This is a genomic window from Ruegeria sp. THAF57, assembly GCF_903914075.1.
Taxonomy (GTDB): Bacteria; Pseudomonadota; Alphaproteobacteria; order Rhodobacterales; family Rhodobacteraceae; genus Ruegeria.
In genome coordinates, this window is record NZ_CAIWNQ010000003.1 from 391391 (window position 1) to 504661 (window position 113271).

Below are 113271 nucleotides of genomic sequence, written 5' to 3' on the forward strand. Positions count from 1 at the left end.
CGGATTTCGACGCCCGAGAACAGGTAGGCCTTGGAGCGGATGGACTTGAACAGACGGGCCGGTTTGAACTTATGGTGACCAAAGATCTCGGCATCGGCATGGAAGGTGACCGTGGTGCCGCGCCGGTTGGGGGCTGCGCCGACCTTTTCAACTGGACCCAGTGGGATACCGCGCGAGAACCGCTGTTCGAACAGCGTCTTATCGCGGGCCACCTGCACAACCATAGAATCCGATAGGGCGTTCACGACCGAGGCACCAACCCCGTGTAGACCGCCCGAGGTCTGGTAGGCCTTGCCCGAAAACTTACCGCCCGCGTGCAGGGTACACAGAATGACCTCAAGCGCAGATTTGTCGGGGAATTTGGGGTGCGGATCAATCGGGATGCCGCGTCCGTTGTCGCGCACGGTCAGCGCATAATCTTCGTGCAGCTCCACCTCGATCCGGTTGGCGTGACCGGCGACCGCCTCATCCATCGAGTTGTCGAGGATTTCCGCGACCATGTGGTGCAAAGCGCGCTCATCCGTGCCGCCGATATACATGCCGGGGCGTTTGCGAACGGGTTCCAGACCTTCAAGAACCTCGATCGAAGAGGCGTCATATGTAGCGGTCGCGCTGGGCGTCAACAGATCGTCGGGCATCGGTGCTGCTCTTGTTTTTGGGTTTTGCCCATTATGGCAGGTGATGTGGTCCGGGGGAAGAGGGACGCGAAGTGTTGTGGGATTTTGCCAAACCCAGGACGCCATTCGCGCGTTAGCCCGTTTTCGCATAAGATTGGGACACTTGGCATTATCTATTAATTGGGGGAATTTGAAATGACCACGAACTCGGCCAGTTTCGTTGGAGATATACCAACACATTACGACAAGGGTCTGGGGCCAAATATCTTTGTCGACTACGCTGCACTCATTGCTGAAAAGTGTTGCGATGAGCCCGCCAGTTCGGTGATTGAACTGGCGGCGGGTACCGGAATAGTCAGCAGAGTCTTGCGAGACAAGTTACCGGCAGAGGCAAATCTGTTGGTGACCGACCTGAACGCGCCGATGCTGGAGGTGGCGAAGGCCAAGTTTTCAGGTGACGAGAATATTCAGTTTGCGGTCGCCAATGCGATGGAGCTTCCGTTTGATGGGCCGGAATTTGACTTAATGGTCTGTCAGTTCGGGGTGATGTTCTTTCCCGACAAAATCGCATCTTATCGAGAAGCGGCGCGCGTTTTGCGACCGGGCGGCAGATATGTCTTCAACGTCTGGAGCCCAACGTCCGAGAACCCGTTTTCGCAGATGGCACACGAGCTTATGCAGAAGATTTTTCCCGACGATCCGCCTGGGTTCTACAAAGTTCCTTTTCACTATGGCGATCCTGCCACCGTTCTTGGCGATCTGTCTTCCGCCGGGTGGAGCAACGTAACGCATGAAACCATTAAAATTCAAAAGAAGATTCAGGATCTGGAGGTATTCTCCAGATCGTTGGTTTTTGGGAACCCGCTGATTGACGAAATCAATGAACGCGGCGGTGTCGACCCCGAGGACGTCGTTAAGGAATTTGGGGCCGAATTGGAAAATCGTTTTGGCCCAGATGGCATGACGATGCCTTTGTCGGCCACAATGTTTGTTTGTCGCTTGGGCTGAAAAACCTTAGCACCGTATCTGGGGTGATAAACACAAAACCACCACGCGATGGGCTCTCGTAGATCTTGTCGCGGACGTCTATGGTGCGCTCGTTGTGTGTTAAAAAAGCAAGGAAACCGAATGAGTTGGATCAAGACAATTCCGTTCGATCAGGCATCGGGCAGGTTGAAAAAACTGTACGACCGAGTGACCGGCCCCGGAAATAATGTGGACAATATTATGATGGTGCATTCCTTGCGGCCGCATTCGATGGAAGGCCACATGGCGCTCTATAAGAATGTCCTACACCATTCAGCCAATACGATCCCGAAATGGTTTCTTGAGGTGCTGGGTGTTTGGGTCAGTTCCTTGAACCGCTGCGCCTATTGCGTCGAACACCATTTCAGCGGATTGCAACGCCTGTTGAACGACCCCGATCGCGGCAATGCCATTCGCTCCGCAATCGAGGCAGGTTCCCCCCAATCCGCCCCACTGGACGCGGCGCAAATCGCCGCGATGATGTACGCGCGCAAATTGACAGAAGCCCCATCAGACATGGTCGCGGCCGATGTCGAAGCGTTGCGGTTAGCAGGGTGGGATGACGGCGAGATCCTCGAGATCAATCAGGTCTGTGCGTATTTCTCCTATGCCAACCGGACGGTTCTGGGACTTGGTTGTTCGACGGATGGTGATGTTCTTGGGCTATCGCCGAACAACTCGGACGACCCGGCCGATTGGGGGCACCGCTAGGCGGTCAGGACGCCATCCAGTTTTTGATTTCCTGTGCCAAAACTTCGGGGCGCTGATGGTGCAACCAGTGATCTGCGCCGGGAATGTCGATCCTGGTCAGGTCCGGCGCAAAGTCCTCTAGCCCGGCAGTCGACTCGGGCAGCAGCGCGGTGTCTTCCGGGCCCCAAAGCAACAGGTGCGGACATTTGATCATCAGCCGATCCAAGGGCAAGTCCGGCAGGTCAGTCAGGGGCTTATCCGGGTCGGCAACAATCAGAGGTGACGCCCGGTACCAATTCAGCATCGCATCAAGCCGCCCGGGGCGCGCCCATTCGGTGCGGTAGTCCTGCATTTGTTCGTCAGATAGCCAGTCAACTCCCATGCCGCGCCGGAAAAAGCGTTCCAATAGGAAAAAATCATCGGCCGAGAACCGCTGGGCCGCGTTTGGGTCGCGCAGGTCGTTGATGTATTGGGATGCTTTTGATTGTGCGCCTCCTTCCGCAAGGGCACGTTGAAACGGAACCGGATGAACCCCGTTTGCGATAATCAGTTTGCTGACCAGTTCCGGCCGGAACATGGCCAGCCCGTAGGCCACTGCCGCGCCCCAGTCGTGACCCAGAACGCAAACAGGGGCGCCGATATCCTCGATGAGGGCGGCCATGTCGGAAACCAGTTTGGACAGGGCATAGTGATCGGTTCCCTCTGGAGCCCAACTTTGACCAAAGCCGCGCTGATCGGGGGCGATGCAATGGAAGTGTTCTGACAGGTGCGGGGCCAGATCGCCCCACGCACCGCCATATTCAGGGAAGCCGTGCAGCATCAGCATCACCGGCAGCGAAGGGTCGCCCCAACTGCGCAGATAAAAACTCTGACCATTAAGCTCGATAAACCTGTTTTCCATAGCGGAACCTCTTGGAGTGTTTACGTAAACGCGACAAGAAAGATGTAGCAGTTTGACACCAATCAAAGCGCGTTTTTTCACATTCTGCTAGATGCCTTGTCGGACAGTGTAGCAAGGAGAGACTGAATGGAAACAGCGGCTCAGATCGAACAGAAAAATGGTCAGGTTCAAATCGTACCACCTCTGGCCGACGCAGAACACCAGCCCAGCCCGGACAAGATCCGCCATGCTTTTGAAAGCGGCAAATATCCTTACGACCGCAAGTTGGCCCGTAAAACGTATGAAGATCAAAAGGCCCAGTTGCAGGCCGAATTGCTGAAAGTCCAGCTATGGGCGCAGGAGACCGGTCAGCGGTTCGTGTTGCTGTTTGAGGGGCGCGATGCCGCAGGCAAGGGGGGTACGATCAAAAGGTTCATGGAGCATCTGAACCCCCGGCAAGCCCGCGTTGTGGCCTTGAACAAGCCGACATGGGAAGAAAAGGGCCAATGGTATTACCAGCGTTACGTGCAGGAATTGCCAACGGTTGGGGAAATGGTTTTCTACGACCGCTCTTGGTACAACCGCGCGGGTGTCGAGCGGGTCATGGGGTTCTGCTCTCCGAATGAATACCTTGAGTTCATGCGGCAAACCCCAGAGCTAGAGCGTATGTTGGTTCGTTCCGGCATTCAGCTTTACAAATACTGGTTCTCGGTCACGCAAACCGAACAGCAGCGCCGTTTCAAAAGCCGCGAGACTGATCCCTTGAAGCAGTGGAAGCTGTCTCCCATTGACAAGGCCAGCCTGGACAAATGGGAAGACTACACCGAGGCGAAAGAGGCGATGTTCTTCTATACAGACACAGCCGACGCCCCGTGGACCATCATCAAGTCGAACGACAAAAAGCGCGCGCGCCTCAATACGATGCGTCACTTCCTGTCGACGCTGGATTATCCGGATAAGGACCATGACATCGTAGGTGAACCCGATCCGTTGATTGTCGGACAGGCACATCACGTGATCCATCGGTCCGAGCATATTCTGGGTAACTCGCTGCACCCTGACGCGCGATAGGGGGTGTCCGGGGCGTGGATTTTGCCTTGGGCTTCATAGTCTCACTGTGAAATTTCACTGTTCTGGTCTTGTCCCGGCCTCTGGCCGGGCATAAGGCTGGGGCAATGAACAAGGTGATGACATATCGCGGCCATTTCCGGGCCATTGCCGTACTGGGCCTGCCGTTGATCGGCGGGCATCTGGCACAGTTTGCCATTGGTCTGACCGATACCATCATGCTGGGCTGGTATGGGGTCGAGGCGCTGGCCGCAGTCACGCTAGCCAGCAGCTATTACTTTGTGCTGTTCCTGTTTGGGGCCGGGTTTGGTTGGGCCGTTATGCCCATCGTTGCCACCGCCGCCGCCGAAGAGGACGAGACGAGCATCCGCCGATCGACCCGCATGGGGCTGTGGCTTTCTTTGATTTATGCGGCGTTGATGATGCCGCTTTTGTGGTGGTCCTACCCGATCCTGATTGCATTGGATCAAGAGCCGGAGGTGGCCAAAACCGCGTCCGAATACCTGCGGGTTGCAGGCTGGGGGTTGTTTCCAGCGCTTATTGTGATGGTGCTGAAATCTTATCTGGCGGCGCTCGAGCGCACTCAGATCGTTTTGTGGATCACCGTCACGGCCGCCGTGGTCAACGGGTTCACCAACTATGCGCTGATCTTTGGCAACTGGGGGGCGCCAGAGCTTGGCGTTATTGGTGCGGCTATTGCCTCGGTGGTGACACAGATCGTTTCATTGGTATTCGTCGTAATCTATGCAGTGCGCGTTTTGCCTGAACACAGCCTGTTTCAACGCTTCTGGCGGCCGGATTGGGAGTTCTTTTTCAGCGTCCTGAGGTTGGGCGTGCCAATTGGCCTGACCACATTGGCCGAGGTCAGCCTGTTTGCAATGTCAGCGATCATGATGGGCTGGCTGGGTCAGGTGCCGCTGGCTGCGCACGGGATCGCGCTGAACCTCGCCTCCGCCACGTTCATGGTGCATCTGGGCCTGTCTAATGCGGCGACGATCCGCGCGGGTAATGCGTTGGGGCGCAAAGATCGGGCGCATCTTGAAAAAGGGGCGATCGCGGTGACGGGGATGTCATTGGTGATGTCGATCCTGACCGTGATCCTGTTCCTGACCTGCGCCGAGCCGTTGATTTCGCTTTTCATGGAACCCGATGATCCGCAGCGCTCGCAAATCCTGCTGATCGGAACCGGGCTTCTGGCGATGGCGGCACTGTTTCAACTGGTGGACGGGGCGCAAGTTATCGCCCTGGGCCTGTTACGCGGGCTACAGGATGCCAAGATACCAATGGTGATGGCGGGGCTCAGCTATTGGGTAATTGGAATCCCGGCCTCGTATTACTTTGGCTTTGTCCGCGGGATGGACGGCATCGGCGTCTGGCTCGGCCTCGTTCTGGGACTGGCCTGCGCAGCCGTTCTTCTGATGGCCCGGTTCTGGCTGCGGTCCGTTCGCGAGGTTCCGATGGCGGCCAGCAATTCGGCCTGATCAGCTTTTGTCTAAGCGATCCGCTTTCTTGCGCACCAGCACCGACCGCAGATCGTGCATCGCCAGCAGCAACCGGTCCGTGACGTCTTCAAGCTGTTCGTCGGTTGCCTTGGATTGCGCCCATTGCGCGGTCAGATTCAGGTAGTCGACCGCCCGGTGAATGTCGTCGATATCCCGGCGGGCCAACAGCTCTTTGCGCTCGTCCATCCACCGCTCGATTTCAGTCCGATCCGCCTCGGACAGCGAGCGTTGGCCATGTGGTTTGACCTCACCATTGCGGATATTGATGACAGCAATCTGATCCATTTCGATCCGGCGCTGGCGGTTTTCAGTGTCGATCTTGAAAACCGCTGCACCGTTTTCTCGAACACGGAAATAGTATTCAGGCAACATTGCTGTCATGAAACCTCCGATCAGGTCAGGGATGCGCAAAAGCGTTGTATGCGTGTGCAAGCTTCGGTCAGCGCCTCGTCCGATGTCGCATAGCTGACGCGGAAATTCGGCGACAGACCAAAGGCTGCGCCGAACACGACGGCCACATCCGCCTCTTGCAGCAGGGCGGTTGCGAACGCCTCGTCGTTTTCGATCACAGTGCCCGCGGGTGATGTCTTGCCGATTAGCCCCGCAATGGATGGATAGACATAGAATGCGCCCTCGGGCGTGGGGCAGGTGATGCCGTCAATATCGTTCAGCATCTGCACCACCAGATCGCGGCGACGTTTGAACGTCACGTTGTTCGGGGCCAGAAACGCCTGGGTGCCATTCAAAGCCTCGACCGCTGCCCATTGGCTGACAGAACAGGGATTTGACGTCGACTGAGATTGGATTTTGCGCATCGCCGCAATCAATTCCACCGGCCCCGCCGCGTATCCGATCCGCCACCCGGTCATGGCATAGGCCTTGGACACGCCGTTGCAGGTCAGTGTGCGTTCGTACAGCCCAGGTTCAACCTCTGCCGGGGTGCAGAACTCGAACCCGTCATAGGCCAAGTGTTCATACATATCGTCCGACATGATCCACACATGCGGGTGACGCATCAGAACATCCGTCAACGCCTTGAGCTCCGCGCGGCTATACCCTGCGCCGGTGGGATTGGACGGAGAGTTAAAGATGAACCACTTGGTCTTAGGCGTGATCGCGGCCTCAAGCTGGTCTGGGGTCAGTTTGAAACTGTTCTCAAGCGCTGTTTCCACAACCACCGGAGTACCGCCCGCCAGCAACACCATATCAGGGTAGCTAACCCAATAGGGGGCGGGAATAATCACCTCATCGCCTTCGTTCATCGTGGCCATCAGCGCGTTATAAAGCGTCTGCTTGCCCCCGGTGCCAACTGAAATCTGCGCAGGGGTATATTCCAACCCGTGATCGCGCTTCATCTTGGCGCAAGCGGCCTCTTTGAGTTCGGGGATGCCGTCGGGTGCTGTGTATTTCGTCTTGCCCGCGGCGATGGCGGCGACCGCTGCGTCCTTGATATTCTGAGGGGTGTCAAAGTCCGGTTCCCCGGCGCTTAGACCGATAACGTCACGTCCGGCAGCCTTTAATTCGGCGGCTTTTGCCGTCATTGCGATTGTAGGCGACGGTTTTACGCGTGACAGTGTCGCAGACAGGAAACTCATTGGGGCCCTCTGTTTGAATGATCAACTTGTCTGTCATAGGGTGCGCCCGAATGACGATCAAGCAATATGACCTATAGAATTGGAGACCCGAATGAACGATGAAAACGACTGGTATGGGCCGGACGCTGCAACATTCGGGGATCGGTTGGCTGGCGCGCGTGAAGCCGGTGGAATGACCCAGTCTCAATTGGCGCGCCGATTGGGGGTAAAGAAGGCCACGATCGCAGCGTGGGAAAATGACCTGTCCGAGCCTCGGGCCAATCGTTTGTCGATGCTGGCTGGCATGGTCAATGTCTCGATCATGTGGTTGCTGACGGGGGAAGGCGAGGGGATGGATGCGCCTGTCGAAGCCGACGAAAGCGCGCCCGAACTGGCCGAAGTCGTTGCTGAACTACGCTCGATCCGGGGTGAAATGCGCGCCAGCTCCGAGCGCGCAGCGCGTCTGGAAAAGCGCGTCCGACTGATGCTGGAGCAAAGCAAATGACCGAAACCCGGGACGTCAGGATCAAACGCCTGAAAATGCGATCTATGCGTCGGGGGATCAAGGAAATGGACTTGATTTTGTCGGCTTATGCGGATCGGAACCTAGCCGGAATGGATAGGGGCGGGTTGGATAATTATGACGCGCTTCTGCACGAAAACGATCAGGACCTTTATCAGTGGGTGACAGGTCAGGTCGCGCCGCCTGCGCACTATTCCGATTTAATTTCCGATATCGCTCAAACGTTTCAAAAATAACGGAAAAACGGATTTAACTGATTTTTCGGTTTTTCGATTCATGCTGCGTGAAACAGCGCGATTGAATCGGAGGATCGGATGAGTATGGAAATGCAGGTCTCCGCGCCGGCGGCCAAGGGTTTCATGACCAGTTACCTTGAGGCGCTCGCCTTGGTCGAGCGGCTGCACCGTCTGCTTCTGGATGTCATCAAGGATGAATTCGAACGCGTCGGCGTGTTGGAAATCAACGCTGTGCAGGCGTTGCTTCTGTTCAATATAGGCGATCACGAGGTTACGGCTGGTGAATTGAAAAGCCGTGGATACTATCAGGGCAGCAACGTCAGCTATAACCTGAAAAAACTGGTTGAAATGGGCTATATGCATCATCAACGGTGCGAGATTGATCGCCGCTCCGTCCGGGTGCGACTGACCCCACAGGGGCGGCAGATCAGGGACATCGTATCCGAGTTGTTTTCTCGTCATGCCGAAGGTCTGCAATCCCGCGGGGTGCTGGAATTCGAAGGGATCGAAGACATCACGGGGTCATTGCGCCGGGTCGAGCGGTATTGGACTGATCAGATCCGCTATATTTACTAGCTAGGGGCGGGTGGTCCGGCCGACCTCGGACAGGGACAGGCTCTCTAACTCTCGGATAAGTTTGCGAGTCATCGCAGCTTTGTAGTCGTCGAACCCCAGCGCGACTTCCACAAAAGCATCGGGGCCCATTATGACCGAGGCGGTGAAATAGGCCGTCAGTTCACTGACCTGAACCGTGCGCTGATCGGACTGATCGGCGTCGTCGACCCCGATGACCAGCCCATTGATGGTGATCCCACTTCGGGACAGCTCGTTCTTGACCTCTTGTGGATGGGGGCCAAGGTTGCGTTTGCCATCCCCGGACAGATCAAGTGTTCGTTTCCAGCATTCGGACTGTTGCGCCAATAGATCGGCCCCGAACTGCATCGCCGACCCAAGCGCCGTGCCTTGCGGCGCATTGCTGCGGGTTACCGAGCTTAAATTGGCTTCAATCCGCGCAAGGTCTTGGCGAACGCGGATATCGGTCCAGTTCACAAGGATACGCTGGTGATGGGTTTCACTCCATTCGAAGATCGCCATTCGCACCGGAGCTAACCCTTCGGACAGGATCAACTGTTGGACTTCCGGGCTTTGCAACGCAGCAGCGACACCATCCAGTTGCAACCGGTATTCCGCCTGATCGACAGACCCCGATACGTCCAGACCCAGGGCCAGCGCCTGTCTGCAGTCACACGCCGCCGGGCTGCCCAGAAAAGAAGCCGCAATTGCGATCGGGCGTATCATTCGGGGTCGGCATCTTCAAGGGCGCCGATTTGCAACCCTTTCAGTTCGCGTTCCAGTTTGCGCCGCATTGCGCGTTCAAAGTCCTCGAAGCCCTGCGCGACTTCCAGAAACGCGCCGGGGCCATGCAGGACGTTGTTTTCGAAAAACGGGATAAGAAACAACTCTCCCTCAAAATCCGCGGCATTGATGACCAGACCGTTAACCACCGTGTTTTCGAACGGGAAGTGCCTGTACGCGGAATCCGGCCCGTACCCATCGTTGTTAGACCCATCACCAGACAGGTCGATGGTTTGGAACAGGCACGCCGGAGCCTGTTGCATCAACGTCGCCCCGAATGCCAGCGCGTATCCCATGGCGGTTGCCGAACCACTGTCGGTTCTGACCGAGCCTTGAACCGTCGCGGCTGCTGTTAGCAGATCAGCCTGCGTTCGGATCATTGTCCAGTCCAGAATGACGTGTTGTGTGTCGCGGCCGCTCCATTCGTAAACGGCCAGGGCGACGGGCATGGGCGACGAAAAAAACGCCTGCTTGACCTCGGGCGCGATAAGGGCAGCGGCTAAACCCTGCCGCTGCAAGATATCCTCGGCCGCATCGACCGAGGTCGAGATATCCATAGCCAGCGCAAGGGCGAGGCGGCAGGTCTCGGCCTTCAGGGGGCCGGCCATAAAGGCCAGACCCAATGTTGCAAGCCAGCGGATCACCAGTGGCCAGTGCTGTCCATGCTGACCCAGGGCTCTGCTGGGGCCAAAGCTTCACCGTTCTGGAGCAGCTCGACAGAAATATTGTCAGGTGACCGCACGAAAGCCATTCTGCCGTCACGTGGCGGACGGTTGATAACCACGCCGTTGTCCTGCAACTGCTGGCACATGTCATAGATGTTGTCCACGCCATAGGCGAGGTGCCCGAAATGCCGGCTGTCACTGGGCAGCGCATCATCCCCATCCCAGTTGTAAGTCAGCTCAATCGGCCGGTCCTCCTGTCCCGGAGGCGCCATGAAGATCAAGGAAAAACGCCCCTCTTCACTTTCGTAGCGGCGTGTCTCTTTCAGGCCAAGCAGCTCATAAAACGCCATGGATTTCTCCAGATCTTTAACGCGCACCATGGTGTGGAGGTATGTGAGCCCCATTGCGGCTTCCTTTCTATCTCGGTGATAGCCTGCAGATTAGCGCGCAGACCAAGCGTGTCGAGAGGTCGCCGGGGCACATTTTATAATTTGCTGTGCAGGGCGCACATATCGCGGTTCCGGTCGTGGGGTTGTCGAGATATAGTGGTGGGCGACTCATTGCTGGAAAGGAATATTCATGCCGCTGTCCACCGACCAACTGGCCGAGATCGAAGCGCAACGGGCGCAATCGCATCCAACACGCCGCGTTGTGGCAGCGGGAATGGAGGAACACCTTTACACCGCGCATCAGGTCCTGGACCACGGTTTTGTGCGCGTGATCGACTATATGGGCGATGATGCCGCCATTTGTCAGGCCGCCCGCGTTTCCTATGGCAAGGGCACCAAATCCGTTCAGAACGACGAAGGCCTGATACGCTATTTGATGCGGCATTGGCATTCGACCCCGTTCGAGATGTGCGAGATCAAGCTGCACGTCAAACTGCCCGTCTTCGTCGCGCGTCAGTGGATTCGGCACCGGACGGCAAATGTGAACGAATACTCGGCCCGTTACTCGATCCTTGATCGTGAGTTCTACATCCCCGCGCCCGACCACGTCGCGGCGCAGTCCGAGATCAACAACCAGGGCCGAGGTGACGCCCTGCAGGGGGAAGAGGCCGCGCGCGTTCTGGAAATGCTCAAGGCAGACAGTGCCCGCTGTTACGACAACTACGAGGCGATGATCAGTCAGGATGGCCAGCAAGGATTGGCGCGCGAATTGGCGCGGATGAACTTGCCAGCAAATATTTATACGCAATGGTATTGGAAGGTGGACCTGCACAATCTGTTCCACTTCCTGCGTTTGCGCGCTGACCCGCATGCTCAGTATGAAATCCGTGTTTATGCCGACACCATGTGCAAGATCGTCGCCGACTGGGTGCCGTTTGCCTATCGTGCGTTCGAAGACTATCGGCTGGGCGCGGTGAACCTGTCTGCGCAGATGGTCGATTGCCTGCGCAGAATGCTGTCGGGCGAGGCTGTGACACAGGAGAATTCAGGGATGACCGCGCGGGAATGGCGCGAGTTTCAGGGTGTCATCCAGAAAGGGTGATACTCGGCTGAAGCATATCGGTTGTCTATACATTTTGTCATGAAACTGTTACGGTCAGTGCATGACACTTGTGACAGCTCTTAGATACGTATGCGCTGGGTTGTTGTTGGCGACTCCGGTTTCTGCCAAGTCGCCAATAGCCGAGGTGATCTGCGAACCGACCCCGAAAATGCATGACAAGCTTCTTCGTCAGTTCGGAGCCAAGCGGCACGCAACCGGCCTGCGTGGACCCGAACAGTTGATGGAGGTCTGGACCAGTAAATCAGGTGACTGGACCATGGTCGTCACGTATTCGACGGGCACGTCATGCATTGTGGCAATGGGACAAGACTGGCATACCCGTGCCGAAGAAAAACCGGCCCGAGGGTAAGGTCGCACACCTTTAGCGGCGGACAACGGCTGAAAATTAGCCGTTGGCCTGTTTTTAGTTCCCGCAGTAACGGGGAAATTAAAGCGGCTTCAAATCAGCAGCCATTTGGCGGCCATCACGTCCGTCTTGCAGCTCGTACGAGATTTTCTGATTGTCAGCGAGCCCGGTCAGACCGGACCGTTCTACGGCCGAGATATGAACAAATACGTCCTTGCCGCCCTCATCAGGGGCAATAAACCCATAGCCTTTAGTGGTATTAAACCATTTCACGGTGCCAGTTGGCATTTCCCGTGTCTCCTTCTACTTACACGTTGTCCCACAAATTGGTGGGGGTAGTGATTGACGCCACCGCAACACATCACCGCCTCGCCCACACGCCACGGCCCGGATTGCGCATTTCGTCTTTTTCAACATTGCACGGTGAAGTAAAAAATCAAGAATTACCGAGAGAAGCAGGCGAAAATGCTAAAAAATGGCTCAAAATCAGGAGTTGCCTAAAAATGCGCCTTTTTGGTCTAAAGACATGTGATACTTGCCGTAAGGCTTTGAAATCACTTCCTTCTGCCGAATTTGTTGATGTTCGCAGCCAAGGCGTACCTGAAACTGTACTGTCTGAGGCGTTCGATATTTTCGGCGGCGGATTGCTCAATACGCGGTCGACAACTTGGCGTGGTCTGGATGAAGAGCAGCGCGCGCGACCTCCGTTAGAGCTGATACAGGATCATCCGACCCTGATGAAACGCCCGCTGATTGAACGGGATGGCGCTCTTTTTCTGGGTTGGACCCCGGAAACCAAGACAGCACTTGGCGTTTCCTGAAAGCGTACCTATCTGCTTTGACGCAAGAATGAGGACAAGTGATGCGTAACGCAGCGATGATTTTGGGTGTGATTGCCGGACTGATCGGTATGATTGTCGGCTTTTTTGGCTACGGCTATGTAGAGCTGATTGACCGGTTCGGCGAAGTCGAAGGGCTGGCCGAGCAAGTGGACAACGCCCAGCTTATTCAAGCCATGTCCATCATTGCGCCCCTGCTGGCAATCGCGGGTGGGGCCATGGCCCATGCGCGGGCACTGTTCGGTGGGATCTTACTGCTGATTTCCGCGGCGGGGATGTATTACGCGTTTGGGTTCAATGCGTTTACCATGTTCCCAGTGGCATTTGCTGCGGTGGCGGGCCTCCTTGGGCTGGCCGCGGGTAAACCGGACGAGCCCAAGGCGCATTTCTAGGTCACTTCAGGCGCAGCAGACGATCAAGCGAGATCGGACCTGCGCCGTTGATGACGATCACCAGGAACAGGAACGTCCACATGACGCGCTGATCCATCAGTGTGATGGCGTTGTCGAACAGACCACCCAGCTTCACACCGTGGCCGGTGACATCGACAATGGTTTGCACCCACACAAATCCGATCATGGCCAGCGCAGCAACCCGTGTCAGCAATCCGACCAGCAGCAAGACCGGCAAAACAAACTCGGCAACCGTACCCAGAAAGATTACGATGCGTTGAAAGAAGGTCATCTGGGTGACGTCGTACAAAACAGCCTCAGCCGCCTTGGGGAATATCTGACCGAACGCACCGGCAGAGGCTGAGAAAATAGATCCATCTATTTTCAGCGTCGCAGAGTTCCAATAGTAAACAAACAAAACAGCAACAAAAACCAACCGTGCAAGCGTCGGGGTCAGCCAGTTGGCTGAGCTGTCCAGCCGTCCCAGAACGTTGTTGTGAAGAGAGATCAGGGCAGTCATTGTGCCAGCCTTTCGATAGTCACAGAAGTAATGGCGCCACCTTGCAGCAGCAGCGCCAGAGTGGTCCCGAGATCAAACTCGGGGGTCATCGCAGATGTGTTTTCAAACGCCTGACCGATGGTCAAACCGGTCATCATATCTGCAATCCAATCCGCGCCGCCTGCGGGCAGCAAGTGCGGAGCGGGATCGTATTCGGGTCGGGTGACCAATACATCTTCACCGATGGCCTGAGGCTTCGGTGCATCGTCTTGCGTATTAAAGCGCCAGATCGAGAATATCGGCCATTCGGACCGGATAACTTGCATCGACGGGGCGAATTCCAGTTTCGCCTGCATGACTTCTTCGGCAGAAACGGCCAACGCCTTGGCGTCGACTGCCGTGCTGTCAGTGGCGTGGTAAGAGCGGCGCAGCGCCAATTCCAAAAGGGCAACATCCGCGAGGTATCCAAGATGCGCCAACTGCTCCATCCCGGTCAGAAACTGGGGAAACTCCTCACCATAGAACATCATCAGCGGGGTCGTCGGAGGGTGCTTGCGCAGAAATATCCCGGACAGCCCATCCATGTTCTGTGTACCGAGCAGCTTGGTGATCACCGGAAAGGCCTGATGCATCGCCTCGGTCAACGAAACGGCCACGTTATTGCGATAAACGCTGAACCGACGACCAGCAGGTTGATCGGATGAATCCACCAACCCGTCGGGAACCGCTTGGGAGGGATCCAGCAATGCAGTATGGAATGCGGTCTGAGATACACTCATGCCGGAATGCGGTCCAACGCCGTCTGCGCCCGTTCAGCCTCGGCCCTCAAGACAGGCCAGTCCGGTACGTCTGTGTCCCATTCAATTAAAACAGGCTTTGGCCCTGATTTTTCAAGAACATAGTCCAACAGCGCCCAAACAGGGTCAACGACTTCGCGCCCATGGCTGTCGATCAGCAAGGGGTGGCCGTGGTCATCTTCGTCTTCGTCATGACCGCCCAGATGAATCTCTCCGACCTTATCCAGCGGATAGGCATCTATGTAGCCCTGCGGAGAGAAATCCAGATTGGTGGCCGAGACAAATACGTTGTTCACGTCCAGCAACAAACCGCATCCGGTGCGCCGGGTGATCTCGGCCAAAAACTCAGGCTCGGACCAGGTGCTTTCCTCGAAGGCGAGGTAGCTGGAGGGGTTTTCAAGCAGCATTTGCCGACCAACAATGTCTTGCACCTGATCAATATGCTCGCAAATCCGGGCAAGGGTGGCGTCGGTATAGGGCAGGGGCAGCAAGTCGTTCAGGAAATGGCTGTCATGGGTCGACCAAGCCAGATGTTCCGAGAAACTTGCGGGGTTGAGCCAGCCGACAAGGTGCTTCAGGCGGGACAGATGATCGGCATCCAGCCGAGCCTCTCCTCCGATGGACAGGCCAACGCCGTGAACTGAAATGGGGAATTGTTCTGAAAGGTGACGAAGCTGCGCAAGCGGCCTGCCGCCGTCCCCCATATAATTCTCGGCATGAATCTCAAGCCAGGCAACCGGGTTCGCGTGCTCGAGGATCTCGGCAAAGTGCTGGGGCTTGTAGCCGACGCCCGGTGCCGAAGGCAGTCTGTTCGATCGGATTGCATTGTCCAGCATGAGAATATTCCCCGGTCACGAAAAAGAGGCGGGCGTTATGGCCCGCCCCTAAATTCTTCAAGGCTTAGGCTTATGCCGGCAGGTCGCGTTCCAGCGGCTCCAGCGAGCCTTTGCGGTCCGAACCGTCTGCCGATTTTGGCAGTTCGATATCGGCGCAGGTGCCCGCATCGACAAGGGTCCAGGCGTTGCCCTGATAATCTACGGTCGATGTACCGGCGCAGGTGGTGCCGGGGCCCGCGGCGCAATCGTTTTCACCTGCGAGCGATACGCCATAGCACTTTTCCTTGGCTTGCGCGGTCGCGGTGGTGGCCATGCCAGATACTGCTGCTGCAACGGCACTTGCGATAACGAGGGATTTAGCGGTGTTCGACATCTCGGAAATCCTTTTGATGACTGCGTATGTCTGTGTTTGACAATGACAAAGGTAGTGGCTTTGACGGCTCAGTTAAATTCACGAGCCCGTGTCTCACAACCCCGTCAGGCAAGGTCATGCCCTCTTGTAGGGTAACACATTGTTTTTGAAATCGAAAATGGAAAATATTTCAATCCGGCCCCGTCTTGGGGCCGGATCGCAGTCAAATTGATGCTGAATGTTACAGCAGATCGGGCGGAGTTGCCGCCTTTGACAGCTCAATTGTTACAGTCTCGAGGGATTGAACCTGAGTTTGTTTTTCACCCAGACGGCGCACGCTGACGGTACGGTCTTCGACTTCGCGATGACCGACGGCCAAAATCACCGGCACTTTACCGACAGAATGTTCGCGGACTTTGTAGTTAATCTTTTCATTACGAATGTCCGCTTCGGCACGCACGCCTGCTGCTTTGAGCGTTTCCACCACTTCGGCGACATAGTCATCAGCCTCGGAGGTGATCGAGGCGACGACAACCTGACGCGGGGCCAACCAGAACGGCAGCTTGCCTGCGTGTTCCTCAATCAGGATGCCGATGAAACGCTCGAACGAACCCAGCGTGGCGCGGTGCAGCATGAAGGGGCGGTGTTTCGCGCCATCTGCGCCGATAAAGCTGGCGTCCAGACGCTCGGGCAGGTTGGGGTCAACCTGCAGAGTTCCGCATTGCCATGTACGGCCAATCGCATCGGTCAGAGTGAATTCCAGCTTGGGTCCGTAGAACGCCCCTTCGCCTTCGAGAACCTCATAGTCGTACCCGGCGGCCTTACAGGCATCCCCAAGGGCCTTTTCAACCAGATCCCAACTTTCATCCGACCCGATCCGCTTTTCGGGGCGGGTGGACAGTTTGATCGTCCAGTCGTGGAAGCCCAGATCGGCATAGACCTTGGACAGGAAGGCGATGAACTTGGCAGTTTCGGATTCAATCTGATCCTCGGCGCAGAAGATGTGGCCATCGTCCTGCGTGAACCCGCGCACCCGCATGATGCCGTGCAAAGCGCCCGAGGGTTCGTAACGCGCGCAAGATCCGAACTCGGCCATACGCAGAGGCAGGTCGCGATAGGACTTCAGGCCCTGATTGAACACCTGCACGTGGCACGGGCAGTTCATGGGTTTCAGCGCGTTGATCGCCTTTTCGCGGGCGTGTTCCTCATCGACTTCAACGATGAACATGTTTTCCTGGTATTTGTCCCAGTGACCCGACGCCTCCCACAGTTTGCGGTCGACAACTTGCGGAGTGTTCACCTCAACATAGCCGTCGCGTTCCTGCATCCGGCGCATGTAGTCCTGCAGGGTGGTATAGATTTTCCATCCGTTCGGATGCCAGAAGATTTGCCCCGGAGCTTCTTCCTGCATGTGGAACAGGTCCATCTCGCGGCCCAGCTTGCGGTGGTCGCGCTTGGCGGCCTCTTCCAGCATGTGCAGGTGCGCCTTCAGCTTTTCCTTGCCGGTGAAGGCCACACCGTAGATACGCTGCAACATGGCGCGGTCGCTGTCGCCGCGCCAGTAGGCCCCGGCGATGGACATCAGCTTGAAAGCGTCGCCAGGCAGCTGGCCGGTGTGCTGCAAGTGCGGACCACGGCACAGGTCCTGCCAGTGGCCGTGCCAATACATGCGCAGAGGCTCATCGCCGGGAATGGCTTCGATCAGCTCTACCTTATACGGCTCATTATTGGCCTTGTAGAATTCGATCGCGCGGTCGCGATCCCAGACCTCGGTGGTGACGGGGTCGCGCTTGTTGATGATCTCTTTCATCTTTTTCTCGATGAGGCCGAGATCTTCGGGGGTGAAGGGTTCCTCGCGGTCAAAGTCATAATACCAGCCGTTGTCGATCACGGGGCCGATAGTGACCTTGGTGGAGGGCCAGATTTCCTGCACGGCGCGGGCCATGACGTGCGCCAGATCGTGGCGGATCAGCTCATTGGCCTGTTCTTCATCCTTCATGGTGTGGATGGCGATTTGCGCGTCGGCTTCGATGGGCCATTGCATGTCCCAGTGCTTGCCATCGACCGTGGCTGAAATCGCTTTTTTCGCCAGCGAAGTCGAAATATCGGCAGCCACCTGCGCAGGTGTAACGCCAGCGTCATAGCTGCGTGCGTTGCCATCGGGAAAGGTGAGTGAGACGGATTTTGAATCCAGGGCCATGTCGGCTCTCCTCGTCGGTTTGGCGCCCACTGAACGCCCGGTTGCGGGTGTCGCAATTTAAGATTTTGAAAACAGTGATTTTTAGGACGATGCGGTGTCACTCGTCACTGTTTTGTGGCTTTTAGCGACGATAAAGCCACGATGCGTCTCATATAGCGATTGTCAGAGGGGTGCAATCACTGTCCTGCACCGTATGGCCCGCCCTCCTGTAAGTCGCCGAACACCCCCCTACACCTTGTGGCGTGCGCCCTCGAAAGCCGCATCGTCCCCGGGAATGCCGTCCTTGAAATTGGGGTACTCCATTCGGTCGCCCAAGTTCATCAGCACCGTCATCAGGTGGTTGCGTGGAGTAAACGCCGGAAGCGAAAGTCGCCGCCTGGTGTTTCGATCACTTCGCCGTCCATACCATAGGCTTCGCCCAAAACTTCCAACCGCTTGCCATCTCTCTTTGATTGGATAGCTCCATCTGAATTGACCGAAGAGCACTTGAAAGCCGAGTTTAGCCTTGTGGATTTTGTCGATAGGTTTGGTTGAAATTCTAAGATTATTCCTCTGCTGGAGCAAATTGATCGCTAGGTGGTCAGCGTAATTGTGCAATTACATCTTCTGCAGCCCTTATCCCCTCTAGGTGTGCGCCGCTGACCGAGCATTGTTGACTAGGATGCGTCGCTTCTCCGGCGAAGTGCACTCGCTCAGCATGAGACTGGCGTAAGATAGCGCGTTGGGTGTAGCCTCCTGGTTTGGCTCCGGCGTACGAACCGCGCACATAAGGTTCATTTCGCCACGCGGTGGCGTGACCCTTGATAAAGGCTTTTCTGACGGTCGTGCCGAAGAAGCCAACGAGTGTTTCCAGAGCGTGTTCTATGGCGCTTTCAGGTCCCGCGTCCTGCAAGTGTCTGGAAAAGCTACCAGAGCTTTCAAAGCTGGTTAGGTCGGTGCTTGAGATATTGCAAAGAAAACCGCCTCCGCGGGCCACCCCGTTGGCGTCGGGTTCTAAGTGGTATGTCAGCCAAGTATCAGGTTGCACGGGCAACGCGCCAGGGCGGAAAAGGAGGCCTGCGTGATTGTAGTCTCCCATGGTGATAAGCTCGAGCGCTGCGCGCCGGTCAGATTCAAGCGGGGGATCAAAGCGAATAATGTCTTCGGCTAGGACACCGACAGAAACTGTGACGACTACACTTCGAGCTTTGATCTTGCCGGTAGCCGTAGTTATTTCCACACCATCCGCGAGAGATTTTATTTCTGTAACTGGGGTGTTCAGTTTGATTGGCAGGCCCCGCGCAGTGCACGCGACAAGGTGTCCGAAGCCATCGCGGCAAAACCAATCGTCGCCCCCCTCCCAGGCACAGATGTCTCTCAGCGATGTATCGGGCAGGTCTCTGCCAATCGACAATGCAAATGCCATGGCCGCAGTAAATGACCAATGCCCTTTGTTCTGCCAAATGTCCGCCAAGGACCGGTCTGTTGGAATTCCCGTGTTAGCTTCGATTTCTGCATCGATGCGCGCCGCCTCGGTTATAGCGGTATGAATTTCATCGACTTCGTCCCAAAGAACGGCATCATCCTCCAAGCCATAGGTCGTCGAGTTGTCCGGAGCCGCATAGAGATCAAGTCCAAGTGCGAGCCCCGGTTCTTTCAGAGCATTTACATGTTCGGTGTGCATCCAGTGCGCACCCACGTCGAAGGGGACACCAAAGGTTTCCGTGTCCGTATGTGTGCGCCCCCCGACACGGTTGGAGGCCTCGACGCAGACTACTGAGAGTCCCGCCGATTTGAGAGCGCGAGTAGCTGCAATTCCTGCTGCTCCGGCGCCAACGACAACGACGTCAAAGTCACAAACGTTCAATGTTTTCGCTCCAAAATTTAGAGTGGTCCAAGAAACAATTTCCGGAGTGGCTTGCACTTTCCTGGCACCGCGAGAATTTACAAGGATCTGAATTGTCCAAGGATTTTGTCACGTGCACTGAAGCAGTCATGTGTCGGTGCTTGGGTTTAGATCGCAAACAAATTCCGGAATTGAAACGCCCTCGTATCTAGCCAGATCGAGCGGGTCTTCCGTGTCAAACTTGCTGCATCTGCGGTATATTTCCAACATCTCGGCGGAAAGCTTGCCGCTCTTATAGAAATACATCGCGGCAGCATATCTTGTGGCGCCAGAATCAGGCGTTCCAACAGTCGTTGTCAGGAACCGCCTTTGAACTTCTACTTCTTCCACTTTGTGGGCGCCTGTAGTCACGATTTCCGCTTAGCCGACAACGTATCATTCATTGAGGCGACTTCATCTTCTTCGGGCGCTACTTCAGAGTTATAGATGGGCAGTATTCTCCTTAGATGGTCGTGATGGGAACGCACGCCATATTCCAGATCGGAGAGATAGAATCCCTCGAAAGCCTCTGAAGCCATTGCTTCGTTGGACCAAATCGTCAGCTGAATATCTTCTTCCACTGTTTCTCGATCGATCCGAGCTGCAAGGTAGCGTGCCGCTCGTTGTTGGCGGTCTTCGTTCTGGTTTCGGTATGTCGCGCTCCGTAAGATGGACTTTTCTGTCGTTACGGGGAATTCTTGGTAAAACAAGGTTGTCTCAGGTGTGACAGCAATTACCGCATTTGGGAAAATACCGTAGTAAAGCCAAGTTTTGTGCAAGTGTTCAGGCAGGTGAGGCTGCGGCTTTGTGAACTTCTTGTAGTTGCGAACGGCCCACCTGCGGCCCTTCGTCGGAGTGAATTTTCCATCGGAGCGTGAGACGCCATCGACATAGGGTTCATCAGAATATGTTGAGCCATATAAATCCTGAAGGGCAGGGTGCGCGAGTGGGACGTGATACCCTTCGTTGTCAACATCTCTGATTGATTTCCAGTTTACCGGAGTTTCTTCCGTCCAGATCCCGTCTGTGGGAACATGATCTGCCATTTTGTATGCAGATATCTCTTGCTCAATCGGGGCCAGTAGTTCAGCCACCGATGGTTGGGGGCCGGGTTTGAATCGAACAAAGACAAAACCTTGCCAGACCTCCATTTCGATTTCTTTCAGACCAAATTGGTGCTTGTCTAGATCGGGGAATGACTCTGGGCGAGCAGCGCCGCGCAGCGTTCCATCAAGATTGTAAACCCAGCCGTGAAACGGGCAGACCAGAGCGTTTTTGCATATTCCTTGATCTTCAGACACAAGCCGTGAGCCGCGGTGACGACAAACGTTCAGAAACGCGCGGATTTCGGACTTGTCGGATTTCAAGATCAGAGCACGTTCGCCGCACATATCGAAACACAGAAAGCTACCGGCTTCCGGGATGTCCGAGACATGGCAGGCTATTTGCCAGTGAGTTTTGAAAAGTTCGCTCTTTTCGAGCTCAAGAAGAGCGGCGCTGTGATAGCACCACCCCGGCAGCCCGCGTCGATCCCAATTGGCAGGAACCTCGGTATTTCTGGATTCGTCACGCATCCGAACAATCCGCATAGTTTTGATTTGGTCAATTTGTGTTTCGGTTGGGTGGGCGAACTCAAGCATGCAGTCTTGAAAAACAGTTGGATTAGCCACCCTACGAGTGACTGTAGGTTTCGCCCAATTTGGGTTGCGCGTCAACTCATACTGACTGAATGATCATTCAGAAACGTATTTTTAATAGCGCTTTTGAGTCTTTTTGAGATTGCGGCTATTGGGATGTCTGCATAAGTTTTGTTCAAGATAAGCGGTTTGCGTGAGTTTGATCAAAATTAGACCAACTAAACTTGACAGCGGAGATTTCATCAGACTACCGTTCTGAATGACCAGTCAGATAAAGTTATCATGGCTGGCGCGGATGGGGTGCAAGATGATCGCGCCTGAAACATGAGGCGCGATCATTCGAAATAGTGTCTAGCAAACAAGGCAATCGAAATTACTGAAGCCACCACTCAGGGAGAGGAAGCGAAGTTATGAACTCAATCAGGAAAGTTGTCGGAACTACGTTTTTAGCAGTAACGGCTACTGCAATTTCGGGATCGGTATATGCGCAAGAGCGCGTGTTGAAGGTTACGAATTGGGGAGAGTACATCGCTGAAGACACAATCGAGAACTTCGAAAAAGAATTCGGTATCAAAGTTATTTACGATCCGTATGACTCTGCCGAAGCAATTGATGCCAAGCTACTGGCTGGAAATAGCGGATATGATGTGGTTAGTCATGCCGGTAGCGATACAGCTCGGCTGATCAAGGCAGGTATTGTTGCCCCGCTCGATATGTCGAAGCTGGACAACATAAAGCACATTGATCCGGCTATTATGGAACAGCTGGCAAGTGAGTGGGATCCAGGCAACCAGCATTTCATTCCGTACATGTGGGGAACGCACGGCGTCACGTACAACGAAGAATTGGTGAAAGAGACTTATCCTGATGCCCCCATTGGCTCGATGGATATGGTGTTCGATCCCGTGCACATGAAAGAGTTGGCCAAGTGTGGCGTTTCATTCCTGGATTCACCGGGCGACATAATACCAATGGCTTTGGCGCATATGGGTTTGGACGCGAACTCCACAAACAAGGAAGACTATGAGAAGGTTGGGGCGATGCTGGCGGAAATTAGGCCGTACATCAAAACCTTCGACAATTATGCGTATCAGAGGATGCCTCAGAAAGAGTTCTGTGTCTCAACCACTTGGGGCCCGGATGGACTACTTGCGATGTCAGGCGCGGCTGAAGCCAACACTGGTGTCGTGCTAGACTTCTTCCTGCCCGAAGGTGATCGCACGGCGCAGTTGTGGATAGATGGTTGGTTGATCCCAGAGGACGCGGCCAACAAAGAAGACGCTCATCTTTTCTTGAATTACATGATGCGACCTGAAGTTGCAGCGAATGATAGCAACTTCACCTGGTATGCGACCGCAAACCTAACGGCCAAGCCGATGGTAGATGAGGCTGTCACCACCAGCCCGGCAGCTTTCCCGACATCAGATCAGGTTGCCAAGATGTACACGACTGCCGTTCTCCCTCCCAAGGTCGAGCGTTTGCAGACACGTACCTGGACTGACTTTAAAGCCGGTAATTAATCCACTCACGCTGGCAAGTGCAGTAGCGAACCCCATTGGATCGCTACTGCACCTTCGAATCCATATTGGCAGACTGCGAGGCCCAAATTGACTGTTTCTGCAACCGTCAGTGCCGCACCTTGGCTCGAGCAAGAAGAGCAACAACCCTTGGTTCAAATCAGAGGTGTAACCAAGAAATACGGTGAAGTGACAGCCGTCGATAACGTCGATCTGGATATCTACAAGGGAGAACTGTTCTGCCTTTTGGGTGGATCAGGGTGCGGAAAGTCGACATTGCTTCGAATGCTTGCGGGATTTGAGGATTTGAACGCGGGCACGATCACCATCGACGGCGTTGATATGGCCGATGTGCCGGCCTACGAACGTCCGACGAACATGATGTTCCAAAGCTATGCGTTGTTTCCGCATATGACCGTAGAAAAGAATGTGGCTTTCGGGTTGGAGCAAGACCACGTCCCGAAGTTCGACATAGCGGACAGGGTTCACGAGATTCTCAAGCTCGTTGAACTGGAAGATTTCAAAAAGAGAAAACCGAAGCAATTGTCTGGTGGACAACGGCAGCGCGTCGCGCTGGCGCGGGCTCTTGTCAAACGGCCCAAGCTTCTTCTCCTGGACGAACCCCTGGCCGCGCTTGACAAGAAGCTGCGCAAGCAAACACAGTTTGAACTTGCCAACATTCAGGACAAAGTCGGTGTCACGTTTATTGTTGTGACCCACGATCAGGAAGAAGCGATGACCTTGTCGTCGCGAATGGCAGTAATGGACGCTGGTCGCTTCAAGCAGATTGGCACACCGACAGAGATCTATGAGTTCCCTGAGTCCCGCTTTGTCGCTGACTTTATTGGGTCAGCAAACATTTTCGAGGGTAGGGTCATCGAGGATGGCGCGGATCACGTTCGGGTCGAGACCGAGTTCTGCGAAGTATTCATTGATCATGGTCATTCGGTAAAGGAAGGCAGCAAAATTTGGGTCGCTTTGAGGCCCGAGAAAATTCGCCTCGATAAAGCGGATGCGGCCACTGAGGGCGCTAATCAGACATCGGCTGTCATTGACGACGTGGGGTATTTGGGAGAGACGTCAATTTATAAGGTAAGGCTGCCCAATGGCGAAGTCTTCGACGTTACAATGCCCAACCAGTCTCGCCCGACTCATGCCACTACGCGGCTAACTTGGGAGGACAAGGTGAATATCAGCTGGGATCCGTCTAGTGCGATGTTGCTACACTCATGACGGATTTTACGGACGATATGTCTGAACCGCTTCAGGGTGAACGACAATCAATGCTCCGTCTGGTAATGCGGCGCATACAAAGCAAATGGCGTCAGATCGTTACCGTCATACCGTTCTTCTGGCTGCTGGTTTTCTTTCTGGCGCCGTTCTTTATCGTTGCGAAAATAAGTTTGGCCGAACTTGCTATCGCCAGCCCTCCATTCACCAGTTTAATTGAGTGGACGGATAGCGGAATAGTTACCATCCGACTGGTGTTTGACAATTTTGTCTACATCTGGGAAGACAGCCTGTACTTTGATACCTACGTCAATTCACTAAAAATTTCAGTGACTTCGACGTTCCTTTGCCTCGTCTTCGGTTACCCCATTGCATATGCAATTGTGCGATCCGGGCCTGTCGCTAAGCCGCTGTTGCTGTTTGCAATTATCCTTCCGTTTTGGACGTCCTTCTTATTGCGGGTCTATTCTTGGATGGGGTTGCTTGCAGATCAAGGCACGATCAACAATCTTCTGATCGCGCTTGGCATAATCGACGAGCCGATCCGCATGTTGTACACGGAATTCGCCGTCTATATCGGCATCGTCTATACCTATATGCCGTTCATGATCCTACCGCTTTACGCGAATATGGAGAAGCTGGACAACAGCCTGAATGAAGCGGCCGCCGACCTTGGATCCAAGCCCACGAATACATTCTTCAAAATTACGCTTCCGTTGACGATGCCCGGAATTGTCGCTGGTTCGCTTTTGGTCTTTATCCCTGCGACCGGCGAATACGTTATCCCCGATCTGCTGGGTGGCGGAAACGTGCAGATGATTGGTCGTGTTCTTTACAACGAGTTCTCTAGAAACAGTGATTGGCCAGTTGCTGCCGCTGTGGCGATTGTTCTTCTGTTCATTCTGGTACTGCCCATCATGGTCTTCCAGCACTACCAAGGCAAAGCGGCGGAGGAGCAATAAATGTACGGTAAACGCTCCCGTTTTTTGACCATCATGCTGACCTTGGGACTGGCGTTTTTTTATATCCCGATGATCTTGTTGGTCATCTATTCTTTCAACTACTCCAAACTGGTACCGGTTTGGGGTGGGTGGTCCTTGCGCTGGTACAAGGAGCTTTTTCAATCTGCCGAAGTCTGGAGTGCTGTTTCGCTCAGTCTTCAGATTGCCGTTGTCAACGCTACTTTTGCCACGGCGCTTGGCACCTTGGCAGGTCTGGCTATGGTGCGCTTTGGACGGTTCAAGGGGCGGACCTTGTTCGGTGGCATGTTGGTTGCTCCTTTGGTTATGCCCGAGGTGATTACCGGATTGTCCTTGCTGGTTTTCTTTATTTCTCTGAACCAACTGATCGGCTGGCCTGCCGAGCGTGGTTTTGCGACGATTACGATCGCGCATATCACTTTTTCCATGGCCTATGTGGCAGTGACAATTCAGGCACGCTTAACCGGTGTGGGGCAAACACTGGAAGAAGCGGCCGCCGATCTTGGCGCAAAACCGTTCAAAGTTTTGACGGCCATCACGATCCCACAGCTGACGCCGGCATTAATTTCAGGATGGTTGCTGGCCTTTACGCTGTCTCTCGATGATTTGGTCATAGCAAGTTTTGTTACTGGTCCGGGCGCAAATACCTTGCCAATTTTGATCTTTTCGCGCATTCGACTGGGCCTCAGGCCGGACATTAACGCGCTAGCGACCATCATGATTCTTGTAATTGCGATTTGTGTTGCTATTGCAGCGATCATTATGTTCCGGCAACAAAGAGCGGATCTGCTGGACAGGCAAATGGCTGAGCGAGAGGAGAGTTAAATTGGAGACGCATGAGCTTCAAAAAAAACGACGTACCGAACCTCCTGAAGTTCGTCGCTTGCAGTTGATCATGGCCGCCATAGACTCGATCTCGAAACGCGGGTTTTCTGACACGACGCTTAAACACGTGACAGAAACAGCCAATCTGTCCCATGGCGTGGTGAATTATCACTTCGACAGCAAGGAAGCACTATATGATGCTGCGCTGGGTTTTCTTGCACAAGAACACTATGAGAATTGGCTAAAGTCTTACGACGCTGCGGAACCTACAGCCGCACATAGGCTGGCGGCTATCATTCGAGCAGATTTTGACAAAAGCATCTGCACTCATAAGCGCTTGGCTGTCTGGTTCGCTTTCTGGGGTCAAGCAAAGTATCGTCCTAATTATTTGAAAATACATAATAAATACGATAACGAAAGATACGAGCGAATTCTGGAGCTGTGTGGTGAGTTGATCGCCGACGGTGGTTACGACGATCTTGATCCAGAAAAAACAGCCCGGGCAGTAGAGGCGATGTCAGATGGGGCTTGGCTCAGCCTGATGTTGTACCCCAAAGTGGCCGATCGTCGGGAATTCAGGGATGTTTGCATGCTTTCGCTGTCGCGGTTTTTCCCAAAACACTTTCCGGTCTAAGGGAAAACAACGAACGGGGGCTTCAGCACCTTATCTTGTGCATTCCGGGGTCATAGAGCGGTTTTAACGAGGCGGTCGCATCGTACTTCTCGTCTGCGATTTCGATCTGCCAATACCCCGATGCGATTAAGTCTGCAGTCAACGGCTCGTCAGCCTCTGCAAAGCCAATACCTACGGCTGCGCCGAGAGTGTGCCCATACCCACCAACTTGAATGTAACCGACTTCCTTGCCGTTTAGATAAATCATCTCGTTGCCGTACATGAGAGGCTCTGGGTCTTTTAGCAGGAACTGCAACATCCGGTTGTTGGGCGTGCCTTTCGCCTTGATCGCGGCCAGTGCGTCCCTACCGATGAAGCCACCGGGCTTGTCCAGTTTGATGGCAAAGCCAAGCCCGGCCTCAATCGGGTTGTCCGTGTTATCCACGTCAATTCCGAAATCACGGTACGCCTTCTCGAGTCGTAGGGAGTTAAGGGTTTGCATCCCGGCATTGCGAACGCCCAGATCTCGACCTGCTTCCATAATCAGATCGTAGGTCTGCACGGCCTGAGTAGCCGGTACGTGAAGTTCCCAGCCGAGTTCTCCAATAAACGTCACGCGATAAGCCATGACTACGGCGTACCCGATGTCGATTTCACGCGCCGTCATGAAGGGAAAACCTTCGTCAGACAAATCAGCTCCGGATATTCTGCTCAATAGCTCACGCGACTTTGGGCCGTGAACGTTGATTTGGCAGCGCGCTGCAGTGATGTCTGTGATAACTACGTTCTCATCGTCCAGAATGTGCCGTCGCATGCGCATTTCTGTATGACCCGCCGAGTTTTCCCCCACGATGACCCAATATTTCTGATCGGATAGTCGGGTAACTGTAAGGTCAGCCTCAAACCCACCTCGTTCATTTACCCAGGCTGTGTAGACGACGCGACCGGGTTCAACATCAACGTCATTGCAAGAAAGGCGAGAGAGAAGGGCGCATGCATCCGGTCCTTCGACGCTGAAACACGCCATTGATGTCATGTCCATTACGACGACATCCTCGCGTGCTGCCCGGTGTTCATCAGCGTGCCATTCAAACCAATTTTGGCGATACCAACTGTATTTCTCGATCTTGGCCTCTTCGGGAGTCGGAGCAAACCAATCAGGTTGCTCCCAACCATTTCCCTCGCCAAAGAAGGCTCCGGCCTCTTTGAGGCGGTCATAAAGCACTGAGCGCTTAACGTTCCTGGCCGTTTTGTAGTTCTCATTGTGGTAGTGCTGGCCAAAGAGCTTTCCAAGCAACTCAGGTGTTCTGTCGCGTCGAAAAGCCGGTGTCGCCATTTCACGGGAGAAGCGATTGACGTTGATGCCGGTGACATCGATTGGCGGCAAGCCGTCCACGATCCAATGAGCCAGCACCATTCCTGTGCCTGCACCGTTCAGAATGCCAAGTGAGTTCATCCCACAGGCAACCCAAAGATTGCGAAGTTCAGGCGTCGGGCCAACAAGCGGCGCAAGATCAGGCGTAAAGCTTTCTGGTCCGCAGAATAGTTTTTTTACGCCGTAGTTCATGGCGTCAGGCACGCGTGAATAGGCTTTCTCTAGATCGGGCCCAACACGTTCCCAATCTGGCTCGATCTCTCCAAATTGCCATTCATCCGGGATACCATCGACTTTCCAAGCCGCAGCGCCGGGTTCAAAAAGCCCCAACATCATCCCGCCGACTTCTTCACGGTAATACGTGTATGTGGAAGGGTCTTCGAGAACAGGTAGGTCGCGTGGCAGTCCTGGGATGCTATCTGTGATCAGATAGTAATGTTCAGCCGCCTGGAGGGGCAGGTTTACACCGTGTCTGGCGCCCAGCTGGCGAGACCACATACCACCACAGATCACGACGTTTTCGGCTGTTATGGTGTGACCACTTGCGGTGCGGACCCCTGTCGCGGTGCCGTTTCTGGCCAAAATCTCTTCGACCCGCACACCTTCGTAGAAACGTGCGCCTCTGTTTTTGGCTCCCTTGGTCAAAGACATGGTCACGTCCACAGGGTTAGCCCGCCCGTCCTCCGGAATCAGGAATGCTCCGACGACGTCTGACAGGTCCCCAATAGGGAACATATCCTGCGCTTCTTTTACTGAGACTTCGTGGTTGTTTATTCCAAAACGCCGCATGAAGGCTGCGACGCGCCGCATCTCATGCAGGCGTTCTTCGTTGGTTGCGATCTGCAGATACCCAACGTCGCGGAAGCCTGTGGAAATACCGGTTTCCTTCTCTAGGTTTGCATAAAGGTCTCGACCGTGCGTGTAGATGGCGCACTCAGCTTCCGACTTGAGAAGGCCGGCTACAATCAGGCCTGCTGCGTGCCAAGTGGTTCCTGATGTCAGTTGCCCCTGTTCCAATACCACAACATCGGTATGGCCGAGCCTAGTCAGGTGGTACGCTGTGTTCGCGCCGATAGACCCTCCACCAATAATCACGGTTTGAACATGCGTCGGTAGAGTGTCAGTCATTGCGACAGAATCCTTTTCTGGCGTTCCTTCCTCCGGATATCAGTCAATTTGTTCTATGTCTACTGACTGAATGATCATTCAGTAACGGTCAATTACCTGGTCTGAGATTTTTGTAATAAAGCTTGTCTGCGCAGGGAGAAAAGGCTTCACTACAGTGATTGACTGACAATCAAATGCGGGGAAATCCTATGTCAGACGAAGTCCTATATGACCGACAGGTTATTGCCTTTTTGGAAGAGCTTTGGGGCGAGGGTTTTCTTTCGCCTGGGGGTCCTGAAGAAGTCGCTCGAGTTGTTGAGGGGATTGGTCTGAAAGACAAGCATATCCTTGACATTGGCTGTGGATCTGGGGCCATCGCGGTGTTGATGGCAAAGGAGTTTGGTGCCGCTAGGGTAACGGGAATTGATGTAGAGGCTCCAGTTTGCGCGGCTGCGAGAGAGCGAGTTGGGCAGGTGGGGCTGGAAGGAAAGGTCGAAATCCTAGAAGTCACCCCGGGGCCAATGCCCTTCGAAGACGGTACTTTTGATGTTGTGTTTTCGAAAGATTCGATCATCCACATCCCTGACAAGGTGGCGATGGCTGCGGAGGCCCACCGTGTACTGAAACCAGGCGGTCATTTTGCTGCTTCTGACTGGCTGACCAATCACGACGGGAAAATGTCACCGGAAATGGCGCACTACGTAAAGATGGAAGCCCTGGAGTTTCAGATGGCGTCGCCCTCTAAGTATCGCGCGGCTATGGAGTTAGCTGGCTTTGAAGACGTTGAGTTAGTCAATCGCAACCCTTGGTATGCACAGGTTTCTGCTGCGGAGCTTGAAGATCTGACTGGGCCAAACCGAGTTGACTGGGAAGCCCGGCATGGTGCGGAATTTATCGAACATCAGATCGAGATCTGGGACGCTATGCAGCCCGTGTTGAAAACCGGAGAGCACTGCCCACATCACATCCGGGGCCGCAAACCAGCCTAAACTGACTGGTGCCTTGTCGCCGCGTGATGACTGTTATGCGTCGTAGTCCTTGCTAACTTGCACCATACCAGCCTCCATGATGTCGAACATTTCGTCTATCTGCGACGGAGTTATGATCAGAGGGGGCGAGAACACAGCCATGTTTCCAAATGGGCGCAAGAGCAGTCCCATCTCCTCGCAGGCATCGTCTAGTTTCTGCCCAAACTTAACATGCGCTTCGTAGCTCTCGACCTTCAGGCCGGGGCGACATTCTATGCATCCCAGCAGTCCGTCACCGCGCACATCCCCAACGATTGGAAACTTCTCCTTGATTTGATGTAGGCGCTTTTGGAAATGAGGTGTAACACGTTGAACGTGTCCCAGAATATCCTCGCTCTCCATGATTTCGATGTTTTTGATTGCAGCCGCGCAGCTAACAGGGTGCCCGGAGTATGTGTAGCCGTTGTAGAAAACATCGTCGCCCGGTGCTTCGGCAATTCGTTTCATTACAGCGTCTGAGATGATACAGGCACCCAGGGGCAGATAGCCCGAGGTTAAACCCTTTGCGCAGGTAATAATGTCGGGGACGATGCCAAAGACGTCTTCTGAAGCGAACCAGTGTCCCAACCTACCAAAGCCAGTAACGACTTCATCCGAAATGTACAAAATGTCATTTGCCCGGCAAATTTCGAGCGTGCGCTTGTGATAACCCGGAGGTGGGACGATCACACCACCCGAACACAGGATCGGTTCCGCGATAAAGGCGGCAATACGTTCGGCGCCAACGTCCTCAATCAGGTTCTCAAGGTCGGCGACTTTGGCGTCGCACCAAGCATCAACACTCATGCCTTCTGGCCGGCGGTAGGGATTTACGTCGGGCAGAAAACGCACCAGATCCTGAGCTTTCTCAAAGCTTGTTTCGAAACGTTCTTTCCCGGTGACAGTGGCGGCGAGAAACGTCGATCCGTGATAGCCTTTTTCCCGACCGATCACGATCCTCTTCTCAGGTCGACCAAGCCGTTTGTTCATGAACAGTGCGGTCCGCAGGGCGGTATCAACAGCCGTAGACCCACCGGTCGTGAAGTGCACAGTGTTCAGATCGCCGGGCGTGCGTTCTGCGATCATGCGCGCCAAAACGGCCGCGGGTTCAGTCGTAAACGACCACGGCGATGCGTAAGGCATCTTCATTACCTGCTGGGAAATGGTATCGGCCATCTCTTGACGCCCGTATCCGATCTGTGTGCACCACATACCGCCGGGGCCATCAATATATCGCTTCCCGGCAGCATCCCAAAGGTAGATACCATCCGCTGTATTTACTCGCATGTACTCGTCGGATCCAAAGCCCTCGGTTCCGGCCCAAGGATGTAGGTGATGGTCGCGATCCCAAGCAACAAGGTCGCCGTCGGTTGGTGTATTACCTAGGGTGTTCACGTCTGCTTCTCCTTTAGGTGCGGGCCGGTGGCGTGGCACGTGCGCGGGGCGGTGCGAAAAAGGCTTTGTTGACAGGTGTAAGGCGCGCCATCCTAGTGTCCCATTTGCCTTCTTGCAGAGTGTAAATCTCGGCCTTTAAGCCGGATGACCGGCTAGCATCTGGCATGCGGACATGGGCCAGCGCTATGTTGCGTTTGGCGGTCGGCGACCATATCCCAGATGTTATGTGCCCAACCTCTTTTCTGCGTCGGTTGTAGATCAATGACCCTTCTGAGGGTTTGAATCCTTCTACATCGAAACGCATGAGGAGGCTTCTTGGAGTTTCCCGCTTGGACAGCAGCTCTCGTCGGCCATTAAAATGACCTTTGTTGAAGTCGACAAGCCGGCCTAGACCAAGTTCAAAGGGTGTTTGGCCTCGGTGCAACCGTTCGGTTGCGTGAACTGGTTGAAAGTCCACGCCTGCGGTCAGAAACCCCGCTTCGATGCGGGCCAAATTTACGGCTTCGTAGCCAATCGCACGCAATCCCTGATGTGCGCCACCTGTCCAAAGGCGGTCCCAAAGCGCTTCTGCCTTGTCCCAATCGCACCAGAGCTCATAGCCTAAATCACCGGTAAAGCCCGTCCGCGAGATCATCAGATCATGGTGAATTTGAGAAAGATCGAACGGCTTCAGCTTGCTGACATCTAAACCAGCGGCTTCCAAAACCGCGTAAGAGGTCGGCCCCTGCAACGAAAGTCCAGCAACACAGTGAGTTTCGTCGACGACGGAAACATCAAACCCCCACGCAGCATCTAGCAACCATGTCAGCATTTGTTCCTGACAGCAAAGGCGCCAATCATTGTCGCCAAGGTGAAAAAGGGTCCCGTCATCGATGACCATACCCTCTTCATCGCACCAGATCGCGTACCCCACGCGACCAACACCGATTTTTCGAACGTCCCGTGTCATTAGGCGATTGAGCATCGCGGTCGTGTTTGGCCCGGTCAATCGGTACTTGTGCATTGGTGAGATGTCGAACAAGGATGCCTGATTGCGCAGCGCGAAGTACTCGAACTCGACACTGTCCAGAACACCCGGGGCGGAATAGCCCGCCCAATCGTACCAATTTTGCGCGCGATTTTGCTCTTCAAGTTTTTTGTGAAACGGTCCGGGGATCAAACCTAGTTTCGGATCGGTGAAGATGCTCATGGCTGAGCCTCCAGCGCTGCCAGCGCCGCATTGCGACCAGCAAGGCCCATGACATCACCACCAGGGTGTGTTGCTGCACCGCATTGGAACAGCCCTTTTGGCCCCATTGAGTATCTGGCCATCCCGTTTGCGGGCCGAAGTGTCAGCAGTTGGTCCAAAGCCATTTCCGCATGGTGCCAGTGCCCCCCTGGCGCTCCGGTTGCGCTTTCGATTTGATCCTGTGTTATGACCTGTTTGCCTGAGATATGATCCCCCAAGCCGGGCAGGGAACGGCTTAGAGTTTCAACCGTAGTTTGCGCCAGCTTCTCCTTGGCGCTCTCGGTCCAGCCGCCTTCAAGGTCAGATGGCGCGTACTGAACTATGGTTGACAGCCAGCTTGCCCCGTCGGCCGTCTGCACTTTGAAGGCTTCAATCACGGGTGCTTTGGACATTTGGCGATACTTGGCCGGATTGAATGCCGCTTCGACGTACTCCACAGAAGGGGCAAAGATCAGACGTTCGTTTGCTAACTGCTCAGGCAGGCCGGGCAGTGGGGAGTTATCCTTGAGCCGTAGGTTTACCTTAGCCGCTGTTCCACACGCCCGTATATTTCGAACTCGCCGGATCGTTTCGATGTCAAAGACAGAGGGTCCGGTCATTTGACTTGTTATTTTTGGGGCTAGGTTGCTGAGCACAATGGGTGCGGTGATGGTTCGCCCATCGGTGGTTTCCACTCCGGAGACCGTATCGTTGTCCAACAGAATGCGTGATGCCTCAGTTTTTGGCATCAGCACGCAACCCGCCTTTTGCGCAGCTTCCACCATCAAATCAGTCAGCGCAGACATCCCGCCTGCTGGTTGAGTTATGATACCGCCGTGACCCAGCCGATAGATCAGATTGAACACAGTGCCCGGAGATCTTGGACCGGTGGCTGATCCCCAGATTGCGTCAGCAGCAAGCAATCCAGCCACCGGTCCTTCCGGCAGGTCATCTAGGATAATGTCGTGGACATTTGACAAGACGACTTGCAAGAAACGCCGCATTTCAGATTTGCCTAGCTTTTTCAGGCCGATGCCCAATTTTGCCAGGCGCAAGAACTCGTTCAGCCCGCCCCGTGAAAGGACCGTTTTTTGGCCGCCGGGTGCTGGGGCCTCGGCGAGTTGGCGCAATAGGCTTCCATATGTAATCAACCTCTGTGTCAGATCAGACCAGGCACTGGATTCCGGGTGTTTTGTCCCGTCGCTCCAATAGACGCCGTCGTTCTTGAAGACGATGTGCCGCCCATCCTCAGACAGAGAGACTGTGGAGACGGGTTTGCCGGATAGAACAGGGTGTTGAGGATCTATCCCGATGTCACTCAAGGCCCTCGGGCTTAAATTATAAAGCGAATGGGCGAGCGTAGGGCCGCCATCCACAGAATAAGACGCCATGCCGCCGAACCTGGTGGATTTCTCTATGATACAGACATTCTTACCGCGTCGACCAAGTAGTGTTCCGGCAATCAGGCCATTTACACCCCCGCCAATGACAATCGCATCAAATTGGCTCATGCGGCATACCCCTTCATTCGGCCATGCCGTGTTTCGTTTCTAAGGATTGCGCGTGCTGCGTTTGCACCGGGGGCCCCCATAACCCCTCCGCCGGGATGGGCGGACGACCCGCACAGATAAAGTCCTTTGATTGGCAGACTATACTGAGACCAACCCGGAACTGGCCGGTTGAAGAACAACTGGTCAAACGTTAGTTCACCTTGGAAAATATTGCCCTCTGTCAGGCCGACCTCGCGCTCGATTTCCAACGGTGAACGAACTTCCATGTGAACAACGCGTTCGCGAATGTCAGGGCACGCCACAGACATCTGGTCGAGTACAGTTTCCGCCATCGCAGTACGCTGTTTTTCGTTCCAATTCTCTGCTGATCTAACGCCGTCTACTTCCAGATCATACGGGGCATATTGGACGAAAACCGTCATCATATGTGCCCCCGTCGGCGCCATAGTTGGATCAATCTGGCTAGGGATTAGCATGTCGATATAGGGCTTTTCCGACCAGCGCCCAACTTTCCAATCGTCATAGGCCTTTTCAAGTTCAAAGAGGCTTTGCGACACATGCAAGTCGCCCCTCAGGAAGCTGGTGTGCTCGGGTGCGGCAGGGAAATTTGGAAAGCGATCAAGTGCTATGTTGAGCTTGGCTGAAGAGCCGCGAATTTTAAAGTTCCGCACCGCCTTGGTGAAGTCATCCGGCAACTCGGCCGCGTCAATATGGTGCAGAACAGTGCGTTTGATATCCATATTGGAGGCAACGACAGGAGCGTAGAAAACCTTGCCGTCCTCAAGAGCCACGCCTTCAACGCGCCCATCTTTGCTGAGGATTTTCTCAACCCCTGCACCGGTGTGGATCGTACCCCCGTGATCTTTGAATGATGCAGCAATGGCATTTGAAATTGCGCCCATTCCACCGCGTGCAAAACCCCACGCGCCGATACCGCCATCAATGTCACCCATGTAGTGATGCAGTAGCACATAGGCCGTTCCGGGTGAGTATACCCCTAGGCCGGTACCGATTATGCCAGAGCCAGCTAAGTGGGCCTTGATCAGGTCGTTCTCGAAATGCTCATCCAGAAAGTCACCAATGGACATCGTCCAGAATTTCAGCGTTTCCCCAAGTTCCCGACTGCCCTGCCCATGTGCTTTTTTTACGAGGTAAGCCAGTTCGCCGAGATCACGTGGGTGGAGAGAGGCAGGGTCCGGTGCGTCACGAAGTAGAAAAGGACGGATAAATCGGCATTGCCGCATGATTGCTTGCGAATACCCGCGGTACGCGTCGGCATCTTTTGCAGAATGCCGCGCCATTTCACGCTTAAGAGCGTTGTGATCAGAGTAATAGGCGAAATAATCCGCATCGCGCGTAAAGCTCGCACCGCCTTCATATGGAATAACCTGAAGCCCGTATTTTGGTAACTCGAGGTCCCGAGCAATCTCGCGTCGCAGAAGAGAGCAAACGTACGAGCAATTTGAGTACGTCCAACCCTCGTGCAGCGACCGGCTGACTGCCGCGCCACCAATCCAGTCGTTCTTTTCGACTACCAAAACACGCATGCCAGCGCGCGCCAAATAGGCGGCGGCGGTTAATCCGTTGTGACCAGCGCCAGCCACAATCACATCGTATCTGTTCTCAACCGTCAAATTTTCCCATCCCTTTCTCTTCCGTTTACAGATCAGGGGCGCATACGTAAAGTTTATTTGAGCGCTCAAATAAATTTCTACCTATTGACGCATCTTTTTTGCGCGCTGTAGATGACTGCATTCGTAGGAGGAGCGGCAATTGGTCGAGGCAGAGCGTAAACGACCCCGCAAAGAGCGGAAGGAGAACGCAGACCGTCGTCGCCGGCAGCTGCTCGACGCGGCTTGCCGTTCTATTTTGGCGCATGGGCTAGCAAAAACGACGCTTGCAACGGTCGCGTCTGAGGCTGAGCTGTCTCAGGGTGTTGCGGCGTTTTACTTCAAGTCAAAGCTTGGCCTTCTTACCGAAACCTTGCGTGATCTGTATCAACGCTACGAAGACCATTGGTCAGCTGCCTTAGGGCGAGCCGGAAACGAGCCGGTCGACAAGATAAGGGCTTTGATTAAAGCTGACTTCCATCTTGATGCATGTGGTCCGGATGTCTTGCCGCTATGGTATGCATTTTGGGGCGAACTTCGATTTCAACTGCAATATGATGAAGTTGCCGGGCATTTCGAAACACGCCGGCGAGAGACTTTGCGAGAAATCTGGAATGAATTGCTGTCCGAAGATGACGTTGCTTCACCTGATCAAATGGCCGAATGGATGGAGACATTAACTGATGGCTACTGGCAACGACTGCATCTTGCTCCGGAAGGCCTGAGCCGAAAGCAGGCAGAACAGGCTGCCTGGGGATGCCTTGTTCGCTTGGTTCCGGAATTACTTGGGGATACGGCTTAGTCAAATTCGACTGAAAGGCCCATCAATATGACGCGCGTGCGGGTATCGCAGCAACCTCTGCCATCTTGGGGCACCATCTTGAGTGAGGCGCGCTACTTAGCGCGGCTTGCTCTACCAATAGTTATTTCTCTTGCTGCAGCTGCTTTGATTGGCGTCGTTGACACCATTATGGTGGCCCCATTGGGAACGCTTCCGCTGGCGGCGGTCTCAATCACAGCTTCAGTACTGATCATCTTCTATTCGGCGCTTTACGGATTTGTATCCGCTATTGGTGTGCGGATGGCTGAAGCCTTCGGGAAAACGAGCGAACGAGGGCTGGCAACAGCAACAAGCGCCGGAATATTTGTTTCCTTGATCGTTGGCGCCGTTGGCGCCGTTGTAATGATCTGCCTTAAACCCGGCCTTTCTTGGATTGGACAACCGCCTGAGGTGATCAGCCTAATTGGCGGCTACTGGATCGCGATGAGCCTTCTGTTGGTGCCCTTTACGATTTTCTATGCGCTCAAGGCTCTCTTTGACGCCATGAACCGCCCATGGATCGGCGTTGGCCTTGCATTCCTCGCGGTCGGTTTCAACATCCCTTCGAACTATGTTCTGATCCACGGAGTGGGTGGTTGGCCGGGGCTGGGTCTCGTCGGTGCCGGGATTGCTAGCCTGTTGTCTCAGATAGTGCCGTTGCTTATGGCCTTCGTGATTTTACGAGCATGGAAAAGAAAGAGAGGCCTTCTGAGAGCCGCGAGTTTCGATTGGCCAGAGGTCAAAGCGCAACTCAAAGAAGGATTCATTATTTCCGTTGGTTATCTGGGGGAGGGGGCCGCTTATGCAGTTGCCGGTCTGATGCTTGGTTGGTTCAGCGCTGCCGCGCTCGCCGCGCATCAAATCGTTTCCGCGGTCAGCGACGTCATCTACATGGTTCCTCTGGGCGTTTCGATTGCGATTTCGATACGTGTAGCTCAGGCTATTGGTGCGGATGAGCAAGAAAGACTCAAGCCGATCGTGTTGGCGTCGTTGTTGGTCGTCGTGGGTTGGATGGCTGTTGTCGTCAGTGGAATTTTGATTGGCCGTGCTCCTTTGGCCAATAGCCTTTCAGATGATCCTCAGGTTGTTTCTCTTGCGATATCGATGTTCCTTGTGATTGCGGCAATGCAGATTGCAGATGGAGTGCAGGGGACAATGTTGGGCGCTTTTCGGGGCATGATGGACAATCATGTTCCCGTTGCAATTACCCTGATTGCCTATTGGGTCTTTGCATTGCCACTTGGATATGCGCTGGGCTTTTGGTTTGGGTTCGGCCCCAACGGGGTTTGGATTGGGTACGGCACAGGTCTTTCGATAGCCGCGATCGCGTTGACCTATCGCTTCTTCCACAAAAACCGCTAGGCCACGCTGATTGTAAGCGCATCAAAAGCCCAGCTTATCCAAAAGTTTTAGACGCAGGATTTCTGCTTCGACAAGTGTTTCTCTCGCGAACGAGAAAGGCAGCGGTTTGAGGGGGGTGACCGGAAACTCCAGCTCTTCTGTTTTGGTTCCGGTAGCCCATTTAGCAAGGACTCGCCCCATTGCCGTGGCGATGGCTACGCCGCGCCCATTGTATCCTAAGCCGGTCATAATTCCCGGCGTGAGTTCATGCAGATGTGGGTAGTGATCTCTTGTTAGTGCGACAAAGCCACCCCATTCATATTCCCACTGAACTCCAGACAGTTGGGGGAAAAGTTCAACAGAAATGCGTTTCAATCGCTTAATTTGTTTGAGAGTGGAATTGTCATTGTAGGTCCCGCGCCCACCCATCAGAAAGCGACCCTCTGCGTCTTGTCTGAAGTACAGAAGCAGGCGTCGCGCGTCTGACAAAGCGTTGCCTTCCGGCAGAATTGTCCGGCGGAGATTGTCAGAAAGAGGCGACGAGGCAACCTGAACTGAACGAACGGGTAAAACTGACTGAGCCAACCGCGGATGCAGATCTCCGGAATAGGCGTTCGTGCAAATCAAAACCTTTTCTGAGATGACAGCTCCTTTGGGAGTTTCGACGCGAAAGCGGCCGGCCTCTGATTCAATCTGATTGGCAGGCGTTTCGCCGAAGACTTGCACGCCATTGCGGTGACCTGCTTCGGCCAGTCCAAGCGCATAATTCAGCGGGTGCAAAACACCACCACGGCGATCCAGAACGCCACCAAGGTAGGCTTCGGTCCCGGTTAGTCGCTGCATTTCGCTTTGATCAAGCTGTCTCATGCCCCCGCCGTGGTTGTCCCAATCCTCGGCTAGTTTGTGCAATTCCCTGAGTGTTTTGTGAGTATGAGCGGCACGCAGCCAGCCAGGGCGCTTTGCATCGCACTTAATGTCGTGCCGGTCGATTAAGTCGAACACAAGGTCGCCAGCGTCACCGGCCATTTGGATCATTCTGGTTCCCCAGAAATCTCCAAACTTTGCTTTGATGCCCGTTGGTCCGTCCTTTAGACCCACGTTGATTTGGCCGCCATTGCGTCCTGACGCGCCCCATCCTGGATGCTGCGCATCCACCAGAATAACGTTAACGCCTTGCTCGGCTAAATGAATCGCTGCTGAAAGCCCGGTGAACCCCGCGCCAATCACAGTCACGTCCGATTTCTGTTCGCCAACGAGTTGGGGGTACTCGGTCGGATAAGCTGCAGTTGCTGACCACAGGCTGTTTGCGATGACGGGATTTTCGTTGCGGATCATCTATGGGCCTCGCGCTTGCCTTGCGGGGGGAATTGCATAAGTTTGGCTGACGATACTTTGCCGGAAAGTTTGTGACGAATGCCAAGACTGTTGAACCAATTTGACTTGAAGCCAACCGTCGAACTCGATGCATTCGAGCAGGCTTGGAACGCGTTTGTGGAACATTTGGTCACGACAGGTCTAGCCACGAACGGGACGCCTTTGTGTAAACGCAATCCCGCAAGTGGCTACGATACCGACGAGCAGCGTGATCAATCGCTTATGGCAGTTATCGAGTTTAGGGATCAATTGCAGGCCGATGCAGCCTGGGTGGCCATTGAGGATCGCATTGAGCCTCTGGGGGCTTTGCATCGCAGGGTTATTTCTATGGTAAACGACCCGCTTTTCACGTTTTGGTCGGAACTTTAGATCGACGATTGCGAACATGCGGACTGTTTTCACATCACTTTCTCTTCATCATTGAATGATCATTCAATCAATGACATATTTCCTTTAGATGTCAAATTCTCACTCGCTGGATGAGAGTGGCTGTGGGGGCAGGCAAGACCGATGAATTGCTTTAGTAGATGGGATGCATTCGGGTGAGACAATCGCCAATCGAAAAAACAAACCCCGAGGGGCGGCGGCGTACCGAGTCCAAAGAGGTGAGGCGTCAACAACTCATCGACGCTACAATCGACTCAATTGCTCAGAACGGAATTGGCGGAACGACCATGTCCACCGTGACCGAGATTGCAGGTTTGTCGCTCGGCATCGTCAACTTCCACTTCAAAAGCAAACAAAAATTGCTGGAAGAAACGCTGCTGTTTCTCGCCAACGAACACCACGAACAGTGGTTGGAAGCCTTCGATAATGCAGGCTTGTCAGCGCCAGAAAAGCTGTTGGCTATCGTCGATGCGCATTTTCACCCCCATATTTGCACTCCAAAGAAACTGGCCGTTTGGTTTGCTTTTTTTGGAGAGGCAGGGCGGCGCCAAGTCTACCGCAATCTTATCAATGGTATCGATCAAGAGCGGTACAATATCGCGCTGCGCCTGTGTTCCGAAATTTCTGAGGACGGTGGGTGCGACGACATTCCGCCAACGCAAGTCGCCAACATTTTGGAGGCTCTTTACGACGGAATCTGGTTGGAGCTTTTGACTTATCCCGAGAATTTTCAACGTTCTGTTGCCCGGGATCACATCTCCGCCTTCCTTTCCAAGGTCTATCCGGACCACTTTCAAATGCCCGCATTCAACAACAGTGATTGAAACAAAGCGGCCCTAAAACCGGAATCTCCAGACAAAATCAGCCAGCGCATGACGCAGCTAACTAAGGGTAAAAATATGGGTAGGGACTCTCGCTACGACATCCTTTTCGAACCAGTCCAAATCGGGCCAGTTACTGCACCAAACCGGTTTTATCAGGTGCCGCACTGTACTGGAATGGGTTGGCAATACCCGCGTACACTTGCCGAGATGCGCAAAGTGAAAGCGCAAGGCGGATGGGGTGTCATATGTACGGAATACAACTCAATCCATCCTTCTTCTGATGACCTACCGCACCCTTATGCGTCGCTTTGGGATGACAGTGATGTTCGGGCGCACGCCCTGATGACAGACGCGGTGCACGAATACGGCAGCCTAGCAGGGGCTGAGCTTTGGTACGGAGGCGCCAACTCAAACAACTTGTTTTCCCGGTTGCCGAGCATGGATGTCGACAGTCGCCCAAATACGAAAGGACACCCTTTTCAGACACGCGCAATGGACAAACAGGACATCCGGGATTTACGCCGCTGGCATAGAAAGGCGGCTTTGAGGGCGCGAGATGCGGGATTTGATGTTGTCTATGTTTACGCAACGCACGGATACCTGATCTCGAATTTTCTGCACCCGCGAGTGAACACGCGCAGTGACGAATATGGTGGCAGCTTAGAAAACAGGGTGCGTTTGACTCGAGAACTGATTGAGGAAACCAAGGACGCTGTTGGCGACAGGTGCGCTGTGGCCGTTCGGTTCTCGGCAGATGAAGAGATCGGCGAGGATGGTCAGCCAATCTATGGTGAACGTCGAGAGATGTTTGAGATGCTCTCTGACCTGCCGGATTTGTGGGATATCAACATCGCAGACTACTCGGTCGAGATGGGTGTCTCCCGTTTCACCAAAGAAGCAGCACTTGAACCCTACATGCATTGGATCAAGTCGGTAACGGATAAGCCTGTCGTGACCGTTGGTCGCTTTACGTCACCGGATACCATGGTCTCGCAAGTCAGGCGGGGCATAACCGATTTCATCGGGGCTGCGCGCCCGTCGATTGCTGATCCATACCTTCCAAAGAAGATTGAGGAAGGGCGCTTGTCCGCGATCCGAGAGTGTATTGGATGCAATGTTTGTTACGCCAGTGACTCGATAGGGGTACCTATTCGATGCACTCAAAACCCAACAATGGGGGAGGAGTGGCGCAAAGGCTGGCACCCTGAAATCATTCGTAAGAAATCCTCAGATGCGCGCGTCTTGATCGTCGGGGCAGGCGCTGCGGGACTGGAAGCGGCACGGGCACTTGGCGTGCGTGGGTACGATGTCCAATTGGCAGAAGCTACGCGTGAGTTGGGTGGCAGGGTCTCGCGCGAAGCCGCTTTGCCTGGCATGAGCGAGTACATTCGCGTCAAAGACTACCGCGAGCAGCAATTGATCGAGATGCCGAACGTTGAAATCTACCGTGAAAGCCCTCTGACAGTTGACGATATCTTGGCCGTTGATGCTGACCACGTTGCGATCGCTACTGGCGCGACCTGGCGGAAGGAGTATTTTGACGAAGAGCGTTTTGTCCCGGTCGCAGAAGGAGCCGCCCTAAGCCGCGTTTTCACCCCTGATGACATTATGGATGGAAGGCTCCCCGATGGACCGACGCTCGTTTTCGATGGGGATGGCTACTACATGGCCAGCATCATCGCTGAGAAAATACGAGCTCAGGGACATGCCGTCACGCTGGTAACACCATCTGACAGTGTTTCCGACTGGGCTGGAAAAACGTCCGAACGATGGCGCATCCGAACGCATCTGCTTCGATTGGGGGTCGAGGTCCTGCCGTCAAAGTCGCTCAAGCATTTTGACGGCGAAATCGCAGAGTTGGAGTGCACCTATGGCGGGCCAGGTGTGACCGTTCCGGTTGCCAATATTGTTATGGTTACCGCTCGGAAGCCAAATGATAGCCTCTACAGCGGATTGCTAGGGCGGATAAGTTCTGAAGACTTGAAGTTTAGCCTTCGTCGCATTGGTGATTGTGACGCTCCGGCGATAATTGCGGCAGCGGTTTATTCAGGCCACCGATACGCCCAGGAATTGGGCGAAGCGGTGGATGAGGACATTCCACTTATTCATGACCGTGTGGATGTCGGGCATTAGTTCATTTGACTGTATTACGCGATCTCGATTGAACGTATTCAGTAAAACGAAGGAGAAACTATCCAGGCCAGATGGCTTAACTATCCGTCCGCTCGAATTGCAAGACAACGAACAGTGGCGCAGGCTGTGGACAGCATACTTGGGTTTCTACGAGACTGCTGTAAACGGATGCAGGTGAATACAATTGTCTGATCGCTGAGTTGGACGGAAAGCCGGTTGGATTATCGCACAATCTCTACCATCGGTTCATGTGGTCGGTCGAGGATACGTGTTATCTTATGGATCTTTTCACTGATCCGCAGGTCAGGGGAAAAGGTGTTGATCGAGCTCTGATCGAATGTGTCTTTCAACCCGCCAAGCAGGAAGGTGTTTCAACCACCTACTGGACAACTCAAGAATTCAACTACGAAGGTTGAGTTCTGTAAGCCAAAGTAGCCTATAAACGCCATTTATTGTCTGTGAAAAAATCGAATAACTGGTGCCGTCTTGCCGGAAAAACTCATCTTGAGGCGGGCAAGGGTTTAGTAGCCTCCTTCCATATAAAATTGATCCCAGAAAATTAACTCACATCTAGACCTGGGGCTACTCGATTGGCGGTGATGCTGTATATTCAGTTCCCATTTTCGCTCCCAATGGTGAAACACTTTTTGCGCGTTGAAGGATCGAAGTTAGCAAGGTTATCGTCCGGTATTGGTGGCACCGTCTCGACGCCATGTTCGCGTCAGAGGTCCGAAGAAATACTGTTCGATAATTGCGGAGGTCATATCAGTGGTTTTTTTGGTCTAACGCGGAGTTCGTTGGCCTGCTCGTAACAGGACATTGTCGGTTGCTACGGCCGTTGAAGCCCTGTCTGGCGCGTGCTGTATTGGAAAGCAGCCGCTAGGTAGCGATAGATGCTGTGTTTTTGAATGCCAATTGCCGCAAGCCGGTGAAAACTGAACGAACCGCCCCTATTTTGGATGGGTTAGATTTTCACCTGCATCTCAGGCCAGACCAACCGATCCACAGTGATATTAGGAGAGCACATGTCTGCTTTTGACCAAACCGCAACCTCCTTCACCAAAGCCTCGGATTTGTTAGTCGCAGCGCTGGAGGCTGAAGGTGTCGAATATGTTTTCGCTGTCCCCGGCGAGGAAAACCTGGATGTGTTGGAGTCTTTAAGGACGTCCAAGATTGAACTTGTTCTGACCCGTCATGAACAGGGCGCAGCGTTCATGGCCGCAACATATGGGCGATTGACGGGCAAGGCGGGGGTCTGCATGGCAACACTGGGCCCCGGCGCCACAAATTTTGCGACACCAGCCGCCTATGCGCATTTGGGCGGGATGCCACTGGTTATGATCACGGGCCAAAAGCCGATCAAAAAATCGAAGCAGGGCCAGTTTCAGATCATTGATGTGGTGGGTTTGTTCGACCCGATTTGCAAGATGTCCAAGCAGATTGTGCACGGCAACACCATCCCCTCGTTAATCCGAGAAGCGTTTCGCGTCGCGCAAGAGGAGCGTCCCGGCGCCGTTCTACTGGAACTTCCCGAGGATATAGCAGCCGAAGATACCACCGAGCCGGTCCTGCAACCTCATCCGCGCTACTACGCCGTGGCTGGTGACAGGGTTCTGAATGAGGCGGCCGAGATGATCCGCTCGGCTAGTATGCCTTTGCTTTTGTTGGGGGCGGGAGCCAACCGAAAGCATGCTCGCAGCGCTCTCAGCCAGTTTGTGAATGACACGCAGATTCCTTTCTTTGACACACAGATGGGCAAAGGCGTTGTAGACGAGCGGTCCGATCTGTTTTTAGGAACGGCGGCGTTGTCAGACGGGGACTACCTGCACTGCGCCATCGAACGGGCTGATCTGATTATCAACGTGGGTCATGATGTGGTGGAAAAACCGCCCTTCTTCATGAAGGAAGGTGGAACCAAGGTTATCCATGTGAACTACAAGGCGGCGCAAGTTGACCAAGTCTATTTCCCGCAGGTCGAGGTTGTCGGCGATCTGGCTCAATCCATCGAACGGTTGGGCGAAAAGCTTGGTGGCCCACTGGATTTTGACCGCAGCTATTTCGAGAGGGTCAAGCAGGAAACCGATATGCATATCTCGGCAGGAGCAGACGATCCACGCTTTCCGGTGATCCCACAGCGGTTTGTGGCCGATACACGCAAAGTCATGCGCGACTGCGATATCATCGCATTGGACAATGGCATCTATAAAATATGGTACGCGCGAAATTATCAGGCCTACCAGCCCAATACAGTCTTGCTGGATAACGCATTGGCCACGATGGGAGCCGGCCTTCCCTCAGCCATGATGGCGGCCAAACTCTATCCTGACAGGCGCGTCATGGCGATTTGTGGCGATGGTGGCTTTATGATGAACAGTCAGGAGGTTGAAACGGCCGTTCGCTTGGGCCTCAATCTGGTTGTAACCATTCTGAACGACAGCTCGTATGGGATGATCCGTTGGAAGCAATCTCACGCCGGGTTTGAAGATTGGGGGCTGGAGTTTAACAACCCTGATTTTGTGCAATATGCTAGAAGCTATGGCGCAACCGGTCACCGGGTGGAGCGAACCGTTGACCTGGTACCCACCTTTGATCAGGCGTTTGCAGCAGGTGGCGTACACCTGATCGATCTTCCTGTTGATTACAGTGAAAACCAACGCGTTCTGATTGACGAGCTGGCCGAAAAGGTCTGTTTGATCTGATCCGGTTTCTAAGTTTGGTCGGAGAGATTGGGCTGGAGGCGGGCAGAGTGTAAAAAACACCAGGTCGACGTGGTTTCCTGCTACGCCCACAGAAGCTTGTGTTGCGAAAAATTCGTCAATTTCCTGCGTGTTTCGGTGTTCCGGGCGGGGATGGTCACTGTTCGCATCACTGATGCCCCTCTGAAATGGTACTAACTTGCCCGCCAAGTGTTTGTTCAGCCACGCCCAGCGCCTCGGACGATGTTTATGTCACGCGGCATCGCTGGCCTTTTTCGGCTGGTTGCGGTTTCTGGCCTTGAAGGCGTCGATGCTCGACCGGTCGATCCGTGTGACACGACCGGTCGAGTAGCCGGTCAAATCGCCGGAGTCGAGCGAGCGCCAGACGGTTGAGGTCGATACTTGCAACTCCCGGCAGGTTTCCTTGACCGACAGGTCCCCGAGGATTGACTTGGGGCAGGTACGGGCGGGTTCATGCCACGCTCTCCTCGTTCGGCATGAAACGCTGGCGGTCCAAATAAGCGCCCAGTGAGCTGTGGGTGATGCGCAGGCGTTGGCCAACTTTGTAAGCGTTCAGCTCTTCGGACAGAACCAGTTTCAACACCGCCGTACGCGTCACACGCAGTTCTCTCGTGGTGGCAGTCGGTGTCAGGTCTGGTTTAACGCTTTCGGGTTCCAGTAAAGGCATGGACGGCCTCCTTTCAGAGAACGTCGTAACCCACCGAAGTGGGTTGAATTGGGTTCTAGCCGGATAGCGACGTGCGACTTCTGAGCGAAGCCATCTGCGCACGGTATCAGGGTGGGGCAGCGTTTCTCCGTCCGCCCTTTCACATGTCGTTAGGATCTCAAGCGCGGCACTTTCCACGGTCATTTTCTAACCGCTGTCCAAAATGCGTAGGCCTTCGCGGATGCTCCAAGTCAATCTTCGACCACTCAGCGCCCAACGCCTCGCTGATGCGGGTGCCTGTAAAGAATTGCAAGCGCATGATGTCCCGGTCGATGTCTTGCAGTACGTCGAGGCCCCGGACCATCGTGCGCAGTTCGGACATGGACTGGCGGTAGTCTTTGATCTGCGATTTCGGTGTCTTGTCCAACTGTGGGGGTGGTACGCCTGCGGACATTATTTTCTTTTTGCTCGCCCACTTGAACATGCTTGCCATTGCCATGCGGATGTTGCGAGCCGCACCAAGTTTGTCATCTATCAGGTGGGCAAATGTCGCGTTCAGGGCCTCCACGTCAGTGCGCCTAGGCGCATGCCACCATGGATGGGCAAGACGATCTTGATGAGGATCTTCTGCGACCGCCGCCACGACATTGCGCCGCGCGTCTGCATGGTTGCTAATTAGGTCTCTGTCAGTTCGTCTAGCGTAGTTTCAGACTACTTGTCGGCGCCTTTGGTGATAGGTCGCGCCCGCGCCTCTGGTGCCTCGGCAAGGCTCATAGCGGGATAATGCCCGAGGGTGACCTGACGCTGCCGCTTGCCTTTTTGGGTGCGGTATATCCAACGCTTGCCCTGTGTGGTGACCACAAGGGTAAGACCCGCTTATTGCGCGTCCGCGAGTCGCGGTCGTCCTGATCGACTCGACTTGCAACAGATGTCAGAAAGTCAGATGTATTCTTTGGCATGGCCGTGTTCTTGAGCAGTTCGGTCGTGTTAGTCGGGGGGCTGTTGGAGCCCGCCTGCCGACCTTTAACTATCAACACAGCAGCATGCCCGCCAACCTCGCGTCACTGATGCGTCACTGTTGTAGTATGATATCAACAGGGGGTGCTGACAGAGGCAGTGAAGCGGCTTGGTGCTGCAGGCAAGCGACTGTGTATTAAGGTATTTTCTCTATGTTTGTGGGAATTCCGCTTGGGCAAGGTCTGAGAACGCCCAGTTGCGGGGTATTTGCGTTTGGCTGCTTTGGAAGTTGGGAGGGATTGTGACAAGTGCTGGAGCGAGGGGCGCTAGCCCGCCGCCATTGGCGCTTGAACCAATGGCGGCACCTCGGGATATTTTTAGCCAGATGAAGGGCGGATCGGGGAATTGCGGTTGGGGTTGGGACGTGCATGATGTTCGCAAAGCAAAGAGGGTTAAATGGCTGTGGCTGAATTTCTGGACACCGCGCAGGGGCGGCAGTTGGCGTATCACAAAAGCGAAGGGACGGGGCCGACCGTTGTGTTTCTGGGCGGACTCAAGTCAGACATGGAAGGCACTAAGGCAGTGCATCTTGAGGCCTGGGCGCAGGAGCGCGGGCAGGCGTTTTTGCGGTTCGACTATTCCGGGCACGGTGAAAGCGGGGGCGCTTTCGAAGAGGGGTGCATCGGGGATTGGCATGAGGATACAACGGCCGCGGTTGCCGAGTTAACTGAGGGGCCTTTGATTGTCGTGGGGTCTTCGATGGGCGGATGGCAGGCCTTGTTGCTGGCCAAGATGATGCCGGATCGGATTGCAGGCATGGTCACGATCGCAGCGGCGCCAGACTTTACCGAGGATGGATACTGGGCTTCGTTCACGGATGCTCAGAAACAGGCGCTGGAGGAGGTCGGGTATGTTGAGCTGCCGTCGGACTATATGGAGCCCTACATCATTACGAAACGGATGATCGAAGATGGCCGCGCCCGACTTGTCCTGCGTAGCCCGTTGGAACTGCCGTTTCCGGTGCGCTTTTTGCAGGGCACCGAGGATACTGCGGTTTCAACCGCAACTGCGGTCAGACTGCTTGAACATGCGACTGGACCCGACATGAGTTTGCTGCTTGTCAAAGATGCGGATCACCGGTTTTCGGACGGGCCGTGCCTTGGGCTGATCGAGCAGGCCGTCATAGATGTGATGAATGCATCATGATGCGGCTAATAGGTCGTCTGTGTTTGGCTCTTATCGCTGTTGGGGGCCTGATTTACTGGTTTGGCCCACGCGAAGTTGTAGACCTTCATCCTCAGTTTGATCCTCGGAAATTTGGCGAGGGCGTCCAAGTCTATTTCGAAAGCGTCGAGTCGGCTTTTGACGATATCGTCCCCGGGGTCGAAAAGCGCGTGATCTGGCAGGACGGTTTCAAAGAGCGCAGAACCCCGGTTTCCGTTCTTTATCTGCATGGGTTTTCCGCGTCGTCCGAGGAAATCCGCCCGGTGCCCGATATGGTCGCTGACGCACTGGGGGCAAATCTGGTCTATACGCGGCTGCAGGGGCACGGGCGTAGCAGCGAGGCAATGGCGGACGGAACGGCCTCGGGCTGGATGCAGGATCTGGCCGAGGGGCTGGCTGCGGCGCGTGCGGTAGGCGATCAGGTTGTCGTGATTTCGACATCGACAGGCGGGACACTAGCAGCAGCCGCTGCCATAGACGAAGACCTGAGCAGGGATCTGGCGGGTATTGTCTTTGTCTCGCCCAATTTCGGAGTGAACACACCCGGTGCCTGGATACCCGGATTACCTTGGGCGCGGGATTGGCTGCCTGTTCTGATGGGAGAGACACGGGACGTCTCTGGCCCGGATCCGGAGAAGAACCTGTATTGGTCAACGACCTATCCTTGGGAAGCGGTCGTGCCAATGACGGTGTTGGTGGATGCGGTGAATAGGCTTGATTACTCTGACGCAAAGGTCCCGGCGTTGTTTTGGTTTTCGGATGATGATCAAGTTGTAAGGCCAGATATCACGCACGAGGTTGCGGCGACGTGGGGCGCGCAATCGACAACGGAATTGGTGACAATGGGCCCCGAGGATGACCCCGCCTCGCATGTTGTCGCCGGGAGGTTGATGTCACCGGGGCAAACGGATGCGACCGTAGCGGGTATATTGAACTGGTTAGAAATTTTGGGGATCAGGTAATGCAGGGGGGCTTTGATGCGTAAACCGGCCAGCATGTGGAGCCTTGAAACCTTTGGCAGGGTGCGACTGTCCCGTCATTTCTTCATGCGTGATTTTTTGTATTCCGAGATTGGCAACTTTCACGAAAAACAGAACATTCCCGACAATCCTGATTTGGCGATCCAAACGGGGCGAGCCTTTTGCGAAACTCTTCTGGACCCGCTGGAGGAAACCTTTGGCCGGGTCGCGGTGCGGTCTGGCTATCGCTCACCTTCGTTGAACCGGTTCGGGAATGAAAACCGTCTGAACTGTGCGCGAAATGACAATCCTCTGGAATGCCATATTTGGGATCGTGGGGAAGGGGATGACCGGATCGCGGGGGCCTCGGTCGTGATCCCGTGGTTTGCTGATCAATACGAAACCGGTCGCGACTGGCGCGACCTTGCTTGGTGGATGCATGACCATCTGGATTATTCCGAAATCTGGTTTTTCCCTAAGCTCTGCGCTTTCAATCTGGTCTGGAGGCCGATCCCCCACCGCCGGATCGACAGCTATATTGCACCGCGCGGTACCTTGCTGCGCGCAGGTGCCAAGCCGACTGAGAATCTGAACACCCGAAAGGCGCGTTATGCGGATTTTCCGAAGTTCCGGGGAATAGACTATCCCTGAGTTTTTTCTTGCCGACATTAGAAAAACCTCACATCCTGCGGAAAAGTAACGCCAAGGTGGTCGAATTTAAGGAGGCCCTGCGTGATCGAACCGTTGGTTTTTCTGCCCGGGTTCATGTGCGACGCGCGGTTGTTCGGAGCTCAGATACTCTACCTGTCTTACCAACGCGCGGTGACGGTTGCTCCGGTGACGACGGGTGACCGCATCGAAGAGATTGCCTCTGGCTTGCTGGACCAACTACCGCATCGTTTCGCCCTTGGTGGGTTTAGCATGGGTGGCGTTGTCGCGTTAGAGATCGTTCGGCGTGCACCTCAGCGCGTGTCCCGTTTGTGCCTGATGTCAACGGACGCGCAGGCCGATACACCTCAGATCGCGGCAGACCGGGAAGAGCTTATCGTAGGCGCAAAGTCGGGGCGGCTTGAAGATGTCATGAATAGGCTGATTGGATCCGAGACTTTAGCACCGGGTCTGGGACGGGTTCCCGTCTTGAAAGAAGTCATGGCGATGGCAAAGGAACTAGGGGCGGACGTCTTCGAACGTCAGATGCGCGCCCTGCAACGGCGTCCAGACCAGCAAGGCGCGCTGAGGCATATCGAAGTGCCAACGCTGGTTTTATGCGGGGCGCACGATCAGCTTACACCCGTGCGTCGGCATGCGTTCATGGCGGAAATGATCCCAAATGCCGAGTTGAAGGTCATCGACGAAGCAGGGCATCTGCCCCCGCTCGAGGCCCCCGCAGCCGTGAACACGGCACTTGAATCCTGGTTGAATGCCCCGGTTCGGCTGCCCTATTTGTAATACGCTGCCCGTTCAGATTGGCTGAGGATTACAGGCGTTGCCACGGGCTGTCTGGTCTTGGGGTCGAAGAAGACAGAGTTCTTCCAGCTTCCGGACATCCGCGACTTCAGTACGCGCGAAATCAATCCAGTGACGGCAGGTCCCAGCTTTTCATGGGATTGTTTGCCGTTGCGTTGTGGAACAAACCCTCGGGTCGTGATGGGGCCCAAGCCGCTTGGGTCTGCAATTCGTTTCACGATGAACCCCGCAAAGGGGAATTTCGGCGTTCGGGTCGTAACCGCAAGTGGCGCGTTACAGCAACTTGCGTACCAGCGCAGCATACCCTTGGGGCTGAGCTGCATCAGGGCCAAGTGTTCGGCCCCGCCGTCAATCCTGATTTCTTCTGGCAGCATCTGCAGCACCTCGACGGGGCCGGGGGCCGGGTCGGGTTGCCCGAAATATAGCTGAGCCGCGCGGCAGTCATGGCAGAAACACACTGTATGCGTTGCGGATTTCGCCCCCGCAGCGGTGATCGCGCCGTGAAGCGCGCCACAATTGCAGGAAAATGCGAAATCCTCCGCCATGGAACTTGGCATGGTGATCAGGCGACTTTGTTCTTGTTCGCCGCCCGACGGCGCGGTTTACGCGTGTTGGCGTTCATGAAGTCGATGACCAGCGGGCGGATGTTGTCGCGCCAACTGCGGCCGGCAAAGATACCGTAATGTCCCGCGCCGGGTTCAACGTGGCTCGCCTTTTTCGAATCTGGTAGCCCGGTGCAAAGATCAAGCGCCGCGATGCACTGACCGGGGGCCGAGATGTCGTCATTTGCGCCCTCGACTGTTTTCACGGCGACGTCGGTGATTTTCCCGATATCAACCTTGTGGCCTGCAACGACAAACTCGTTCCGCGCAATTTCGCGGTTTTTAAAGACACGTTCGACCGTCGACAGATAGAATTCCGCGGTCATGTCCATCACCGCCAGATACTCGTCATAGAACCGGTTATGTGCGTCATGATCCGACGCCTCACCGCGCATGACGCGCTGAATCTGATCCGAAAACGCCTTGGAATGGCGATCCGCGTTCATGGACATGAATGACGCCAGTTGCAGCAGGCCGGGATAAACCATGCGGCCAACGCCTTTGTACTTGAAGCCGACGCGCTGAATCATGGTCTCTTCCAACTGGCCCATTGTCACGCGGCGGCCAAAATCGGTTACGTCAGTGGGTGTTGCGTCCGGGTCAACAGGCCCGCCGATCAGGGTCAGTGTGCTGGGCTGCGCTTTGGGCTCTACCTCCGCCAGATACGCGGTGGCGGCCAGTGTCAGCGGGGCGGGTTGGCAAACTGCAACAACATGAGTCTCTGGTCCCAGTTCTTTCATGAAATCGACAAGATAGAGGGTATAGTCCTCTACATCGAACTTTCCTTCGGACACGGGGATATCGCGCGCATTATGCCAGTCGGTGACGTAGACTTCGCAATTGACCAACAGGCTTTTGACTGTCGAGCGCAGCAGCGTTGCATAGTGGCCGGACATGGGAGCGACCACCAGAACTTTGCGCGCTTGTTCTTCGCGCCCATTCACGCGGACGTGGATCAGGTCGCCGAACGGACGCTCCAACACGGGGACGATATCGACAATATGGTCCCGGCCGTCCTCGCAGGTATAGGTGCGAATGCCCCAGTCGGGTTTGGCAATCATGCGCTGAAAGGTGCGTTCTGTCACCTCGCCCCAGGCCGCCATCATGCTGAACAGTGGATTGGGAACCATCGAAAACAGCGGGTAAGAGGCCATCGCACTGGCGGTTGCACCCATCCACTGGTTGGTGTTGCGCATGGTTTCCATCAAGTCGTAGGTCATCATGTAGCGCATAAAATGGGTCTCCTGGGTATCAGTCTGAAAGTTCGGACCATTCGCCGCTTTGCCCATGGCATTTGCGACGTTATTCTGCATAGCAGCGAGGTTAGGGGGGAATTGTTAAAATGACAACAAGTCAAGACCAGAGTCCGGAGCTAACCGAGGAACACCTTGAACGACTTAAAGAAAATATGAACAAAGTCGAAGAGCTTTCAAAGCGTCTGGTGGAAGTGATGGCCGGGAAAAAGGGTCACAACCCCGCGCTGGACGGTCCGAATCAAGAGCTTTTTGCACGAGCAGCAACGGCATATTTTTCCGAGGCGTGGCAAAATCCCGCCAAGCTGATGGAACATCAGATCGAATTCTGGGGAAAATCCGTTCTAAACTTTGCCGAAGCGCAGAAGGCCATGACGACGGGCGAAGTTGATGACAGCGATACCGCCCCCAAGGACAAGCGCTTCAGCAATCCCATGTGGGAAGCAAATCCCTATTTCCGCTTTATTCGCCAGCAGTATCAAACCAATGCCGAGGTCATCACACAGGCCGTCGCATCGGTTGAAGACATGGACGAGAAGGACAAAAAGCGCCTGCGGTATTTCTCGCAACAGATCATCGACATGATGTCTCCGACCAATTTTCTGGCAACCAATCCCGATGCTTTGGAAAAGGCGGTCGAAACTGAGGGGCAATCGCTGATCAAGGGGCTGGAAAACCTGGTTGCCGATCTTGAAGCCAACGATGGTGAAATGGTTGTCAGGTTGGCGGATGAGAGCGCCTTCGAAGTGGGCGGCAACATCGCTACAACGCCGGGTGAGGTTGTGTATCGCAACCGGCTAATGGAATTGATCCAATACAAGCCTGAAACCGAGACAGTTTGCGAAACGCCGCTTGTTCTGTTCCCGCCCTGGATCAACAAATTCTACATTCTGGATCTCAAGGCACAGAACAGCCTGATCAAATGGGTGACTGAGCAGGGATATACCTTGTTTGTCGTAAGCTGGGTCAATGCAAATGAGTCCCACGCCGATATCGGTATGGGGGATTACGTCGAAGAAGGGTTCCTGACCGCGATCGAACAGGTCAAGTCGATCTGCAAGGTCAAGCAAGTGAACGCTGTAGGTTACTGTATCGCGGGAACCACGCTTAGCCTGACCCTGTCCCTTCTCAAGCAGCGGGGGGACAAGTCGATCAAGTCCGCCACGTTCTTTACCGCTCTTACGGATTTCGGCGATCAGGGAGAGTTCACGCCCTTTCTGCAAAACGACTTCGTGGACGGAATCGAAGATCAGATTTCCAAGGATGGAATTCTGAAAGCCTGGGTGGTTGGACGAACGATGTCGTTTCTGCGCTCGAATGATCTGATCTATGGGCCTGCGATCCGCAGCTATATGATGGGCGAGACACCACCCGCATTCGACCTACTGTTCTGGAACGGAGATGGTGCGAATTTGCCCGGTCGTATGGCTGTGGAGTATCTGCGCGGCCTGTGCCAGAGCAACGACTTCGTCAACGACGGGTTCGAGTTGCTGGGGCATAAACTGCATGTCCGTGATGTCGACGTTCCGTTGATGGCCATCACCTGCGAAACGGACCACATCGCAGCATGGAAGGATTGCTATCGCGGCGTGCAGCAGATGGGATCGAAGTCAAAGACGTTCATCGTGTCAGAATCCGGCCATATCGCGGGGATCGTGAACCCGCCCAGCAAAAAGAAATATGGCCATTACACCAACACCAATTTGAAAGCGGATGCAGAGACTTGGATGAAAGAGGCCGAGTACCATCAGGGATCGTGGTGGCCCCGCTGGGAGGCCTGGCTAAAAAAGCGGTCAGGCAAACAGGTTCAGGCGCGTACACCGGGCGATTCGGATCATCCGCCACTGGCGCCCGCGCCCGGAACGTATGTTTTGGTTAAGTCAACAAATTGATTTTGTGTGGCTTTTTATTTTTCGCTGCGACGCAGCAATAAATTTCTTGCAATGCTGCAATGCAGCAACCATATTGTCTTCAAGCTGATGAAAACCGGGGTGGGCCCGGTTCGGCAAAAGGATTAGGACAATGGCAAAGACTCAAGACTTTACCGCGACCCTGAAAGACATGATGGGCGCGTTCCCTGTTGACACCACCGCTCTGGAAGGTGCCTTCAAGTCGACCGCAAGCCTGAATGAAAAGCTGTCGGGTGTTGCGCTGGACGCCGCTGAAAAGTCGGCTGAAATCTCGAACAAATGGACCAAAGACACTCTGGCCAAACTGACCGAGATGTCGAAAGCAAAAGCAGAACCTGCTGAATACGCAAAAGCTGCGACTGATTTCGCAAGCGCGTCGGCTGAAGTTGCTGCAGAAAATCTGGCGGCCTTCGCCGAAATCGCGAAAAAAGTTCAGACCGAAACTGTTGAGCTGCTGATGGCTGCTGGCAAAGAAGCTGCGGAAGACGCAACTGCTGCTGTCAAGAAAGCAACCAACGACGTGACAGCCGCTGCCAAGAAAGCAACTGCTGCCAAGTAAAGAGAATGCCGCGAGGCGCACCCATTCCTCCCAACCGGTGCAATCGCGCAGGGCAGGTCGAAAGACCTGCCCTTTCTTTTTGTGCTGCAGTCGCATAACCTCTGCTGCAACGCATCATCCTTGGGGAGGGAAACCGGTGGCAGACCAGGAAAAACCGTTACTAATCAAACGATATGCCAGTCGTCGGCTGTATAACACCGAGACCAGCGATTACGTCACGCTCGAGGATATCGCGGCATTTATTCGTGACGGGCGGGAAGTGCAGATTATCGACCTGAAAACCGGGGATGATCTGACGCGGCAATATCTGCTTCAAATCATTGCCGAACATGAAAGCCGGGGCGAAAATGTGCTGCCTGTGAATGTGCTGAATGATCTTGTGCGCAGTTATATGTTGCCGGGCGGAGGTATGATGCCTCAGTTCCTGCAAAGCTCGTTCGAGATGCTGCGCGAAAGCCAAAGCAAGATGATGGAAAACATGAGCGCAATGAACCCGATGTCTCAGATGCCGGGGTTCGAGGCGATGCAGGCGCAGCAACAGGCATTTCTTAAAGCGATGACCGGTGGTTTGTCCGGCGGTTGGTCCGGTCCGGACAAGGAAGACGGAGGTAAGTCCGAGCCGAAAGAGGATCTGGACGATATCAAAAAGCAGCTTGCCGAATTGCAGCAGAAACTGTCCAAGCTGAACTGATCTAGCCCTTTAAAACGAAAAAAGCCCGCCTTTGGCGGGCTTTTTTGTGATGGGCTGTAGGTCAGGTGCCGAAGGCCATCGCTGGTGCAGTAACCTCGCCGACGGATGCCAGCAAAATATCGGCGATTACGTCCAATTCCTCGCGGGTCAGGCGCACAGGCAGGCGAACGTCGCAAGCCTTCATCAACATCGCTCGGGTTTGGGGCAGTTCGACCTGCTCAGGCAGGAATTGCCAGTTCCAAAAGGCGCGGGCATTGTCTTCGCTCAGGCCAAAAACCTGCACTTTGACACCGCGCGCCTCGGATGCCGCCGCAAAAGCGCGGATGTCATCATCGCTGAGGCCGACCAGGTTAAACTGGATCGAGTCCGGGGCCCGGCGTTCAGGCGACAGCGGGGCGGGCACGTCGATATTCGGCGACGTGTTCAGGCGATCCGCGACATAGTCGTGATTGGACAGACCGTCGCGCACGCGACGCGGCAGTTCAGGGATCTGTGGTCGGATCACGGCGGCGCTGAGGTTGCTCATCCGCAGATTATACAGCGGTAGCTGGTTCTGCCAGCGGGCAAAGGCCTGCTCCAACTCGGGCGAGTTGTCTCCGTGTGGGCCTTTGTGTTTTTTCCAGTTGTGCTCATAAGCGCCCGACATGATGACGGCGCGTGCCACCAAATCCGCGTCATCGGTGATCAGAATGCCGCCTTCGCCTGCGTTGATCATCTTATAGGACTGAAACGAGAAACAGCCGACTTTACCGATCGTGCCAATATTGCGCCCGTGCCACGTGGTGCCCAGCGAATGGGCTGCGTCTTCGATTACGGGAATGTCGCGGGCATCACACAACGCCATGATTGCATCCATGTCAGACGTGTGTCCGCGCATATGGCTGATGATCACAGCCTGAACATCGTCCAGTTTGGTGGCAAAATCTGCCATGTCGATGCGGTAATTTTCAGCAACTTCGCACAGTACCGGAATGCAATCTGCGTGAACGACCGAGGACGGAACAGCCGCAAAGGTAAAGCCGGGGATCAGGACACGTGCGTCGCGCGGCAGGCCCAAGGCTTTGAGCGACAGGAACAGCGCAGCCGAGCAGGACGAAACCGCTAGAGCGTACTTGGTTCCTAGCAACTCGGCGAATTCCGCCTCAAGCAATGCAACTGGCGCGTCTTGTGGCGCGGTATAGCGAAACAGGTCGCCCGACTGCATCAAGGCGTCGATGGCTTCGCGGGCGGCTGCGGGGATGGGTTCGGCGTCATGAACGTTTGGAGGAAGCGTCATATTTGGTTTTCCCGAATTCTATCTTTAGGAAAGATAAAGCTAATCCTCGGTCAATCCAAGTCTTCATTCGCCCTTACGGCGAAATTTCACCAATCTGTCGTGAATCAAAGGCCCAGCCGGTCCCGCAGCGCAAACCATGTCATCGCCAGCACCAGCAGGGGGCTGCGTAGGGTGGCGCCCCCTGGGAAGGGTAGGGTTGGGACGCGGGCCATCGTGTCGAACCCTTCGGCCTGCCCTTGAATGGCCAGCGCCATCAACTGCCCTGCATGGGTCGCAGTTCCAACGCCGTGACCAGAGTAGCCCGAAGCTGACAGGATATTGGGCGCAACCCGTGTCAGATAGGGCATCCGCCGCATGGTGATCGCTAGCGTACCGCCCCAGGCGTAGTCGATCTTCACATCGCGCAGATGCGGAAAAATCTCGACCATCGGTTTGCGCACTTTGGCGGCGATGTCCGCAGGGAAGCTATAACCATAGCTCTCGCCGCCGCCAAACAGCAGCCGGTTATCGGCGCTAAGGCGGAAGTAGTTCACCACGAATTTCGTATCGGCCACGGCTACGTCGCGCGTCAGCACACGAGCGGCGTCAGTGCCCAATGGTTCGGTCGCCGCGATGAAATTGTTGATCGGCATGACCCGCGCCGCGACCTTGCCGTTCAGCCCACCCAAATAGCCGTTGCAGGCCAGAATGACGTGATCGGCAGTGACCTTGCCCTGTGCGGCGTGAACGACGGCGGGTGCGGTTTCCTCGATCCCCGTCACCTCGGTGCTTTCATAAATCCGCACGCCCGCCTTGGCTGCGGCCTGCGCCAGACCCAAAGCATAGTTCAGCGGGTGCAGATGGGCGGCCCCCATATCCAGATAGCCGCCGCGATAGGCAGGCGAGGGGCATAGGCCATGGCCCGCGCCTTCGTCCAGCAGCTCCATCTGGTCATAGCCATAACGGTCGGACAGATGCGCCGCATGGTCGTGCAGCTCCTGCTGTTCGCCGGTGCTGAGGCCCAGAACGGCGACACCCGGTTTCAGATCACAGTCGATCTGGTGCTTGGCGATCAGCGATTTGACCAGAGCCTTTGCGTCTTCGGCCAGATCCCACAGCTTTGCCGCGTCGTCATCGCCGACCAGCCGCTCAAGGTCCTCCTGATCCATCCGCTGCGCACTGCCCAATTGGCCGCCATTGCGGCCCGACGCGCCGAAGCCCACGCAATGCGCCTCAAGCAGCACCACGCTGAATCCGGCTTCGGCCAGATGCAGCGCAGCGGACAAACCGGTGTACCCGCCGCCGACCACGCAGACATCCGCCTTTTCATCGCCCGCCAGAACAGGAAAGCGGTCGATCGGATTGGCCGTGGCCGCGTACCAACTGGCCGGATACTCGGCCTTGCGGTCGTTGGAATAAAGCAGGTTCATCGCCATGCCTCAGACATTCAACAGCAGATGTTCGCGCTCCCACGGAGAGATAACCTGCAGGAATTCTTCATACTCGGCGCGTTTGACGATGCCATAGACGCGAGCAAACTCGGGGCCCAGAACCTCGTGCAAGGCGGTCGCCTCATCAAACAGGTCCAGCGCATTGCCCATGACCTGCGGGATATCGCCTTCGCCTTCGTAAGCGTCGCCATAGAACTGACGGCGCGGGCGTTCCTGTTGAACCAGTCCCAGATAGCCGCAGGCCAATGACAGGGCGATGCCCAGATAAGGGTTGCAATCCATACCGGCGATGCGGTTTTCGACACGGCGCGCCTCGGGGCCGGACAGCGGCACGCGGATGCCGGTGGTACGGTTGTCGCGCGCCCATTCCAGATTGATCGGGGCTGCGTGGTCTTTCACGTAACGGCGGTATGAATTCACATAGGGCGCCATCACCGCCAGACCCGAGGGCAGGTGGTTCTGCAACCCGGCGATGAAGTGGTAAAACGCGTCTGTCTCACCCCCTTGCGGGCCGGAAAAGATGTTCTGCCCGGTTTCCATGTCGATGATCGAGTGGTGGATATGCATGGCCGAACCCGGCTCATCCACGATCGGTTTCGCCATGAAAGTGGCAAAGCAGTTATGGCGCAGCGCGGCCTCGCGGATCAGGCGCTTGAAGTAAAATACCTCATCCGCCAGCTTGACCGGGTTACCGTGGCGCAAGTTGATTTCCAACTGCCCGGCGCCGCCTTCCTGCGTGATGCCGTCAATCTCGAACCCTTGGTGTTCGGCGAAATCATAGATGTCGTCGATCACCGGGCCGAACTCATCGACGGCAGTCATCGAGTATGCCTGTCGCGCCGCCGCCGGACGGCCCGAACGCCCCATCATTGGCTTGATGCCTTGGGCGGGGTCCACGTTGGGAGCGACCAGAAAGAACTCCATCTCGGGGGCCACGACCGGTTTCCAGCCCTTGTCGTGATACATCTGCACCACGCGTTTCAGCACGTTGCGCGGGCTGAACGGGATCGGGTTATCATCGCGGTCATAGGCGTCGTGGATCACCTGCAACGTCCAGTCGCCGGTCCACGGGGCCGCAGAAGCAGTCGAGAAATCGGGTTTCAGGATCATGTCCCGCTCAATAAAGCCGTCCTCGCCCGCGGCCTCACCCCAGTCGCCGGTGATGGTCTGGTAGAAAATGCTGTCGGGCAGGTGGAAATAGGCTTGCTTGGCGAATTTCGAGGCTGGCACCGCCTTACCCCGCGCAATACCGGGCAAATCCGAGATGATGCATTCAACCTCGTCCAAACGCTGACCTTCGATATAAGATTGTGCTGCCTGCGGTAGTTGATCTTTCCAGTCGGCCATCAGGCCCTCTCTTTCTTCAAAAACTCCGCCATGAATTGCCCGATCTTGGGGTTGTCGTCATTAGCGGGCAGGCGGTTGGTCGCGGCCTGCATTAATTCATCTGGCACAAGACCTTTACCACGCGTGTCCATCAAACCCTTGATGAACCCGTCGCCGTATTCCGGATGGGCCTGAACGGTCCAGATTGTATCACCATAAGCGACCATGGCGTTCTGGCAGAAGTCGTTGGTGCCGGTCACGCGAGCGCCGTCGGGCAGGGCAACTACCTGATCCTGATGCCACGCGTTCAGCGTAACGGTCTGCCCATCCAGGTCATAGTCGGTGCGTCCCACCGCCCAGCCACCTGTGAACTTTTCAACTTTGCCGCCCAAGGCTTGCGCAATGATCTGGTGGCCAAAGCAGACCCCGATCAGTGGCTGGCCCTTGTCGCGGATCGCGCGGATCAACTCTTCTAGCGGCGGTATCCACGCGTGGTCCTCGTACGCGCCATGGCGCGAGCCGGTGATGACCCAGCCATCGGCTGCATCGGTGCTGTCGGGGAACTGCCCGTCCACCACGTTGAAGGTTTCAAACGTAAAGCCGTTGCCACCCAGCAGGGTACGGAACATGCCGTCATATGTGCCGAATTCTGAACGCAGGTCATCGGGGGGGTGGCCGGTTACAAGGATGCCGATTTTCATGGGTCACCAAATTTGATCAAATTTATTCTAGCCGACCGCGCCGGGCCGGGCAAGAGGGGTCAGACGGCTTCGACATAACTCAGCCAATGGTCCTCGGGTGGGCGCTCGGCAAAGCGGCGGATTTCCTGCCGTTTAGTCATCGCCAGAAAGCGGATCAGATCGGCGGGGAAAATCCGCGCGACATAGCTGTCGGATTCAAAGGCGGCAACGGCGGCCTCCCAATCGCTGGCCAGTTGCGGCAGGCCGTCAATGTCATAGGCGTTGCCGGTGATCGGCGCTGGCGGTTCGGTCGCGTCATCGATCCCGTTCATTGCTGCCCCCAAAACGGCGGCCAGCATCAGGTAGGGATTGATGTCCCCACCGGCGACGCGATGCTCAATACGGCGGGCAGCGGGTGGACCGCCGGGAATGCGCAGGGCGGCGGTGCGGTTCTCAAAGGCCCAGCTTGCACCAGTGGGCGCGTGGGCGCCGGGCACAAGTCGGGTATAAGAATTGCCGTGCGGCGCAAAGATCAGGGTGCTGCCGGGCATTGCCGCCAGACATCCCGCGATGGCGTGGCGCAACGTATCCGTCCCCTCGGGGCCGCCATTGTCAAAGACGTTCTGGCCGGCCTGATCGACGACCGAGAAATGCACGTGCATCCCATTGCCTGCATCGTCAGCATAGGGTTTGGACATGAACGTCGCGGTGAACCCGTGTTTGCGCGCCAGCCCGCGTGTCAACACCTTGAAAAGCAACGTATCATCAGCGCAGCGCATTGCGTCCTGATGGTTCAGGTTAATCTCGAACTGCCCAACGCCACCTTCGGAAATAGCAGTCTGGGCAGGAATACCCATCGCGGCGCAGCCATCGTAGAGGTCGGTGAAAAAGGCATCAAACGCATCCATTTCAGCCATGGACAGCACTGCTTCGTCCACCAGCCTACGCCCGGTTATCGGGTTCATTGGCGGCAGTGGCTGCGGGCCGGAAGAGTCCAGCAGCGTGAACTCCAATTCGGTCGCGGCGACCACCGACCAGCCGCGCTTGGCGTAGCGCTTCAATACAGAAGCAAGCGCGTGGCGTGGGTCTCCGGCAAAAGGGGTGCCATGGTCATCATAAAGGCACATCGGCACCAGTGCGGTGTCAACATCAAGCCAGGGCATCGGGACGGGGCCGCGCTCGGTCGGCAGCAGCACACCATCGGCATCACCGGATTCAAAGACCAGCGGACTGCCGTCAATATCTACACCCCACAAGTCGACGTTCAGGGCCGAAAACGGTATTCGAACAGTCCCCTTGTCCAATTTCTCGGCATATGAGGGAGGCACGCGTTTGCCGCGCAACTGACCGTTAAGGTCACAGGCTGCAACGCGAAAACTGTGCAAGGCGCTCAGGTCCATCGGGGTCTCCATCACTCTGGTTCCCCGAGGTGTAGTCGACGCAAAGCGTCTTGTCACGAAATTTGATCAAATTAACCCCGCGCCGAGAGGAGAAGGCGCGGGGTTTGGCGTCAAACGAAGTTGATGCCGTTTTCAGCCATCGGATGCGAGGCCACAAGGGTACCCGTCATCGCGTGGATGGCATTGGCCAGCGCCGGTGCCGAAGGCGGCGTTCCGGGCTCACCGACACCTGTCGGTGCCTCCGCCGAGGGGACGATGTGCACGTCGATGGCAGCGATGTCGCCGATGCGCAGCGGTTCGTAATCCGGGAAGTTGGATTGATCGACTGCCCCGCTTGTCAGCGTGATCTGATCGCGCATGACATGGCCGATGCCATAACCGATGCCGCCCTCCATCTGCGCCTTAACCACATCGGGGTTCACGGCGATGCCGCAATCGACGGCGCAGGTGACCTTTTCGATCTTGATGCCGTTTTCCGCATCGCCCGAGATTTCAACAACCTCAGCCGCATAAGACCCAAAGGACTTATGCACCGCGATCCCTTGCGAACGGCCAGCAGGCGCATTGCCCCAGCCCGCCTTTTCCACGGCAAGTTTCAGAACGGCAGCTTTGCGCTGCTGGTCGGGGTTGGCGCTGTCGGACAGGTGGGCCAGACGGAACTCGACCGGATCACGGCCCGCAGCCTCAGCGACCAGGTCCATCATGGTCTCCATCGTATAGGCCGTATGGGTATGCCCCACCGAGCGCCACCACAGAACAGTGGTCGCCTTGGGTGTGTCGGTCAGGCCAAGTGCCATACCTGGGATGGCATACGGGCTGTCGGCCACACCTTCGACCGAGCTGTGATCGACACCGTCATGGACTAGAACTGCCTCAAACGCGGTACCTTTGATCACCGATTGCCCGGCGATCTGGTGCTGCCAGCCGACGATGTTGCCGTCAGCATCCAGACCCACGCGGACCTTGTGGCCGAAAGCGGGGCGGTAATATCCGCTGCGGATGTCATCCTCGCGTGTCCAGACCAGTTTCACCGGGCGCGAGCGATCGGTGACCACAAAGGCCAGCGCTGCTTCGACCTGATAATCTGCATCGGGGGTGGCACGGCGGCCAAATGATCCCCCGGCCAGCATGGTCTTGATGTGGATTTTCTCAGGCGGCAATTGGAAGATTTGCTGATAGGCCATATGCGGACCGGTTGGCATCTGCGCACCGTCATGCAGGACAATATCGCCCTCAGCGGTTTGTTCGATGGTGCAGTTCAACGGCTCCATTGGCGCGTGGGCCAGCAGCGGGAAGTAGAAGGTCTTTTCGACCACCTTATCCGCCCCGTCGATGGCCGCCGAAACCGCCGCCACGTCTGCCTTGTTCACGTTGTACGTGGGCTCAGATTCCAGTGCGGCCATGATCTCGGCCTTGATCTGATCCGAGTCGCGGGTCTCTCCACCCGACATGTCCCATTCGACTTCAAGCGCGTCGCGCGCTTGAATGGCGGCCCATGTGTCTTCGGCATAGACCGCAACACCAGCCTGATTGGGAAGGATGGCAGCGTTGATATAGCCTTTGACCTCTTTCGACGCGCTGTCGTCAAAGCCTTTGGCGATACCGCCCTTGGATTCGGGGCGCTTGATCATCGCGACCATCTGGTTGGGCACATGCACATCCATCGCATACATGGCCTGACCGTTGCCCTTGATGGCCGAGTCCTTACGGCGCACGGATTCGTTGCCGATTAGACGGAACTCGGACGGGTCTTTCAGGCGCGGCTCGGCGGGGGCCTCAAGCTGCGACGCCGCAGCAACGAATTCCGCGATCGGGGCAGATTTGTCACCTGCCTTTACGATGCCTGCCTCGATGGTGATGCCCGATGCGTCCACGCTCCAACTTTGGGCGGCAGCGTTGATCAGCATCTCGCGCGCGGCGGCACCGGCCTGACGGTATTGCAGCCAGGAATTCGCCATCGCGGTCGATCCGCCTGTGCCTTGGAATGGACCGAACAGCAGGTTGTTATAGACGTTGGGATCAGAGGGCGCGAATTCGTATTCGATCTGATCCATGGTCAGGCCGATTTCCTCGGCGATCAGCGTTGGTAGACCCGTGGCCGGGCCCTGACCCTTTTCAAAGTGTTTGACGATGGCGGTCACGGTACCGTCGGCGTCGATCTTTACGAACGGGTTGAACTGCGTGGTCTCGGACGAGGCTGCCGCCAGCGCGCCATCGGGGCGTGCGCCGACCAGCAGCACGGCACCGGCCGCAGCGGCGCCTTTCAGAAATCCACGGCGTGAGGTGTTGATGGTCATTGATCAGGCCTCCAGAATCTCGGACGCGCGCTGGATTCCGGCGCGGATACGTTGATAGGTGGCGCAACGGCAGGCGTTGCCGGACATGTATTCGTCGATCTCTTCGACCGACGGTTTTGAGTTCTCGGACAGGAGCCCGACTGCGGACATCACCTGACCAGATTGGCAATAGCCGCACTGAACCACGTCCAGTTCGACCCATGCCTGTTGCACGGCAGCGCCAATCTTGTCATCGCCCACGGCTTCGATCGTGGTGATCTCGGCATCTTCGACGTCTTCGATATATGTCTGGCAAGAGCGCACAGGCTCGCCATTCAGATGCACGGTGCAGGCGCCGCACGACGCAACGCCGCAGCCGAATTTGGTTCCGGTCAGCTTAAGTTCATCCCGGATCACCCACAGTAGGGGCGTGCCGGGTTCGGCGTCGACCGTGTGGGTCTGGCCGTTCAATTTCAAGGTCAATGACATGAGGGGGATTCTCCATGTTGGGCTGGTTACCCGAGTCGGTAAACTGACGGGTTTACCGTATGCGACAAATTCTACTCTGTAAACCCATCAGTTTACGTAGGGTTTGACCTCAATCTGTCAATGGGACTATAGCTATGAAATATGAATGACGTCAGCGCGCCGAATGCGGCCAAACATGCTCAGATCATCGAAGCAGCGGTTTGCGAGTTTCAGGACAAGGGATTTGCGGCGGCCAGCATGGATCGTATTTCCCTGCGGGCCGAAGTCTCTAAGCGCACGTTGTACAAGTACTTCGAAAGCAAGGAAAATCTGTTTCGTTCCATCGTGTTAGAGCTATCCAACAGGTTCGCCGGAGTGCAGGATATCCGCTATCAGAAAGGCCGCGATATCCGAGAGCAATTGACTGAGCTGGCATGGGCCGAAGGGCGTATTCTGATGTTGCCCGAGGTGATGGCCATGTCGCGGATGGTGATCAGCGAAACCTTGCGCAACCCGGATTTGGCGGCCGCGGCACAGGGCAAGCTGGACAAGACCGCGATTTTCGCCGCCATGCTGCAAGACGCCGCAGATGATGGGCAATTGCGGATTGAGGAACCTCAGGCCGCAGGGCAGGAGTTCATCGGCCTCATCAAAGCCAAGGCGTTTTGGCCGATTATTTTTTCCGGTGACGTTCTGAGCAAGGACGAGATGGAGGCCACCATCAACAGCAGCGTTGACATGATCCTTAGCCGTTACGGGGTTTGATCGTTTCGATGCCTCAACCGGCTGCCCCGCCGGAGAGCGTGCCGAGCATTTACCCGGCTTTTGTTATTCCGTGTGGCGTTTGATCCCGAAACAGTGGTAGACGGCAAGCTTGGAAACGGATCGTCTTGTTCAGGTTCGTGGCGAAAGTCGGGAAAGATGTCGGACGTAACAAAGACCCAAAAGCCTTCGCAAGCTGAGATCTGGCGCGCGGCGCGCCTATCGGTTGCGCCGATGATGGACTGGACCGACGTAAAAGTATTTTATTAATATTTTATAATGTTTTAGGTTCTTTAGTTTTGCTCAAGTTTGCAGTTTTGTTTGCAATCCCACATAGTCTCGGCAGACAGTCCGCCTTTGGGGACTGATGTTGTGTCCATACCAGCCGGGGTGCTGCAAATCTCCGCGAAAGCCGTCTTCGAACATCTGACCCCGGGAAACGCCGGCGCTGAGATGGGCAGGGTCTGTGACCGGCTGCGCACCAAATGTGGGTGGTCGAATGCGGACCTGAAAAAAGCTCATGGAACTGGTCCGCAACGAAATGATCACAGATGGTGAGACGCGCCTCTGGATCGCGGTGCTGAAACAAGCAGCTATCGATGCCCAATCGAAATCTTCCGTAAAGATCCTCGAAAGAGACAGAGCACACAGGTTCCTGGTGTCGAACGACAGCGTCTAAGTTGCCGCGCTCGTCAGCGTCGATCCTGATGCCTAGAAGGCGTCTGTAAGCGTCGTCGGGGGGCAGTGGGATGGTTCAGAAGGTCACGTGTCGTAGACCTTCATTCGACCCTGCTGCCGAGCAGACGCGCGCCACAGCCTCTTTCGCACTCCTTCCGGCTCGAGGTGCTTGTACTTTCCGCCGGAGAATTTCGGCCAGTCCAGAGCAAGACCCTGGCGTACAAGTTCTGCGGCAATGTCAGTTCCGTCTGGCAAGAAACACTCAGCAACCAGCCTGTCGTAAGAAAGGTCTTCCCCCAACACGGCCGTCACGACCTTGCCCTTGCACATCCGAACAACAGCGTATTTCGATTTTTTCCCCCAAGGATGCTCCAGCTCCGGCGCATCGATGCCAGCGATCCTTATCTTGGTCTTAGAGATGACAATCGTGTCGCCGTCGATCACATAGCATTTTCCAGTGATGGTTCTGAGGGTCGGCTTTGGATCGGGGCGCTCCGGGGCAGGGGCCCGCCAAGGCGAATGGTCAGGCGTTTTCCAGCGCGGTACATGCGCTCGCGTTGACTGCCTCGCGTTGCCTTGTCGCCGGGACCCAACGAGAACCCGCATAATGAGCTTAAACATCGATAACCCTCTTCAGCGTTAGTCGTTCGGGAGCAATGCAAATCCGCTTTCAAGTGAGTAGGCAGGCGAACCTGCATCGCTCCCTAGCCAAGCCGTCTTCCCCTCGCGGTGAAGTGTACGCACGCGAAACGGCAGGGCTTGCGGGGCATCTGTCATGATTTTCGCGCGGAGGCTTTCGAGTTCCCGCCAAAGTCATTTTTGATCCGGCCAGAACAGACCTCACGTCAGCATTGACGTATCTCCACAAGAATTTGGCAGGAAAACAAATGCAACATTCACATTTTTGTATATCTCCGCAGCAAGCCTTGCAGACTTGTTTCAGAGTGGATTTTGTAATGAGGGGGTACGCTGCGAGGCCCAGAGGTGAGCGCGCTGCCTTTCTCCGCGTCGGCACGCGCGCTCCCTCTACAGTCATAAGTGCTTTTGGCCTGAGACCCTACCTCAGAACTTCCTCGGCTGCTGGATCACGTTTTCAATGATCCCTGCACCGGCTAGGCTGCGTGCGCCGCATTGGCGATACGATCTGAAGTGGCCTCATCTACGGCCAGAGCGACGCGCCCTGCGCCATAATAGGCGGCACGGAAGCCTCTTGTGGCGGCATCATGGGTCTTTCCATGGGGGGGAACCTTCCCTGCCACACTCGGACGGGCTACAGGAGTCGCTGAGGGCGGCATTTGCGGCTTCGATGCGTTGACTTGACTCCACGCTCTTCGGAATTCAGGCGTCCCTTGGCCCTCTTGAGCGAGCCTGATGATCCACCGCTTCGCGTGAACTTGCTATTTTCCATAGAGCGGCCCTTTCGTGCCAGGAGTCCCGGAGAAAGCATCCTGCGTCATGGCAGTGCCCTGAGCGGCTTCCCGTTCGGATCGGCCGGATAGGGCTCCGGTGCGCCCGTCCGCCAGGGCGCACGGCCTGCGCCGCGTTGGTTCCTGAGGCTACCGCTCATCCCACCGGGGTTTGAGAACGGCTTCATTTGTCTTTCTTCCGATTGCGGCGTGGGCGCGGAGGCTCTTCTTCCGCCATCATGGCGCGGATGTCGTCTTCGCTGATGCTCGGACCTTTGTAGGTGTGGCTGATTACCGTGGTTATGCTTGCATTGACGTTCTCATCTTCCGGGTCGCACTGCTGTGAAATGTTCGGGCCGCGCGGCTCAGTCAGGCTGCTGCCGCGCAGCGACCCTGTCTTGCCGTCTTAGTTTTCGAACTTATTCATGTCGGTCTTGCCTCCATTCTATTTTGACTAACGAAACGTGCAGCCTGTGCAGGGCGCATCCAGAGCCGGTTCGGCGGGCTGACGCGGTAGGTCGGCGTGCCATCCTTGCTCAGATAGTGCAGCGCCTTGCGAACGTTTCTGGCGACGGACGGAGGCGCGCAATGGGTGATTGCCACACCCCAGGACACGATCGGTTTCAAATCTGCTACGGCAGCGATCAGATCGTTCGTCGCCATTGGGCGTCCTGCTGCCTCAAGAGCAGTAAGGAGCCTGCGCTGCAGCTCACCGTGTCCGCGGCTCATCGAGGTCTACCTCATCTGCGCTGTCATCCTCAGACACTGGCGCATCGACGTCTTCGTCCGCTCCCAGAGCCGTGGTTCGACGCGAGGCCCTCCCCATCATTGTCACTTAGAATGTTGCGCGTCACTCAGCTGCGGTGCAGCTTGATACTGTCGGCGTATCAGAGACACCTTCAGAACCAGTGGTCGTCGCACCTGAACCGATAGAACCAGCGGATGGTCCCGGGTCGACATCGTTGTTAGAGACCGTGTTCTTTGGCGCCTCAGAAACGGTCAGCGGGACCCCGGAAGAGTTAGATCGGGATGTCGTCGCGGGTTTGAGGCTAGCAAATCGCTTGTCATCGAAGGGATCGAGGTCTGCCGCTCGAACATCCGGTTCAACAGCAACTCGGACTTGGAAGTTGACACAGACGGCGATGGCGATACGGATTTGACAATCCTGCTGGGCGATGCGCAGGCGGATGGTGACGGTTTTGTCTTTACCAAGGATGGAAACACGGTCGCCAACTGCGCGAACTTCCTGCCGGGCTTTGCGCCCGGAGTCCGTGTTGCGGACAGTGCGGTTAACGGAAATCGTCTTGGGTTCTTCGTTGTTCAGAATGGGGCCGCGCGGGCGGCAGATTTGTCTGATGCCGATGATCTTGGTTTCATCGCCAGTAACGGCGGCTTGGCCGACGTGGATGATGAATTCGACTTTGCTCTGACGGCGAGCGGGGATTCGGCAGGCGTTACCACCGTTCACTCGGAAAAAGCGATATGGAACACCGATGATCAGCAACACGCGCTGCCCGGAACCGCAAGGGGCGGTGAGGCAATGATCATCGGATTCGAAGATCTGACCGGTACCGGGGGCTTTGATTTCGAAGATGTTGTCTTCTTCGATACCCGTGTTGAGGCGGACGCCGTTTAATCTGGCGCATAGCGGGCGCAAGTAAATCAACGACAGGATGATAAAGCCGAAGAAGATTTCGGCTTCGTTCTGAGTTCATATTCCCCAAGACACAACACAATCAAGCGCGGGCTGCGTGCCTGCCCAACTGTTGAAGGCCGCTGAGGACAAGGCGATCCCTCGCAACTTTCCCAGGTTGACGAAAAAAAATGTTGCAACCGGTTGCAAAGAGAAACATGCTGCGCGCGAAGACTGGATTCGGAGAAGCCGCATGCTCAAGATCGGATTGTTAGGGGCCGGACGGATTGGCCGGGTACATGCGCAAGCCATCAATGAGCATCCTAAAAGCGTATTGGCTGCGGTGTCAGATGCCGTTCCCGAAGCGGCGGAAAGTCTGGCGGGAGAATATCAGGCCGAAACACGCAGTTCAGAAAACATCATCGCGGATGCTTCCATCGATGCGGTTTTGATTGCCACGCCCACCGACACGCATTCCGACCTCATCGAGGCGGCGACTCGCGCGGGAAAAGCCGTACTTTGCGAAAAACCCGTCGATTTGGACCTGAATCGGGCTATTGCGTGTCAGACAAACGCATCGGAAACCGGTCGGCCGGTTATGGTCGGGTTCAACCGTCGGTTTGATCCAAATTTCGCGGCACTAAAAGCCTCGTTCGAGGCAGGAGAGATCGGCAAGGCGGAACTGCTGTCGATCACGTCCTTTGACCCGGCCCCGCCACCTATCAACTACGTCAAAGTGTCGGGCGGTTTGTTTCGGGATATGATGATCCACGATTTCGACATGGCAAACTATCTGATGGGGCAGTTGCCCAGAATGATTTCAGCTGTCGGAACATCAGTTGTGGACCCTGAGATTGGTCAGGCGGGGGACTATGATACCGCTGTTGTTACAATGACTTACGCAGATGGAAGGGTCGCTGTAATCAAGAATTCCAGACGTGCCGTGTACGGTTACGACCAGCGGGTTGAGCTGTTGGGGTCAAAGGGGCTGCTTCAGGCGCACAACATCCTGGAAAACTCGGTGGTGAAGTCGACGGCGGATGGTGTTGTCGGTGCCAAGCCGACCTACTTTTTCCTGGAACGTTACATGACTGCTTACCTGACAGAATGGAGTGCATTTGTTGATGCCGTACAAGGCGGGTCGGATATGCCGGTTACTCTGGAAGACGGCGTCGCAGCACTGGCGATGGCCGAAGCTGCGACCCGTTCGGCGCGCTCCGGAACGCCGGTGATGATGAGTGATGTTTTGAAACCGGTTGCAAAATGATCGGATTTCCTGAAACTGAACATAGCCCCGGTTCACTTGGGGGCGGAGGAGATTCGGCCAAGGCCGAATGACTGGGGCTGAAGCCCAGACAATACGATTGACAGTTCTATTGGGAGGAATGGAAATGAAAACGTTCGTAAAAGGGGTTCTGATGGCCAGCGCTGTCGCATTCGCCGGTGCCACAGGCGCGGCAGCGGAGGGCGAGAAGTACATTCTGATCAGCCACGCCCCGGACAGTGACAGCTGGTGGAACACCATCAAAAACGGCATCGCCTTGGCGGGCGAGCAAATGGGCGTTGAGGTTGAATACCGCAACCCGCCCACCGGTGACCTTGCAGACATGGCGCGGATCATTGATCAGGCCGCAGCTTCGGGACCAAACGGCATCATCACCACTCTGGCCGACCCGGACATCCTGGAAGGCCCGATCAAGGCGGCCGTGGATTCTGGCATCGACGTCATCATCATGAACACCGGGACGCCGGAAAAGGCGCGTGAAGTTGGCGCGCTGATGTATGTGGGTCAGCCGGAATATGATGCCGGTTTCGCTGCAGGTCAGCGCGCCAAGGACGATGGCATCGGATCCTTCCTGTGTGTGAACCATTACATCGTGCAGCCGTCCAGCCAGGAACGTTGCCAGGGCTTTGCCGACGGTCTGGGTATCGAGTTGGGCGAGCAGATGATCGACGCGGGTCAGGACCCGGCCGAGATTAAAAACCGTGTTCTTGCCTATCTGTCGGCCAACCCTGAAACAGAAGCAGTTCTGACGCTTGGCCCGACCTCGGCGGACCCGACCATTCTGGCGCTGGAAGAAAACGGCATGGCCGGTGACATCTACTTTGGCACCTTTGACTTGGGTGGCGAGATCGTCAAAGGCATCAAAAGCGGCGTGATCCAGTGGGGCATCGACCAGCAGCCCTTCCTGCAGGCTTACCTGCCGGTTGTCGTGATGGCTAACTACCACCGTTACGGTGTTCTGCCGGGCAACAACATCAACTCGGGTCCCGGTTTTGTGACCGCAGACGGGTTGGAAAAGATCGAAGAATTCGCGGGCGAATACCGCTGATCTTTAAAACGGTGCGGACGCCGGATGTGTGTCCGCACCCCATTATACAAGCATTCAGAACGAAGCGCGAAGGAGGCAACAATGGCTGGGTCAGCGCAAACCGCAAGCGGCGACGAGCGGATCAAAGAGATCTCACCCCTGCGCCGAGCCCTGATCCGCCCGGAATTGGGTGGCATGGTCGGCACGGTGGCAGTGTTCACGTTTTTCCTGCTGTTCGCCTTTGATAGCGGCATGTTCACCGCTCAGGGTGTGATGAACTGGTCCGTGGTCTCTGCTCAGTTCATGATCATTGCCGTAGGTGCGTGTTTGTTGATGATCGCGGGCGAATTTGATTTGTCCGTTGGTTCGATGATCGGCTTTGCAGGCATGATGATCGCGATCTTTTCCGTCACGCTCAGCTGGCCGGTCTGGATGGCCATTATTGTAACCTTCGCGCTTTGCGTATCGATCGGGGCGGTCAACGGGTACATTGTCGTGCGTACCGGCCTGCCCAGTTTTATTGTGACGTTGGCTTTCCTGTTCATTCTGCGCGGCTTCACCATCTACCTGCCTCAGACCATCGAGCGGAAAACCATCATCGGCGGTATCCGCGACGTGGCCGAGGGCGACTGGCTGGCGTCGGTGTTCGGCGGCAAAGTTGGGCAGGGCTTTTTCGTCTGGCTCGGTGACAACGGCCTGATCGAAACCTTTGAACGCGGTACGCGTCAAGGTCAGCCTGTGGTCGACGGTATTCCGATGCTGCTGATTTGGGCACTGGTGATCATCATCTTTGGCCATGTGCTGCTGACCAAGACCAAATTCGGAAACTGGATATTTGCCTCAGGCGGAGACGCCGAGGCCGCAAGGAACTCGGGTGTTCCTGTGAACCGGGTCAAGGTGCTGATGTTCATGTTTACCGCCTTCTGTGCGACCGTCTTCGCGACCTGTCAGGTGATGGAGTTCGGCTCGGCCGGTGCAGACCGTGGTCTGCTCAAAGAGTTCGAGGCCATTATCGCGGTGGTGATCGGCGGCGCGTTGCTGACCGGCGGCTATGGCTCGGTTCTGGGTGCGGCTCTCGGGGCGCTGATCTTTGGTGTGGTTCAGCAGGGACTGTTCTTTGCAGGGGTCGAAAGCTCGCTGTTCCGGGTGTTCCTTGGCGTGATCCTGCTGGGCGCCGTAATCCTGAACACCTACATCCGTCGCATCATCACGGGAGAACGCTGAGATGACCGAAGATACCAAATTCCATCACGGCGACGCGCAGGACCAGAAACCGATCATTCGGATGGTAGACATTCAGAAACACTTTGGCTCTGTGATCGCCCTTGCTGGTGTCAGCTTTGATCTGAAACCGGGAGAGTGTCACTGTCTGCTGGGCGACAATGGTGCGGGCAAATCGACCTTCATCAAGACCATGTCCGGAGTCCACAAACCAACAGCGGGTGAGATCTTCTTCGAAGACAAGCCCATGCATTTCGAGGACCCGCGTGACGCCATTGCAGCTGGGATCGCAACGGTACACCAGCACCTGGCGATGATCCCACTGATGAGTGTCAGTCGGAATTTTTTCATGGGCAACGAACCCACGCGCAAGGTCGCCGGGATCAATTTCTTCGACAAGAAGCTGGCCGATGAAATCACCATGGAAGAGATGCGCAAGATGGGCATCAACCTGCGTGGACCGGACCAGGCCGTAGGTACCTTGTCCGGTGGTGAGCGTCAGACAGTTGCAATTGCTCGTGCGGTGCATTTCGGCGCAAAGATCCTGATCCTGGACGAACCGACTTCGGCGTTGGGCGTGCGCCAGACGTCCAACGTTCTGGCGACCATCGACAAGGTGCGCAGCCAGGGTGTGGGTGTGGTTTTCATCAGCCACAACGTGCGCCATGCACTTGCTGTCGGCGATCGCTTCACCGTTTTGAACAGGGGACAGACGCTGGGCACCGCGAAACGCGGCGAAATCTCGCCCGAGGAACTGCAGGACCTGATGGCAGGTGGTCAGGAGCTGGCCGAGCTGGAAGGGTCCTTGGGCGGCACGGTCTGACGCGTTCCCGCTTGGACCGGAGATATTGAAGAAACTGGAATTCAACCGACTGGCCGGGGTGGCCTTAAGTTGAAAGGGATCACAATGGGCAAGACAATCAGACTGACCGCAGCGCAAGCTTTGGTCCGCTATCTGGGCGCGCAGATGAATGAGGCCGGAGAGCCATTCATCGCAGGTGTCTGGGCTATTTTTGGTCACGGCAATGTGGCCGGATTGGGTGAGGCATTGCATGCCGTAAAGGACAGCCTGCCGACCTATCGCGGCCACAATGAACAAACCATGGCGCATTGTGCCATAGCCTATGCCAAGCAAATGCGACGTACGCGGGCCATGGCTGTAACCTCGTCCATCGGGCCGGGCGCAACCAATATGGTGACGGCGGCCGCGCTGGCCCATGTGAACCGTTTGCCGGTTCTGATCATTCCCGGCGATGTCTTCGCGACACGAGGTCCCGATCCTGTGCTGCAACAAATCGAGAGTTTTGGCGACGGAACGGTCAGCGCCAATGATTGCTTCAAACCAGTCAGCCGGTACTTTGATCGCATCTCACGGCCGGAACACCTGCTGACCGCGTTGCCGCGCGCGTTCCGCACGATGACGGACCCAGCTGAATGTGGGCCGGCGACTTTGGCTTTCTGTCAGGACGTTCAGGCCGAGGCGTACGATTATCCGGAAAGCTTCTTTGAACCGCGTGTCTGGTATCAGCGCCGCATACGTCCGGATGAAGGCGAACTGGCCCGCGCTGTCGCGGCCATCAAAGCAGCAAAGCGCCCGGTCATCGTGGCCGGGGGCGGGGTGCACTATTCGGGCGCGACGGATGCGCTGCAGAGTTTCGTGGAAACGCACAACATCCCGATTACGGAAACGCAGGCTGGTAAGTCCGCCTTGGCGTGGGATCACCCGTTGAACCTTGGACCCGTAGGCGTGACCGGTGGCGAACCGGCCAACTCGGTCTGCGCCGAGGCGGATCTTGTGCTGGCCGTTGGCTCTCGCCTGCAAGACTTCACCACCGGGTCTTGGGGCCTGTTTTCCAATCCGGAACGCGAGATGATCTGCCTGAATACGGCTGCCTATGACGCGGAAAAACACGGCGCTATGCCGTTGCAATCGGACGCGCGTGTTGGGCTGGAGGAATTGGGTTCAGCATTGCAGGGGTACCGCGCCAACCCTGTGACGGACTCACTGAAGGCCGAATGGTACGGCAAGGTCGACAAGCTGACTGATGCGCCGGGCGACGGAAACGCGCTTCCAACAGATATGCAGGTTGTTGGCGCGGTTCAGCGGGCGTCATATGACGATACAGTTGTCATGTGCGCGGCGGGAACCATGCCGGGAGAACTCCACAAACTCTGGAAAGCGCCGCGCCCTGGTGCTTATCACATGGAGTACGGCTTTAGCTGCATGGGCTATGAGATTGCCGGAGCAATGGGAATTAAAATGGCTCAACCGGATCGCGATGTGATCTGCTTTACCGGCGACGGCACCTACATGATGGCGAATTCGGAAATGGCGACGGCGGCGATGATGGGTGTATCGTTCACCGTAGTCATTACCGACAACCGTGGCTTTGGCTGCATCAACCGTCTTCAGATGGGCACTGGCGGAGCCGAGTTTAACAACCTTCTGGACCATGCAGTGCATGAGAACCCCTCGGCCATTGATTTCGCGGCCCACGCGGCGGCGATGGGGGCGACATCCGTCAAGGTTAGCTCGGTTGCCGAACTGGAAGGCGCGCTTGCCAAACGGGGCGATGTCAAAGGGCCCTATGTGGTTGTCATCGACACTGATCCGTACCCCTCGACCGAATACGGCGGTACGTGGTGGGAAGTGGCTGTTCCGGAAGTCAGCATTCGCCCCGAAGTGAACGAAAAACGCGCAGCCTATGAGCTGGCGATTAAGGAAAGAAACACGAAATGAGCGTGAAAATCGGGATTTCTCCGATCGCTTGGCAGAATGATGATTTGCCGGACCTGACAGCGGCTTACACGATGGAGCAAGCACTGAAGGAAGCGCGTGAGATCGGTTATGTGGGCGTCGAACGCGGCCAGCGTATGCCCAGTGGTACCGAAGGGTTACGCGCCTATCTCGAAGGCAATAATATCGCGCTGTGCGGCGGGTGGTGCTCGGGCGCGTCACTGGTCAACGATTCCGCGACAGAGCGCGAAGCGGTGCGCGAACAGGTTGAGCAGTTCGTGGCCCTGAATAGCCCGTGTATCGTCTATGCCGAATGTTCGAACACCGTTCAGGGTCAGGCCGGTACCCCGGTCAACAACCGCCCCAGACTGTCCAAGGACGAAGTCCTGGCCTATGCCGCCAAGATTACTGAACTGGCCAAATGGATGGGCGATCAGGGGATGCCGATGGCCTACCACCACCACATGGGCACGATCATCGAGACCGAGGATGACGTGAACTGGCTGATGGAAGGATCAGGACCCGAGGTAAAGCTGTGCTTTGACACCGGCCACCTGCTGTTCGGCGGTGGCGATGTCATGGCGACTCTGAACCGTTGGGGCGATCGGGTGCATCATGTTCATTTCAAGGACATCCGTCCGACTGTTGTTCAGGATGTGCGCGAAAACGACCGCAGTTTCTTGGACGCCGTTGTCGCGGGCGCGTTCACAGTACCGGGCGACGGTTGCATCGATTTTAAGGCGGTGGCGCACGCTTTGAAATCCATGGACTACCACGGCTGGATCGTCGTCGAGGCCGAGCAAGACCCGGCCAAGGCACCGCCCTACGAATACTCTAAGAAGGGCTACGAGCATATTCTAGAGGTCTGCGCGAAAGCAGAATTGGAGGTCCAAGCATAATGATCGGCCCCGCGGGGCGACACCGAAGCCATGAAAAAGGGAGATGTCTCATGGTAAATCAGGAATTGGGTTTTGTTGGTTACTTCGACCGTGAATCCTGTGATCTGGATGAATTCAAGGTGTTGACCTCGCAGAGTCTGGCAGCCGAGGCGGTGCCCCATGCCGCCTCGATTGATAAGAATGTTCCGATCTACGACATGCACGTATTGCGCCCGGTGCTGGAGGACGCAGGCAAGCGCAAAGCTCTGTTGGCCGAGTGGGGCTTTGTTTTGGGTAAATGGGCCGGAGTGATCGCTCTGAAAGGAGCGTTCGCTGATACATCCGTCATCGACCGCGCCAGCGATGTTTTCCGCCAGATCATCGTAGAGGAACGTCAAAGCGGTGCTGGCGAAGGTGATCACTTCGCCGCCTCTGGCGCGAATGACCGGATCTGGAATGCGCTGCAAAAGCAGTGCCTGCGCGACCCTGAAGGTTTTGCGCTCTATTTCGGGAACACGGCGACTGCGGCGGCGTGCGAGGCGTGGTTGGGGCCAAATTTTCAGGTTACCGCTCAGATCAATCAGGTGCGTCCGGGCGGCAAGGCACAACAGGCGCATAGGGACTACCACCTGGGTTTTCAGAGCGCGGAAAGAGCAGCGAATTATCCCGCGCATGCTCATCTGGTCACGGCATCGCTGACATTGCAGGGCGCGGTCGCCCATTGCGATATGCCGGTGGAAAGCGGACCAACCAAGTTGTTGCCCTTTTCCCAGTTGTACCCGCCGGGCTACCTTGCGTTCCACGACGAGAGCCACCGGGCCCATTTTGAGGAAACCTGCATTCAGTTGCCGCTGGACAAGGGAGATGCCGTTTTCTTCAACCCCGCGCTGTTTCACGCGGCGGGCGAAAACCGCAGCATGGATATCGACCGGATGGCCAACCTGTTGCAAATCTCATCCGCTTTTGGACGCGCGATGGAAGCCATCGATCGGCGATCCATGTCCGAGGCGGTGTTCCCCTCGCTTGTCGCCTTGAAACAACGTGGTGAACTGAGTGGTCGCGCGCTGGAAGCTGCTATTGCAGCCACGGCAGAGGGCTATCCATTCCCGACCAATCTGGACACAGATCCACCAATCAATGGCAACGCTCCGGAAAGTCAGGCCGATATTCTACGTCGAGCGGTGGCCGAAGGATGGAGCGAAGGACAACTGGCCGAGGCGTTCTCGGCCCTACAAACAAGGCAAGCTGCCTGAGGAACTACAGGCGGGCCCATCAAGCCCGCCGAATACGGAGAGAACACATGTCGGATCTGCTCAAAAAGCCCTTTGGGCGCAGGGGAAAAGTGCATGACATAACTCCGGCCAGTGCCGGGTGGCGCTATGTCGGGTTTGGTCTTTACCATTTGCGGGCAGGGGATAGTGTCAGCGAGGCAACTGGCGATCGTGAGGTCATTCTGGTCATGGTCGAGGGCAAGGCCAGCATTACCGGGGCAAGGCAGGACTGGGGTGTTCTGGGAGACCGGATGAACGTGTTCGAGAAGACGCCGCCGCATTGCCTGTACCTTCCGAATGGCACCGACTGGACAGCCGTGGCCGAAACCGATTGTGTGATAGCCGTGTGTTCTGCGCCGGGCAAAGGCGGCCACGAAGCACGCTGGATTGGGCCGGACGGTATCACCCTGACGGAACGGGGAAAGGGCGTGAACACGCGCTATATCAACAACATCGCGATGGAGACCGAGGATTACGCCGACAGTCTGTTGGTGACCGAAGTTTTCACACCCAACGGCCACTGGTCATCCTACCCCAGCCACCGCCATGACGAGGATGACTATCCACGTATCACCTATTTGGAAGAGACCTATTACCACCGACTGAATCCGGCCAACGGTTTTGGCATTCAGCGGGTCTATACCGATGACGGTCAGTTGGATGAGACCATGGCCGTTTCGGACGGAGATGTTGTGACCGTCCCGCGCGGCCATCATCCCTGCGGCGCGCCTTATGGGTTCGAGATGTACTATCTGAACGTCATGGCGGGGCCGCTGCGGAAATGGCGGTTCGTCCCAGCCCCCGAGGTCGAATGGATCATGGAGCGGGACGGATAACCTGAACCGACCCCGCCCTCGGGCTTTACCCTTGCGGCGGGGCTCCTAAGGCGCGGATCACCATTCTCGCTGCGGCCTCGACCGGGTCATGGGTTTCTTTCAGGATCGTCACGCGATCGAACCGTTCTGGGTCGCGATTAACCGCCTCGCGCATGGCGTGGCCGAATGCCATGCGCAGCTCCGTTCCGATGTTAAACTTGCAGATCGATGTCTCACGCGCCAACCGGCTGCGTTGTTCGACCGGAACGCCAGAACCGCCGTGAATGACCAACGGCACATTGGTCGCGGCGTCGATTTCCGCAATGCGAGCCTCGTCCAGCCCGCCCTCTTTGTTTTGCTGCAGGTGGACGTTGCCGACCGAGATTGCCATCGCGTCCACACCACTTTCGCGGGCGAACTTTGCGGCCTCGGCCGGGTCTGTGCCGTTCGACCCTTCGCCACCGGAATAGCCCACGAACCCGATTTCGCCTTCGCAAGATATACCGGCCGCATGCGCCATCTCGGCTATTGCGGCGGTTTCGTCGATGTTCTGCTGCAGCGGCTTGCGTGAGCCGTCGTACATCAGCGAGGTGAACCCGCTGTCCAACGCGATCTTGCACTCCTCAAACGTGTAACCATGATCCAGATGCGCCACGACCGGGACCGAGGCGTTCTCGGCCAGGAGGCGGAACATCTTACCCAGAATGGGCAGCGGAGTATGCTCGCGGCAGCTTGGGCCCGCTTGCAGGATCACCGGTGCGTTTTCGGCTTCAGCTGCGGCCACATAGGCGCGCATATCTTCCCACCCAAGGGTGACAAGGCCACCCACGGCATAACCTTGTTCATACGCCGGGGTCAGGACGTCTTTCAGGGTGACCAGTGTCATTTGAACTTGGCAATCATGTCTTTGATGCCCGGGATCGTTTCGACCTGATAGGCATGGGTGGGCTGGAAAAACTGGACCAGAGAGCGCTGTGTCAGGCCGCCGAGGATGGTGAAGTAATACATCTCGTACCCGGGCAGCACGCAACAGGGGTGGTAGCCCTTGTCGATGCAGATCGTTGAGCCGTCGACGATGTGATAGGCGTCGCCCGGCTCGTTGTCCTCGCGCTGCAACATTTGCAGGCCCGAGCCCCAATTGGGTTTGAAGCGGAAGTTGTAGGTCTCGTCGTGACGGGTTTCGTCCGGCAGACGGTTTGTGTCGTGCTTATGGCTGGGGAAGCCGGACCAACCGCCTTGGCCAACGGTGAAGAGTTCACTGACCAGTAGACGGCCAACCTTGTCGTGCTGTTTCTGGCCGAGGATGTGCTTGATCTTGCGATGAGTTTTAGTGTCGTCGCTGCCGTATTGAACCAAGTCATGTTCGCGCACATCGAAGGGATCCAGCAACTTGTCGTATTTGGCACCTGCAATAAACACTTCCGTCTCGTCCGACACGCAGACCAATTGGACCTTGGCGCCGACAGGAACGTAAACGCCTTCCGGCTCACCGTCCCAAACGTCTTCGCCGCGGTTGCCAAGCTTGGCGAAGTGTACGCCTTCGACGTCAACGTCTACACAGCCGGTGGCGGGAACGATGCAGGTCTCATAGCCCGGCACCTGATACTCGAACGCCTCGCCGTTTTTCAGTTTGACGATGTTGAAGTAATTCAGCGGTACAGTAGGGTCATCGGCATCGACGATGGGGTTATTCTGATTGTCATAGGGCGCGATATGCATGGAAGTCTCCTATGTCGTAGGGCCGGGGTGAGAGGCGAGAAACGCGTCCAGTTCCGGCGATGTTGGCATGGCCGGGGCGCACCCGGGTTTTGATACGACGATTGATGCGCAGGCCGAGCCGCGCATAACGGCTTCTTCCAGCTCGCTGCCCGCTGCAATTGAGGCCAACAAGCCAGCCATAAAGCTGTCACCTGCGCCGTTGGGTTTCACGGCTGTAACCGGATAGATGCCGGTTTCGATTTCTTGCCCGTCGGCAAACGTGACTGCGCCTTTTTCGCCCATCTTGTAAATAACGATCCGGCCCGGTTTTGCGGCCAGTTCCTTTGCCTTGTTCAAGCCCTTGTCGATGCCTCCGGCCATGAATCCGAACTCTTCGTCATTGCCGACGATCAAATCGCTGGCCTCGCCTGCACGCGACAGGACCTCAGCTGCGACTTCGGGGGATGGCCAGCTGTACGGGCGGTAGTCAATGTCGAATATGACCGGCAATCCCGCCTTGCGGGCGTTGTCGAAAGCGCGAAACGTGGCGCTGCGCGAAGGTTCCGAGGCGAACACCGTTCCAGCAGAGATCACCGCTGAGAACTTGTCGTAGTCGACCTTGTCCATATCATCTTCGGTCACCTGGAAGTCGACGGCACCGTTGCGGTAGATGACATTCTGAAAATTCTCGATCCGGCTTTCGTAGACGGCTAGCGACATGCGGTATTCGCCACCGACGACCCGGATGTACGACGTATCAACGCCGTATTGCGCCAGCTTGTTCAAACAGAACCGGCCCACAGCATCATCCGAGACCGAAGTGATCAGCGACGCCTGACTGCCCAGTTTGACAAGCCCGGCGCAGATGTTCGCCGATGACCCGCCCAGATCCGCGTGGAACGTGTCGGCGTCTTCGCTTTTGACGCCAACAGGATCGGCATAAAGGTCCATGCCAGCACGGCCAAAGACCGCAAACCGGTTTCCTTTGATACCGTCTATCAAAGCGTTCACGTCGTTACCTCCGGCAAAAAGGGGCTGGCGAGGATCGTTGGTCCTTGCGTTGAATCGATTCACACGATACTGATTTTGCAACCGGTTGCAAATACATTGTTCGGAGCCGAGACAGATGCCTGAAATCGGAATTGGAATCGTTGGTGGCGGCTATATGGGCAAGGCTCATTCGGTCGCGATGTCTGCCGTCGGCGCGGTATTCAACACTGTGCTTCGACCGCGTCTTGAGGTGATTTGCGCGTCCAGCCCGGAAAGCGCCGAGCGGTATCGTGCAGCCTATGGCTTCCGACGGTCGACCGAGGATTGGCGCGCGCTGGTCAATGACCCGGCGGTCGAGGCCGTCGTGATTGCCTCGCCGCAAACAACGCATCGTCAGATTGCTGACGCGGCGTTCGCCCTGGGCAAGCCGGTTTTGTGTGAAAAGCCACTCGGTTCATCGCTGGAGGATGGTCAAGCCATGGTCGCAGCGGCTGAGGCAGCAGGTGTCACCAACATGGTCGGGTTCAACTATGTCCGGACCCCGGCAACCCAGTTTGCGCGCCAGTTGATTGCGCAGGGAGAGCTGGGGGACATCACCTGGTTCCGCGGCGAGCATACCGAGGATTTTTATGCCGATCCCGAAGCTCCGGCGACTTGGCGCACGACTGGAATGGCCAACGGAACAATCGGCGATTTGGCCCCCCACATGGTCAATGGCGCCACGGCCCTGATCGGGCCGATTGTCGAGGTTATGGCCGAGGTCGAAACCGTTCACCACGAGCGTCCTGGCGGTCCTGTGACAAATGATGACCACGCTCAGATCATGTGCCGTTTCGCAAATGGCGCGATGGGGAATATTTACGTCAGTCGGATTTCTACGGGCCGAAAGATGGGTTATGCCTATGAAATATCAGGCACAAATGGTGCTATCCGGTTCGATCAGGAGGATCAGAATGCCCTGTGGCTCTATCGTCGAGAAGGGCCTGAGGCGGAAAGAGGTTTTACCAAAATCCTAACAGGCCCCGCCCACCCGGACTATGAGCCGTTCTGTCAAGGACCTGGACATGGAACCGGGTATCAGGACCAGATCATCATCGAAGCCAAGGATTTCCTTGAGGCAATTCATACCGGAAAAGCGATCTGGCCAACGTTCCGTGACGGGCACGAGGTTAACCGTGTTCTGGCTGCGGCTTTGGCATCATCCGAGCAGCGGCAGTGGCGACAAATTGGCGACTTCTGAGCGCTGAACACAACGAAAACACCAAAGAGAGACAAGAACCATGGCAAAGCTGAAATGGGGAATGATTGGTGGTGGCGAAGGCAGCCAGATCGGCCCTGCGCACCGTTTGGGCGCACTGGCCGACGGGATGTTCGAATTCGCCGCTGGCGCGCTGGATCATCGGCCCGATGCCGGTCGTAAATACGCCCAAAGGCTGGGCATCGCTGCGGATCGTGCTTATGGCGACTGGCAAGAGATGCTGGCGGGTGAAAAGGACCGGGAGGACCGAATTGATCTGGTGACGATCGCCACGCCGAATTCGACCCATTTCGAAATCACAAAGGCGTTTCTTGAAGCCGGGTTCAATGTCCTGTGTGAAAAACCTATGACCATGACGGTGGAAGAGGGGGAAGAGATCGTGCGCGTGGCCGAAGCCTCGGGCACGATTTGCGCGGTGAATTACTGTTACTCCGCTTATCCGATGGTCCGACAGGCCCGAGCAATGGTGCGAGCAGGGGATATCGGTAAAGTCCGACTGGTTGTGACCAATTTCAGCCACGGCCACCACGGCGATGCCACCGACGCGGATAATCCTCGTGTCCGTTGGCGTTACGATCCCGCCATGGCAGGCGTGTCGGGGCAGTTCGCCGATTGCGGCATTCACGCGCTGCACATGGCCTGCTTTATCAGTGATGACGAAGTCAAAAGCCTGTCCGCCGACATGGCATCGACAATCTCAAGCCGCGAACTGGAAGATGACGCGATGGTAAACTTCCGCACCGAAGGCGGCGCGGTTGGACGGTTGTGGACTTCGTCAGTGGCTATCGGTCGCCAGCACGGCTTTGACATTCAGGTGTTTGGTGAAACCGGCGGCCTTCGCTGGGCGTCCGAGCAGCCCAATCAGTTGATCTATACCCCGGTGGGTGGCCGTACGCAGATCATCGAAAAAGGCGAAGGCGGGTTGCATGACGAAGCGCAGCGCCTATCCCGGGTCGCTATCGCGCATCCGGAAGGGTTCCCTCTGGCGGTTGCAAATATCTATTGCGATCTGGCCGACGCGATTTTGGGAAAGGTCCGGGACGGTCTGCCCACGCCGTCCGATGGGGTTCGTTCCATTGCGGCGGTCCATGCCGCGGTCGCCTCGTCCAAGGCAGACGGAGCCTGGACGGACGCCCGCCCGCCGATGTTCCGTTGATCAGAGGCGGGGTCGCAGAGTGCCCCGCTCGATCACACGACAGGGAAAGATCCGCGCCTCGGGATAGCGGTCCGGGTCTTTCAGCATCTCTTCGACCAGATCGACCGACGATGTGATGATTTGTTTGATCGGCTGGTGAATCGTCGTCAGGTTTACGCTCTCCCATCGCGACATCTCCATGTCGTTCAAGCCGATTACTCCGACGTCCTTGCCAGGCTTCAGGCCATGATCCGAAAGGGCGGACAAGGCGCCGATGGACAGAATGTCATCACCGCAGAAGTACCCTTCTGCCGGATTATCCTTCAACAGCCTCAGCATCTCCTCACGTCCGGCCTCAAATGAATATGCGCCTGCGAACGAGTGAGATACTTCAAGAACGGGGTGTCTCTCGACCTCTTCCATGAAGCCGCGAAATCGGTCCATCGCAGAGGTCGCATCTTTGGGCCCGCCCAGATATCCGATCCGCTTGTAGCCGCGCGCGCGCAGTTCGCGGGCAGCCATACGACCGCATTCGACGTTATCGATCCCAACCACATGCACCTCGGGTGAGGTCGCCGAGCGCCCAAAAGTGTGCACGACGGGAACTCCGGCGTCGTGAAAGGCCTTGGCAAAACTGGGAGGCAAAGTGGAGGAAGCAACGATCGCGGCATCGACCGAATATTGCCGCAGCATCCGGACCGAATTGGCCGGTTCCCTTTCATCGGTCAAATTTACGATGAGGGGGCGCAGACCTCGTTCCTGCAATGCTCGCGTGAACTGGTCGAACACCTCAAGGAAGATAGGGTTGTGAAAGTTATTGGAAATCAAGCCGATCAGTTTGGTGCGCCCAGTCGTGAGCGAGGAGGCTAGCGCATTTGGGCTGTACCCCAGCTCTTTCGCGGCCTTTTCAACCTTGCTGCGTGTCTTGGCGGAAACGGACGCACCTTCGGTGAATGTTCTGGAAACGGCGGACCGCGAAACACCGGCCAATGCGGCCACGTCCTTTAGGGTCACAGCCATGATTGGCACCCTCGGTTCGGGGTAAGGCTAACTCGTGAATTCATGGTGAAAGCACTATGCACTATTGCATCGGACTTGCAATCGGTTGCAATGCGCTGGCGCAAAGACGCTGGGTACCGCTGTTCATTGGGAGACTGGTGGGTGATGAGAGACTCGAACTCCCGACATCTTCGGTGTAAACGAAGCGATCTATCCCGATCCGCTCGTACATCAAAGTGTTGTTTTCCACTGCCGCCGCCAACACCCTTTTGAAAGATGTCATGCGTTGCCAATAGCTTGGCACTCTCACAGTCGATAAATTCCTGCAACACTGCAAGTGTGTCTTGTCTCATACTCAACCTCTTAGTTCAGAAAGGGCAGTAGCGCGTTTGCAGCGGAGGCGGAGCCGTCACTACCTGCTGATGGGGGAGGATCGCCCGCTCTACGTCAACAGACCAAGCGTTAGCATCGGTCTTGCGGTCAAAGGTCCGCGCCTTGTATACGCCTTTCTTGCGCACTTGGGCGCGGTATTTCCCAGAGGGCAAACGTGTGATAGTGGCCACGGTGTGCAATTCCTGTGCAGTTGAAATCAAACCACATGCAAGGAATTTACAAGCCGTGTGCAATATGTGTGCAATTTTGGGTCAAAACGGACTGTCAAAGCATGACTAAACCTTTAAAGTATCGTGCAAAATTATCGGTTGCACCCATGATGGACTGGACCGATCGGCATTGCCGTTACCTGCATCGGATGCTTAGTTCTCAGACCTTGTTGTACACAGAGATGGTCACCGCCCCGGCGTTGGTGCGTGGTGGGGCGTTGCATTTGCTGGACTACAACCCGCAAGAGCATCCCGTTGCGCTTCAACTTGGTGGGTCTGACCCGCAGGAACTGGCAATGGCCGCGCGTTTGGGCGCTGAGGTAGGGTATGATGAAATCAACCTGAATTGCGGCTGCCCCTCGGATCGGGTGCAGTCCGGCACGTTCGGTGCCGTGCTGATGAAAGACCCAGATCGCGTCGCGGAGTGCGTGGCCGCGATGCAAGAAGCGGTCGATGTCGAAGTCACGGTCAAGTGTCGGATCGGGGTCGATGAACAAAACCCGGAAGAGGTCCTGCCCGAATTTTTGACCGCCATCCATGATGCAGGCTGCAAACGCGTGACGATCCACGCGCGCAAGGCGTGGTTGCAGGGGCTTAGCCCTAAGGAAAATAGGGATATTCCACCGCTGGACTATGATCTCGTCCACCGCATGAAGGCGGAATTCAACGCGCTTCACATCTCGATCAACGGTGGGATTGCCACGCTGGAGCAAGCGCAGGCCCATCTGGATGCTGGGCTGGATGGGGTCATGATCGGGCGGGCGGCGTATCACCAGCCTACCGAGATTCTGGCCGGGGCAGATCATCTAATCTTTGGGTCGGGCCAAGTGGCTGATCCGGTTGATGTCGTTCAAAAAATGGTGCCCTATGTCGAGCGGCACCTTGCCGAAGGTGGCCGTTTGCACCAAATCACGCGTCATATGTTGGGCCTCTTTGCCGGGCGTCCCGGTGCACGGGCTTGGCGGCGAGCTTTGTCCGAAGGCGCGGTGCATGAGGGGGCTGGGCCCGAGGTTATGTTGCAGGCGCTCGAGCGCGTTGCGCCTTTGGCCGAGGCGGTGGTGAACTAGGATACGGCGATTAAGCCGGTATGGGGGAAGAATGCCCGAGACGATGTTGCTGGCCCAGATGTTGGGCCTTTTGCTTGTGATCGGGGCGCTGGCCGGTGTGCTGGCCGGATTGCTTGGCGTGGGGGGCGGCATCGTTCTGGTCCCCGCCTTTTTCTATGCTTTTCAAACGCTCGGGTATGGTGGGCCGCAGTTGATGCAATTGTGTCTGGCGACCTCATTGGCGACGATCATCGTGACGTCGATCCGCTCGGTTCTGGCGCATAACAAGAAAGGTGCCGTGGACTGGGATATCCTGCGTGGCTGGGGGCCGGGGATCGCCATGGGTGCCGTCATTGGCGTGATGGTGGCGTCGGCGCTGCGGACCGAAGCGCTTCAGGCTTTGTTTGGTGTTCTTGGGATGGTCATTGGCGCCTATCTGGGACTTGGCAAGTCTGAATGGCGGCTGGGTGATGCCATGCCCAAAGGTGTCCGCCGGGCCGTTCTGTCGCCCAGCGTCGGGTTTCTGTCCGTGTTGATGGGGATCGGCGGGGGCAGTTTCGGCGTTCCGCTGATGAGCCTGTTCAACACGCCCATTCACCGTGCCGTGGCAACGGCAGCCGGGTTTGGTGTCATCATCGCAGTTCCGTCTGTTCTTGGGTTCCTGTTTCTTGATATCGCGCCCGAGCATCGGCCCCCGCTGACGATCGGTGCGGTCAATCTTGTGGCCTTTGCGATCGTTGTTGCCATGACAATGATCACGGCCCCCTGGGGGGTGAAACTGGCGCACGCGATGGACCCGAAACCTCTGAAACGAGTATTCGCCGTGTTTCTGACACTTGTCGCCCTGAATATGCTGCGTAAAGCACTGGGACTATGAGTGATTTTTGGCAATCGGGTTGGGTGAAATTCCCTTTTGATTCGACCCTTGCGGATTGGGTGAAGCATGCCCTTCCCGCCGCCCGAGCCACGACTTCGGACCCTGCCCATGCCGAGTGGCTGGATTGTGAAGGCACGTGGTTCATCGGTGTGGATGCGCTGGATAATGACGAACAGGGCAGGGTCGGTCAGTCCGGGGATCTGTCCGGGGCTGCCATGGATTTCATCCGTCAACATTACGGCGACTTGCCACTGCACAAGGGACAGGTTTCGGTCATCTATCCCGGCTACCCCCGTCCACGGCGCGGTGAAAGTGAGGCGGCTGGTCGGTACAGGTTGAACCGGGATGCCGCCCATGTGGATGGGCTGCGTCCAACGGGCCCCGATCGTCGGCGGCGTGTGGATGAGCCACATGCCTGGATTCTTGGTATTCCCCTGACCGAGGTCAGTGATAACGCGTCGCCCATGGTCCTGTGGGAGGGCAGCCATAGAATTCTGGGGCCCGCGTTTGCCAAGGCGTTGCAAGAAGCGCCGAAAGAAACAATGCACGAAGTCGATATCACTGACATCTACCAGGCCGCCCGCCGCGAGGTGTTCGAGATGTGCCCCCGTATCGAACTGCCTGCCAAGCCGGGCGAGGCTTATCTGCTGCATCGTCACTGTCTGCACGGCGTAGCGCCATGGCCTGACAGCGCATCGGCAGGCCCGGATGGACGGATGATCGCCTATTTTCGCCCCGAATTCACTGATGGTGTAGCCGCTTGGATAGAATCCCCGTAACCTCCGGTCATTGTTCAGGTTAGGAGGTTTTTCGATGATGACGATCCATACGAATTCAGATGGTGCCTTGATCGAAGTTGAATTGTCGGGCGAAATCACCAGCAGCGATTACAATGACACGCTTATTCCAGCTATCGAAGCAGCGTTGGCCGAGCATGACACGGTCCGTCTGATGGCCGTAGTTCAGCCGGAATTCAAGGGATACGACATCGGAGCCGCCTGGTCGGACACCAAACTGGGACTAAGCCATTGGCGCGGGTTTGACCGTATTGCGGTGGTGGCCGATCAGGGGTGGGTGCAGACGAGCGTTCGGTTTGCCGCCCCGATCATGCCATGCCCGATGCAGGTGTTTGAGCTTTCCGAGATCGAATCTGCCCGACGTTGGATGCGCGAGTCGCTTGGCTCGATCCATGTGACCGATTTGGGCGGTCCCTGCGTGCAGATCAGTCTGTTGGGCAAGCTGGATCCAGAGGAATATCAGAAGGCCGAGGCGAACCTGGACGCTTTACTCAGCGCCAAGGACGGTTTTCGTTTGCTGATCGACCTGCGGGAATTTGACGGGTGGCAGGGATTAACCGCATTAGCGGCACATTTCCGTCTTGCGCGCGGGCATGTTGGTATGCTCGACCGGGCCGCCATTGTTGGCGACAAGGCCTGGCAGCATCTGGCGCAAAGGGTCGCCAGTCATATTCTGGGGGCGAGGACGCAGTTTTTCCCGTCGGAAGAGTATCAAAACGCCAAGTCCTGGCTGTCGGCTGGGTAGCAGAATTCAACCAGTTCGAACCGCTATGTCTTTTGACGTTCAGTAAGACGTATTGTGTTCTTATTTTTGTTGATTGATGAGTCAACAACGGCCTATGTTGCTGGTGTTTTGCCGTGATACCACTGCGGGAAAACAACAAAGCTGAAGAGCGCTGCTGCGGGTTGCCACACACCCGACACACGTCGCTGGACTTTACCCCCTCGAAGTTCAGACCGACCCGCGGCAGCGCAGGCTCAGCTAGACCAAGCGGGCAGTTTCAGGATTTGTTCAATCGGGCCGAGCGACCGCCGCGGCGTTTGGCAAGTTGAGGCTTGCGTGCGGGCAGGGCCTCCATGATCTCGGCGCGTTCCGAGCTGTCCATCTTGGACCAGCGCGAGATTTCGTCGATGGTGCGGTAGCATCCGGTACAGATACGCTCGGTCGGGTGCACGACGCAGATCTGGATACAAGGGCTTTCGACCTCATTCCTTTTCCAAACCATGTTCGTCATTGGCGTATTCCGATCCTAAAGAAAGCGCAGCCTATCCAGCGCTCCTTGCAAGATATAACCAGCAGCGACGTGATCAATAACCTGTCCGCGACGTTTTCGTGTCGTATCCGCCTCTAACAGTGCTTTTTCTGCCGCAACTGTGCTGAGGCGTTCATCCCAAAACCCGATGGGGATATCCGTCAAACGCGCCATGTTTCGCGCAAATGCACGTGTGGATTGGCAACGCGGACCTTCCGAACCGTCCATGTTCTTGGGCAGCCCCAGCAAAAGCCCGCCAATTTCGCGGTCTGCGATAAGTTCCAGCAGCCGGGCAGAATCCAGCGTGAATTTCTTTCGCCGCACGGTTTCCAGCGGGCTGGCAACACCGCGCATTCGGTCGGACACCGCGACACCGATGGTCTTTTCCCCCAGATCAAGCCCCATCAGGGCGGTCATGGGGGGCAGTGACGCGGCAAAGTCTTCGAATACGTCGTGGATCATTGCAAAATTCCGGCTCGTTGAGCAGCGGCGGAAAGTGCTTGTAGCGCGCCTTCGTTATCCGCGAAAACGGACAGAGATTCTTCATAGATGGCCACCGCGCGGTCCCGATCTCCGACTACGCCGAGGGCATTGATCAATCGCGCCCATTCTTCGGGCGCGCCGCCCTCGGTTGCCAATCGATCCGACAGCTGGTCGATCATCCCGCGGATCATCTCCTGACGCTCTTCGACGGACAGTTCCGCGGCTGCGTCGATATCATCCTGACTGGGGCCTGAAGGCGTTGAAGCAGAAGGGATGTCCGGAGGATTGAAGACGCCTGCCCGAAACGCCAGATCATCCAGTTGCGCGCGAATGGCATCGGCCCAAGGTGCCCCTGCTGGGGAATCCCTCAGGGTGTCCACCCATATGCGGTAAGCGATATCCGGGCGCCCTAGCTGTGCCATCATTTGCCCCAAGTAATACTGCGCCGGGCCGTGCCGGGGATCGCGGGACAGGGCTTGTCTCAGCGCCTCTTCCGCCTCGGGCGAGACATATCCATTTGCGGCCAGAATCATCATTTCGGCCAAGTGTGAATAGGCGTCTGCCGACGCCGTCGAACCAGACAGCTCAATGACGCGCTCCTGCGCCTTGTAGGCCGCAGAAAAGTTTCCTGCATTCGACTCGTGCTGCGCCAAAAGAACATGACCCTGCAGGTCATCGGGCCGTTCCGCCACGGTGTCGCGCAATTGTTGCAACAAGGTGGCATAGCTTTCGTCCAACTGTGGCCGGGGTGCAGATGGCAAATCCGCTTCGAACTCAGATTGGCTGGGACGTTCTGCGCGCAAAACCTCGGCTCTTTCTATGCGTTGCGCCAAGGGCTGGTCGGGCAGCCCGGCGGCCCCTGTCTGTCGATACATCCACGCGCCGCCGCCAACCAGCACGGCTGCCACCACGACAATCGCAACACCCGTGGCCCAGCGGGGTGCGCCGCTTTGCGTCGTTTGTTTCTGCATCTGTGCGTCGGCTGCCAAAATGCGTCGCGAAATTTCCGTGCGGACGCGTTCCGCGTCGGCCTGAGCGATTACTCCTCTGGCCAAATCGCGATCAACGCTGGCAAGCTGTTCGCGATAAACGCGCAGGTCGTATGCCGCGGCCGGCTCGCGCGTTTTTTGTCCGCGCAGCATCGAGTAGCCAAGAAACAACGTGATCAGCAAAGCTGTCAGAATTATAAGGGCCCAGAAGGTCATTGTATCTCCAAGATGGCTGCTCTGACTTAGACCTCTGCACGGCCAGAAAAAAGGGACAAATGGCCGCGAACAGACTTCATGTCGCAATAATTGGGGCTATGTCGCAATAGTGCGATATTACGGCGTTGCGTGGCAGGGGACTATTGTCGTTACACGGCATATCTTTGGCCAATCACCGAACCGGATGGATTCGCTTATGAAACACTATTCAGCCTTTGCTGTGGCGCGCGAAGCGCTGCGCTATCACACCGGATGGGAGCGCGCCTGGCGTTCGCCCGAGCCCAAGAAGAAATACGACGTCATTATCGTTGGCGCTGGTGGTCATGGTCTGGCTACCGCGTATTACCTGGGCAAGAACTACGGCATCCAGAATGTAGCCGTGATCGAAAAGGGCTGGCTAGGCGGTGGCAATACCGGCCGGAACACAACCATTATCCGGTCAAACTATCTGCAAGATCCTTCGGCGGCGCTGTATGAGAAAGCGCGCGGCTTGTATGAGGACCTGAGTCAGGACCTGAACTATAACGTTATGTTCAGCCCGCGCGGCGTGATCATGCTGGCACAGACCCAGCACGAAATTCGCGGTTATCAGCGCACGGCACACGCAAATGCTCTGCAAGGCGTAAAAACCGAGTGGATTGGGCCTGAGCGCGTTAAACAGTTGGTCCCGATCATCAATCTGGATGGTCCGCGTTATCCGGTTCTGGGCGGTCTGTGGCAGGAACGCGGTGGCACCGCGCGCCACGATGCGGTGGCCTGGGGCTATGCCCGCGCGTGTTCGGCCATGGGCATGGACATCATCCAGCAATGCGAAGTTACCGGGGTGCGGTCGGACAATGGCCGCGTGGTTGGCGTTGATACCACCAAAGGTGCGATCGACTGTGAAAAACTGGGTATTGTGGTCGCGGGCCATTCCGGTCAACTAGCTGAGATGGCCGGTTTCCGTCTGCCGCTTGAGGCTGTGGCGCTGCAAGCGCTGGTGTCTGAGCCGATCAAACCCTGCATGGATGTGGTTGTGATGGCCAACACCGTTCACGGCTATATGTCGCAATCCGACAAGGGTGAGATGGTGATCGGCGGCGGCACCGACGCCTATAACAACTTCACCCAACGCGGTTCGTTCCACCATATCGAGGAAACCGTGCGGGCGTTGGTCGAAACTTTCCCGATGATCTCGCGCCTTAAGATGCTGCGCCAATGGGGCGGGATCGTGGACATGACCGGCGACCGCTCGCCAATCCTGTCCAAGACGCCTCTGCAGGGCTGCTTCATCAATGCGGGCTGGGGCACCGGCGGCTTCAAGGCCATTCCGGGATCGGGTTGGGGCATGGCGCAACTGATGGCCACAGGTCATTCACCGCTGACCGAAGCCTTCACGCTGGATCGTTTCAAAGAGGGCCGCTTTATCGACGAAAGCGTTGCCGCCGGGGTGGCGCACTAAGGGCACTGTCCGAGGTGACCACAACACAGAATACTGGTCGGCCCATCTGCCGACCGACCGACAAAAGGATGAACACATGCTGATCCTGAATTGCCCCTATTGCGGCGTCGATGCCGAAGAAACCGAACTGGCCGCTGGCGGCGAAGCGCACCTAAAGCGCTTTGGTCCCGGCTCGTCGGATGATGATTTCCACGACTACCTGTTCATGCGAGAAAACCCCAAGGGCGTTCACTTGGAACGCTGGCGCCATGCAAATGGCTGTGGCAAATGGTTCCACGCGGCGCGCTGCACAAACACTCTTGAGGTGTTCGGAACCTATTCGGCGCAGGTGTCTGAACCGCCGCAAGAGATCAAGGACGCCATCACCGCCAAGCGTCCCGGCTGGACCTGGAGAGAGTTCGAATGATCCGCCCAGCCAATAATAACTTCGCCTGCGAAAGGTCCGCAAAATGAGCACCCGTCTCGCAAATCAAGGCCGGTTGATCGACCGGTCGAAACAGGTAACTTTCACCTTCAACGGCACCTCGATGCAGGGGTACGAGGGCGACACGCTTGCCTCGGCCCTGCTGGCAAATGATCAGATGATGATGGGCCGGTCGTTCAAGTACCACCGTCCGCGCGGCGTTGTCGCCAGCGGTGCCGAGGAACCGAACGCTCTGGTCGGTTTGGGGCAGGGCAACCGGTTCGAGCCGAACCAGCGCGCCACCACGACCGAGTTGTTCAATGGGTTGACCTCGATCTCGCAGAACCATTGGCCGAATCTGGAATTCGACATCGGTGCGGTGAACACCTACCTTTCGCGCTTTTTGCCTGCCGGGTTTTATTACAAGACGTTCATCCACCCCAAACCCTTCTGGAAGCACGTCTACGAGCCGTTCATCCGCCAGTCTGCCGGATTGGGCAAAGCGCCCGACAAGGACAGCCGCGATTCGGACACCTATGAGCATTTCTATCACTTCACCGATGTTCTGGTGATCGGCGGTGGTGTGGCCGGTCTGCAGGCGGCCAAAGCCGCGGCTCAATCCGGAGCCAAGGTCATGCTGCTTGAACAGACCGCCCATTGGGGTGGCCGCGCTCCGGTTGATGGCGGCACCATTGATGGCGCTCCTGTGGATAAGTTCGTGGAACAATTGGTTTCCGAACTAGAAACAATGGACAACGTCATCCTGCGCAACCGCTGCATGGGTGCGGGTGTCTACGACCATGGGTATGCGCTGGGCTATGAGCGTCTGACTGACCACAAGCCGGGCACCCAAGGTCCGCGCCACCGCCTGTGGCGCATTCGCGCGAAACAGATCGTAACCGCCACCGGCGCGATTGAGCGCCCGCTGTCCTTTGCGGGCAACGACGTGCCGGGTGTCATGTTGGCCTCGGCCATGCGCGACTATGTTGTGAACTGGGGCGTGACCCCGGGTGAGCGTGTGATTGTCGCCACCAATAATGATGACGCTTATCGCACCGCCATCGCCCTGAAGAAAGCCGGTGTGGACGTGCTGCGTGTGGTCGATGCGCGCGACACGGCTGGTCCGCTAGCGGATGAGGCGCGCGAACTGGGTATCCGTGTCGACCCCGGCAAGGCGATTGCCAAGGTCAAAGGCGGCAAGCGCGTCAAGAAGGTTGCCATCTGCAATCAGGAAGGCATCGGCGGCGCGCGGGAAGAGGTCGAATGCGACGCGGTCGCCATGTCGGGCGGCTGGTCGCCGGTCGTGCACATGTGGTCGCATTGCGGCGGCAAGCTGATCTGGGATGATGCCAACGCGCATTTCCGCCCCGATCCGTCGCGGCCTCCGCTGGGGGTCGATGGGGAAGGGTTCGTGCTGGCGGCGGGGTCGTCCAACGGCCCGCTGGCGCTGGGCGACGTTCTGACCGACGCCGATGCGGCGGGCAAGGCGGCAGCCAAAGCGGCTGGTTTCTCAGCGAAACGCATAAAGGCACCGGTGGGTGAGACTACGGCCGAAGCTCCGATGGCCGCCGTCTGGCTGATGCCTGCCAATGCCGAGATCGGACTGCGGATGAAATCGTGGCTGGATTTCCAGAACGACGTCAAAGTATCCGACGTCCAACTGGCTGCGCGCGAAGGTTATGAAAGTGTCGAACACACCAAGCGTTACACTACGCTGGGTATGGCAACCGATCAGGGTAAGTTGAGCAATATAAATGGCTTAGCGATCCTTGCTGATGCGCTGGATTCGGAAATTCCGAAGGTCGGAACCACCACGTTCCGACCGCCCTATACGCCCATCTCGCTGGCGTCGATTGGTGGCGAAGCCCGTGGTGAGGTGTTCCAGCCGATCCGTCAAACCCCGATGCACAACTGGCACGACCAGAACGGTGCAGACTGGGAGCCGGTCGGCCATTGGCGCCGGACCTATGCTTATGTTCGTCCCGGTGAATCTGTGCATGAAGCCGTGAACCGCGAGGTGAAGAACACTCGCGAAAACCTCGGCCTGCTGGACGCCTCGACCCTGGGTAAACTGATCGTCAAAGGCCCCGATGCGGGCAAGTTCCTGGACATGATGTATACCAACATGATGTCTACACTGAAGGTCGGCAAATGCCGCTATGGCCTGATGTGTTCCGAGAACGGCTTCCTGATCGACGACGGTGTTGTTGCCCGCATCGACGAGGACACATGGCTGTGCCACACCACCACCGGCGGGGCCGAGCGTATCCATGGTCACATGGAAGAATGGCTGCAGACCGAGTGGTGGGACTGGAAAGTCTATGTCGCCAACGTGACCGAGCAATACGCTCAGATCGCCGTGGTCGGCCCCAACGCCCGCAAGGTGTTGGAAAAGCTGGGCGGCATGGACCTCAGCAAAGAGGCGCTGCCGTTCATGGAGTGGCGCGACGGGAAGATCGGCGAATTCGATTGCCGTGCCTATCGCATCTCGTTCTCGGGCGAGCTGTCCTATGAGATCGCGGTTCCTGCAAGCCAAGGGCAGGCGTTCTGGGATGCTTTGATGCAAGCTGGAAAAGAGTTCGGTGTGATGCCCTACGGCACCGAATGTCTGCACATCTTGCGGGCCGAAAAAGGCTTTATCATGATCGGAGACGAAACCGACGGCACCGTTATTCCACAAGATTTGGGGCTGCATTGGGCGCTGTCGAAAAAGAAAGAGGACTATCTGGGAAAACGTGCCCATTCGCGGACCCATATGGCCGATCCCGAGCGTTGGAAATTGGTGGGGCTTGAGACTGTGGATGGTTCTGTCATTCCCGACGGTGCTTACGCAGTGGGCGAAGGCGTCAATGCCAACGGTCAACGCAACATGATCGGACGTGTGACCTCGACCTATTACTCGGCCAATCTGGACCGAGGAATTGCGATGGGACTGATCAAGTTCGGCCCGGACCGGATGGGCGAGATTGTCGAGTTTCCGGGAACCGACGGCAAAATCTATAAAGCCAAGATCGTCGATCCGATCTTCTTCGACAAAGACGGGGAGAAGCAGAATGTCTGAACCCATCAGCGCACTGAACCACGCCAGCTATGATGGCATTGCCAAGGTTACGGAATGCGGCCTGCAGGGGATGATCACGCTGCGCGGCGATCTGTCCGACAAGGTGCTGGCCAAGGCCGTTAAGGTTGCCACTGGCCAGAAAATACCCGGCCAGCGTGAGGCGTTTGTCAACGGGGACACTGGCGTTTGCTGGATGTCGCCGGACGAGTTGCTGGTGCTGGTGCCTTATGCCGAGGTGAACACGAAACTGGCTGCGATGACCGAAGCATTGGGCAGCACGCATTCGCTGGCGGTGAATGTCTCGGACGCGCGGGCCGTGTTTAGCATATCGGGCGCAAATGCGCGCGAAGTGCTGGGCAAACTGGCCCCTGTCGAGTTGTCAGCCGAGGCCTTCCAACCCGGCCAAATCCGCCGTTCACGTCTTGCGCAGGTGGCCGGGGCGTTCTGGATGGACGACGCGGAAACCTTCCGCGTGGTCTGTTTCCGCTCGGCCGCAGATTACGTTTTCAAACTGCTGAAAGTTGCCGCCCAACCGGGCAGTGAGGTGGGCGTTTACTGAACCTAGTTTCAGTCTTGAGAGCTGGGTGAGGGGGCTTTGCCCCCTCGGCCTTGCGGCCTCACCCCCAGGATATTTTTAGCCAGATGAAGAGCGGATTTCTGGTCAGGGTTTTGTGCTGAACAGGAAAGTCGGGAACTGGGTCAGGGCGCGGTTTCCGGTGAGGATCGACGCCCCGGCTTCGCCGGTGAACGGATCCTGACACTGGTCATAGAAGGCCAGTGTGTCGGCCAGTTGTTTCATCGCGGGTGCGCGGTTTTCCGCGTCGAGATAGGGCGCGTGGGTCGACAGCAGCAGGGCGGGGTTCGTGGCCTGTAACCACGGGGTTAAAGAGGACAGGACCGGGTACTCGGCCCCTTCGATATCCATTTTTACCAAAGCAACGTCTGACAGATCGACGGCGGTTGCGAATTGATCCCAGCCGATCGTCATTGCATCTGTTCCGTGGCTGCCGTCATGCAGTAGGGACGATGTTGAATCGCCAGCCTCGCCATGGGCGGACGCCATGCGCGTCACGCCGAACCCATCCGACAGGGCGATGCTGAAAGCCGAGACGTTTCGGATGTCGTTCAGATGCAGGTTCCAGACCAGATGACGGTAGGCGACGGGGTCGGGTTCAAAACACCAGACATGCCGAGCGCGGCGAGCGGCATAGAGGACAGTGGGACCAATCCATGCGCCGATATCCAGATAGTCGCGGTCGGGCGACAGGTATTTGTCCAGTACCGCAAAGGTCTCGGGCTCCCAATTGCCTTGGGACGCCTTGCGCCAGAATTTCGAATGGTAGGGGTCCAGACGGAAATGCTCGCCGTTCAGGTTGCCTGCATAATACCCGCGGGCGCGGTAAAACATCTTGCGCGCCTGTGTCAGCATCGCGGACCTCCGGGTTTTCTTGTCTCTGCCCTTGACCTATCGGCGTAGCCAAAGCATTTAACCTTGGGAACCGCAACTTACATTTAACAGGGGGCCGACATGGCTTTTGAACTTCCTGATCTTCCTTATGCACATGACGCGCTGGCAGCCAAGGGTATGTCCGCGGAAACATTGGAATATCACCACGACCTGCACCACAAGGCCTATGTCGACAACGGCAACAAGCTGATCGCAGGGACCGAGTGGGACGGCAAGACGCTGGAAGAGATCATCGTTGGCACCTATGACGCGAACGCTGTCGCCCAGAACGGCATCTTCAACAACATCAGCCAATTGTGGAACCACAACCAGTTCTGGGAGATGATGGGCCCCGGCAGCAACGCTATGCCCGGTGAGCTGGAGAAGGCTCTGACCGAAAGCTTCGGCTCGGTTGACGAATTCAAGTCGCAATTCAGCGCCGCTGGTGCCGGTCAGTTCGGCTCGGGCTGGGCATGGCTGGTCAAGAACACAGATGGCTCGCTGGCCGTGACCAAGACCGAGAACGGTGTGAACCCTCTGTGCTTTGGTCAGACTGCGCTGTTGGGCTGTGACGTTTGGGAGCACAGCTATTACGTCGACTTCCGTAACAAGCGTCCGGCTTACCTGTCGAACTTCCTCGACAATCTGGTGAATTGGGAAAACGTCGCTTCGCGGATGTGATCCTTGACCCGTCGAGGGTTTATCAAGGGCCTGCTGGCGGTGACGCTGGCAGGTCTTTTTGTTGCGGCCTATGGGTTTTTCATAGAACCCGCGCTTCGGTTGCGGGTAAAGCGCTGGCGGGTTCGGCGTGATGACTGGACTGCGCCTCCGCTTCGGATTGCGGTTTTGTCGGATTTACACGTCGGGGAACCCCATGTCGGACTGAAGCGCATTGAGCAGGTTGTTAAACGCACGAATGCGCTGGCACCGGATCTGATTCTGCTGTTGGGCGATTATGCGGCCGGTCACAGGATGGTGTCCCAACCGGTTCCAATTGCCGATTTGGCGCCTGTGCTGGCCGGGCTTGAGGCAAAACACGGCGTCTTTGCCGTTTTGGGCAACCACGATTGGTGGGATGATCTGGCTGCGCAACGGCGTGGGGGTGGGCCGAATATCTATGCTGAGGCCTTGCGCCAGAATGGCATCCGGGTTCTGTCGAATGATGCGGTGAAGCTGGAGGGCGCAGGGTGCTGGCTGGCCGGGGTTGAGGATCAGCTCGCCATTGTTACGGGGCGGGGGCGATATCGGGGTTTGGATGATCTACCCGCGACCCTGTCCCAAGTCACCGATGAAGTTCCGGTCATATTGATGGCCCATGAGCCTGACATTTTTCCGAATGTGCCAGACAGGGTCGCGCTGACACTGTCGGGCCACACACATGGAGGGCAAGTGCGCCTGTTCGGTTGGTCGCCTATGGTGCCGTCGCGGTTTGGCAACCGTTATGCCTATGGTCATGTTCGCGAAGGTCAGCGCGATTTGGTTGTGTCCGGAGGCATTGGATGCTCGATCCTGCCAGTCCGTTTTGGCGTGACCCCTGAAATCACGGTCGTAGACCTGTCCGCCTGACCGATGGGTGGAATCCTGCCGCTCGGTTCGCTTTTGATTGCGAATGGGATTGTATGGACAGCAACAGTGCTTACGTAAGGTGAGCGGAGGGAGAGAGCCGCCAATCAAATGGATAATAGACTGGAAACGCGCAAAAAACCTTGGGCGCGTCACTGTAGAGCTGTGTCTGATGGATGAGGGATGGTCACATAAAACCATAGCAGGAGATCACGATGGTCGCACTTTCACAGGGAACTTGGGTTGTCATTGCCGATGGGGAAAAGGCGCTGTTTATGGAGAATATCACCGACGCCGACGATCCTAATCTGGTCGTTGTTTCGGTTGAGGAAAACGATGCACCTGCTACCCGTCCCACGGATCGGGCAGGGCGCCGCCCCGACACCGGACCGAACCAAAAATCGGCAGTCGAGGAGGCCAAGTGGAAAACCCATGCAAAATCCCTGTTTGTGCAGGATGTGGCCAACCTGCTGAATCGCAAAGGGCTGACAGGCGCGTATAAGCGTTTGGTTTTGGTCGCGAGCCCTCACGTTCTGGGCTTGCTGCGCCGACGTCTTCACAGCGAAGTTCTGAGCAAGGTCGTCGCCGAAGTCGACAAGACCCTTACCAATCATCCACTTCACAAAGTTGAACAGGTTTTGACCAACCGTTTGAAACCGGCGGTTTAAGACCCAATCCCAAAGCGGGCGGTGACGCCGCCCGTTTACGCACCGGGTTCGGACAGGAGTGGCCGCAAGGCAGACATCGCCGCGTGCGGGCTATCGACCCATGTGATGAAATCGGCCAGAGAGCTGTCTGCGAAACCCTGACCGATGACCTGCTGTACCAGGTCGTGCAAGGCGTCCCAGTATCCATCCACGTTCATGACCAGAATGGGCTTGTCATGCAGGCCCAATTGCCGCCATGTCAGCGCCTCGAACAGTTCGTCCAGCGAGCCCGGACCACCGGGTAGAACCACGACGGCGTCCGCGTTCATGATCATGACTTTCTTGCGTTCGTGCATCGTTTCGGTGACCACGAAACGTGTCAGGTCGGTTCTACCAACTTCGCGCTGTAGCAGGTGAACGGGGATGACGCCGAACGTATCCCCTCCGGCGGCTTGTGCGGCACGCGCGACCTCGCCCATCAACCCTACATCCCCGGCACCGTACACCAGCCTCCAGCCTTCAGTTGCAAGAAGCTGGCCGAATGTGCGGGCGGCGTCGGAATAGGCTGAGTTCACACCATTGCGTGACCCGCAATACACACAGACGGATTTCTGGGACATAAGAGGGCTTCTCCGGGGTTGTATCTGGGGTTTTGACCCCTGATAGCGAGATTGATAGATTGGCTCAACCGTCTGGCAGAATGCGTTGCTCTGAAACCATTTGCGCGGCGGACTGAAAGGAAAATGATGGACGCGAAGTCGGAAAACGAAAGCCCGGGCCCGAACACCTGGGTTGTGATTGTCGGTATTCTGGTTCTTGTCGGCGCAGGTGGTGCGTATTGGTCGGGTGTCTTTGACGCTGCTCCAGAGGAAATCACGACAGAAACTGAAGTGGCGGCACAAGCACCGGACGAAGCTGTCGAAGAGGAAACCCCGACAGAAGCCGAGGTAACGTCGACCGAGCCGCAGCAGACAGAACCGACTGCCGATCAGCCACAAACGACTGAACAGACCGCGAACCAAGCCGAACCCGAAGCAACGGATGGCGATGCGCCGCCTCAGGTTGCTGCGGAAGCCACGCCACCGACCCTGGACCAGATTTTTGTAGAGCCGGACGGCAATGCGGTCTTGTCCGGAAACGCCGAGCCGGGTGCCGTAGTTCGCGTTCTGCTGGATGGTGAGGCTGTGCACAGTTTCACGGTGGACGGCAGCGGACAGTTCGCGGAATTTGTCAGCATCCCGTTTTCCAACACCGCGCGTGGCCTGACGTTGGAAACAGATGCGGGGGAAGAACCGCTGCGCTCCGATGACTACCTCATCGCGGCATTGCCGGAACCACAAGTCGAAACACCGGCGCTGGAAAACTCTGAGAGCGGGGAGGCACAGACCGACGTTGCGCAGGAGTCGAACACAGAGATCGACGAAGCCGCGCCGACCGAGACAGCCGAAGCCTCCATCGAACCGCAGACAGAGCAGACCGCGCAAACCGCTGAGCCACAAACTGAACAAACCGCTGAGCCGCAGGCGGAGCAGACCGCGCAAACCGCTGAAGCTGCGCCTGAAGCTGTTCAGAACCAGCAGGTTACTGTTTTACGTTCAGGTGAAGATGGCGTGGAGCTGGTGCAGCCTCCTGCGTCTCAGGCAGGAGAGGCTGAACAGGTCGCGCTGGATACGATCGGGTATTCAGACGAAGGTGAGGTTGAGCTGACAGGCCGCGTACCGGACGGGTCTGTTGTGCGACTGTATTTGAACAACCGCCTTGTCGCGGATTTGCCGCCTGCGGATGACGGCAAGTGGCGCAGCGAGCTTGAGGGGGTTGATCCCGGTGTCTACACCCTGCGGGTGGATGAAGTCGGCTCGGACGGGACCGTCGTCAGCCGCCTAGAGACTCCGTTCAAACGCGAACCGCTAGAAGTTTTGCGCGCAAGTGATGCGCCAGACAGTTCCGCAGAGCAATCGACACAGGCCACCATCCGATCGGTGACCGTTCAAGAAGGCGACACCCTTTGGGCCATTTCACGCGAGCGGTACGGTGACGGCATACTGTTTGTGCGCCTATTCGACGCTAACCGGGACTCGATCCGCGATCCGGATCTGATCTATCCCGGGCAAGTCTTCACCATTCCGGAATAAACCTGTACCTCTGGCCCTCTTGGGTCGGGGGTCCATCTCTGACCGCAGTATTGGTACGTGATGAGACGAGCAGCCCCTATGCATTCTGATGATATGTCCGAGATCGACGAGCAACGATCCGGTTTGCGCACGATCCGCAAGGTCGCGCCCTATCTTTGGCCCGAGGATGAACCTTGGGTAAAGCGACGTGTTGTACTGGCAATGGGAATGCTGGTGCTGGCAAAGCTCATCGCGGTCTATACGCCGATTCTCTATAAAGGCGCGGTCGATGGTCTGGCGGGTGAGGGGGTGCCACCGCTGGCGTTGGGTGCTGTTGGTTTGACCGTTGCCTATGGCGTGGCCCGGATGATGACTGTCGGCTTTCAACAGCTACGCGATGCGGCCTTTGCGCCTGTCGGTCAACGCGCGCTGCGCGCCTTGGCGCTTGAGACGTTCAGGCATATTCACCAGCTTTCGATGCGCTATCACGTCACGCGCCGGACCGGGGGCCTTAGCCGGATTATCGAACGGGGTGTAAAGGGCGTTGAGTTCCTGTTGCGGTTTCTGCTGTTTTCCATTGGTCCCCTGATCCTTGAACTGTTGTTGGTCGCGATCATCCTGATGTGGCTGTTCGATGTCTGGTATCTTGTGGTCGTGGCCGTCACGATCGCCCTGTATATCTGGTTTACCTTCGCGGTCACCGAATGGCGCGTGAAGCTGCGCCGCGAGATGAACGATCAGGATACCGAGGCCAATCAACGCGCCATCGACAGCCTTCTGAACTTTGAAACGGTCAAGTATTTCAACGCGGAAACGCGCGAAGCGGAACGCTATGATGTGTCGATGAAGGCGTATGCGGGCGCTGCGCTCAAGACGGCCTATTCGCTGGCGTTCCTGAATTTCGGACAGTCTTTCCTGATCACCTGTGGCCTGATCGGCGTTATGGTTCTGGCGGCCATCGGCGTGCAAAATGGCACCCTGACCGTTGGTGACTTCGTGATGGTGAACGCCTATATGATCCAGATTACCGTACCTTTGAACTTTCTGGGTACGGTCTACCGGGAAATCCGTCAGGCCCTTGTTGATATGGGCCAAATGTTCGACTTGCTGGAGCAGCCCGCCGAAGTCACGGACAAACCTGACGCGCCGGATGTGGTGGTTTCAGGGGGCGAGGTGACGTTAGAGGATGTCCGCTTTGGCTATGACGCGGATCGGGAAATCCTGAAGGGGGTTTCGCTAACCGTTCCGGCCGGTCAAACGGTGGCGATTGTCGGGGCAACGGGTTCTGGCAAGTCCACGATTGGCCGCTTGCTGTTCCGATTCTACGACGTAACCGGCGGAACACTAAGGATTGATGGGCAGGATGTACGCGATGTGTCCCAAGACAGTTTGCACGCGGCCATAGGCGTCGTGCCGCAAGATACCGTTCTGTTCAATGACACCATCGGCTATAACATTGCTTATGGACGTGACAATGCCACGCAAGACGACGTGGAAGCGGCGGCCAAGGCGGCGCAGATCCATGACTTCATCATTACTTTGCCCGAAGGTTATGACACCAAGGTTGGTGAGCGTGGTCTGAAATTGTCAGGCGGTGAAAAGCAACGCGTCGGGATCGCGCGGACGTTGCTCAAGAACCCGCCAATCCTGTTGCTGGATGAGGCGACATCGGCGCTGGACACTGACACCGAAAAGGACATTAAGGACGCCTTGGCGCGCGCGGGTGAAGGGCGAACCGTCATTACAATCGCTCACCGGCTCAGCACTATTGCCGAGGCGGATCGTATCGTCGTTCTGGAGCGCGGTGAGATCATCGAACAAGGCACACATGATGAGTTGCTAGAGCAAAACGGGCGCTATGCCCAATTGTGGAACCGGCAGCAAAACGACTTGGAAGCCGCGTAGTATTCTTGTGCGGGGCATAAAGAAAAGGGGGCCGGTTCTTGACCGGCCCCTTCTGATTCATTCGGCTGCTTTGAGAGGAGAGCCCGGCGGTGCATCCGGTGTGCGATCCGTTTCGGGCTCTACCGTCCATGGTTCTTCGGTCCAGATCACCTCGGTGGCTTGCGCCTGGCGCGCCGCTTTTCCGATGGCCATGTCCTGCGCGACCTGACTGGATCGACCCGCTGTTGCGCGTGCCAGAAGTTTGCCCAACCAGATCGTATAGGTCGAAACCCACACGCGCAGCGCCAGGAAAGAAGGCGTTACGATCAGGGTCAGAACGGTCGCAATGCCAAGTCCGAACACCACCGCCGTTGCAAGCTGTTTCCACCACAATGCGGTGGGGCTGTTGATGGAATAGCCTCCGTTGATGAAGTCGAGCGAAAGGCCGAACATCATCGGTGTCAGGCCTGCCATCGTGGTCAGGGTGGTCAGCAGAACCGGGCGAATGCGGGCTTCGGCGGTGCGCACAATGGCCTCAATCCGCGGCATATAGCGGCTGTATTCCTGATAGGTGTCAATCAGGACAATATTGTTGTTCACCACAATTCCCGCGAGGGCCACAATCCCCGTTCCGGTCATGATGATCGAAAACGGCTGTTGCATGACCAGCATCCCGATCAGGACCCCGGTGGTCGAAAGAACAACCGCCAAAAGGACAAGAACGGAATTGTAGAACGAGTTGAACTGCGCCAACAGGATGACAAACATCAGACCCAAGGCCCCGGCAAAGGCGTTCATGAGGAACGCGCCGGATTCTTCCTGATCTTCCTGATCACCGGTCCATTCCCAGCTTACCGCGCTGCCAAGCGGATCGGTTTCAAGCCATTCCGTCAGGACTGCGATCCGTTCATTGGGATTGATTGGCGCGATGCGCGCGTCGCCCGAGGCGATCTGCGATCTAACCTGTTCGGCGTCCAATACTCCGGTTGTCTTTACAACCTCGTATTCGGATCCGTTCGGTCCGGTGACGGTCGCACCTTCGGGTGTTGCGTCGTCGGTCAACTCTCTGACGACGGCCACACGCTCTTCCGATCCATCAGCAGCTTCTATGATCACCTTGCTCAGGCCGGGCTCTACGTCGGCTTTGACATCGTAATACCGCTGCTGATTCACGCGGTCGATCTGGGCCAGTTTCGCCACGGGCTTGCGGGTGACAAAGTTCGACAAGGGCACAAGACCATCCGGCGTTCGGACCTTGAGGGTATCGAGGGTCGAAAGAACGCGGTCTTCGTCGGGCAGGCGGACGCGGATTTCAATCTCTTCATCCACGTTTTCCGGGCGCATTTCACCCAGCAAAAGCCCACGTGTCACCAACTGAACCATGGCGCCGACCGTGGCGACATCGGCGCCAAAACGACCTGCCTTGGCCACATCGACGTCAATCTGCCAATCAATGCCGGGCAGGGGAAGCGTGTCTTCGATCTTGATCAGGCCGGGTGTGTTATCAAACACATCGCGTGCGGCCAGTGTTGCCGCGGTCAGCTCTTCCCAGCCATCGCCCTTGATGCGCAGATGGACCGGTTTGGCCGAAGCCGGACCTTGGGACAGGGGCAGAATCTCGACAATTATGCCCGGAATCTCGGCTAGTTCCGCGTTTAGCTGATCCAGCACGAAATCGCCGTCATAGTCTGGCGCAACAGTTTGCCGATCGACAAGCCCACCGAGGATGGGTTCGGACACGTTCGGCCGATCTTCCCATGGAATGATTTCAAACTGTACGCGACCAACCGTGTCAGCGGGTGCCTGTGCACCGCCATTATTCTGGCTTAGGCCACCTTCGCCAGCGAAGGAAAAGACATTGATAACCGCAGGGTGCGCGCTGATGATTTCTTCGGCGGCCAGCACCATCTCGTCTTTTTCCGCCAATGAGATGTTGCCGCGCGCTCTGACATATGCCGTTGCTTGCTCAGGCTCATTCTCGACGAAAAACTCTACGCCGCGGTTGTTGCTGCCATAGATGGACATGACCGTGACAACCGCAAATCCGACGGCGACAATAGACACGATCGGCATGATCGGATTGCCAACGAGGAACTTGATGACGTGGCCAAAAGGTGTGTGTTCGCGGACCGTGTGTACATGCTGATCCGGGGTGCGCTCGATCTTGGCCGCGCTCAGGGTCACGGACCCGGCAAACGCGCCAAGGATAAACAACAGCGCACCAAAGAGCATTCCACCCGGCGTTCCCGCAGGCAGCAGATAGGCCGGGTTTAGAACCTGCATTGCCCCCAGGAAGATCATATAAAGCGACGGGGGCACCATCACGACACGCAGCCACCACGGGGTGCGCGCTTTCAGCCATTCAGAAGAATGGTCGAAGAAACGGCTCAGCCGCCCGGAAACACCGCCCATAACGGGTAGATAGATCAGGGCCACGATCAACGACGCAGACAGAACGAAGATCAGCGTGACGGGCAGCATTCCCATGAACTCACCCGGAACACCGGGCCAGAACAGCATGGGAAGAAAGGCGCAGAGCGTTGTCGCCGTGGACGACACGATAGGCCAGAACATCCGCTGCGCCGCCTCGACATAGGCGTGCATCGGGCCAACACCTTCCTTGATGCGCTTGTCGGCGTATTCCACAACAACGATCGCCCCATCGACTAGCATACCCACCGCCAGGATCAGGCCGAACATCACGATGTTGGAAATACTGACGCCCATCACGGCGAGGAAGGCAAAGCACAGCAGGAACGATGTCGGGATAGCAAAGCCCACCAGCAGCGCCGCGCGCGTGCCCAGCGACGCCAGAACCACGATCATCACCAGTGCAATGGCCGTTAGGACCGAACCTTCAAGTTGGCTGACCATTGAACCCACGATGCGGCTTTGGTCATTCGACGTGCCCAGTTCGATCGCAGCCTGCATCTCGGGCGGCCACTTGGCCTGCGCTGCGGCAATGGTCGTTTTGACAGCCTCGACCGTGTCGATCAGGTTGTAACCTTTGCGCTTGACCACTTGCAGGGCGATGGTGGGCTCACCGTTAAAGCGAGCCGTGCCTTCGCGATCTTCGAAAGTATAGTTGATCTGCGCCAGTTCGCCCATCGTGACGACCCGGTCTCCATTGACCTTGACCGGCAGGTCATAGACGTCTTGCGCGGTTTTGAAGGACGAGGGGATCTTGACCGAAAATGTCCCTTGCTCGGTCTCGACTTCACCCGCTGCGATAAGCTGGTTGTTGTTTTGGACGACGTTGATCAGCTCGGCTGCGGTGACGTTGTACGCTTCGAGCCGAAGCGGGTCGATGATAACCTCAAGCAGTTCATCACGATTGCCCGCAATCCCTGCCTCAAGAACCGAATCCAGCGATTCAAGCTCGTCCTGCAAGTCTTTGGCGACGCGGGCCATTGTGCGTTCCGGCACGGCCCCGGTCAGGTTGACGATGACGATCGGGAATTCCGAGAAGTTGATCTCGAACAGCGAATACTGCTCAGCGCCCTCGGGGAATTCGGCCTGTGCGCTGTTCATCGCGTCGCGCACGTCGGCCATGATCGCGGTTTTGTCCCAGCCAAAATCGAATTCCAGCGCGACCCCTGCATACCCTTCCGAGGCCGTGGACGTCATTTCCTTTAGGCCGTCCAGATCGGCCAGCTCGGTCTCCATCGGCTTGACCAGAAGGTTCTCAGAATCTTCCGCCGAAATGCCGGGGAATTGAACCGAGACGAACAGGGCAGGGATTTCAATGTCGGGCTCGCCCTCTTTGGGCAAATTGACATAGGCAAACCCGCCCACAACAAGCGAGATTGCGATAAAGGCCAGAACCATTCGCGCCCGGCCAGCAGCCCAACTGACGATTCCGGTCATTTTGCAGCGTCCCGATAGGTGGGCTTAACGCTTACGCCACTTGTCACGAATTCCTGCCCGATGACGATTATATCCACGGTTTCAGGAAGGCCGCCGACCCATACGCCTTCCGACGTGTCACGCAATAGCTCGACAGGGAAGAAATCGGCAACGTCGCCTTGCCCGACGGTTCGAACTCCAACCTGACCTTCTTTATTGAGCGTCAGGGCAGATTGCGGCAGCAGATGCGCCTTGGCCCCTTCGGCAGAAATACGGATGTCTGCGGTTTGCCCGTCTCGAATGGCAAGTTCGGGGTTCGGCACAGTGATCTCAACCTCGAAAGTCCGGGTTGTTTCGTCGGCGGACCGGCTCAGGAATGTCACGCGGCCCGCAACCTGTAGGCCCGTGACCAGTTGCGCCGAGGCCTCGGAACCTACGATGACACGGTTAACTTCGGCCTCGGGGACAAAGCCTACCAGTTTGATCGGATCAAGCTGAATGACGGTTGCGCAAAGCGATCCGGGCTGCATCAGGCTGCCTAACTCGGCCGTGTCGCTTTCCAGCAGACCCTTGAAGGGGGCCTCGATCGTCTGGCGGTCAATTTCCCGTTCTGCGGCGGCGACCTCGGCTGTTGCCGCTTCAATCCCTGCGCGCGTGGCTTCCAACCCAGCTTCGGCCGTCTTTACGCCTGCTTCGGCGCTTCGCATTGCAGCCTGACTGGATATCCTGCGTGTTTCCGAGCCGAACCCGGTTTCCGAAAGTTTTTGCGCAGCCGTCAGGTTGATCTGAGCTTCTGCGACCAGGGCATGTGCTTCTTCAAGTCGTGCTTCGGCTTCGGGGATACGGCTTTCGGCCTCAAGCTTGCCTGCCATCGCCTCAGCAAGGCTGGCGGGGCGGGTGCCGGGATCCAGTTCACACAGCAGGTCGCCCGATTCTACGAACGTTCCTTTGCGCTTTGGTTCCGAAATGACCGTCGAGGTCGTTTCGGCCAGAACTTCGACCTGTCGGTTGGCTTTTGTCTGACCGCGCAGCAACACGGCGCTGTCAATCTCGCGCGCTACCGAGCGAACGGCCACCACGCCGATAGCATTCCGATTCTCGGATGCGGAGCCTTCGGATTCATCCGCAGATGAAGGGCTTGCCTCGGCTTCGGCCCGGCCAGCAATCGCAAATAGGGTATCGCGTTCAAACACAAGCAGGAATAGTGCAACGACCACCAGCAACGCATTTACGATTGAAATCAAACGCATTCAGAATTTCTCCCCAAATTCTTCGCCCGGATTTCTACGGCGCCTAATCTTAAATGTGGGGCGCATTATGTATCTTTTCCACACTGAACTGAATAGTTCGGTTTGTTTTTTTCCGCAAGCGGTGTTCAACCCACCTAAAATGCCCAAAATCGCACCCTTGGCTTGGCAAGGTCGCCGGGGTATGACATTGCGCCATACGTAATTGAATTAGCCCGGAGCGCAGGGATGAGCGACGTCGACAGTTTTATTGATGAGGTGACCGAAGAGGTGCGCCGTGACCGTCTGTTTCTGCTGCTTCGCCGGTGGGGATGGGTTGGTGTGCTGGCGGTTGTCTTGATTGTTGGCGGCGCCGCATTCAATGAAATCCGCAAAGCACGCGCGACGTCGCAGGCCGAAGAACTGGGCGATGCGATTCTTTCGGCGCTGGCTCAGAATGACTCGGCTGAACGGGCCGGTAGCCTGGAAAGCGTCGCGGCGGCTTCACCGGGTGGCGATGCGGTAGTAGATATGCTGTTGTCTGCGTCCCAATCCGAGGCCGGTTCGGTGGAAGAGGCTGTGAACAACCTGAATGCCATTGCGGTTCAGGGTGATCTGCCGGAAATCTACCGCGCGATTGCGACGTTCAAGGCGTTGCTTCTGCAAACCGATACCCTGCCAGCAGCGGACCGGCGTCAGCAGTTCGAGGCTTTGGCCGCACCCGGCGCTCCACTTAGGTTGTTGGCCGAAGAGCAACTGGCCCTAATCGACGTATCCGAAGGCAATGTCGACGCCGCTATTGAAAGATTGCAGGCGCTACGGCAGGACGCCGAGATTGGCGTTGACCTTCAGCAGCGCGCAGCCCAGTTGATCGTGGCACTGGGTGGTGAACCCGAACCGTTGGTAGCCCGGCAGGGATGATCCGCAGCGTAACGAATAATGGCAGGCGAGTTCGGAAAACCATGGTAACAAATCTTCTTTCTCGAGTTGGATTGTCGGTTGCGGCTGTATCCCTGACCGTTCTTGCGGCGTGTGAGGAACCCGAAGTCATCCTGCCCGGTCCGCGCGAAGACATCCGTCCTGCGGCGGATACCGAAACGGTCGAGACGCGCGGGTCCAAGCCAATCAGCCTGCCGGCTCAGAAGGCGAATGCAAGTTGGCCGCAAAGCCCAGGAACGGCAGCGTTCCGCACGACAAACGCTCAACTTCGGGCCACGCCTCAGCGGGTTTGGTCCGCGTCGATCGGCAAAGGTGACTCGCGCAAGCAGCGGATCACGGCGGAACCGGTTGTCGCCGGTGGATTGATTTACACGCTCGATTCCGGGGCGACGGTTTCCGCCGTTTCGCCCCAAGGCCAACGGGTCTGGAGCACGGATCTTATTCCTGCTTCGGACGGTGACTCGGACGCGACTGGCGGCGGCATCGCTTATGCCGATGGTGTATTATATGTCTCGTCCGGATTTGGGCGGCTGACCGCGCTGGATGCTAGATCCGGTGCAATTCGGTGGCAAAAACGTCTGAATGCGACTGGCAGCGGCGCTCCGCTGGTGAATGGTGGCCTGTTGTATCTTGTGGCCGGTGATGAAACCGGTTGGGCCATTGATACCAAAGACGGCCGCATCGCGTGGCAGATTCAAGGCACGCCAAGCGTCGGCAATGTGCTGGGCGCGCCTGCGCCTGTGATCGCGTCCGAATTCGCGGTCTTCGCGTTCGGGTCTGGTGATGTTTCCGCAACCTTCCGCAAGGGGGGTATCCGTCGGTGGAACGCCTCGGTCGCCGGAGGACGGCGGGGTCGGGCCGCAGCTCAGATCATTGACGTGACCGGTGGTCCGATGGTGTCTGGTGACACGATCTTTATCGGGAACCACTCGGGCCGGACCGTGGCCTTTGATGCAAGCTCGGGCGAGCGTAAATGGACGGCGGATGAGGGTGCGGTCGACACGGTTTGGCCCGCCGGGAACAGCCTTTTCCAAATCAGTGACCGCAGTCAGCTTATTCGTCTGGATGCTGCGACGGGTGAAGTTGTCTGGGCGCAGGACTTGCCCGGCTTTGTGAAGGACAAGCCTAATCGCCGGGGCCCCATTGTGGCGCATTACGGGCCGATCATGGCTGGGGGGCGTCTGGTGATTGCATCCAATGATGGATACCTTCGGTTCTTCAGCCCGGTTGACGGCACCCTTGTGCACCGCGTCGAAGTACCCGGCGGTGCGACCACGGCACCGGTTGTTGCCGGGCAGACGCTTTATGTCGTGTCCACCAAAGGTGATCTACACGCTTTCCGTTGACCGAAAGATGCGCTAAAGGGCGCGTCTGAGTCTTGAAAGTTGAGTATCATGTCGCTGACCCTCGCCATTGTGGGGCGCCCCAATGTGGGCAAATCCACCCTGTTCAACCGCCTTGTGGGTAAACGTCTTGCTTTGGTCGACGACCAACCCGGCGTGACGCGTGACCTGCGCGAAGGCGAAGGGCGCTTGGGCGATCTGCGGTTCACCGTGATCGACACCGCTGGGCTTGAGGATGCGACTGACGACAGCCTGCAGGGCCGGATGCGTCGCCTTACAGAACGCGCCGTGGATATGGCCGATGTGTGCCTGTTCATGATCGACGCGCGGGTGGGGCTGACGCCGACGGATGAGATGTTCGCCGAAATCCTGCGCAAACGCTCCAAACACGTTATCCTTGCGGCCAACAAGGCAGAGGGCAGCGCAGCGGATGCAGGTGTGCTTGAGGCCTATAACCTTGGGCTCGGCGAACCGGTGCGTTTGTCCGGCGAGCATGGCGAGGGGATGACGGACCTTTATGCTCAATTGATGCCTTTGGCCGACGCTGCGGCTGAAAAGGCGCAGGATGATGCGCCGGAAACCGATATAGAACTGGATGAGGATGGCGAAGGCGAAACGCCGCTGATCACCGCCGACAAGCCATTACAAGTCGCCGTTGTGGGCCGTCCGAATGCCGGGAAATCCACGCTGATCAACAAGATCATTGGCGAAGATCGCCTGCTGACCGGCCCCGAGGCCGGGATCACCCGCGACGCGATCAGCCTGCGGATCGACTGGGCCGATCCGGATGGCAACAGCACTCCGATGCGAATTTTTGACACCGCCGGGATGCGAAAAAAGGCCAAGGTGCAGGAAAAGCTGGAAAAGCTGTCGGTCTCGGACGGTCTGCGGGCCGTGAAATTTGCCGAGGTCGTGGTGGTTCTGCTGGATGCGGCTATTCCGTTTGAACAGCAAGACCTGCGAATTGCGGATCTGGCCGAGCGTGAGGGGCGTGCTGTCGTCGTCGCCGTTAACAAATGGGACATCGAAGAGGACAAGCAGGAAAAGCTGCGCGACCTTAAAGAGTCCTTCGAACGCCTTCTGCCGCAACTGCGCGGCGCGCCGTTGATCACCGTATCGGCCAAGACGGGCCGGGGCTTGGAACGTCTGCGTGCTGCCATTCTGCGCGCCCATGACGTGTGGAATCGTCGTGTGCCGACCGCTGCGCTAAACCGCTGGCTGACCGCAATGCTGGAACAGCATCCACCTCCAGCACCGCAAGGCCGCCGCATCAAGCTGCGTTACATGACACAAGCCAAAACCCGACCGCCGGGATTTGTCGTCATGTGCTCGCACCCTGACAAGATGCCCGAAAGCTATAACCGGTATCTGGTCAACGGGCTGCGCGAGGATTTTGACATGCCAGGCACTCCGATCCGCCTGACGTTACGTGGGCAGGGCGACAAGAACCCCTATAAGGGACGTCGCAAGAAAAACGCGGGCGCGTTGGCAAAGCATCTCAAGGGCCGCGCGTAACTGCGCCAATTTTCAGCATTTTTGGCTCAGGGGCGTGACAGCCCGAGTTCCCCGCGCTAGCATTCAGGTGCGTGCATTTGTTTTCGCACGCGCTGCTTGTTTGCGGAGTTTCCGCACATAGTTTCGAACCCATATTGAAGCGGGCCATCGTGGGGAGCGGACGTGATGGATTTGAGGGAATACACAAGGCAATATGCGGTGCAAGATAATCGTCTGGCCGCGCTAAGTTACTTTGGGACTTTTGCGGTGTATTTTGCATCGCTGGCTTTGGCGATCATTTATGTGGATCGCTGGTACATCATGGTCCCCGCCGGAATCGTCTTCGCGTTCTCGGCTGTGCGCCTTTACGTTCTGCAACATGACTGTGGGCACCATTCCCTGTTTGAAACGCGTCAACAGAATGAATGGGCCGGGCATGGGCTGTCTCCGTTCACGTTTGCGCCGTTTGAAGTGATGAAGCAAAACCATAACCTTCATCATTCGGGCATCGGCAACCTCGAACATCGTGAGACTGGTGAGATTCATACGATGACAGTGCGCGAATGGAATGAGGCGGATTGGAAGGCACGGTTGTTTTATCGCCTTTACCGCAACCCGTTTATCCTTGTCCCGGTGGGCGCGCTGTTTACCTATTTCATCCGGTACCGCTGGCCCAAGAATACAGTCCGGTTTGGTGTAGCAGGAGTTCTGTTGCACAATCTGTCAATTGTTGTGTTCCTTGGGCTGCTTTACATAATCGCAGGGATGACCGGTATTCTGGTCTGGCTTGTGTTTTCCCTGTTGGGCGGGATGTTGGGTGTGTTTCTCGTCTACCTGCAACACAATTTCGAGGACACTTATTGGGACCGCCGCCCGGATCTGGACCCCAAGCTGGCAGCGTTGCAAGGATCGTCGGCGCTGGATTTCGGCTGGTGGTTCGACAATGCGGTGGCCTGTATCACGTTACACGATATTCACCATTTCAACGCACGTATCCCGTCGTATCGTCTGCGTGCATGTCATTATAACCTGCCAGCGGAATACACCCCGCGGCGGATCAAATTCCCCGAGGCGGTCGCGGCCCTGAACCTGAAATTATGGGATGAGGATGCAAAGCGCCTTGTTCCGTTTCCCAAGAAGGATCGGTCTGCCGGGCTTGCCCACAGTAATTGACGCCCGAGCGGGTTCTACGTGTTACCCTGTCTTGTGGATGCGTATATCCTGTGTATATACGTATGCGCAGGGCGAAACTGAAAGGACAAAGAATGACCGCAGTGACCGACGTAAATGGTGTAGGTGAGG

The 113271-nt window shown here is 56.5% G+C and carries 108 protein-coding genes (2 of these 108 only partly in view); 61 read left to right on the forward strand and 47 right to left on the reverse strand.

Annotated elements, in window-relative coordinates; translation table 11 throughout:
* Positions 1-638, reverse strand: partial view of a DNA topoisomerase IV subunit B gene (gene parE / locus RUESEDTHA_RS09825; protein ID WP_171210806.1) — the 5' end (the start) only. The gene continues 1321 nt to the left of window position 1, outside the view; the window shows 638 of its 1959 coding nt (coding positions 1-638); its start codon is at positions 636-638; the stop codon falls past the left edge of the window.
* Positions 639-812: 174 nt separating this feature from the next.
* On the opposite strand from parE, the gene RUESEDTHA_RS09830 reads away from it, so the two are divergent.
* Both RUESEDTHA_RS09830 and RUESEDTHA_RS09835 read left to right on the forward strand, forming a co-directional pair.
* A complete protein-coding gene (locus tag RUESEDTHA_RS09830; protein ID WP_180886571.1) occupies positions 813-1625 on the forward strand; it encodes a class I SAM-dependent methyltransferase in 813 nt (270 codons plus the stop codon).
* A gap of 120 nt (positions 1626-1745) precedes the next feature.
* The gene (locus RUESEDTHA_RS09835) at positions 1746-2354 is read left to right on the forward strand and encodes a carboxymuconolactone decarboxylase family protein (protein ID WP_180886572.1); all 609 of its coding nucleotides are present in this window, start codon (positions 1746-1748) and stop codon (positions 2352-2354) included.
* Between the two features lie 4 nt (positions 2355-2358).
* Here the strand turns inward: RUESEDTHA_RS09835 and RUESEDTHA_RS09840 are convergent, their stop codons facing one another.
* Positions 2359-3234 (reverse strand): alpha/beta fold hydrolase, encoded by an 876-nt coding sequence (locus RUESEDTHA_RS09840; RefSeq protein WP_180886573.1) that lies wholly within the window; start codon positions 3232-3234, stop codon positions 2359-2361.
* 126 nt (positions 3235-3360) lie between these two features.
* On the opposite strand from RUESEDTHA_RS09840, the gene ppk2 reads away from it, so the two are divergent.
* Positions 3361-4284, forward strand: coding sequence for a polyphosphate kinase 2 (ppk2, locus tag RUESEDTHA_RS09845; protein WP_180886574.1), 924 nt, complete (start codon positions 3361-3363; stop codon positions 4282-4284).
* Positions 4285-4388: 104 nt separating this feature from the next.
* Positions 4389-5762, forward strand: coding sequence for an MATE family efflux transporter (locus RUESEDTHA_RS09850; RefSeq protein ID WP_180886575.1), 1374 nt, complete (start codon positions 4389-4391; stop codon positions 5760-5762).
* On the opposite strand, the gene RUESEDTHA_RS09855 is transcribed toward RUESEDTHA_RS09850, so the two are convergent.
* Positions 5763-6164, reverse strand: coding sequence for a hypothetical protein (locus tag RUESEDTHA_RS09855; protein WP_180886576.1), 402 nt, complete (start codon positions 6162-6164; stop codon positions 5763-5765).
* 11 nt (positions 6165-6175) lie between these two features.
* Complete coding sequence (locus RUESEDTHA_RS09860; RefSeq protein ID WP_180886577.1) at positions 6176-7378, reverse strand: pyridoxal phosphate-dependent aminotransferase; 1203 nt, start codon at positions 7376-7378, stop codon at positions 6176-6178.
* A 91-nt stretch (positions 7379-7469) separates the two neighbouring features.
* Here RUESEDTHA_RS09860 and RUESEDTHA_RS09865 point away from each other — a divergent pair, with 91 nt between their 5' ends.
* From RUESEDTHA_RS09865 to RUESEDTHA_RS09875, 3 genes are all read left to right on the forward strand, one after another.
* A complete protein-coding gene (locus RUESEDTHA_RS09865; RefSeq protein ID WP_171122079.1) occupies positions 7470-7862 on the forward strand; it encodes a helix-turn-helix domain-containing protein in 393 nt (130 codons plus the stop codon).
* The gene (locus RUESEDTHA_RS09870) at positions 7859-8116 is read left to right on the forward strand and encodes a succinate dehydrogenase assembly factor 2 (RefSeq protein WP_180886578.1); all 258 of its coding nucleotides are present in this window, start codon (positions 7859-7861) and stop codon (positions 8114-8116) included. The genes RUESEDTHA_RS09865 and RUESEDTHA_RS09870 overlap by 4 nt, the downstream gene beginning before the upstream one ends.
* 78 nt (positions 8117-8194) lie before the next feature.
* A complete protein-coding gene (locus RUESEDTHA_RS09875) occupies positions 8195-8692 on the forward strand; it encodes a MarR family winged helix-turn-helix transcriptional regulator (RefSeq protein ID WP_171122081.1) in 498 nt (165 codons plus the stop codon).
* Here RUESEDTHA_RS09875 and RUESEDTHA_RS09880 read toward each other — a convergent pair whose 3' ends face one another.
* Genes RUESEDTHA_RS09880 through RUESEDTHA_RS09890 form a run of 3 tightly spaced genes read right to left on the reverse strand, consistent with a single transcriptional unit; the run spans position 8693 to position 10541 of the window.
* Complete coding sequence (locus RUESEDTHA_RS09880; protein ID WP_180886579.1) at positions 8693-9415, reverse strand: DUF1194 domain-containing protein; 723 nt, start codon at positions 9413-9415, stop codon at positions 8693-8695.
* Entirely contained in the window at positions 9412-10116 is a 705-nt protein-coding gene (locus RUESEDTHA_RS09885) for a DUF1194 domain-containing protein (RefSeq protein WP_180886580.1), read from the reverse strand. The genes RUESEDTHA_RS09880 and RUESEDTHA_RS09885 overlap by 4 nt, the downstream gene beginning before the upstream one ends.
* Positions 10113-10541: a VOC family protein gene (locus tag RUESEDTHA_RS09890; protein WP_171126467.1), complete on the reverse strand. Its 429-nt coding sequence runs from the start codon at positions 10539-10541 to the stop codon at positions 10113-10115. The genes RUESEDTHA_RS09885 and RUESEDTHA_RS09890 overlap by 4 nt, the downstream gene beginning before the upstream one ends.
* Before the next feature lie 175 nt (positions 10542-10716).
* Between RUESEDTHA_RS09890 and thyX the strand changes: the two genes are divergently transcribed.
* Together thyX and RUESEDTHA_RS09900 are read left to right on the forward strand one after the other, a co-directional pair.
* A complete protein-coding gene (thyX, locus tag RUESEDTHA_RS09895) occupies positions 10717-11628 on the forward strand; it encodes an FAD-dependent thymidylate synthase (protein ID WP_180886581.1) in 912 nt (303 codons plus the stop codon).
* A 61-nt stretch (positions 11629-11689) separates the two neighbouring features.
* Complete coding sequence (locus tag RUESEDTHA_RS09900) at positions 11690-11998, forward strand: hypothetical protein (RefSeq protein ID WP_180886582.1); 309 nt, start codon at positions 11690-11692, stop codon at positions 11996-11998.
* Between the two features lie 78 nt (positions 11999-12076).
* Here the strand turns inward: RUESEDTHA_RS09900 and RUESEDTHA_RS09905 are convergent, their stop codons facing one another.
* The gene (locus RUESEDTHA_RS09905; protein ID WP_170382500.1) at positions 12077-12283 is read right to left on the reverse strand and encodes a cold-shock protein; all 207 of its coding nucleotides are present in this window, start codon (positions 12281-12283) and stop codon (positions 12077-12079) included.
* A 215-nt stretch (positions 12284-12498) separates the two neighbouring features.
* Here RUESEDTHA_RS09905 and RUESEDTHA_RS09910 point away from each other — a divergent pair, with 215 nt between their 5' ends.
* Both RUESEDTHA_RS09910 and RUESEDTHA_RS09915 read left to right on the forward strand, forming a co-directional pair.
* On the forward strand, positions 12499-12816 hold the full coding sequence (locus tag RUESEDTHA_RS09910; protein WP_180886881.1) for an ArsC/Spx/MgsR family protein: 318 nt from the start codon (positions 12499-12501) through the stop codon (positions 12814-12816).
* Positions 12817-12857: 41 nt separating this feature from the next.
* Positions 12858-13226, forward strand: coding sequence for a hypothetical protein (locus tag RUESEDTHA_RS09915; RefSeq protein WP_170776687.1), 369 nt, complete (start codon positions 12858-12860; stop codon positions 13224-13226).
* Between the two features lies 1 nt (position 13227).
* Here the strand turns inward: RUESEDTHA_RS09915 and RUESEDTHA_RS09920 are convergent, their stop codons facing one another.
* The 7 genes from RUESEDTHA_RS09920 to RUESEDTHA_RS09950 all read right to left on the reverse strand — a co-directional run bounded on the left by RUESEDTHA_RS09920 (position 13228) and on the right by RUESEDTHA_RS09950 (position 21348).
* A complete protein-coding gene (locus tag RUESEDTHA_RS09920) occupies positions 13228-13746 on the reverse strand; it encodes a DoxX family membrane protein (RefSeq protein WP_171122088.1) in 519 nt (172 codons plus the stop codon).
* Positions 13743-14504, reverse strand: a complete 762-nt coding sequence (locus tag RUESEDTHA_RS09925) for a DNA-binding domain-containing protein (RefSeq protein ID WP_180886583.1) — start codon at positions 14502-14504, stop codon at positions 13743-13745. Before RUESEDTHA_RS09925 ends, RUESEDTHA_RS09920 begins: the two co-directional genes overlap by 4 nt.
* Positions 14501-15358, reverse strand: a complete 858-nt coding sequence (locus tag RUESEDTHA_RS09930; protein WP_180886584.1) for a DUF692 family multinuclear iron-containing protein — start codon at positions 15356-15358, stop codon at positions 14501-14503. Before RUESEDTHA_RS09930 ends, RUESEDTHA_RS09925 begins: the two co-directional genes overlap by 4 nt.
* A 70-nt stretch (positions 15359-15428) precedes the next feature.
* A complete protein-coding gene (locus RUESEDTHA_RS09935) occupies positions 15429-15731 on the reverse strand; it encodes a DUF2282 domain-containing protein (protein ID WP_171122091.1) in 303 nt (100 codons plus the stop codon).
* A 220-nt stretch (positions 15732-15951) separates the two neighbouring features.
* Positions 15952-17910, reverse strand: a complete 1959-nt coding sequence (gene thrS, locus RUESEDTHA_RS09940; protein WP_180886585.1) for a threonine--tRNA ligase — start codon at positions 17908-17910, stop codon at positions 15952-15954.
* Between the two features lie 580 nt (positions 17911-18490).
* Positions 18491-19813, reverse strand: coding sequence for an NAD(P)/FAD-dependent oxidoreductase (locus RUESEDTHA_RS09945; RefSeq protein ID WP_180886586.1), 1323 nt, complete (start codon positions 19811-19813; stop codon positions 18491-18493).
* Positions 19814-20142: 329 nt separating this feature from the next.
* Positions 20143-21348: an aromatic ring-hydroxylating dioxygenase subunit alpha gene (locus RUESEDTHA_RS09950; protein WP_180886587.1), complete on the reverse strand. Its 1206-nt coding sequence runs from the start codon at positions 21346-21348 to the stop codon at positions 20143-20145.
* Between the two features lie 473 nt (positions 21349-21821).
* Here RUESEDTHA_RS09950 and RUESEDTHA_RS09955 point away from each other — a divergent pair, with 473 nt between their 5' ends.
* The 5 genes from RUESEDTHA_RS09955 (at position 21822) to RUESEDTHA_RS09975 (ending at position 26597) form a co-directional block, all read left to right on the forward strand.
* A complete protein-coding gene (locus tag RUESEDTHA_RS09955; protein ID WP_180886588.1) occupies positions 21822-22931 on the forward strand; it encodes an extracellular solute-binding protein in 1110 nt (369 codons plus the stop codon).
* Between the two features lie 87 nt (positions 22932-23018).
* A complete protein-coding gene (locus tag RUESEDTHA_RS09960; RefSeq protein WP_180886589.1) occupies positions 23019-24161 on the forward strand; it encodes an ABC transporter ATP-binding protein in 1143 nt (380 codons plus the stop codon).
* A 50-nt stretch (positions 24162-24211) separates the two neighbouring features.
* Positions 24212-25120: an ABC transporter permease subunit gene (locus RUESEDTHA_RS09965; RefSeq protein ID WP_180886590.1), complete on the forward strand. Its 909-nt coding sequence runs from the start codon at positions 24212-24214 to the stop codon at positions 25118-25120.
* Positions 25121-25963 (forward strand): ABC transporter permease subunit, encoded by an 843-nt coding sequence (locus RUESEDTHA_RS09970; protein WP_180886591.1) that lies wholly within the window; start codon positions 25121-25123, stop codon positions 25961-25963.
* Position 25964: 1 nt separating this feature from the next.
* The gene (locus RUESEDTHA_RS09975; protein WP_170699216.1) at positions 25965-26597 is read left to right on the forward strand and encodes a TetR/AcrR family transcriptional regulator; all 633 of its coding nucleotides are present in this window, start codon (positions 25965-25967) and stop codon (positions 26595-26597) included.
* Positions 26598-26619: 22 nt separating this feature from the next.
* Here the strand turns inward: RUESEDTHA_RS09975 and RUESEDTHA_RS09980 are convergent, their stop codons facing one another.
* Positions 26620-29079, reverse strand: coding sequence for an FAD-dependent oxidoreductase (locus RUESEDTHA_RS09980; RefSeq protein WP_180886592.1), 2460 nt, complete (start codon positions 29077-29079; stop codon positions 26620-26622).
* Positions 29080-29267: 188 nt separating this feature from the next.
* On the opposite strand from RUESEDTHA_RS09980, the gene RUESEDTHA_RS09985 reads away from it, so the two are divergent.
* Positions 29268-30047: a class I SAM-dependent methyltransferase gene (locus tag RUESEDTHA_RS09985; protein ID WP_180886593.1), complete on the forward strand. Its 780-nt coding sequence runs from the start codon at positions 29268-29270 to the stop codon at positions 30045-30047.
* Positions 30048-30080: 33 nt separating this feature from the next.
* On the opposite strand, the gene RUESEDTHA_RS09990 is transcribed toward RUESEDTHA_RS09985, so the two are convergent.
* Genes RUESEDTHA_RS09990 through RUESEDTHA_RS10005 form a run of 4 tightly spaced genes read right to left on the reverse strand, consistent with a single transcriptional unit; the run spans position 30081 to position 35812 of the window.
* A complete protein-coding gene (locus tag RUESEDTHA_RS09990) occupies positions 30081-31460 on the reverse strand; it encodes an aminotransferase (RefSeq protein ID WP_180886594.1) in 1380 nt (459 codons plus the stop codon).
* Positions 31461-31473: 13 nt separating this feature from the next.
* Positions 31474-32649: an aminomethyltransferase family protein gene (locus RUESEDTHA_RS09995; protein ID WP_180886595.1), complete on the reverse strand. Its 1176-nt coding sequence runs from the start codon at positions 32647-32649 to the stop codon at positions 31474-31476.
* Positions 32646-34178: an NAD(P)/FAD-dependent oxidoreductase gene (locus tag RUESEDTHA_RS10000; RefSeq protein ID WP_180886596.1), complete on the reverse strand. Its 1533-nt coding sequence runs from the start codon at positions 34176-34178 to the stop codon at positions 32646-32648. The genes RUESEDTHA_RS09995 and RUESEDTHA_RS10000 overlap by 4 nt, the downstream gene beginning before the upstream one ends.
* Complete coding sequence (locus RUESEDTHA_RS10005) at positions 34175-35812, reverse strand: NAD(P)/FAD-dependent oxidoreductase (protein ID WP_180886597.1); 1638 nt, start codon at positions 35810-35812, stop codon at positions 34175-34177. The genes RUESEDTHA_RS10000 and RUESEDTHA_RS10005 overlap by 4 nt, the downstream gene beginning before the upstream one ends.
* A gap of 139 nt (positions 35813-35951) precedes the next feature.
* Here RUESEDTHA_RS10005 and RUESEDTHA_RS10010 point away from each other — a divergent pair, with 139 nt between their 5' ends.
* Both RUESEDTHA_RS10010 and RUESEDTHA_RS10015 read left to right on the forward strand, forming a co-directional pair.
* Positions 35952-36590 carry a TetR family transcriptional regulator C-terminal domain-containing protein gene (locus tag RUESEDTHA_RS10010; RefSeq protein ID WP_180886598.1) on the forward strand — a complete coding sequence of 213 codons (639 nt, stop codon included), beginning with the start codon at positions 35952-35954 and terminating at the stop codon, positions 36588-36590.
* A 27-nt stretch (positions 36591-36617) separates the two neighbouring features.
* Positions 36618-37970, forward strand: a complete 1353-nt coding sequence (locus RUESEDTHA_RS10015) for an MATE family efflux transporter (protein ID WP_180886599.1) — start codon at positions 36618-36620, stop codon at positions 37968-37970.
* Between the two features lie 21 nt (positions 37971-37991).
* Here the strand turns inward: RUESEDTHA_RS10015 and RUESEDTHA_RS10020 are convergent, their stop codons facing one another.
* A complete protein-coding gene (locus tag RUESEDTHA_RS10020; RefSeq protein ID WP_180886600.1) occupies positions 37992-39284 on the reverse strand; it encodes an FAD-binding oxidoreductase in 1293 nt (430 codons plus the stop codon).
* Positions 39285-39374: 90 nt separating this feature from the next.
* On the opposite strand from RUESEDTHA_RS10020, the gene RUESEDTHA_RS10025 reads away from it, so the two are divergent.
* The 5 genes from RUESEDTHA_RS10025 (at position 39375) to RUESEDTHA_RS10045 (ending at position 45366) form a co-directional block, all read left to right on the forward strand.
* Positions 39375-39692 carry a DUF6614 family protein gene (locus RUESEDTHA_RS10025; RefSeq protein ID WP_219635845.1) on the forward strand — a complete coding sequence of 106 codons (318 nt, stop codon included), beginning with the start codon at positions 39375-39377 and terminating at the stop codon, positions 39690-39692.
* A 173-nt stretch (positions 39693-39865) separates the two neighbouring features.
* The gene (locus tag RUESEDTHA_RS10030; RefSeq protein ID WP_255431675.1) at positions 39866-40534 is read left to right on the forward strand and encodes a TetR family transcriptional regulator C-terminal domain-containing protein; all 669 of its coding nucleotides are present in this window, start codon (positions 39866-39868) and stop codon (positions 40532-40534) included.
* A gap of 75 nt (positions 40535-40609) precedes the next feature.
* Positions 40610-42667 (forward strand): FAD-dependent oxidoreductase, encoded by a 2058-nt coding sequence (locus RUESEDTHA_RS10035; protein WP_180886603.1) that lies wholly within the window; start codon positions 40610-40612, stop codon positions 42665-42667.
* A 200-nt stretch (positions 42668-42867) separates the two neighbouring features.
* On the forward strand, positions 42868-43083 hold the full coding sequence (locus tag RUESEDTHA_RS21030; protein WP_219635847.1) for a GNAT family N-acetyltransferase: 216 nt from the start codon (positions 42868-42870) through the stop codon (positions 43081-43083).
* Between the two features lie 609 nt (positions 43084-43692).
* On the forward strand, positions 43693-45366 hold the full coding sequence (locus tag RUESEDTHA_RS10045; RefSeq protein ID WP_180886604.1) for an acetolactate synthase large subunit: 1674 nt from the start codon (positions 43693-43695) through the stop codon (positions 45364-45366).
* A gap of 249 nt (positions 45367-45615) precedes the next feature.
* Here the strand turns inward: RUESEDTHA_RS10045 and RUESEDTHA_RS20865 are convergent, their stop codons facing one another.
* The 4 genes from RUESEDTHA_RS20865 to RUESEDTHA_RS21035 all read right to left on the reverse strand — a co-directional run bounded on the left by RUESEDTHA_RS20865 (position 45616) and on the right by RUESEDTHA_RS21035 (position 46891).
* Positions 45616-45924, reverse strand: a complete 309-nt coding sequence (locus RUESEDTHA_RS20865) for a helix-turn-helix domain-containing protein (protein ID WP_255431677.1) — start codon at positions 45922-45924, stop codon at positions 45616-45618.
* A complete protein-coding gene (locus RUESEDTHA_RS10055; RefSeq protein WP_180886606.1) occupies positions 45836-46051 on the reverse strand; it encodes a helix-turn-helix domain-containing protein in 216 nt (71 codons plus the stop codon). Before RUESEDTHA_RS10055 ends, RUESEDTHA_RS20865 begins: the two co-directional genes overlap by 89 nt.
* Positions 46052-46208: 157 nt before the next feature.
* Positions 46209-46598, reverse strand: a complete 390-nt coding sequence (locus RUESEDTHA_RS10060; protein WP_180886607.1) for a hypothetical protein — start codon at positions 46596-46598, stop codon at positions 46209-46211.
* A gap of 143 nt (positions 46599-46741) precedes the next feature.
* The gene (locus tag RUESEDTHA_RS21035; protein ID WP_180886608.1) at positions 46742-46891 is read right to left on the reverse strand and encodes an Arm DNA-binding domain-containing protein; all 150 of its coding nucleotides are present in this window, start codon (positions 46889-46891) and stop codon (positions 46742-46744) included.
* A gap of 552 nt (positions 46892-47443) precedes the next feature.
* Between RUESEDTHA_RS21035 and RUESEDTHA_RS10070 the strand changes: the two genes are divergently transcribed.
* The 4 genes from RUESEDTHA_RS10070 (at position 47444) to RUESEDTHA_RS10085 (ending at position 50619) form a co-directional block, all read left to right on the forward strand.
* Entirely contained in the window at positions 47444-48193 is a 750-nt protein-coding gene (locus RUESEDTHA_RS10070; RefSeq protein WP_180886609.1) for a carboxylesterase, read from the forward strand.
* The gene (locus RUESEDTHA_RS10075) at positions 48190-49173 is read left to right on the forward strand and encodes a carboxylesterase (protein WP_180886610.1); all 984 of its coding nucleotides are present in this window, start codon (positions 48190-48192) and stop codon (positions 49171-49173) included. The genes RUESEDTHA_RS10070 and RUESEDTHA_RS10075 overlap by 4 nt, the downstream gene beginning before the upstream one ends.
* Before the next feature lie 33 nt (positions 49174-49206).
* On the forward strand, positions 49207-49821 hold the full coding sequence (locus RUESEDTHA_RS10080; protein ID WP_180886883.1) for a hypothetical protein: 615 nt from the start codon (positions 49207-49209) through the stop codon (positions 49819-49821).
* A gap of 81 nt (positions 49822-49902) precedes the next feature.
* Positions 49903-50619, forward strand: coding sequence for an alpha/beta fold hydrolase (locus tag RUESEDTHA_RS10085; RefSeq protein ID WP_180886611.1), 717 nt, complete (start codon positions 49903-49905; stop codon positions 50617-50619).
* On the opposite strand, the gene RUESEDTHA_RS10090 is transcribed toward RUESEDTHA_RS10085, so the two are convergent.
* Both RUESEDTHA_RS10090 and phaZ read right to left on the reverse strand, forming a co-directional pair.
* On the reverse strand, positions 50610-51182 hold the full coding sequence (locus tag RUESEDTHA_RS10090) for a DUF6151 family protein (protein WP_255431678.1): 573 nt from the start codon (positions 51180-51182) through the stop codon (positions 50610-50612). The two genes, RUESEDTHA_RS10085 and RUESEDTHA_RS10090, sit on opposite strands and share 10 nt — an antisense overlap.
* A gap of 17 nt (positions 51183-51199) precedes the next feature.
* Positions 51200-52471, reverse strand: coding sequence for a polyhydroxyalkanoate depolymerase (gene phaZ / locus RUESEDTHA_RS10095; protein WP_180886613.1), 1272 nt, complete (start codon positions 52469-52471; stop codon positions 51200-51202).
* 110 nt (positions 52472-52581) lie between these two features.
* Here phaZ and RUESEDTHA_RS10100 point away from each other — a divergent pair, with 110 nt between their 5' ends.
* The 3 genes from RUESEDTHA_RS10100 to phaR all read left to right on the forward strand — a co-directional run bounded on the left by RUESEDTHA_RS10100 (position 52582) and on the right by phaR (position 55652).
* The gene (locus RUESEDTHA_RS10100; RefSeq protein WP_180886614.1) at positions 52582-54384 is read left to right on the forward strand and encodes an alpha/beta hydrolase; all 1803 of its coding nucleotides are present in this window, start codon (positions 52582-52584) and stop codon (positions 54382-54384) included.
* Positions 54385-54514: 130 nt separating this feature from the next.
* Positions 54515-54961 (forward strand): phasin family protein, encoded by a 447-nt coding sequence (locus tag RUESEDTHA_RS10105; RefSeq protein ID WP_171122099.1) that lies wholly within the window; start codon positions 54515-54517, stop codon positions 54959-54961.
* 136 nt (positions 54962-55097) lie between these two features.
* Entirely contained in the window at positions 55098-55652 is a 555-nt protein-coding gene (gene phaR, locus RUESEDTHA_RS10110; RefSeq protein WP_180886615.1) for a polyhydroxyalkanoate synthesis repressor PhaR, read from the forward strand.
* A gap of 61 nt (positions 55653-55713) precedes the next feature.
* On the opposite strand, the gene RUESEDTHA_RS10115 is transcribed toward phaR, so the two are convergent.
* From RUESEDTHA_RS10115 to RUESEDTHA_RS10145, 7 genes are all read right to left on the reverse strand, one after another.
* Positions 55714-56928 carry a DegT/DnrJ/EryC1/StrS aminotransferase family protein gene (locus RUESEDTHA_RS10115; protein WP_180886616.1) on the reverse strand — a complete coding sequence of 405 codons (1215 nt, stop codon included), beginning with the start codon at positions 56926-56928 and terminating at the stop codon, positions 55714-55716.
* Positions 56929-57032: 104 nt separating this feature from the next.
* Positions 57033-58343, reverse strand: a complete 1311-nt coding sequence (locus RUESEDTHA_RS10120) for an FAD-binding oxidoreductase (protein ID WP_180886617.1) — start codon at positions 58341-58343, stop codon at positions 57033-57035.
* 3 nt (positions 58344-58346) lie between these two features.
* Positions 58347-59705: a glutamine synthetase family protein gene (locus tag RUESEDTHA_RS10125; protein ID WP_180886618.1), complete on the reverse strand. Its 1359-nt coding sequence runs from the start codon at positions 59703-59705 to the stop codon at positions 58347-58349.
* Positions 59705-60385 (reverse strand): type 1 glutamine amidotransferase, encoded by a 681-nt coding sequence (locus RUESEDTHA_RS10130; protein WP_180886619.1) that lies wholly within the window; start codon positions 60383-60385, stop codon positions 59705-59707. The genes RUESEDTHA_RS10125 and RUESEDTHA_RS10130 overlap by 1 nt, the downstream gene beginning before the upstream one ends.
* 59 nt (positions 60386-60444) lie before the next feature.
* Complete coding sequence (locus RUESEDTHA_RS10135) at positions 60445-61764, reverse strand: glutamine synthetase family protein (RefSeq protein WP_180886884.1); 1320 nt, start codon at positions 61762-61764, stop codon at positions 60445-60447.
* 110 nt (positions 61765-61874) lie between these two features.
* A complete protein-coding gene (locus tag RUESEDTHA_RS10140; RefSeq protein WP_180886620.1) occupies positions 61875-64061 on the reverse strand; it encodes a xanthine dehydrogenase family protein molybdopterin-binding subunit in 2187 nt (728 codons plus the stop codon).
* 3 nt (positions 64062-64064) lie between these two features.
* Positions 64065-64529 (reverse strand): (2Fe-2S)-binding protein, encoded by a 465-nt coding sequence (locus RUESEDTHA_RS10145; RefSeq protein WP_171122106.1) that lies wholly within the window; start codon positions 64527-64529, stop codon positions 64065-64067.
* A gap of 141 nt (positions 64530-64670) precedes the next feature.
* Between RUESEDTHA_RS10145 and RUESEDTHA_RS10150 the strand changes: the two genes are divergently transcribed.
* Positions 64671-65273, forward strand: coding sequence for a TetR/AcrR family transcriptional regulator (locus RUESEDTHA_RS10150; RefSeq protein ID WP_180886621.1), 603 nt, complete (start codon positions 64671-64673; stop codon positions 65271-65273).
* A 759-nt stretch (positions 65274-66032) separates the two neighbouring features.
* On the opposite strand, the gene RUESEDTHA_RS10155 is transcribed toward RUESEDTHA_RS10150, so the two are convergent.
* Positions 66033-66392 (reverse strand): thermonuclease family protein, encoded by a 360-nt coding sequence (locus tag RUESEDTHA_RS10155; protein WP_255431679.1) that lies wholly within the window; start codon positions 66390-66392, stop codon positions 66033-66035.
* 1385 nt (positions 66393-67777) lie between these two features.
* Positions 67778-68083 (reverse strand): hypothetical protein, encoded by a 306-nt coding sequence (locus tag RUESEDTHA_RS10160; RefSeq protein WP_180886622.1) that lies wholly within the window; start codon positions 68081-68083, stop codon positions 67778-67780.
* Positions 68084-68474: 391 nt separating this feature from the next.
* Here RUESEDTHA_RS10160 and RUESEDTHA_RS10165 point away from each other — a divergent pair, with 391 nt between their 5' ends.
* From RUESEDTHA_RS10165 to iolB, 9 genes are all read left to right on the forward strand, one after another.
* Positions 68475-68990 (forward strand): DUF4114 domain-containing protein, encoded by a 516-nt coding sequence (locus tag RUESEDTHA_RS10165; RefSeq protein ID WP_180886623.1) that lies wholly within the window; start codon positions 68475-68477, stop codon positions 68988-68990.
* A 250-nt stretch (positions 68991-69240) separates the two neighbouring features.
* Positions 69241-70254: an inositol 2-dehydrogenase gene (gene iolG, locus RUESEDTHA_RS10170; RefSeq protein WP_180886624.1), complete on the forward strand. Its 1014-nt coding sequence runs from the start codon at positions 69241-69243 to the stop codon at positions 70252-70254.
* 124 nt (positions 70255-70378) lie between these two features.
* Positions 70379-71320, forward strand: coding sequence for a sugar ABC transporter substrate-binding protein (locus tag RUESEDTHA_RS10175; RefSeq protein ID WP_170427125.1), 942 nt, complete (start codon positions 70379-70381; stop codon positions 71318-71320).
* 81 nt (positions 71321-71401) lie between these two features.
* Positions 71402-72523 carry an ABC transporter permease gene (locus tag RUESEDTHA_RS10180; protein WP_180886625.1) on the forward strand — a complete coding sequence of 374 codons (1122 nt, stop codon included), beginning with the start codon at positions 71402-71404 and terminating at the stop codon, positions 72521-72523.
* A gap of 1 nt (position 72524) precedes the next feature.
* Positions 72525-73343, forward strand: a complete 819-nt coding sequence (locus RUESEDTHA_RS10185) for an ATP-binding cassette domain-containing protein (RefSeq protein WP_170466954.1) — start codon at positions 72525-72527, stop codon at positions 73341-73343.
* Between the two features lie 84 nt (positions 73344-73427).
* Positions 73428-75260, forward strand: coding sequence for a 3D-(3,5/4)-trihydroxycyclohexane-1,2-dione acylhydrolase (decyclizing) (iolD, locus tag RUESEDTHA_RS10190; protein WP_180886626.1), 1833 nt, complete (start codon positions 73428-73430; stop codon positions 75258-75260).
* Complete coding sequence (gene iolE / locus RUESEDTHA_RS10195) at positions 75257-76156, forward strand: myo-inosose-2 dehydratase (protein WP_180886627.1); 900 nt, start codon at positions 75257-75259, stop codon at positions 76154-76156. The genes iolD and iolE overlap by 4 nt, the downstream gene beginning before the upstream one ends.
* A 50-nt stretch (positions 76157-76206) precedes the next feature.
* A complete protein-coding gene (locus RUESEDTHA_RS10200) occupies positions 76207-77388 on the forward strand; it encodes a phytanoyl-CoA dioxygenase family protein (protein ID WP_180886628.1) in 1182 nt (393 codons plus the stop codon).
* 47 nt (positions 77389-77435) lie between these two features.
* A complete protein-coding gene (gene iolB / locus RUESEDTHA_RS10205; RefSeq protein ID WP_180886629.1) occupies positions 77436-78242 on the forward strand; it encodes a 5-deoxy-glucuronate isomerase in 807 nt (268 codons plus the stop codon).
* A gap of 25 nt (positions 78243-78267) precedes the next feature.
* Here iolB and RUESEDTHA_RS10210 read toward each other — a convergent pair whose 3' ends face one another.
* The 3 genes from RUESEDTHA_RS10210 to iolC are packed head-to-tail and all read right to left on the reverse strand — an operon-like array spanning position 78268 to position 80930.
* Complete coding sequence (locus RUESEDTHA_RS10210; protein ID WP_180886630.1) at positions 78268-79107, reverse strand: class II fructose-bisphosphate aldolase; 840 nt, start codon at positions 79105-79107, stop codon at positions 78268-78270.
* Positions 79104-79940, reverse strand: a complete 837-nt coding sequence (locus tag RUESEDTHA_RS10215; protein ID WP_180886631.1) for a 5-deoxy-glucuronate isomerase — start codon at positions 79938-79940, stop codon at positions 79104-79106. Before RUESEDTHA_RS10215 ends, RUESEDTHA_RS10210 begins: the two co-directional genes overlap by 4 nt.
* 9 nt (positions 79941-79949) lie before the next feature.
* On the reverse strand, positions 79950-80930 hold the full coding sequence (iolC, locus tag RUESEDTHA_RS10220) for a 5-dehydro-2-deoxygluconokinase (protein ID WP_180886632.1): 981 nt from the start codon (positions 80928-80930) through the stop codon (positions 79950-79952).
* Between the two features lie 115 nt (positions 80931-81045).
* Between iolC and RUESEDTHA_RS10225 the strand changes: the two genes are divergently transcribed.
* Both RUESEDTHA_RS10225 and RUESEDTHA_RS10230 read left to right on the forward strand, forming a co-directional pair.
* Positions 81046-82149, forward strand: coding sequence for a Gfo/Idh/MocA family protein (locus RUESEDTHA_RS10225; protein WP_180886633.1), 1104 nt, complete (start codon positions 81046-81048; stop codon positions 82147-82149).
* A gap of 40 nt (positions 82150-82189) precedes the next feature.
* Positions 82190-83323 carry a Gfo/Idh/MocA family protein gene (locus tag RUESEDTHA_RS10230; protein ID WP_180886634.1) on the forward strand — a complete coding sequence of 378 codons (1134 nt, stop codon included), beginning with the start codon at positions 82190-82192 and terminating at the stop codon, positions 83321-83323.
* Here RUESEDTHA_RS10230 and RUESEDTHA_RS10235 read toward each other — a convergent pair whose 3' ends face one another.
* Positions 83324-84322 (reverse strand): LacI family DNA-binding transcriptional regulator, encoded by a 999-nt coding sequence (locus RUESEDTHA_RS10235; protein WP_180886635.1) that lies wholly within the window; start codon positions 84320-84322, stop codon positions 83324-83326.
* Positions 84323-84965: 643 nt separating this feature from the next.
* On the opposite strand from RUESEDTHA_RS10235, the gene dusA reads away from it, so the two are divergent.
* From dusA to RUESEDTHA_RS10255, 4 genes are read left to right on the forward strand one after another with little or no spacing between them, the layout of a single operon-like run.
* Complete coding sequence (gene dusA, locus RUESEDTHA_RS10240; RefSeq protein WP_180886636.1) at positions 84966-85970, forward strand: tRNA dihydrouridine(20/20a) synthase DusA; 1005 nt, start codon at positions 84966-84968, stop codon at positions 85968-85970.
* 31 nt (positions 85971-86001) lie between these two features.
* Positions 86002-86826, forward strand: coding sequence for a sulfite exporter TauE/SafE family protein (locus tag RUESEDTHA_RS10245; protein ID WP_180886637.1), 825 nt, complete (start codon positions 86002-86004; stop codon positions 86824-86826).
* The gene (locus RUESEDTHA_RS10250) at positions 86823-87605 is read left to right on the forward strand and encodes a hypothetical protein (RefSeq protein ID WP_180886638.1); all 783 of its coding nucleotides are present in this window, start codon (positions 86823-86825) and stop codon (positions 87603-87605) included. The genes RUESEDTHA_RS10245 and RUESEDTHA_RS10250 overlap by 4 nt, the downstream gene beginning before the upstream one ends.
* A 34-nt stretch (positions 87606-87639) precedes the next feature.
* Positions 87640-88368 (forward strand): STAS/SEC14 domain-containing protein, encoded by a 729-nt coding sequence (locus RUESEDTHA_RS10255; RefSeq protein WP_180886639.1) that lies wholly within the window; start codon positions 87640-87642, stop codon positions 88366-88368.
* Between the two features lie 256 nt (positions 88369-88624).
* Here RUESEDTHA_RS10255 and RUESEDTHA_RS10260 read toward each other — a convergent pair whose 3' ends face one another.
* The 3 genes from RUESEDTHA_RS10260 to ccmI are packed head-to-tail and all read right to left on the reverse strand — an operon-like array spanning position 88625 to position 90564.
* Complete coding sequence (locus RUESEDTHA_RS10260; protein WP_180886640.1) at positions 88625-88858, reverse strand: DUF1289 domain-containing protein; 234 nt, start codon at positions 88856-88858, stop codon at positions 88625-88627.
* 15 nt (positions 88859-88873) lie between these two features.
* Positions 88874-89338, reverse strand: a complete 465-nt coding sequence (gene ruvX, locus RUESEDTHA_RS10265; RefSeq protein ID WP_180886641.1) for a Holliday junction resolvase RuvX — start codon at positions 89336-89338, stop codon at positions 88874-88876.
* Positions 89335-90564 carry a c-type cytochrome biogenesis protein CcmI gene (gene ccmI, locus RUESEDTHA_RS10270; RefSeq protein ID WP_180886642.1) on the reverse strand — a complete coding sequence of 410 codons (1230 nt, stop codon included), beginning with the start codon at positions 90562-90564 and terminating at the stop codon, positions 89335-89337. The genes ruvX and ccmI overlap by 4 nt, the downstream gene beginning before the upstream one ends.
* Positions 90565-90760: 196 nt before the next feature.
* On the opposite strand from ccmI, the gene RUESEDTHA_RS10275 reads away from it, so the two are divergent.
* The 4 genes from RUESEDTHA_RS10275 to RUESEDTHA_RS10290 all read left to right on the forward strand — a co-directional run bounded on the left by RUESEDTHA_RS10275 (position 90761) and on the right by RUESEDTHA_RS10290 (position 96028).
* Positions 90761-92005: a sarcosine oxidase subunit beta family protein gene (locus tag RUESEDTHA_RS10275; protein WP_180886643.1), complete on the forward strand. Its 1245-nt coding sequence runs from the start codon at positions 90761-90763 to the stop codon at positions 92003-92005.
* Between the two features lie 76 nt (positions 92006-92081).
* Positions 92082-92411: a sarcosine oxidase subunit delta gene (locus tag RUESEDTHA_RS10280; protein WP_171122116.1), complete on the forward strand. Its 330-nt coding sequence runs from the start codon at positions 92082-92084 to the stop codon at positions 92409-92411.
* A gap of 43 nt (positions 92412-92454) precedes the next feature.
* Positions 92455-95469, forward strand: a complete 3015-nt coding sequence (locus RUESEDTHA_RS10285) for a sarcosine oxidase subunit alpha family protein (protein ID WP_180886644.1) — start codon at positions 92455-92457, stop codon at positions 95467-95469.
* Positions 95462-96028 (forward strand): sarcosine oxidase subunit gamma, encoded by a 567-nt coding sequence (locus RUESEDTHA_RS10290; protein WP_180886645.1) that lies wholly within the window; start codon positions 95462-95464, stop codon positions 96026-96028. The genes RUESEDTHA_RS10285 and RUESEDTHA_RS10290 overlap by 8 nt, the downstream gene beginning before the upstream one ends.
* A gap of 102 nt (positions 96029-96130) precedes the next feature.
* On the opposite strand, the gene RUESEDTHA_RS10295 is transcribed toward RUESEDTHA_RS10290, so the two are convergent.
* Positions 96131-96898, reverse strand: a complete 768-nt coding sequence (locus RUESEDTHA_RS10295) for an FkbM family methyltransferase (RefSeq protein WP_180886646.1) — start codon at positions 96896-96898, stop codon at positions 96131-96133.
* Between the two features lie 99 nt (positions 96899-96997).
* On the opposite strand from RUESEDTHA_RS10295, the gene RUESEDTHA_RS10300 reads away from it, so the two are divergent.
* The 3 genes from RUESEDTHA_RS10300 to RUESEDTHA_RS10310 all read left to right on the forward strand — a co-directional run bounded on the left by RUESEDTHA_RS10300 (position 96998) and on the right by RUESEDTHA_RS10310 (position 99147).
* A complete protein-coding gene (locus tag RUESEDTHA_RS10300; protein ID WP_180886647.1) occupies positions 96998-97597 on the forward strand; it encodes a superoxide dismutase in 600 nt (199 codons plus the stop codon).
* 3 nt (positions 97598-97600) lie between these two features.
* Positions 97601-98482 carry a metallophosphoesterase gene (locus RUESEDTHA_RS10305; protein WP_180886648.1) on the forward strand — a complete coding sequence of 294 codons (882 nt, stop codon included), beginning with the start codon at positions 97601-97603 and terminating at the stop codon, positions 98480-98482.
* A gap of 212 nt (positions 98483-98694) precedes the next feature.
* Entirely contained in the window at positions 98695-99147 is a 453-nt protein-coding gene (locus tag RUESEDTHA_RS10310) for a host attachment family protein (RefSeq protein WP_180886649.1), read from the forward strand.
* Between the two features lie 35 nt (positions 99148-99182).
* Here RUESEDTHA_RS10310 and RUESEDTHA_RS10315 read toward each other — a convergent pair whose 3' ends face one another.
* Entirely contained in the window at positions 99183-99746 is a 564-nt protein-coding gene (locus tag RUESEDTHA_RS10315; protein ID WP_180886650.1) for a TIGR00730 family Rossman fold protein, read from the reverse strand.
* Between the two features lie 123 nt (positions 99747-99869).
* On the opposite strand from RUESEDTHA_RS10315, the gene RUESEDTHA_RS10320 reads away from it, so the two are divergent.
* Both RUESEDTHA_RS10320 and RUESEDTHA_RS10325 read left to right on the forward strand, forming a co-directional pair.
* Positions 99870-101258 carry a LysM peptidoglycan-binding domain-containing protein gene (locus RUESEDTHA_RS10320; RefSeq protein WP_255431680.1) on the forward strand — a complete coding sequence of 463 codons (1389 nt, stop codon included), beginning with the start codon at positions 99870-99872 and terminating at the stop codon, positions 101256-101258.
* A gap of 78 nt (positions 101259-101336) precedes the next feature.
* Positions 101337-103142 (forward strand): ABC transporter ATP-binding protein/permease, encoded by a 1806-nt coding sequence (locus RUESEDTHA_RS10325; protein WP_180886651.1) that lies wholly within the window; start codon positions 101337-101339, stop codon positions 103140-103142.
* 57 nt (positions 103143-103199) lie between these two features.
* Here RUESEDTHA_RS10325 and RUESEDTHA_RS10330 read toward each other — a convergent pair whose 3' ends face one another.
* On the reverse strand, positions 103200-106988 hold the full coding sequence (locus tag RUESEDTHA_RS10330; RefSeq protein ID WP_180886652.1) for an efflux RND transporter permease subunit: 3789 nt from the start codon (positions 106986-106988) through the stop codon (positions 103200-103202).
* Positions 106985-108217 carry an efflux RND transporter periplasmic adaptor subunit gene (locus RUESEDTHA_RS10335; protein ID WP_180886653.1) on the reverse strand — a complete coding sequence of 411 codons (1233 nt, stop codon included), beginning with the start codon at positions 108215-108217 and terminating at the stop codon, positions 106985-106987. The genes RUESEDTHA_RS10330 and RUESEDTHA_RS10335 overlap by 4 nt, the downstream gene beginning before the upstream one ends.
* Positions 108218-108442: 225 nt before the next feature.
* Between RUESEDTHA_RS10335 and RUESEDTHA_RS10340 the strand changes: the two genes are divergently transcribed.
* The 5 genes from RUESEDTHA_RS10340 to RUESEDTHA_RS10360 all read left to right on the forward strand — a co-directional run.
* Complete coding sequence (locus RUESEDTHA_RS10340) at positions 108443-109114, forward strand: hypothetical protein (RefSeq protein WP_180886654.1); 672 nt, start codon at positions 108443-108445, stop codon at positions 109112-109114.
* Positions 109115-109155: 41 nt separating this feature from the next.
* Positions 109156-110478, forward strand: a complete 1323-nt coding sequence (locus tag RUESEDTHA_RS10345; protein WP_171126500.1) for a PQQ-like beta-propeller repeat protein — start codon at positions 109156-109158, stop codon at positions 110476-110478.
* Between the two features lie 48 nt (positions 110479-110526).
* Entirely contained in the window at positions 110527-111990 is a 1464-nt protein-coding gene (gene der / locus RUESEDTHA_RS10350) for a ribosome biogenesis GTPase Der (protein ID WP_170795273.1), read from the forward strand.
* A gap of 165 nt (positions 111991-112155) precedes the next feature.
* Entirely contained in the window at positions 112156-113142 is a 987-nt protein-coding gene (locus tag RUESEDTHA_RS10355) for a fatty acid desaturase (RefSeq protein WP_180886655.1), read from the forward strand.
* A gap of 92 nt (positions 113143-113234) precedes the next feature.
* Positions 113235-113271, forward strand: partial view of a helix-hairpin-helix domain-containing protein gene (locus RUESEDTHA_RS10360; RefSeq protein ID WP_180886898.1) — the start only. The gene runs 557 nt beyond the window's last position; the window shows 37 of its 594 coding nt (coding positions 1-37); its start codon is at positions 113235-113237; the stop codon falls past the right edge of the window.

What these genes read in the sequence shown, in the direction of transcription:
- RUESEDTHA_RS09830 (WP_180886571.1), top strand. Translation starts at nt 813, where the DNA reads ATGACCACGAACTCGGCCAGTTTCGTTGGAGATATACCAACACATTAC.
- RUESEDTHA_RS09835 (WP_180886572.1), top strand. Translation starts at nt 1,746, where the DNA reads ATGAGTTGGATCAAGACAATTCCGTTCGATCAGGCATCGGGCAGGTTG.
- RUESEDTHA_RS09840 (WP_180886573.1), bottom strand. Translation starts at nt 3,234, where the DNA reads ATGGAAAACAGGTTTATCGAGCTTAATGGTCAGAGTTTTTATCTGCGC.
- ppk2 (WP_180886574.1), top strand. Translation starts at nt 3,361, where the DNA reads ATGGAAACAGCGGCTCAGATCGAACAGAAAAATGGTCAGGTTCAAATC.
- RUESEDTHA_RS09850 (WP_180886575.1), top strand. Translation starts at nt 4,389, where the DNA reads ATGAACAAGGTGATGACATATCGCGGCCATTTCCGGGCCATTGCCGTA.
- RUESEDTHA_RS09855 (WP_180886576.1), bottom strand. Translation starts at nt 6,164, where the DNA reads ATGACAGCAATGTTGCCTGAATACTATTTCCGTGTTCGAGAAAACGGT.
- RUESEDTHA_RS09860 (WP_180886577.1), bottom strand. Translation starts at nt 7,378, where the DNA reads ATGAGTTTCCTGTCTGCGACACTGTCACGCGTAAAACCGTCGCCTACA.
- RUESEDTHA_RS09865 (WP_171122079.1), top strand. Translation starts at nt 7,470, where the DNA reads ATGAACGATGAAAACGACTGGTATGGGCCGGACGCTGCAACATTCGGG.
- RUESEDTHA_RS09870 (WP_180886578.1), top strand. Translation starts at nt 7,859, where the DNA reads ATGACCGAAACCCGGGACGTCAGGATCAAACGCCTGAAAATGCGATCT.
- RUESEDTHA_RS09875 (WP_171122081.1), top strand. Translation starts at nt 8,195, where the DNA reads ATGAGTATGGAAATGCAGGTCTCCGCGCCGGCGGCCAAGGGTTTCATG.
- RUESEDTHA_RS09880 (WP_180886579.1), bottom strand. Translation starts at nt 9,415, where the DNA reads ATGATACGCCCGATCGCAATTGCGGCTTCTTTTCTGGGCAGCCCGGCG.
- RUESEDTHA_RS09890 (WP_171126467.1), bottom strand. Translation starts at nt 10,541, where the DNA reads ATGGGGCTCACATACCTCCACACCATGGTGCGCGTTAAAGATCTGGAG.
- thyX (WP_180886581.1), top strand. Translation starts at nt 10,717, where the DNA reads ATGCCGCTGTCCACCGACCAACTGGCCGAGATCGAAGCGCAACGGGCG.
- RUESEDTHA_RS09900 (WP_180886582.1), top strand. Translation starts at nt 11,690, where the DNA reads ATGACACTTGTGACAGCTCTTAGATACGTATGCGCTGGGTTGTTGTTG.
- RUESEDTHA_RS09905 (WP_170382500.1), bottom strand. Translation starts at nt 12,283, where the DNA reads ATGCCAACTGGCACCGTGAAATGGTTTAATACCACTAAAGGCTATGGG.
- RUESEDTHA_RS09910 (WP_180886881.1), top strand. Translation starts at nt 12,499, where the DNA reads ATGCGCCTTTTTGGTCTAAAGACATGTGATACTTGCCGTAAGGCTTTG.
- RUESEDTHA_RS09915 (WP_170776687.1), top strand. Translation starts at nt 12,858, where the DNA reads ATGCGTAACGCAGCGATGATTTTGGGTGTGATTGCCGGACTGATCGGT.
- RUESEDTHA_RS09920 (WP_171122088.1), bottom strand. Translation starts at nt 13,746, where the DNA reads ATGACTGCCCTGATCTCTCTTCACAACAACGTTCTGGGACGGCTGGAC.
- RUESEDTHA_RS09925 (WP_180886583.1), bottom strand. Translation starts at nt 14,504, where the DNA reads ATGAGTGTATCTCAGACCGCATTCCATACTGCATTGCTGGATCCCTCC.
- RUESEDTHA_RS09930 (WP_180886584.1), bottom strand. Translation starts at nt 15,358, where the DNA reads ATGCTGGACAATGCAATCCGATCGAACAGACTGCCTTCGGCACCGGGC.
- RUESEDTHA_RS09935 (WP_171122091.1), bottom strand. Translation starts at nt 15,731, where the DNA reads ATGTCGAACACCGCTAAATCCCTCGTTATCGCAAGTGCCGTTGCAGCA.
- thrS (WP_180886585.1), bottom strand. Translation starts at nt 17,910, where the DNA reads ATGGCCCTGGATTCAAAATCCGTCTCACTCACCTTTCCCGATGGCAAC.
- RUESEDTHA_RS09950 (WP_180886587.1), bottom strand. Translation starts at nt 21,348, where the DNA reads ATGCGTGACGAATCCAGAAATACCGAGGTTCCTGCCAATTGGGATCGA.
- RUESEDTHA_RS09955 (WP_180886588.1), top strand. Translation starts at nt 21,822, where the DNA reads ATGAACTCAATCAGGAAAGTTGTCGGAACTACGTTTTTAGCAGTAACG.
- RUESEDTHA_RS09965 (WP_180886590.1), top strand. Translation starts at nt 24,212, where the DNA reads ATGCTCCGTCTGGTAATGCGGCGCATACAAAGCAAATGGCGTCAGATC.
- RUESEDTHA_RS09970 (WP_180886591.1), top strand. Translation starts at nt 25,121, where the DNA reads ATGTACGGTAAACGCTCCCGTTTTTTGACCATCATGCTGACCTTGGGA.
- RUESEDTHA_RS09980 (WP_180886592.1), bottom strand. Translation starts at nt 29,079, where the DNA reads ATGACTGACACTCTACCGACGCATGTTCAAACCGTGATTATTGGTGGA.
- RUESEDTHA_RS09985 (WP_180886593.1), top strand. Translation starts at nt 29,268, where the DNA reads ATGTCAGACGAAGTCCTATATGACCGACAGGTTATTGCCTTTTTGGAA.
- RUESEDTHA_RS09995 (WP_180886595.1), bottom strand. Translation starts at nt 32,649, where the DNA reads ATGAGCATCTTCACCGATCCGAAACTAGGTTTGATCCCCGGACCGTTT.
- RUESEDTHA_RS10000 (WP_180886596.1), bottom strand. Translation starts at nt 34,178, where the DNA reads ATGAGCCAATTTGATGCGATTGTCATTGGCGGGGGTGTAAATGGCCTG.
- RUESEDTHA_RS10015 (WP_180886599.1), top strand. Translation starts at nt 36,618, where the DNA reads ATGACGCGCGTGCGGGTATCGCAGCAACCTCTGCCATCTTGGGGCACC.
- RUESEDTHA_RS10020 (WP_180886600.1), bottom strand. Translation starts at nt 39,284, where the DNA reads ATGATCCGCAACGAAAATCCCGTCATCGCAAACAGCCTGTGGTCAGCA.
- RUESEDTHA_RS10035 (WP_180886603.1), top strand. Translation starts at nt 40,610, where the DNA reads ATGGGTAGGGACTCTCGCTACGACATCCTTTTCGAACCAGTCCAAATC.
- RUESEDTHA_RS10045 (WP_180886604.1), top strand. Translation starts at nt 43,693, where the DNA reads ATGTCTGCTTTTGACCAAACCGCAACCTCCTTCACCAAAGCCTCGGAT.
- RUESEDTHA_RS10055 (WP_180886606.1), bottom strand. Translation starts at nt 46,051, where the DNA reads ATGCCTTTACTGGAACCCGAAAGCGTTAAACCAGACCTGACACCGACT.
- RUESEDTHA_RS10070 (WP_180886609.1), top strand. Translation starts at nt 47,444, where the DNA reads ATGGCTGTGGCTGAATTTCTGGACACCGCGCAGGGGCGGCAGTTGGCG.
- RUESEDTHA_RS10075 (WP_180886610.1), top strand. Translation starts at nt 48,190, where the DNA reads ATGATGCGGCTAATAGGTCGTCTGTGTTTGGCTCTTATCGCTGTTGGG.
- RUESEDTHA_RS10080 (WP_180886883.1), top strand. Translation starts at nt 49,207, where the DNA reads ATGTGGAGCCTTGAAACCTTTGGCAGGGTGCGACTGTCCCGTCATTTC.
- RUESEDTHA_RS10090 (WP_255431678.1), bottom strand. Translation starts at nt 51,182, where the DNA reads ATGGCGGAGGATTTCGCATTTTCCTGCAATTGTGGCGCGCTTCACGGC.
- phaZ (WP_180886613.1), bottom strand. Translation starts at nt 52,471, where the DNA reads ATGCGCTACATGATGACCTACGACTTGATGGAAACCATGCGCAACACC.
- RUESEDTHA_RS10100 (WP_180886614.1), top strand. Translation starts at nt 52,582, where the DNA reads ATGACAACAAGTCAAGACCAGAGTCCGGAGCTAACCGAGGAACACCTT.
- RUESEDTHA_RS10105 (WP_171122099.1), top strand. Translation starts at nt 54,515, where the DNA reads ATGGCAAAGACTCAAGACTTTACCGCGACCCTGAAAGACATGATGGGC.
- RUESEDTHA_RS10115 (WP_180886616.1), bottom strand. Translation starts at nt 56,928, where the DNA reads ATGACGCTTCCTCCAAACGTTCATGACGCCGAACCCATCCCCGCAGCC.
- RUESEDTHA_RS10120 (WP_180886617.1), bottom strand. Translation starts at nt 58,343, where the DNA reads ATGGCGATGAACCTGCTTTATTCCAACGACCGCAAGGCCGAGTATCCG.
- RUESEDTHA_RS10125 (WP_180886618.1), bottom strand. Translation starts at nt 59,705, where the DNA reads ATGGCCGACTGGAAAGATCAACTACCGCAGGCAGCACAATCTTATATC.
- RUESEDTHA_RS10130 (WP_180886619.1), bottom strand. Translation starts at nt 60,385, where the DNA reads ATGAAAATCGGCATCCTTGTAACCGGCCACCCCCCCGATGACCTGCGT.
- RUESEDTHA_RS10135 (WP_180886884.1), bottom strand. Translation starts at nt 61,764, where the DNA reads ATGGACCTGAGCGCCTTGCACAGTTTTCGCGTTGCAGCCTGTGACCTT.
- RUESEDTHA_RS10140 (WP_180886620.1), bottom strand. Translation starts at nt 64,061, where the DNA reads ATGACCATCAACACCTCACGCCGTGGATTTCTGAAAGGCGCCGCTGCG.
- RUESEDTHA_RS10145 (WP_171122106.1), bottom strand. Translation starts at nt 64,529, where the DNA reads ATGTCATTGACCTTGAAATTGAACGGCCAGACCCACACGGTCGACGCC.
- RUESEDTHA_RS10150 (WP_180886621.1), top strand. Translation starts at nt 64,671, where the DNA reads ATGAATGACGTCAGCGCGCCGAATGCGGCCAAACATGCTCAGATCATC.
- RUESEDTHA_RS10160 (WP_180886622.1), bottom strand. Translation starts at nt 68,083, where the DNA reads ATGAGCCGCGGACACGGTGAGCTGCAGCGCAGGCTCCTTACTGCTCTT.
- iolG (WP_180886624.1), top strand. Translation starts at nt 69,241, where the DNA reads ATGCTCAAGATCGGATTGTTAGGGGCCGGACGGATTGGCCGGGTACAT.
- RUESEDTHA_RS10175 (WP_170427125.1), top strand. Translation starts at nt 70,379, where the DNA reads ATGAAAACGTTCGTAAAAGGGGTTCTGATGGCCAGCGCTGTCGCATTC.
- RUESEDTHA_RS10180 (WP_180886625.1), top strand. Translation starts at nt 71,402, where the DNA reads ATGGCTGGGTCAGCGCAAACCGCAAGCGGCGACGAGCGGATCAAAGAG.
- RUESEDTHA_RS10185 (WP_170466954.1), top strand. Translation starts at nt 72,525, where the DNA reads ATGACCGAAGATACCAAATTCCATCACGGCGACGCGCAGGACCAGAAA.
- iolD (WP_180886626.1), top strand. Translation starts at nt 73,428, where the DNA reads ATGGGCAAGACAATCAGACTGACCGCAGCGCAAGCTTTGGTCCGCTAT.
- iolE (WP_180886627.1), top strand. Translation starts at nt 75,257, where the DNA reads ATGAGCGTGAAAATCGGGATTTCTCCGATCGCTTGGCAGAATGATGAT.
- RUESEDTHA_RS10200 (WP_180886628.1), top strand. Translation starts at nt 76,207, where the DNA reads ATGGTAAATCAGGAATTGGGTTTTGTTGGTTACTTCGACCGTGAATCC.
- iolB (WP_180886629.1), top strand. Translation starts at nt 77,436, where the DNA reads ATGTCGGATCTGCTCAAAAAGCCCTTTGGGCGCAGGGGAAAAGTGCAT.
- RUESEDTHA_RS10210 (WP_180886630.1), bottom strand. Translation starts at nt 79,107, where the DNA reads ATGACACTGGTCACCCTGAAAGACGTCCTGACCCCGGCGTATGAACAA.
- RUESEDTHA_RS10215 (WP_180886631.1), bottom strand. Translation starts at nt 79,940, where the DNA reads ATGCATATCGCGCCCTATGACAATCAGAATAACCCCATCGTCGATGCC.
- RUESEDTHA_RS10225 (WP_180886633.1), top strand. Translation starts at nt 81,046, where the DNA reads ATGCCTGAAATCGGAATTGGAATCGTTGGTGGCGGCTATATGGGCAAG.
- RUESEDTHA_RS10230 (WP_180886634.1), top strand. Translation starts at nt 82,190, where the DNA reads ATGGCAAAGCTGAAATGGGGAATGATTGGTGGTGGCGAAGGCAGCCAG.
- RUESEDTHA_RS10235 (WP_180886635.1), bottom strand. Translation starts at nt 84,322, where the DNA reads ATGGCTGTGACCCTAAAGGACGTGGCCGCATTGGCCGGTGTTTCGCGG.
- dusA (WP_180886636.1), top strand. Translation starts at nt 84,966, where the DNA reads ATGACTAAACCTTTAAAGTATCGTGCAAAATTATCGGTTGCACCCATG.
- RUESEDTHA_RS10245 (WP_180886637.1), top strand. Translation starts at nt 86,002, where the DNA reads ATGCCCGAGACGATGTTGCTGGCCCAGATGTTGGGCCTTTTGCTTGTG.
- RUESEDTHA_RS10250 (WP_180886638.1), top strand. Translation starts at nt 86,823, where the DNA reads ATGAGTGATTTTTGGCAATCGGGTTGGGTGAAATTCCCTTTTGATTCG.
- RUESEDTHA_RS10255 (WP_180886639.1), top strand. Translation starts at nt 87,640, where the DNA reads ATGATGACGATCCATACGAATTCAGATGGTGCCTTGATCGAAGTTGAA.
- RUESEDTHA_RS10260 (WP_180886640.1), bottom strand. Translation starts at nt 88,858, where the DNA reads ATGACGAACATGGTTTGGAAAAGGAATGAGGTCGAAAGCCCTTGTATC.
- ruvX (WP_180886641.1), bottom strand. Translation starts at nt 89,338, where the DNA reads ATGATCCACGACGTATTCGAAGACTTTGCCGCGTCACTGCCCCCCATG.
- ccmI (WP_180886642.1), bottom strand. Translation starts at nt 90,564, where the DNA reads ATGACCTTCTGGGCCCTTATAATTCTGACAGCTTTGCTGATCACGTTG.
- RUESEDTHA_RS10275 (WP_180886643.1), top strand. Translation starts at nt 90,761, where the DNA reads ATGAAACACTATTCAGCCTTTGCTGTGGCGCGCGAAGCGCTGCGCTAT.
- RUESEDTHA_RS10280 (WP_171122116.1), top strand. Translation starts at nt 92,082, where the DNA reads ATGCTGATCCTGAATTGCCCCTATTGCGGCGTCGATGCCGAAGAAACC.
- RUESEDTHA_RS10285 (WP_180886644.1), top strand. Translation starts at nt 92,455, where the DNA reads ATGAGCACCCGTCTCGCAAATCAAGGCCGGTTGATCGACCGGTCGAAA.
- RUESEDTHA_RS10290 (WP_180886645.1), top strand. Translation starts at nt 95,462, where the DNA reads ATGTCTGAACCCATCAGCGCACTGAACCACGCCAGCTATGATGGCATT.
- RUESEDTHA_RS10295 (WP_180886646.1), bottom strand. Translation starts at nt 96,898, where the DNA reads ATGCTGACACAGGCGCGCAAGATGTTTTACCGCGCCCGCGGGTATTAT.
- RUESEDTHA_RS10300 (WP_180886647.1), top strand. Translation starts at nt 96,998, where the DNA reads ATGGCTTTTGAACTTCCTGATCTTCCTTATGCACATGACGCGCTGGCA.
- RUESEDTHA_RS10310 (WP_180886649.1), top strand. Translation starts at nt 98,695, where the DNA reads ATGGTCGCACTTTCACAGGGAACTTGGGTTGTCATTGCCGATGGGGAA.
- RUESEDTHA_RS10315 (WP_180886650.1), bottom strand. Translation starts at nt 99,746, where the DNA reads ATGTCCCAGAAATCCGTCTGTGTGTATTGCGGGTCACGCAATGGTGTG.
- RUESEDTHA_RS10320 (WP_255431680.1), top strand. Translation starts at nt 99,870, where the DNA reads ATGATGGACGCGAAGTCGGAAAACGAAAGCCCGGGCCCGAACACCTGG.
- RUESEDTHA_RS10325 (WP_180886651.1), top strand. Translation starts at nt 101,337, where the DNA reads ATGCATTCTGATGATATGTCCGAGATCGACGAGCAACGATCCGGTTTG.
- RUESEDTHA_RS10330 (WP_180886652.1), bottom strand. Translation starts at nt 106,988, where the DNA reads ATGACCGGAATCGTCAGTTGGGCTGCTGGCCGGGCGCGAATGGTTCTG.
- RUESEDTHA_RS10335 (WP_180886653.1), bottom strand. Translation starts at nt 108,217, where the DNA reads ATGCGTTTGATTTCAATCGTAAATGCGTTGCTGGTGGTCGTTGCACTA.
- RUESEDTHA_RS10340 (WP_180886654.1), top strand. Translation starts at nt 108,443, where the DNA reads ATGAGCGACGTCGACAGTTTTATTGATGAGGTGACCGAAGAGGTGCGC.
- RUESEDTHA_RS10345 (WP_171126500.1), top strand. Translation starts at nt 109,156, where the DNA reads ATGGTAACAAATCTTCTTTCTCGAGTTGGATTGTCGGTTGCGGCTGTA.
- der (WP_170795273.1), top strand. Translation starts at nt 110,527, where the DNA reads ATGTCGCTGACCCTCGCCATTGTGGGGCGCCCCAATGTGGGCAAATCC.
- RUESEDTHA_RS10355 (WP_180886655.1), top strand. Translation starts at nt 112,156, where the DNA reads ATGGATTTGAGGGAATACACAAGGCAATATGCGGTGCAAGATAATCGT.